The sequence below is a fragment of the Caldicellulosiruptor naganoensis genome (genome assembly GCF_026914285.1).
In the GTDB taxonomy this organism is placed as follows: domain Bacteria; phylum Bacillota; class Thermoanaerobacteria; order Caldicellulosiruptorales; family Caldicellulosiruptoraceae; genus Caldicellulosiruptor; species Caldicellulosiruptor naganoensis.
The window spans coordinates 1,719,387-1,834,729 of the sequence record NZ_CP113864.1 but is presented as its reverse complement, the minus strand read 5'-3'; the positions used below and the strand labels follow the sequence as shown (position 1 = coordinate 1,834,729).

Annotated in this window: 112 protein-coding genes, 1 tRNA gene and 3 pseudogenes (2 of these 116 cut by a window edge); 102 read left to right on the top strand and 14 right to left on the bottom strand. The window is 34.5% G+C overall.

Features of this window, described 5'->3' with window-relative positions; genetic code table 11:
- The 8 genes from OTJ99_RS09170 to OTJ99_RS09135 form a co-directional block, all read left to right on the top strand.
- Nucleotides 1–2,302, top strand: the 3' portion of a protein-coding gene (locus tag OTJ99_RS09170) for a DUF6079 family protein (RefSeq protein ID WP_045165709.1). It extends 1,391 nt beyond the left edge of the window; 2,302 of the gene's 3,693 nt are visible here — the last part of the coding sequence; its start codon lies off the left edge, out of view; it ends in the stop codon at nt 2,300–2,302.
- A 14-nt stretch (nt 2,303–2,316) separates the two neighbouring features.
- Nucleotides 2,317–4,887, top strand: coding sequence for a DNA methyltransferase (locus OTJ99_RS09165; RefSeq protein ID WP_045165890.1), 2,571 nt, complete (start codon nt 2,317–2,319; stop codon nt 4,885–4,887).
- A gap of 60 nt (nt 4,888–4,947) precedes the next feature.
- Entirely contained in the window at nt 4,948–7,554 is a 2,607-nt protein-coding gene (locus OTJ99_RS09160; RefSeq protein ID WP_235374790.1) for a DEAD/DEAH box helicase, read from the top strand.
- A gap of 7 nt (nt 7,555–7,561) precedes the next feature.
- A complete protein-coding gene (gene pglZ / locus OTJ99_RS09155) occupies nt 7,562–9,433 on the top strand; it encodes a BREX-3 system phosphatase PglZ (RefSeq protein ID WP_269015330.1) in 1,872 nt (623 codons plus the stop codon).
- 22 nt (nt 9,434–9,455) lie between these two features.
- Entirely contained in the window at nt 9,456–10,169 is a 714-nt protein-coding gene (locus OTJ99_RS09150) for a hypothetical protein (protein WP_045165713.1), read from the top strand.
- A 224-nt stretch (nt 10,170–10,393) separates the two neighbouring features.
- Nucleotides 10,394–10,870, top strand: a complete 477-nt coding sequence (locus OTJ99_RS09145) for a hypothetical protein (RefSeq protein ID WP_157841362.1) — start codon at nt 10,394–10,396, stop codon at nt 10,868–10,870.
- Complete coding sequence (locus tag OTJ99_RS09140) at nt 10,857–11,144, top strand: hypothetical protein (protein WP_045165715.1); 288 nt, start codon at nt 10,857–10,859, stop codon at nt 11,142–11,144. The genes OTJ99_RS09145 and OTJ99_RS09140 overlap by 14 nt, the downstream gene beginning before the upstream one ends.
- The gene (locus tag OTJ99_RS09135; protein WP_045165716.1) at nt 11,141–12,388 is read left to right on the top strand and encodes an HD domain-containing protein; all 1,248 of its coding nucleotides are present in this window, start codon (nt 11,141–11,143) and stop codon (nt 12,386–12,388) included. Before OTJ99_RS09140 ends, OTJ99_RS09135 begins: the two co-directional genes overlap by 4 nt.
- Before the next feature lie 329 nt (nt 12,389–12,717).
- Here the strand turns inward: OTJ99_RS09135 and OTJ99_RS13095 are convergent, their stop codons facing one another.
- A complete protein-coding gene (locus OTJ99_RS13095; RefSeq protein ID WP_408612537.1) occupies nt 12,718–12,897 on the bottom strand; it encodes a transposase in 180 nt (59 codons plus the stop codon).
- A gap of 581 nt (nt 12,898–13,478) precedes the next feature.
- On the opposite strand from OTJ99_RS13095, the gene OTJ99_RS09130 reads away from it, so the two are divergent.
- Genes OTJ99_RS09130 through OTJ99_RS09095 form a run of 8 tightly spaced genes read left to right on the top strand, consistent with a single transcriptional unit; the run spans nt 13,479 to nt 20,759 of the window.
- Nucleotides 13,479–14,015, top strand: coding sequence for a putative DNA binding domain-containing protein (locus tag OTJ99_RS09130; RefSeq protein WP_052671500.1), 537 nt, complete (start codon nt 13,479–13,481; stop codon nt 14,013–14,015).
- A gap of 12 nt (nt 14,016–14,027) precedes the next feature.
- On the top strand, nt 14,028–14,441 hold the full coding sequence (locus OTJ99_RS09125; RefSeq protein ID WP_235374791.1) for an ATP-binding protein: 414 nt from the start codon (nt 14,028–14,030) through the stop codon (nt 14,439–14,441).
- 9 nt (nt 14,442–14,450) lie between these two features.
- The gene (locus OTJ99_RS09120; RefSeq protein WP_045165717.1) at nt 14,451–15,821 is read left to right on the top strand and encodes a restriction endonuclease subunit S; all 1,371 of its coding nucleotides are present in this window, start codon (nt 14,451–14,453) and stop codon (nt 15,819–15,821) included.
- Nucleotides 15,818–16,108 carry a nucleotidyltransferase family protein gene (locus tag OTJ99_RS09115; RefSeq protein ID WP_011918163.1) on the top strand — a complete coding sequence of 97 codons (291 nt, stop codon included), beginning with the start codon at nt 15,818–15,820 and terminating at the stop codon, nt 16,106–16,108. The genes OTJ99_RS09120 and OTJ99_RS09115 overlap by 4 nt, the downstream gene beginning before the upstream one ends.
- A complete protein-coding gene (locus OTJ99_RS09110; RefSeq protein WP_011918162.1) occupies nt 16,101–16,448 on the top strand; it encodes a HepT-like ribonuclease domain-containing protein in 348 nt (115 codons plus the stop codon). The genes OTJ99_RS09115 and OTJ99_RS09110 overlap by 8 nt, the downstream gene beginning before the upstream one ends.
- A gap of 2 nt (nt 16,449–16,450) precedes the next feature.
- The gene (locus OTJ99_RS09105; RefSeq protein ID WP_045165718.1) at nt 16,451–19,657 is read left to right on the top strand and encodes a type I restriction endonuclease subunit R; all 3,207 of its coding nucleotides are present in this window, start codon (nt 16,451–16,453) and stop codon (nt 19,655–19,657) included.
- Between the two features lie 4 nt (nt 19,658–19,661).
- Nucleotides 19,662–20,336, top strand: coding sequence for a M48 family metallopeptidase (locus tag OTJ99_RS09100; protein WP_045165719.1), 675 nt, complete (start codon nt 19,662–19,664; stop codon nt 20,334–20,336).
- Between the two features lie 39 nt (nt 20,337–20,375).
- On the top strand, nt 20,376–20,759 hold the full coding sequence (locus OTJ99_RS09095; protein ID WP_045165720.1) for a DUF6941 family protein: 384 nt from the start codon (nt 20,376–20,378) through the stop codon (nt 20,757–20,759).
- 129 nt (nt 20,760–20,888) lie between these two features.
- Here OTJ99_RS09095 and OTJ99_RS09090 read toward each other — a convergent pair.
- A tRNA-Arg gene (locus OTJ99_RS09090) sits at nt 20,889–20,965 on the bottom strand.
- Nucleotides 20,966–21,157: 192 nt separating this feature from the next.
- Here OTJ99_RS09090 and serS point away from each other — a divergent pair.
- Nucleotides 21,158–22,420, top strand: a complete 1,263-nt coding sequence (gene serS / locus OTJ99_RS09085; protein ID WP_045165721.1) for a serine--tRNA ligase — start codon at nt 21,158–21,160, stop codon at nt 22,418–22,420.
- A 36-nt stretch (nt 22,421–22,456) separates the two neighbouring features.
- On the opposite strand, the gene OTJ99_RS09080 is transcribed toward serS, so the two are convergent.
- The gene (locus OTJ99_RS09080) at nt 22,457–23,155 is read right to left on the bottom strand and encodes a TVP38/TMEM64 family protein (protein WP_045165722.1); all 699 of its coding nucleotides are present in this window, start codon (nt 23,153–23,155) and stop codon (nt 22,457–22,459) included.
- 226 nt (nt 23,156–23,381) lie between these two features.
- Here OTJ99_RS09080 and OTJ99_RS09075 point away from each other — a divergent pair, with 226 nt between their 5' ends.
- The 19 genes from OTJ99_RS09075 (at nt 23,382) to OTJ99_RS08985 (ending at nt 45,351) form a co-directional block, all read left to right on the top strand.
- The gene (locus tag OTJ99_RS09075; RefSeq protein WP_045165723.1) at nt 23,382–23,957 is read left to right on the top strand and encodes a 2-oxoacid:acceptor oxidoreductase family protein; all 576 of its coding nucleotides are present in this window, start codon (nt 23,382–23,384) and stop codon (nt 23,955–23,957) included.
- A complete protein-coding gene (locus tag OTJ99_RS09070) occupies nt 23,957–24,256 on the top strand; it encodes a 4Fe-4S binding protein (RefSeq protein WP_045165724.1) in 300 nt (99 codons plus the stop codon). The genes OTJ99_RS09075 and OTJ99_RS09070 overlap by 1 nt, the downstream gene beginning before the upstream one ends.
- 31 nt (nt 24,257–24,287) lie before the next feature.
- The gene (gene porA / locus OTJ99_RS09065) at nt 24,288–25,469 is read left to right on the top strand and encodes a pyruvate ferredoxin oxidoreductase (RefSeq protein WP_045165725.1); all 1,182 of its coding nucleotides are present in this window, start codon (nt 24,288–24,290) and stop codon (nt 25,467–25,469) included.
- Between the two features lie 17 nt (nt 25,470–25,486).
- On the top strand, nt 25,487–26,425 hold the full coding sequence (locus OTJ99_RS09060) for a thiamine pyrophosphate-dependent enzyme (RefSeq protein ID WP_045165726.1): 939 nt from the start codon (nt 25,487–25,489) through the stop codon (nt 26,423–26,425).
- A gap of 147 nt (nt 26,426–26,572) precedes the next feature.
- A complete protein-coding gene (gene pheA / locus OTJ99_RS09055; RefSeq protein WP_045165727.1) occupies nt 26,573–27,385 on the top strand; it encodes a prephenate dehydratase in 813 nt (270 codons plus the stop codon).
- 38 nt (nt 27,386–27,423) lie between these two features.
- Entirely contained in the window at nt 27,424–28,320 is an 897-nt protein-coding gene (locus OTJ99_RS09050; RefSeq protein ID WP_269015329.1) for a DUF2232 domain-containing protein, read from the top strand.
- Entirely contained in the window at nt 28,317–30,320 is a 2,004-nt protein-coding gene (locus OTJ99_RS09045; RefSeq protein ID WP_045165728.1) for a DHH family phosphoesterase, read from the top strand. The genes OTJ99_RS09050 and OTJ99_RS09045 overlap by 4 nt, the downstream gene beginning before the upstream one ends.
- 27 nt (nt 30,321–30,347) lie before the next feature.
- Entirely contained in the window at nt 30,348–30,794 is a 447-nt protein-coding gene (rplI, locus tag OTJ99_RS09040; protein ID WP_045165729.1) for a 50S ribosomal protein L9, read from the top strand.
- Between the two features lie 18 nt (nt 30,795–30,812).
- Entirely contained in the window at nt 30,813–32,159 is a 1,347-nt protein-coding gene (gene dnaB / locus OTJ99_RS09035; RefSeq protein WP_045165730.1) for a replicative DNA helicase, read from the top strand.
- Between the two features lie 20 nt (nt 32,160–32,179).
- Nucleotides 32,180–33,430, top strand: coding sequence for an adenosylhomocysteinase (locus OTJ99_RS09030; RefSeq protein WP_045165731.1), 1,251 nt, complete (start codon nt 32,180–32,182; stop codon nt 33,428–33,430).
- Between the two features lie 3 nt (nt 33,431–33,433).
- Nucleotides 33,434–34,720, top strand: a complete 1,287-nt coding sequence (locus OTJ99_RS09025) for an amidohydrolase (RefSeq protein ID WP_045165732.1) — start codon at nt 33,434–33,436, stop codon at nt 34,718–34,720.
- A gap of 48 nt (nt 34,721–34,768) precedes the next feature.
- Complete coding sequence (gene murJ / locus OTJ99_RS09020; protein WP_045165733.1) at nt 34,769–36,325, top strand: murein biosynthesis integral membrane protein MurJ; 1,557 nt, start codon at nt 34,769–34,771, stop codon at nt 36,323–36,325.
- Between the two features lie 27 nt (nt 36,326–36,352).
- Nucleotides 36,353–37,543, top strand: coding sequence for a tyrosine--tRNA ligase (gene tyrS / locus OTJ99_RS09015; RefSeq protein ID WP_045165734.1), 1,191 nt, complete (start codon nt 36,353–36,355; stop codon nt 37,541–37,543).
- A gap of 256 nt (nt 37,544–37,799) precedes the next feature.
- The gene (locus OTJ99_RS09010) at nt 37,800–38,204 is read left to right on the top strand and encodes an amidase domain-containing protein (protein ID WP_083943548.1); all 405 of its coding nucleotides are present in this window, start codon (nt 37,800–37,802) and stop codon (nt 38,202–38,204) included.
- Between the two features lie 37 nt (nt 38,205–38,241).
- The gene (locus tag OTJ99_RS09005; RefSeq protein WP_045165735.1) at nt 38,242–38,997 is read left to right on the top strand and encodes a hypothetical protein; all 756 of its coding nucleotides are present in this window, start codon (nt 38,242–38,244) and stop codon (nt 38,995–38,997) included.
- 180 nt (nt 38,998–39,177) lie between these two features.
- Nucleotides 39,178–42,258 (top strand): MMPL family transporter, encoded by a 3,081-nt coding sequence (locus tag OTJ99_RS09000; protein ID WP_045165736.1) that lies wholly within the window; start codon nt 39,178–39,180, stop codon nt 42,256–42,258.
- Nucleotides 42,259–43,191: 933 nt separating this feature from the next.
- Nucleotides 43,192–44,082 (top strand): ABC transporter ATP-binding protein, encoded by an 891-nt coding sequence (locus OTJ99_RS08995; RefSeq protein WP_045165738.1) that lies wholly within the window; start codon nt 43,192–43,194, stop codon nt 44,080–44,082.
- 9 nt (nt 44,083–44,091) lie between these two features.
- On the top strand, nt 44,092–44,895 hold the full coding sequence (locus tag OTJ99_RS08990; protein WP_235374794.1) for a hypothetical protein: 804 nt from the start codon (nt 44,092–44,094) through the stop codon (nt 44,893–44,895).
- Nucleotides 44,896–44,919: 24 nt separating this feature from the next.
- The gene (locus OTJ99_RS08985; RefSeq protein ID WP_045165739.1) at nt 44,920–45,351 is read left to right on the top strand and encodes a hypothetical protein; all 432 of its coding nucleotides are present in this window, start codon (nt 44,920–44,922) and stop codon (nt 45,349–45,351) included.
- 166 nt (nt 45,352–45,517) lie between these two features.
- Here OTJ99_RS08985 and OTJ99_RS13150 read toward each other — a convergent pair.
- Nucleotides 45,518–46,768, bottom strand: a pseudogene (locus OTJ99_RS13150) (IS110 family RNA-guided transposase).
- 490 nt (nt 46,769–47,258) lie between these two features.
- Between OTJ99_RS13150 and OTJ99_RS13085 the strand changes: the two are divergent.
- The 9 genes and pseudogenes from OTJ99_RS13085 to OTJ99_RS08935 all read left to right on the top strand — a co-directional run bounded on the left by OTJ99_RS13085 (nt 47,259) and on the right by OTJ99_RS08935 (nt 54,578).
- On the top strand, nt 47,259–48,056 hold the full coding sequence (locus OTJ99_RS13085) for an ABC transporter permease (protein ID WP_408612518.1): 798 nt from the start codon (nt 47,259–47,261) through the stop codon (nt 48,054–48,056).
- Nucleotides 48,057–48,105: 49 nt separating this feature from the next.
- Nucleotides 48,106–48,508: pseudogene (locus OTJ99_RS08970) on the top strand (MMPL family transporter); the annotation flags it as partial.
- Nucleotides 48,509–48,918: 410 nt separating this feature from the next.
- Nucleotides 48,919–50,031, top strand: coding sequence for a YncE family protein (locus OTJ99_RS08965; protein ID WP_235374799.1), 1,113 nt, complete (start codon nt 48,919–48,921; stop codon nt 50,029–50,031).
- A 775-nt stretch (nt 50,032–50,806) separates the two neighbouring features.
- Complete coding sequence (locus OTJ99_RS08960; RefSeq protein ID WP_045165742.1) at nt 50,807–52,006, top strand: hypothetical protein; 1,200 nt, start codon at nt 50,807–50,809, stop codon at nt 52,004–52,006.
- 148 nt (nt 52,007–52,154) lie between these two features.
- Entirely contained in the window at nt 52,155–52,298 is a 144-nt protein-coding gene (locus OTJ99_RS08955; protein ID WP_235374800.1) for a hypothetical protein, read from the top strand.
- A gap of 425 nt (nt 52,299–52,723) precedes the next feature.
- Nucleotides 52,724–53,293: a hypothetical protein gene (locus OTJ99_RS08950; protein ID WP_052671502.1), complete on the top strand. Its 570-nt coding sequence runs from the start codon at nt 52,724–52,726 to the stop codon at nt 53,291–53,293.
- On the top strand, nt 53,290–53,514 hold the full coding sequence (locus OTJ99_RS08945; protein ID WP_052671503.1) for a septal ring lytic transglycosylase RlpA family protein: 225 nt from the start codon (nt 53,290–53,292) through the stop codon (nt 53,512–53,514). The genes OTJ99_RS08950 and OTJ99_RS08945 overlap by 4 nt, the downstream gene beginning before the upstream one ends.
- Nucleotides 53,496–53,690, top strand: coding sequence for a hypothetical protein (locus tag OTJ99_RS08940; RefSeq protein WP_235374801.1), 195 nt, complete (start codon nt 53,496–53,498; stop codon nt 53,688–53,690). The genes OTJ99_RS08945 and OTJ99_RS08940 overlap by 19 nt, the downstream gene beginning before the upstream one ends.
- A 24-nt stretch (nt 53,691–53,714) precedes the next feature.
- Nucleotides 53,715–54,578, top strand: coding sequence for a hypothetical protein (locus OTJ99_RS08935; protein WP_235374802.1), 864 nt, complete (start codon nt 53,715–53,717; stop codon nt 54,576–54,578).
- A 127-nt stretch (nt 54,579–54,705) separates the two neighbouring features.
- Here the strand turns inward: OTJ99_RS08935 and OTJ99_RS08930 are convergent, their stop codons facing one another.
- The gene (locus OTJ99_RS08930) at nt 54,706–55,311 is read right to left on the bottom strand and encodes an FMN-dependent NADH-azoreductase (protein WP_045165743.1); all 606 of its coding nucleotides are present in this window, start codon (nt 55,309–55,311) and stop codon (nt 54,706–54,708) included.
- Between the two features lie 84 nt (nt 55,312–55,395).
- Nucleotides 55,396–56,490, bottom strand: coding sequence for an iron-containing alcohol dehydrogenase family protein (locus tag OTJ99_RS08925; protein WP_045165744.1), 1,095 nt, complete (start codon nt 56,488–56,490; stop codon nt 55,396–55,398).
- A gap of 151 nt (nt 56,491–56,641) precedes the next feature.
- On the opposite strand from OTJ99_RS08925, the gene OTJ99_RS08920 reads away from it, so the two are divergent.
- From OTJ99_RS08920 to OTJ99_RS08905, 4 genes are all read left to right on the top strand, one after another.
- Nucleotides 56,642–56,812, top strand: coding sequence for a hypothetical protein (locus tag OTJ99_RS08920; RefSeq protein ID WP_200889480.1), 171 nt, complete (start codon nt 56,642–56,644; stop codon nt 56,810–56,812).
- Between the two features lie 161 nt (nt 56,813–56,973).
- On the top strand, nt 56,974–58,413 hold the full coding sequence (locus OTJ99_RS08915) for an NAD(P)/FAD-dependent oxidoreductase (protein WP_045165745.1): 1,440 nt from the start codon (nt 56,974–56,976) through the stop codon (nt 58,411–58,413).
- A 1-nt stretch (nt 58,414) separates the two neighbouring features.
- Nucleotides 58,415–59,680 carry an NAD(P)/FAD-dependent oxidoreductase gene (locus OTJ99_RS08910; RefSeq protein WP_045165746.1) on the top strand — a complete coding sequence of 422 codons (1,266 nt, stop codon included), beginning with the start codon at nt 58,415–58,417 and terminating at the stop codon, nt 59,678–59,680.
- 26 nt (nt 59,681–59,706) lie between these two features.
- Nucleotides 59,707–60,072: a DUF1667 domain-containing protein gene (locus tag OTJ99_RS08905; protein ID WP_045165747.1), complete on the top strand. Its 366-nt coding sequence runs from the start codon at nt 59,707–59,709 to the stop codon at nt 60,070–60,072.
- On the opposite strand, the gene OTJ99_RS08900 is transcribed toward OTJ99_RS08905, so the two are convergent.
- A complete protein-coding gene (locus tag OTJ99_RS08900) occupies nt 60,069–60,632 on the bottom strand; it encodes a glycerol-3-phosphate responsive antiterminator (protein ID WP_045165748.1) in 564 nt (187 codons plus the stop codon). The genes OTJ99_RS08905 and OTJ99_RS08900 overlap by 4 nt on opposite strands.
- A gap of 83 nt (nt 60,633–60,715) precedes the next feature.
- On the opposite strand from OTJ99_RS08900, the gene lon reads away from it, so the two are divergent.
- The 27 genes and pseudogenes from lon to OTJ99_RS08765 all read left to right on the top strand — a co-directional run bounded on the left by lon (nt 60,716) and on the right by OTJ99_RS08765 (nt 86,048).
- The gene (gene lon, locus OTJ99_RS08895) at nt 60,716–63,037 is read left to right on the top strand and encodes an endopeptidase La (RefSeq protein WP_045165749.1); all 2,322 of its coding nucleotides are present in this window, start codon (nt 60,716–60,718) and stop codon (nt 63,035–63,037) included.
- An 18-nt stretch (nt 63,038–63,055) separates the two neighbouring features.
- On the top strand, nt 63,056–63,670 hold the full coding sequence (gene yihA / locus OTJ99_RS08890) for a ribosome biogenesis GTP-binding protein YihA/YsxC (RefSeq protein WP_045165750.1): 615 nt from the start codon (nt 63,056–63,058) through the stop codon (nt 63,668–63,670).
- Complete coding sequence (locus OTJ99_RS08885) at nt 63,667–64,083, top strand: DUF523 domain-containing protein (protein WP_045165751.1); 417 nt, start codon at nt 63,667–63,669, stop codon at nt 64,081–64,083. Before yihA ends, OTJ99_RS08885 begins: the two co-directional genes overlap by 4 nt.
- A gap of 24 nt (nt 64,084–64,107) precedes the next feature.
- Entirely contained in the window at nt 64,108–64,983 is an 876-nt protein-coding gene (locus tag OTJ99_RS08880; protein ID WP_045165752.1) for a PocR ligand-binding domain-containing protein, read from the top strand.
- A gap of 91 nt (nt 64,984–65,074) precedes the next feature.
- Nucleotides 65,075–66,061, top strand: coding sequence for a galactose-1-phosphate uridylyltransferase (gene galT / locus OTJ99_RS08875; RefSeq protein ID WP_045165753.1), 987 nt, complete (start codon nt 65,075–65,077; stop codon nt 66,059–66,061).
- 2 nt (nt 66,062–66,063) lie between these two features.
- Nucleotides 66,064–67,233 carry a galactokinase gene (locus OTJ99_RS08870; protein WP_045165754.1) on the top strand — a complete coding sequence of 390 codons (1,170 nt, stop codon included), beginning with the start codon at nt 66,064–66,066 and terminating at the stop codon, nt 67,231–67,233.
- Nucleotides 67,234–67,260: 27 nt separating this feature from the next.
- A complete protein-coding gene (gene galE / locus OTJ99_RS08865) occupies nt 67,261–68,247 on the top strand; it encodes a UDP-glucose 4-epimerase GalE (protein WP_045165755.1) in 987 nt (328 codons plus the stop codon).
- A 234-nt stretch (nt 68,248–68,481) separates the two neighbouring features.
- The gene (gene rho, locus OTJ99_RS08860; protein WP_045165756.1) at nt 68,482–70,152 is read left to right on the top strand and encodes a transcription termination factor Rho; all 1,671 of its coding nucleotides are present in this window, start codon (nt 68,482–68,484) and stop codon (nt 70,150–70,152) included.
- A 191-nt stretch (nt 70,153–70,343) separates the two neighbouring features.
- Entirely contained in the window at nt 70,344–72,089 is a 1,746-nt protein-coding gene (locus tag OTJ99_RS08855) for an IS1182 family transposase (RefSeq protein ID WP_045165757.1), read from the top strand.
- A 24-nt stretch (nt 72,090–72,113) separates the two neighbouring features.
- Nucleotides 72,114–72,686, top strand: a complete 573-nt coding sequence (locus OTJ99_RS08850) for an N-acetylmuramoyl-L-alanine amidase family protein (RefSeq protein ID WP_045165758.1) — start codon at nt 72,114–72,116, stop codon at nt 72,684–72,686.
- Nucleotides 72,687–72,779: 93 nt separating this feature from the next.
- On the top strand, nt 72,780–73,637 hold the full coding sequence (locus OTJ99_RS08845; protein WP_045165759.1) for a DNA-3-methyladenine glycosylase family protein: 858 nt from the start codon (nt 72,780–72,782) through the stop codon (nt 73,635–73,637).
- 33 nt (nt 73,638–73,670) lie between these two features.
- Nucleotides 73,671–74,375 carry a PrsW family intramembrane metalloprotease gene (locus tag OTJ99_RS08840; protein WP_045165760.1) on the top strand — a complete coding sequence of 235 codons (705 nt, stop codon included), beginning with the start codon at nt 73,671–73,673 and terminating at the stop codon, nt 74,373–74,375.
- A gap of 26 nt (nt 74,376–74,401) precedes the next feature.
- The gene (locus tag OTJ99_RS08835) at nt 74,402–75,673 is read left to right on the top strand and encodes an MFS transporter (protein WP_045165761.1); all 1,272 of its coding nucleotides are present in this window, start codon (nt 74,402–74,404) and stop codon (nt 75,671–75,673) included.
- A 68-nt stretch (nt 75,674–75,741) separates the two neighbouring features.
- A pseudogene (locus OTJ99_RS13080) lies at nt 75,742–75,919 on the top strand (type II toxin-antitoxin system VapB family antitoxin).
- Entirely contained in the window at nt 75,871–76,218 is a 348-nt protein-coding gene (gene vapC, locus OTJ99_RS08825; RefSeq protein ID WP_045165762.1) for a type II toxin-antitoxin system VapC family toxin, read from the top strand. The pseudogene OTJ99_RS13080 and the gene vapC overlap by 49 nt, the downstream one beginning before the upstream one ends.
- A gap of 167 nt (nt 76,219–76,385) precedes the next feature.
- A complete protein-coding gene (rpmE, locus tag OTJ99_RS08820) occupies nt 76,386–76,595 on the top strand; it encodes a 50S ribosomal protein L31 (RefSeq protein WP_045165763.1) in 210 nt (69 codons plus the stop codon).
- An 84-nt stretch (nt 76,596–76,679) separates the two neighbouring features.
- Nucleotides 76,680–77,621 carry a DUF1385 domain-containing protein gene (locus OTJ99_RS08815; protein WP_045165764.1) on the top strand — a complete coding sequence of 314 codons (942 nt, stop codon included), beginning with the start codon at nt 76,680–76,682 and terminating at the stop codon, nt 77,619–77,621.
- On the top strand, nt 77,611–78,480 hold the full coding sequence (gene prmC, locus OTJ99_RS08810) for a peptide chain release factor N(5)-glutamine methyltransferase (protein WP_045165765.1): 870 nt from the start codon (nt 77,611–77,613) through the stop codon (nt 78,478–78,480). The genes OTJ99_RS08815 and prmC overlap by 11 nt, the downstream gene beginning before the upstream one ends.
- 24 nt (nt 78,481–78,504) lie before the next feature.
- On the top strand, nt 78,505–79,572 hold the full coding sequence (prfA, locus tag OTJ99_RS08805; protein ID WP_045165766.1) for a peptide chain release factor 1: 1,068 nt from the start codon (nt 78,505–78,507) through the stop codon (nt 79,570–79,572).
- Nucleotides 79,573–79,632: 60 nt separating this feature from the next.
- Nucleotides 79,633–80,430: a flagellar motor protein gene (locus OTJ99_RS08800; RefSeq protein WP_045165767.1), complete on the top strand. Its 798-nt coding sequence runs from the start codon at nt 79,633–79,635 to the stop codon at nt 80,428–80,430.
- Nucleotides 80,431–80,435: 5 nt separating this feature from the next.
- On the top strand, nt 80,436–81,209 hold the full coding sequence (locus tag OTJ99_RS08795; protein WP_045165768.1) for an OmpA family protein: 774 nt from the start codon (nt 80,436–80,438) through the stop codon (nt 81,207–81,209).
- 77 nt (nt 81,210–81,286) lie between these two features.
- Nucleotides 81,287–82,018: a ZIP family metal transporter gene (locus OTJ99_RS08790; RefSeq protein ID WP_045165769.1), complete on the top strand. Its 732-nt coding sequence runs from the start codon at nt 81,287–81,289 to the stop codon at nt 82,016–82,018.
- On the top strand, nt 82,015–83,061 hold the full coding sequence (locus tag OTJ99_RS08785; RefSeq protein ID WP_083943550.1) for an L-threonylcarbamoyladenylate synthase: 1,047 nt from the start codon (nt 82,015–82,017) through the stop codon (nt 83,059–83,061). The genes OTJ99_RS08790 and OTJ99_RS08785 overlap by 4 nt, the downstream gene beginning before the upstream one ends.
- On the top strand, nt 83,061–83,528 hold the full coding sequence (locus OTJ99_RS08780; RefSeq protein WP_045165771.1) for a low molecular weight protein arginine phosphatase: 468 nt from the start codon (nt 83,061–83,063) through the stop codon (nt 83,526–83,528). The genes OTJ99_RS08785 and OTJ99_RS08780 overlap by 1 nt, the downstream gene beginning before the upstream one ends.
- Entirely contained in the window at nt 83,525–83,725 is a 201-nt protein-coding gene (locus OTJ99_RS08775) for a 23S rRNA (pseudouridine(1915)-N(3))-methyltransferase RlmH (RefSeq protein ID WP_235374803.1), read from the top strand. The genes OTJ99_RS08780 and OTJ99_RS08775 overlap by 4 nt, the downstream gene beginning before the upstream one ends.
- 180 nt (nt 83,726–83,905) lie before the next feature.
- Nucleotides 83,906–85,609 (top strand): IS1634 family transposase, encoded by a 1,704-nt coding sequence (locus OTJ99_RS08770; RefSeq protein WP_045164485.1) that lies wholly within the window; start codon nt 83,906–83,908, stop codon nt 85,607–85,609.
- 82 nt (nt 85,610–85,691) lie between these two features.
- Nucleotides 85,692–86,048 (top strand): 23S rRNA (pseudouridine(1915)-N(3))-methyltransferase RlmH, encoded by a 357-nt coding sequence (locus tag OTJ99_RS08765; RefSeq protein ID WP_268748506.1) that lies wholly within the window; start codon nt 85,692–85,694, stop codon nt 86,046–86,048.
- Nucleotides 86,049–86,110: 62 nt separating this feature from the next.
- On the opposite strand, the gene argB is transcribed toward OTJ99_RS08765, so the two are convergent.
- Together argB and argC are read right to left on the bottom strand one after the other, a co-directional pair.
- Nucleotides 86,111–86,992: an acetylglutamate kinase gene (argB, locus tag OTJ99_RS08760; protein ID WP_011917058.1), complete on the bottom strand. Its 882-nt coding sequence runs from the start codon at nt 86,990–86,992 to the stop codon at nt 86,111–86,113.
- Nucleotides 86,993–87,019: 27 nt separating this feature from the next.
- On the bottom strand, nt 87,020–88,051 hold the full coding sequence (gene argC, locus OTJ99_RS08755; RefSeq protein WP_045165772.1) for an N-acetyl-gamma-glutamyl-phosphate reductase: 1,032 nt from the start codon (nt 88,049–88,051) through the stop codon (nt 87,020–87,022).
- 161 nt (nt 88,052–88,212) lie between these two features.
- Here argC and OTJ99_RS08750 point away from each other — a divergent pair, with 161 nt between their 5' ends.
- Nucleotides 88,213–90,333, top strand: a complete 2,121-nt coding sequence (locus OTJ99_RS08750) for an N-acetylmuramoyl-L-alanine amidase (RefSeq protein ID WP_045165773.1) — start codon at nt 88,213–88,215, stop codon at nt 90,331–90,333.
- Nucleotides 90,334–90,393: 60 nt separating this feature from the next.
- On the opposite strand, the gene OTJ99_RS08745 is transcribed toward OTJ99_RS08750, so the two are convergent.
- Entirely contained in the window at nt 90,394–91,074 is a 681-nt protein-coding gene (locus OTJ99_RS08745) for an HAD hydrolase family protein (RefSeq protein WP_307188761.1), read from the bottom strand.
- 200 nt (nt 91,075–91,274) lie between these two features.
- On the opposite strand from OTJ99_RS08745, the gene OTJ99_RS08740 reads away from it, so the two are divergent.
- Entirely contained in the window at nt 91,275–92,978 is a 1,704-nt protein-coding gene (locus OTJ99_RS08740) for an IS1634 family transposase (protein WP_045165774.1), read from the top strand.
- Between the two features lie 75 nt (nt 92,979–93,053).
- Here OTJ99_RS08740 and OTJ99_RS08735 read toward each other — a convergent pair whose 3' ends face one another.
- Nucleotides 93,054–93,446: an HAD family hydrolase gene (locus tag OTJ99_RS08735; RefSeq protein WP_235374807.1), complete on the bottom strand. Its 393-nt coding sequence runs from the start codon at nt 93,444–93,446 to the stop codon at nt 93,054–93,056.
- A 174-nt stretch (nt 93,447–93,620) separates the two neighbouring features.
- Between OTJ99_RS08735 and OTJ99_RS08730 the strand changes: the two genes are divergently transcribed.
- The 20 genes from OTJ99_RS08730 (at nt 93,621) to OTJ99_RS08635 (ending at nt 110,394) form a co-directional block, all read left to right on the top strand.
- On the top strand, nt 93,621–95,531 hold the full coding sequence (locus OTJ99_RS08730; RefSeq protein WP_045165775.1) for an NADH-quinone oxidoreductase subunit 5 family protein: 1,911 nt from the start codon (nt 93,621–93,623) through the stop codon (nt 95,529–95,531).
- Nucleotides 95,528–96,388, top strand: a complete 861-nt coding sequence (locus OTJ99_RS08725; RefSeq protein ID WP_045165776.1) for a respiratory chain complex I subunit 1 family protein — start codon at nt 95,528–95,530, stop codon at nt 96,386–96,388. Before OTJ99_RS08730 ends, OTJ99_RS08725 begins: the two co-directional genes overlap by 4 nt.
- Nucleotides 96,389–96,410: 22 nt before the next feature.
- Complete coding sequence (locus OTJ99_RS08720; protein WP_045165777.1) at nt 96,411–96,875, top strand: NADH-quinone oxidoreductase subunit B family protein; 465 nt, start codon at nt 96,411–96,413, stop codon at nt 96,873–96,875.
- Nucleotides 96,859–97,230 carry an NADH-quinone oxidoreductase subunit C gene (locus tag OTJ99_RS08715; RefSeq protein WP_045165778.1) on the top strand — a complete coding sequence of 124 codons (372 nt, stop codon included), beginning with the start codon at nt 96,859–96,861 and terminating at the stop codon, nt 97,228–97,230. Before OTJ99_RS08720 ends, OTJ99_RS08715 begins: the two co-directional genes overlap by 17 nt.
- Before the next feature lie 7 nt (nt 97,231–97,237).
- Complete coding sequence (locus OTJ99_RS08710; protein ID WP_045165779.1) at nt 97,238–98,317, top strand: hydrogenase large subunit; 1,080 nt, start codon at nt 97,238–97,240, stop codon at nt 98,315–98,317.
- Between the two features lie 27 nt (nt 98,318–98,344).
- On the top strand, nt 98,345–98,728 hold the full coding sequence (locus tag OTJ99_RS08705; protein ID WP_045165897.1) for a 4Fe-4S binding protein: 384 nt from the start codon (nt 98,345–98,347) through the stop codon (nt 98,726–98,728).
- 20 nt (nt 98,729–98,748) lie between these two features.
- The gene (hypA, locus tag OTJ99_RS08700; protein WP_045165780.1) at nt 98,749–99,102 is read left to right on the top strand and encodes a hydrogenase maturation nickel metallochaperone HypA; all 354 of its coding nucleotides are present in this window, start codon (nt 98,749–98,751) and stop codon (nt 99,100–99,102) included.
- The gene (hypB, locus tag OTJ99_RS08695; protein WP_045165781.1) at nt 99,092–99,757 is read left to right on the top strand and encodes a hydrogenase nickel incorporation protein HypB; all 666 of its coding nucleotides are present in this window, start codon (nt 99,092–99,094) and stop codon (nt 99,755–99,757) included. The genes hypA and hypB overlap by 11 nt, the downstream gene beginning before the upstream one ends.
- A 12-nt stretch (nt 99,758–99,769) precedes the next feature.
- Nucleotides 99,770–102,037, top strand: a complete 2,268-nt coding sequence (gene hypF / locus OTJ99_RS08690; protein WP_045165782.1) for a carbamoyltransferase HypF — start codon at nt 99,770–99,772, stop codon at nt 102,035–102,037.
- 15 nt (nt 102,038–102,052) lie between these two features.
- On the top strand, nt 102,053–102,277 hold the full coding sequence (locus tag OTJ99_RS08685) for a HypC/HybG/HupF family hydrogenase formation chaperone (RefSeq protein ID WP_045165783.1): 225 nt from the start codon (nt 102,053–102,055) through the stop codon (nt 102,275–102,277).
- Nucleotides 102,264–103,310, top strand: coding sequence for a hydrogenase formation protein HypD (gene hypD, locus OTJ99_RS08680; protein WP_045165784.1), 1,047 nt, complete (start codon nt 102,264–102,266; stop codon nt 103,308–103,310). Before OTJ99_RS08685 ends, hypD begins: the two co-directional genes overlap by 14 nt.
- Nucleotides 103,307–104,305, top strand: coding sequence for a hydrogenase expression/formation protein HypE (hypE, locus tag OTJ99_RS08675; protein WP_045165785.1), 999 nt, complete (start codon nt 103,307–103,309; stop codon nt 104,303–104,305). Before hypD ends, hypE begins: the two co-directional genes overlap by 4 nt.
- A gap of 47 nt (nt 104,306–104,352) precedes the next feature.
- Nucleotides 104,353–105,036, top strand: coding sequence for a hypothetical protein (locus tag OTJ99_RS08670; protein ID WP_235374811.1), 684 nt, complete (start codon nt 104,353–104,355; stop codon nt 105,034–105,036).
- Between the two features lie 25 nt (nt 105,037–105,061).
- Complete coding sequence (locus tag OTJ99_RS08665) at nt 105,062–105,265, top strand: 4Fe-4S dicluster domain-containing protein (RefSeq protein WP_045165787.1); 204 nt, start codon at nt 105,062–105,064, stop codon at nt 105,263–105,265.
- Nucleotides 105,266–105,268: 3 nt separating this feature from the next.
- Nucleotides 105,269–106,321, top strand: a complete 1,053-nt coding sequence (locus tag OTJ99_RS08660; RefSeq protein WP_235374812.1) for a 3-methyl-2-oxobutanoate dehydrogenase subunit VorB — start codon at nt 105,269–105,271, stop codon at nt 106,319–106,321.
- 35 nt (nt 106,322–106,356) lie between these two features.
- A complete protein-coding gene (locus OTJ99_RS08655; protein ID WP_045165788.1) occupies nt 106,357–107,097 on the top strand; it encodes a thiamine pyrophosphate-dependent enzyme in 741 nt (246 codons plus the stop codon).
- A 2-nt stretch (nt 107,098–107,099) separates the two neighbouring features.
- On the top strand, nt 107,100–107,639 hold the full coding sequence (locus tag OTJ99_RS08650; RefSeq protein WP_045165789.1) for a 2-oxoacid:acceptor oxidoreductase family protein: 540 nt from the start codon (nt 107,100–107,102) through the stop codon (nt 107,637–107,639).
- A 7-nt stretch (nt 107,640–107,646) separates the two neighbouring features.
- A complete protein-coding gene (locus OTJ99_RS08645; RefSeq protein ID WP_045165899.1) occupies nt 107,647–109,023 on the top strand; it encodes a VanW family protein in 1,377 nt (458 codons plus the stop codon).
- Between the two features lie 14 nt (nt 109,024–109,037).
- Nucleotides 109,038–109,703 (top strand): DUF2225 domain-containing protein, encoded by a 666-nt coding sequence (locus tag OTJ99_RS08640; protein ID WP_045165790.1) that lies wholly within the window; start codon nt 109,038–109,040, stop codon nt 109,701–109,703.
- Nucleotides 109,704–109,773: 70 nt separating this feature from the next.
- The gene (locus OTJ99_RS08635) at nt 109,774–110,394 is read left to right on the top strand and encodes a hypothetical protein (protein ID WP_045165791.1); all 621 of its coding nucleotides are present in this window, start codon (nt 109,774–109,776) and stop codon (nt 110,392–110,394) included.
- A gap of 306 nt (nt 110,395–110,700) precedes the next feature.
- Here the strand turns inward: OTJ99_RS08635 and OTJ99_RS08630 are convergent, their stop codons facing one another.
- From OTJ99_RS08630 to OTJ99_RS08620, 3 genes are all read right to left on the bottom strand, one after another.
- Nucleotides 110,701–111,492, bottom strand: coding sequence for an ISL3 family transposase (locus OTJ99_RS08630; RefSeq protein ID WP_408612536.1), 792 nt, complete (start codon nt 111,490–111,492; stop codon nt 110,701–110,703).
- A gap of 55 nt (nt 111,493–111,547) precedes the next feature.
- Complete coding sequence (locus OTJ99_RS12840) at nt 111,548–111,889, bottom strand: transposase family protein (RefSeq protein ID WP_235374814.1); 342 nt, start codon at nt 111,887–111,889, stop codon at nt 111,548–111,550.
- 203 nt (nt 111,890–112,092) lie between these two features.
- Nucleotides 112,093–112,575, bottom strand: a complete 483-nt coding sequence (locus tag OTJ99_RS08620; RefSeq protein ID WP_039765448.1) for a GNAT family N-acetyltransferase — start codon at nt 112,573–112,575, stop codon at nt 112,093–112,095.
- A gap of 154 nt (nt 112,576–112,729) precedes the next feature.
- On the opposite strand from OTJ99_RS08620, the gene ruvC reads away from it, so the two are divergent.
- The 4 genes in view from ruvC to OTJ99_RS08600 are tightly spaced (at most 33 nt apart) and all read left to right on the top strand, a layout consistent with a single transcriptional unit that may run on beyond the window.
- On the top strand, nt 112,730–113,230 hold the full coding sequence (gene ruvC / locus OTJ99_RS08615; RefSeq protein WP_045165792.1) for a crossover junction endodeoxyribonuclease RuvC: 501 nt from the start codon (nt 112,730–112,732) through the stop codon (nt 113,228–113,230).
- Complete coding sequence (gene ruvA / locus OTJ99_RS08610; RefSeq protein WP_045165793.1) at nt 113,227–113,817, top strand: Holliday junction branch migration protein RuvA; 591 nt, start codon at nt 113,227–113,229, stop codon at nt 113,815–113,817. Before ruvC ends, ruvA begins: the two co-directional genes overlap by 4 nt.
- Before the next feature lie 33 nt (nt 113,818–113,850).
- The gene (gene ruvB, locus OTJ99_RS08605) at nt 113,851–114,855 is read left to right on the top strand and encodes a Holliday junction branch migration DNA helicase RuvB (RefSeq protein WP_045165794.1); all 1,005 of its coding nucleotides are present in this window, start codon (nt 113,851–113,853) and stop codon (nt 114,853–114,855) included.
- On the top strand, nt 114,852–115,343 hold the 5' portion of the coding sequence (locus tag OTJ99_RS08600; RefSeq protein ID WP_045165795.1) for an epoxyqueuosine reductase QueH. The gene runs 54 nt beyond the window's last position; the window shows 492 of its 546 coding nt (coding positions 1–492); its start codon is at nt 114,852–114,854; its stop codon lies beyond the right edge, outside the window. Before ruvB ends, OTJ99_RS08600 begins: the two co-directional genes overlap by 4 nt.

The window sequence follows — 115,343 nt, the reverse complement described above, 5'->3', positions numbered from 1 at the left end:
ATATTATTTAGATGTTGCCAAAGTAGGCATTGATTATATGGCAAAGATTGAGGAAAAGGCTGAGATAATAGACGACGATGTAGTGAACAGACATTTCTACAATATAATATTGAGGCTGCTTAATTGGGAAGAAAAGGCTGCAACCCCTTACGTTAAAGGACATAGAATCTGGGAGTATGACCTTATTTGGGAAGATAAAAACATAGAGAGGCACGGTTATTTATTTTTAGGAACACCGAATGAAAGACCGACTGCACAGCCACCGAGAGATTTTTATATCTACTTTACAAGACTTTATGAATTTAATGACTGGGAAGATAATAAAAGAGATGATGAGGTTTTCTTCAGTTTTGCCTTGAATGACGATACATTGATAACAAAGCTAAAAATGTATGCTGCAGCCCATGAACTATCTGAAGGTGTTGATACTTCAAGCAGAAATTCGTATCTAAAATGGGCAACCAAGTTTGAAAAAGAGATATTGGAAATTATAAATAACAACAAAAATACCTGTTTTAATGTCACCTATAAAGGTGAAACAAAATCAATGTTTGAAATATTGCAAGGGAGAGTTCACAGCAACAAGACAATTAAAGAGCTTGTTGATAAGGCGGCTTCTATTTGTCTTTCACAGCATTTTAGCAAACTCTACCCACAATATCCGAAGTTCAGTATAACAATTACAAGAAATAATTTAAGTGAACTTACAAAACAAGTCCTCAACTACATTGCTGGCAAAAAAACAGATACTGCTGCGAAAATCTTAGATGCTTTTGGCTTAATTGAAAATGAAAGAATTTCCACAAAGAAATCTATATATGCAAAGTATTTTGCGGATTTAGTTGCAAAGTTGCCACCAGGTAAAGTGATAAATAGAAATGAGATATTTGAAAAGTGGTATAGTGAGGAAGAGGTGGACAAAAACTTTAAATTTGAACCAAACTTTGTTGTTATGATTTTAGCTGCACTTATATACACTGGTGATATTGTTTTAATTGGCGAACAGGGTAAAGAGTACAATGCTGGTAATCTTGACGAGCTTGCATCTACCAATCTTGTGAATTTAATAAACTTTAAGTATATTACAAGACCAAAGGAGATTCCTATTAAAGTACTTGAAAGACTATTTGAGCTTTTAGACCTTCCACCAGGACAGATAAAGAATTCCTCGCAGATGGAGCAGGGTATTGCTAATATGCAAAGTAAATTAGAGAATTTAATTAAAAACACTATTCAGATTTCAGAAAGAGTGACCAATAACATCTTGATATGGGACAGAGAAGTTTTCACAGAGAGTGAAAAGAGAAAGTTCAGGGAAGATTTGAGTAATTTTAAGAATTTTTTAGATAGTCTAAAAAGATATAATACCATTGCGAGACTGAAAACATTTAATTTTTCAAAGGATGAGATAGAAGAGAAGTTTAAAGCATTGAAAGTGGTTGAAAAAGTGAAAAAAGCACTTGATTTTAAAGAGCAAGTTGATGATGTTGTAAACTATCTCAAGAATGCAGAGTTGGTTACTGACTCGAACGAAATTAAAAAAATGATTCAAGATTTGAAGGATGAATTGAACAATATATTACAAGATATTGATAAGTTGGATGATTTTACCATAAAAGACTTTAAAAACAAGTTGGAAACGGTTAAAAAAGCATATATACAAGCTTATTTTGAGAAGCATAAAAAACGTAGATTAGATATAAATGGCGATGAAAAAAAGAAGAAGATACTTTCAAGCAAAGAGTTTAGTAACTTGAGAAGATTAAAAAGTATAAAAGACATTTTCAGCATTCAAAAATTTGAAGAAATTGAGAAGAAATTAAGTTCAATAAAGACATGTTTTAGCTTAATAGAAGAGGATTTAAAAAAGCAACCAGTATGTCCGCATTGTGGGTTTAAACCTAATAACGAGGAAGGAATGTCTGCAAGCATGCTATTAGAAAAGGTTGAAGATGATATATATACTATGGTTAATGAGACAAAGGACAAAATTTTAAAAGCTCTTGAAGACAAGGTTGTTAGTGAGAATATAAAGCTTTTGAAAGAACAAGAAAGAAAGGAAATAGAAAAATTCCTTGAGAAAAGAGAATTTGATGAGGATATTTCGCCTTATTTCATTACTGCAATTAACAATCTGATGGAAGGTTTTGACAAAATAGAATTTGATGTAAATCAGTTAAAAGATTATATTTCTAAAAAAGGTCCAATGACAGTTGACGAATTTAAAGATACCATGGAAAAATTTATAGAAACAATGATAAAGGGTAAGACAAAAGACAAAATACGAATTATCGTAAATTGATGGGGGAACTTGAGATGAAGCTTACAAAAGAGATTCTGAATAGTGTACGAAACATTGAAGGTTTTCCAATTGCAGATGATGAAGATATAATAAGGCTTTCTGACCCGCCGTATTATACAGCTTGTCCAAATCCCTTTATAAAAGACTTTATTGAGAGATACGGTAAAAAATATGACGAAAAAACAGATGATTATAATGTGGAACCATATACTGCAGATATCTCTGAGGGGAAAAACGACCCTGTATACAATGCTCATTCTTACCATACAAAAGTTCCTTATAAAGCAATTATGAGATATATTTTGCATTACACAAAACCTGGTGATATTGTTTTTGATGGATTTTGTGGGTCGGGCATGACGGGTGTAGCAGCGGCAATGTGCGAAAATCCCGACCCAGAGTTTAAATTTGCTTTAGAAAAAGAATTTGAACAAAGAGGTAAAAAAATAGAATGGGGAGCAAGAAGGGCAATTTTATGTGATTTATCACCAGCAGCTACTTTTATAGCTTATAACTACAACAATCCTGTTGATCCCGAGGAATTTGAGAAAGAAGCAAAAATGATTCTGGACGAAGTTGAGAAAGAATGTGGCTGGATGTATGAAACCTTACATGTTGATGAGAACGGAAATCCTGTAAAGGGTATTGATGGTGAATTTGTTAAAGGTAAAATAAATTATACAGTTTGGTCTGATGTCTTCATTTGCCCAAGTTGTGGGCAAGAGATTGTGTTTTGGGATGTGGCGGTTGATAAGGAAAATGGTGAGGTTTTAGATAGTTTCAATTGTCCATTTTGTAACGCTTTGCTGAAAAAGACTATTTTGGAAAGGGCAACAGTGACCGTTTATGATAAAGCGCTAAAAGAGTATATTGTTCAGGCAAAACAGGTTCCTGTTTTAATAAACTATTCAGTAAACGGAAAACGATTTGAAAAAAAACCTGATAAGTTTGACTTTGAGCTTTTGCAAAAAATAGAAGAGATGGATATTCCGTATTGGTATCCTACTGATAAAATGATGTTTAAAGGGGAAAAATGGGGGGATACATGGCGCGAGGGTTCACATTTTGGCATAACTCATGTTCATCATTTTTATACAAAGAGGAATTTGTGGGTTTTGAGTTGTTTGTATGAAAAAATCTTGAGTACTAATGAAGGGTTAAGAAAAAAATTATTATTTTTATTTACCTCAATATTACAAAGAGCGTCATATTTATTCAGATGGAATAAAAATCAAGCTGGCCCGCTTTTAGGGACACTTTATATAGCTTCATTGAAATTTGAAACTTCAATATTTGATTTAATATTAAATAAATTTAGAAATTCAACATTTAACTATTCGGTTACAAAACTATTCAATATAATTGTTTCATGTGGTTCCGCTAGTGATCTATCGTATATTCCTTCAAACTCCATAGATTATATCTTCACCGATCCTCCCTATGGAGATAATCTCATATATTCAGAACTTAACTTTATTTGGGAGGCATGGCTGAGAGTATTTACCAACAATAAGACAGAGGCAATAATAAACAAAGTGCAGGGAAAAGGTCTTTCTGAGTACCAAGAATTAATGGAACAGTGCTTTAAAGAAATGTATAGAATACTTAAACCTGGTAGATGGATAACAGTTGAGTTTCACAATACAAAAAATGCTGTATGGAATGCTATTCAAGAAGCAATGTTAAGAGCAGGATTTGTTATTGCTAATGTAAGAGCACTCGATAAAAAACAAGGCAGTTTTAAACAAGTCACGACAACTACAGCCACAAAACAGGATTTAATAATCTCTGCGTATAAACCAAAAGAAAGCTTTGAAAAGAAGTTCTATTTAGAAGTGGGAACAGAAGAAGGTGTTTGGGAATTTGTAAGACAGCATCTTGAGAAGCTTCCTGTTGTGGTTGAAAATAATGGAGTTTTAGAATATATCCCGGAAAGGCAAGCTTATTTGTTATACGATGCAATGGTTGCTTATCATGTTCAAAGAGGTCTGAGCATTCCAATGGGAGCAGCCGAGTTTTATAAGGGCTTAGAAGAAAGATTTATAGAAAGGGATGGAATGTACTTTCTTCCAAGCCAAATACCGAAATATGAAGAAAAAAGATACAGGCTCGAGTTAAAAGAACAGGTTTCATTTGTTATTGTTGATGAGAAGAGTGCAATTCAATGGATAAGAAATGAGCTTGAAAAGCAGCCACAGACTTATCAAGAGCTACAGCCTAAGTTTTTGAAAGCTAAGCACGAGTTTAAGCATGAAAAGTTACCAGAGCTTTTACAACTACTTGAAGAAAACTTCTTACAAGATGAAAATGGTAAATGGTATGTGCCTGATGTTAATAAGCAATCAGACCTTGAAAAGCTGAGAACTAAAAATCTTTTGAGAGAATTTGAAGGATACTTAAATGTCAAAGGCAAGTTGAAAGTTTTCAGAACAGAAGCAATAAGAGCTGGATTTAAGGATTTATGGCAGAAAAAGGATTATAAAACAATTGTAAAGATGGCTGAAAAACTTCCAGAGTCAGTTTTACAAGAAGATTCAGTTCTTTTGATGTATTATGACAATGCTCTGACAAGATTAGGTGAATAAGAAATGATTGAGAAAGTTCATTTTGTTTATGTAAAAAGCTTAAAAAAGTATGCAAAACTTTTGGATATAAAAGAATTATGGGGTTATAAAATATATGTGGTTTTAGATACATCTTCTAATGTGGTTTACGAAGTAACAGATAAAGACATAGAAGAGAGCGTAAATTTTAATGTGTATGAATTCAAGTATATTTTGAATGCTGCTAAGTTGAAAAATATAATCTCTGGCGGAATACTGTCACCCTTAAGTGGCAGTATTCTGCCATTACCTCACCAAATTTATGCTTTGAAAAGAGCTTTATCCAGCGATAAAGTGAGATTTGTTTTAGCTGATGAGGTAGGTCTTGGTAAAACTATTGAAGCAGGACTAATAATGAAGGAATTGAAACTAAGAGGATTGATAAAAAGAATTCTTATCTTAGCTCCAAAAGGGCTTATATTGCAGTGGCAGGAGGAGATGAAAGAAAAATTTTCTGAGGACTTCAAAATAATCCTACCCCAAGATTTGGATGTTTTAAAGAGAGTATACGATAAAGAAAATATCTGGACCATTTTTGATCAAGTTATATCCTCACATGATTCAGTAAAGCCAATTGAAGGCAGAGTTGGTTGGACAGCTGAGAAAATAGAAGAAGTTAATACTCAGAAATTTTTAAATCTGATTAATGCCAATTGGGATTTGATTATGATTGACGAGGCCCACAGACTTGCTGGAGCAACTTCTAATGTGGCAAGATATAAGCTCGGTAAGGCATTGGCTGTGGCAAGTCCCTATCTCTTGTTGTTAACAGCTACACCTCATCAAGGAAAAAGTGATTCTTTTTTAAGATTAATGAGATTCATAGACCAAGATGCTTTTCCAACAGAAAAAGCTATAACTAAGGAACAAGTCGCACCTTTTATCATAAGAACTGAAAAAAGAGAAGCTATTGACTTTAATGGAAATAAGCTTTTTAAAAATAGATATACAAAACTTGTAAGCATTAAATGGCAAGAGAAACATAGTTTACAAAAATTGTTATATGAAAAAGTAACTGAATATGTTGCAAGGGGTTATAATCAGGCAATCAAAGAGAAAAAAAATTGCATTGGATTTTTGCTTGTTTTGATGCAAAGGCTTGTAACCAGTAGCACAAGAGCAATAAAAGATTATATTGAAAGGCGAATTAAAATTTTAGAAAATCAAGAGTTCCTGAATAAAGATATTGATTTTGAGGAAATTTATGATGCTGCTATGGAATATGCGCAACAGACCTTACTTCAAACTGTAAGTTTTAATGTCAAAAAAGAGATTACGCAACTAAAAGATATACTCTCAGTTGCAAACCAAGCAGAGGCACAATTTATAGATGCAAAAGCGGAAACATTGTTGGATTTAATCTTTAAAATCAGGATGAAGCAAAAGGATTCAAAGTTTTTGATATTTACTGAGTTTATTGAAACTCAAGAATATTTGTATGATATTTTAACAAGTCAGGAGTATAATGTTGTTATATTAAATGGCTCTATGAATATAGAAGAAAGAAAAGAAATATTGTCAAAATTTAGAGAAAATGCAGATATTTTAATTTCAACTGATGCAGGGGGAGAGGGGATAAATCTCCAGTTTTGTAATATAGTCATAAATTATGATATGCCGTGGAATCCTATGAAGATAGAACAAAGAATAGGACGTGTTGATAGAATTGGACAACAAAAAGATGTGTTTGTGTTTAATTTTGTCCTTGAAGACACTGTTGAGAATAGAGTGAGACAAATTTTAGAAGAAAAATTAAAGGTAATATTTGAGGAATTTGGAGTTGACAAAATGGGTGATATACTTGATAGTTTTGAGGCGGGCATAGATTTTACAGAAGTATATATTAAGTCCATATCAAATCCTTCTAATTTGGAAAGATATGTTTATTCCATTGAGAATAAGATAAGAGAAAAAACAGAAATTTTACATAAAATGAAAGATATTCTTAAGGATGAAAAAGTTCTAAGTGTGAATCTGCTTGCAGAGTTGCCTTCAGACAAAGTTGACGAGTATATACGAAAGATGTACCTATATAAAGAAATCTCATTAGGTAATCAAGCAGATATTTTAAATATTTCCGGGGAAACTCTTAGTTTAGAAAATGATAAAATAAAGGAATTATTAAATATTCCGGAATATCCTATTTCAAAAAGAATACCAGTTATTAAACTGGAAAATAACACAATTTATGAAAAAGGTTATTGGTCATTATGGGAAGTTGGCATAAAAAACACTCAACGATATTGCAAAGTATTTCCAGTATTTATTAACTTAGAAGGTGACTATAGACCTGGCACATCTAAAACGGTATGGGATATTTTATTAAAAGAATCTTTTGAGTTTTCTCAAGATATTGATATAGATGAAACTTTATTGAAAAAGACAAAAATTACAGCTATTGAATTAGCATATAACCATTTTAGTGAAATGAGAAAAGAATATATAAAGCAGATAAACAAAGAAATGGAAAAATTTAAGATAGCATTTTCTTTGAAAAAAGAAGCTGCACTGAGTTTAGGCATTGAAAATATAAAAAGGCATAGATTACAACAGATTGAGAAGGAAGAAACCGCTGTATTTGAGAGATTATCCGCACTTCAGGAGATAATACCTTACTTAAAATTACTGTATATGGCGTATGTGGAGTGATATAAGCATGATAGAGGATGTAATATGGGAAAAAATAAATTCAAGTTTGTATGATTTCTTGCTGGTTTATGATTTTGACAAACTTTTATTTAATTTTAATATGATATCTAAAATTTTCGATGAAGGTTATGAAGTATTCATTTACAAGGACATTGAGGAGTATAGGATTTTTTATGAAACAAAAATAAGAGATATGAATAAAAAGGTTGTTTTAATTGTAACTGAGAAAGTTTATCTTCCCTGGGATGTTAAGCAAGATTATCATGAGGTTTGGATAAGATTAAAAGATTTATTTTTTAACCTTGATGTTGATGTTATAAAGCAGATTGATGTTGAATATTTCGACGTTATATACCAGAAGATGAAAAGTTTAAACAGAGTTTTGAACTATGAGGAAACATGTAATTTTATTTTGAGGTATGTTTATAATATTGATATATCGGTTATAAACAATCTTCAAGACTTAATAAAACAGTTGCTGAGGCTTTACTTTAAAGGAACTGAACTTCCTCAAATTTTCTCAGATTTCATAAAGAATAAGTTAGTATTTCTACCCACTGAGATTAGTTGTATTTTAGACTCGAAGAGTAAGTTTTTTAAATTTTTCCAGACAGAGTTTGATAAATTTGTAGTTAAAGATAAATATGATAAAATGGATAAAGAAACTTATATTGACTTTTTGGACCCCGAAATTAGCGTCTATTTAGACGATTTAATTAGGGACAACATTATAAAACTGACTAAGCCAACTGAATTAAATAGTAGCCTACCAATAAAACAATTAGGTTTGGTGTTTAAACTAAAATCTCAAGGAGAGGAATACGAAAATTTAAGAAGTAGACTTAAGAAATTGTTATGTGAAATTAAAAGTTATAAAGACTGGTTTGAAGTAGCAGAAATATTTGGCGGCATAATAAATTTGTGCTGTATTTCGAATAATGATGAATACGAGACATTGAGTCAAGAAATCAATGTAAAGTTTAAAGACTGGCTGTTTGAAAATTATGGTAAACTTTCCTATTTATCATATTCAAATGGACCTATTATGGTGCATCATATCCAGCCATATATAATTACTCTTTTGAAAAAGGAAAATAAAAATAAAATGGCTTTTATTTTAGTTGATGGTATGTCTGAATTTAATTGGACAATAATTAAAGAATATTTAGAAAAAATGGATTTAAGAATTGAAAAGAAATCTTGTTTTGCCTGGATACCCACGATAACTTCTATTTCAAGACAATCTATATTTTCAGCAGAGCCTCCTTTGAGATTTAAAACTACTATGTTTTCAACAAACTATGATGAGAAACATTTTAAAAGATTTTTTGTGAATAGTGGTTACAATGAGAAAGAAATAGCTTTTATTAGGAGTATAAAAACATTTGAAGAGGAGAACTTAAGGCGTGCTTTAGAAGAAGATTACAAAGTGCTTTGCGTTGTAGTAGATGCGATAGATGAGTTTGTCCATGGGCAAATTTTTAATTACAAGGGATTACAAAATCAGATAAACTTTTATATGTCTGAAGGGTATTTACAAAAATTTTTAGAGGAACTTTTCAAAAAAAATTATGAAGTATTTATAGCTTCGGATCACGGCAATGTATTAACAGTTGGACAAGGTAATGTTAGAGAAGGAGTGTATATTGACACTCTTTCTAATAGGGTAAAAATATATCCTAAGGATATTCCAATAGAATATCCGCCAGGAATTAAAATCATCAAATGGGGCGGAATTGGGCTGCCTGATGAGTATAATTATGTTGTATCTGATGATAATCTATCATTTCATGATAAGGGAAAGACAATTTTGACTCATGGGGGAATATCAATAGAAGAAGTGATTGTACCTTTTGTTAGGATAATGCCGTCATTATAAGTAGCAGAAAGGATGAAATTTTGTGAAGGCAATAGGCTTTTTAAAACCGGTTCGAGTTGAATGGTTGAACATAACTGTTGAAGAACTTATCAAAGGAAAAGAGAAGAATGAAATCAGGGATGTATTAAAGAGAATTGTGTCGAACTATTATAAAAGTGAGGATACAATAAGAAAAATATTAGCAATATTAATGAGCACATGGGTAAATGCCCCAGAAAAAAATATGTGTTTAAGAGATAGGGGAGTTGATTTATTTAAAATAGCGAACCCAGACGAAAAAATTGCGTTGCATTTTGGTATGCTGATGGTTACTTATCCAATATTCAATGATGTTGTCTTTATTATTGGAAAAGCTTTTTATCTCGAAAATAGATTTAAGCTGGAATATCTAAAGAAGAGAATATTTGAAAAGTGGGGCGAAAGAGAAACTCTAAGATTTTCAATTGATAAAATAATAAAAACTCTCAAGGATTGGGAACTGATTGTTAGTAAAAATTCTGGTGTATATGAACCAGGTACAAAAGTGACAATTACTAATAAAGATATAAAAGCATTTTTGATTGCTTGTTATTTAAAGGCAAATGGGAGAAGTTATATTGACATCGATGAAATTGAAAATTTATATTCTTTTTTTCCGTTCAACATAAGCGTTAACTTAAATGAACTGATGAATGTAGATAGTTTGAATGTAAATAAAATTGATTCTGTAATAACAGTTGCTGTAAATAAGTTGTAAGAAGATATATTATATAAATGTAGTGGATTATATGCGCAGAAATATCTAGCATACAAGTTTAAGTTAACTAAACCAAAAATGATAAGTATGAACGATGCTGTGTATTATATGAATAAAATTCAAATGTTTGTTATCATAATTACAAAATATAAAATGGAGGTGATATAATGTTTAGCACACCTACTTTATATAAAATAATTGTGTCGTTATTAGGGCCTGAGGTGTTGGAAAAATATGAAATGGATTACAATTCAAGATTGTTAATTCAAAAAGCAATCTATTTGTTACAAGAGCTTATTGGTAAAGAATTATACAACTTTAGCTGGTATCTTGCGGGACCCTATTCACCGTTATTGTCCCGACAAGTTTTTAACGAGATTTTAACGAATTTAGAGGAAGTTAAAAAGGAAGCAGAAAATGTCCGATTTACAGAAAAAGGGGAAAAGTTTATTAAAAAAGTTAAGGAATTTTTTGAAATGGAAGGTGATCAGCTCGAACACTTAAATTTGACTAAGGCTGACTGGTATGAGCTTTTAGCATCGATGTATTATTTATATAAGAGAGGTCAAATAGACAGCAAGGAAGATTTAAAAAGAGCGATAAAAGTAAATAAGAAAAGATTTAATGAAGAGCAAATATGTTTTTCCATAGAAGAATTTTACAAAAGAGTTCAGGGGATCGATGAAAATGGAAAAATTTAAAGAAAACGTAATAAGCATATATGACAACTTGTATGGCTATATAAAATTTGAAAAAGAGATCTATGAAAATATAATAAATAATCCATATTTTTTGCGACTCCACAGTATACGACAGATGGGGTTGACAAGTTATGTTTTTCCTGACGCTCTTCATACAAGGTTTTCTCATTCAATAGGTGTATACAACATAGTAAAGAAAATAATTAATTCCCAAGAAAAAATTATTCTGGTGTATATAACCTTGATGAAAAAGATAAGCTCTATATTGAAATGAGTGCCTTGCTGCATGATATTGGTCATTTTCCGCTTTCTCATACACTGGAAACTGCTTTGAAAAAATTTTATGAAAAATTCGAATTAAAAAAAGATGAAAATATAGAAAAAGAGATAGTTACCACATCTGTAAAAGACAATATTAATCATTTGAAGAATAGGGATAAAATTAAGACGTTCCAGAGTGACACTAAATTACATGAAGAAATGGCAGAGTATGTAATTTTCTTTACTTCCATAGGGGAAGAACTTAAAAAATTAGGCTTGGATATAGCTCGAATTGTTGGGGGAATTAAAGGTGAAACGAGTGGAATAGGTGATGTAGAACCAAAAGATCAAATCTCGACATTGACGAGAAATTTAATACATTCTCAGTTAGATGCAGATAGAATTGATTATTTGTTAAGAGATGCTGTTTTTTCTGGCGTTTGCTCGGGAATATTTGATCTTGATAAATTGTTAGAAGAAATTAGATATAATGAGGAAGGAAAATATGGGGTAAATATACCAGGCATCAGGGTAGTTGAACAATTTTTTCTTTCAAGATATGCAGCTTACTCTCAAGTGGTTTTTAATAGAAAAGTTCATGCATGGGAATTTATGGCGTCAGATTTTTATTATCGTCTTCTTGAAATGAAAATTAATGGTGAGTTACCGAAGACGATAGAAATATATAGTTTTGAAGAGTTAAAAAATTTGTTAAAAACTGAACCTGTCAAATTTTTGAATTTTACTGACCACTTTTTCTTTAAAATTGTCGAAAACGTTCTTGATTGTAATTTGCCTGATTATACAGTAAATATGTATGCAAAACTTATCAATGAAAGAAAACCTTTGAAAATAGTATATGTTGTGGAAGAACTATGCAATAATAAGGAAGAATTTGAAGAAAAATTTAATAATTCTATAGTATCATATTTTAGAAATGAAGAAAACAAAAGAAAGTTAGCAGAAAAAGCAGGGGTAAAACCAGAAGATATATTAATAGATGAAAAACCATTAAAGGTAACGATATTCGAAAGAGGGAAAGATCCTATTGCAGTTTTCAATAAAAACAAGGTTGTTTACAATAATATCTCAGATTGTGAATTTTCGATATTAAAGTTATTCGCGGAGAAAGTGTTATATATTGATAGAATATTTACATTTGATGAAGATAAACAACGAAAGATTCAGGGTTGCCTCAAAAATGTGTTACCTCCACAATTGCAAAAAGAGTTTAAAGATTACTTGATTAGCAGTTAATTAAATCTTCAAAAGCTTTCATCGAATTATGTTTGTTTGCTTTGGCAAAGAAGGTCTAAATGCGAAGATTTTTTGCCTTCCAAATCGATATTGACAACAACGTACCAAATAGTTTGTTGGGCCTTAGAATTATCCTTGATTTCACAATAGGAGCTATCTATTTATCAGTACAAAGGCTTTTGGGGCAAATCACAGTGTGTGAAGAGTTGAGGTTCGTTTTTTTGTTGTTAATTTCACCGTCAGAGTAAGGCAATTTGAAATGTTGAAGAAGATTGGAGTAGCAAACTTTCACAGTGAACATTAGCAACTAAGGACATAAGCAAGTCGGTTTAAGATGAGTCATCTCTTTTATAAGGCTGTATTAGGGCATGATGACAGAATTTGCTAACTTTTGTATGAGGAATTGAAAGTTCAAGACTACGTACTTGGGTAGTAAGCAAACGCTCATAAAATCCATTACATTTATCATTTTGATTTTTATCAATGTAAATTCTTTGTTCTGATAGCATAATGGAATTTATCAAATGTTCTAAATACTTGCTTCAAAGGAACTATCTTAAGAGCAGTACATATTCAAATTTGTTGGATTACCATATTCTTTGGTGTTTAAAAGAATGGTGTATTTTTCTATTGCAGTAAACCACTTCAGCTTTTAATAAATACACTAGAAACAATTTTATTTTAGCAGCCTTTTATGAATGAGTAGGTGAAAGATTTAAATTCAAAGGACAGTGACGAGGCAAGAATAGAAACAAAAAATGGGAAGAGTTGCTTGATAAGATTTCTCAAGAAGAAAAGGAAATTAAAAAGATGGGAAGTAAAATAACTAAAAAGCGAAGAGAACTTGAAAATAAAATAGAAGAAAAGATTGAATCATTGACCGAGTAGGAAACAAAGGAGCTATTACTTGAAAAGTTCTTTGAATTTATTGGCAATTAAATGAATAATTATCTAAATGCAGAAAAGAAAGAACTTGTAAAAATTTTTGAAAAACTATGGGACAAGTATCGTGTTTCATTAAATGAACATTTAAAAGAGTGAGAAGAAACTGTCAATAAGTTAAGCAAATTTTTGGAGGAACTCGGATATTATGAGAGAGTCTAAACAAATTTCGTGGGAGTCATTACCTTCTGAGGCAGGCGTTGACGAAGTAGACATCGAAACAATAGAAAGGTTTAAAAGGATGGCAAAGAAAAGATTGCCCGAAATATCCGAAGAAGATTCCATCGAAAAGATTCTCAAAAACCTTGAACTTGTAAAAGAGGATAAACTTACAAATGCAGGATTGTTGCTTTTTGGTAAAAAACCTCAAAAGTATATCCACGGTGCAGGTGCCCGTGTTGGAAGATTTAAAACTCCAACCATCATACTTGATACCATTGATGTTAGTGGAAATCTTTTCAAACAGCTTGATGGATTAATGGAAGCTATTAAAAAACATTTGAATGTTCGATTTGAAATAAAAGGGATAGAAAGAGAAGATATATGGGATTATCCTCTTGAAGCTATAAGAGAGGCAGTAATAAATGCATTAATTCATAGGGATTATTTAAGCCTTGCGGACATTCAAATAAAGATTTATGATAATAAAATTTGGTTTTTCAATCCGGGTAAGCTTCCAGAATAAATAACAATTGAGATGCTAAAACAAGATCATGGATCAATACCACGCAACAGGCATATTGCTTATGTATTTTTCCTCGCAGGATTGATTGAAAAATGGGGAAGTGGTACAAAAAGAATGGTTGAACTTTGCAGGGAAGCAGGACTGCCAGAACCTGAGTTTAAAGAAGAAGGCGGTTTTGTGGTCGAATTTTATAAAGACATATACACAGAAGAGTATTTAGCCAAGCTTGGGTTAAATGAAAGGCAGATAAAGGCAGTTATGTATGTAAGGGAGAAAGGAAGAATCACGAATAAGGAATATCAAGAGATCAACAAAGTTTCAAAAAAGACTGCAAGTAGAGATTTTGAAGAACTTGTTAAAAAAGATGTACTTAAAAAAGTAGGAATAACAGGAAAGGGAACTTACTATTCATTAAAAGATCTCTAAAGGGGTCAAATGGCTCACGATGGGGTCATAAAGGGGTCAAATGGAGGTAATGTGAAAGTGGCTAATAATGCAGAGTTTCCAAAAGAATGGACAATAGTGTCTCTTGAAAGAGATTGTGTTTTAATATCGGGTCTAAGGCCAAAAGGTGGTGCTTCAGATGAAGGAATACCAAGTTTAGGGGGAGAACATATAACTTTAGATGGTAGGATAAATTTTTCAGATGTAAATGCCAAATATATCCCTGAGAAATTTTTTAAAATTATGACAAAGGGAAAAACAGAGGAAAATGATATACTTATAAATAAGGATGGTGCCAACACTGGAAAAGTTGCAATGTTAAAAAAGAAGTTTTATAAGGATATAGCTATTAATGAACACCTTTTTATTCTCAGGAGCAAAAAATTATTCGTTCAACAATATTTATTTTACTGGCTTTTTTCACGTTTTGGTCAAAAACAAATAACAGATAGAATAACAGGATCTGCTCAACCCGGTTTATCGTCAACTTTTATTAAAAATTTTTTAGTACCAAGGACTCCTCTCCCCGAACAACGCAAAATCGCTGAAATACTTGAGACAATTGACAGTGCAATTGAGAAGACTGACGCCATTATAGAAAAATACAAACGCATAAAGCAAGGTTTGATGCAAGATTTGCTTACTAAAGGAGTGGTAAATGAGGGTGAGGGTGAAAGTGAGAGGTGGAGGTTGAGAGATGAGAATATTGATAAATTCAAGGATTCACCGCTTGGGAGGATTCCAGAGGAGTGGGAAGTGGTAAAGCTTTTAGATGTAAGTAATAAAATAATAGATGGTACACATTATACACCTACGTATACTGAGGACGGGGTCCCGTTTCTTAGAGTTATTGATATCCAACAGCAAAATATAGATTTAGATAGCGTTATGAAAATTAAATATGAAGAGGATAAATTTCTTGCGAAAAGATGTTTGCCTGAGTATGGAGATATTTTGTATTCTAAGAATGGTACAATTGGAATATCTAAATTGGTAGACTGGAAATGGGGATTTAGCATATTTGTAAGTTTGTGTCTTATTAAACCTAAACACGAAAAAGTGTTTAATATATTTCTTAAATATTTTCTTGATTCAGATTGGGTTAAAAAACAAATAATATTAAGGGCTAAACAGTTATCAGTGACTAATTTACATTTAGAAGAAATAAGAGAATTTATAATTTCCCTTCCCCACCTCTCCGAACAGCAACGCATAGCTTCAATTTTATCTCAAATAGATGAAGCCATAGAAAAAGAGCAAGCCTATAAGGAAAAACTTGAAAGAATCAAAAAAGGCTTAATGGAAGATTTGCTAACAGGCAAAGTCAGGGTAAACCACCTTATTGAGGAGGAAGAAAAATGAACAGTGATATACAAGTAATTCTACAAGAACGTAAAAATTATTTAGTGGAAAAGTTCGGAGTAATTGAAATTGCTATCTTTGGCTCCTATGCAAGAGGCGAACAAAGAAAAGATAGTGATGTAGATATCATTGTTGATTTTAAAGAGGGTTACAAAACATTCGATAATTATATGAATTTGAAATTCTACCTTGAAGAACTTTTTGGTAAAAAGGTTGACCTTGTGATTAAATCAGCTATAAATCCACGTCTAAAACCTTTCATAATGGAGGAAGCAGTATATGTCTAAAAAGCGTATACTAAAAGTAATTCTTGAAGACATCATTGAAGAGATTGACCGCATTAAAAAGTTTACACAAGGGATTGAAAAATACAACAATTTTGTTGAAAATGAACTGGTTTTTTATGCAGTTTTAAAAGCTCTTGAAAATATTGGTGAAGCTGTTAAGCAGATTCCGGATGATAAAAGAGAACTTTATCCAATAGAATGGAAGAAAATCGCTGGTTTAAGAGATATTCTTATTCATGAGTATTTCGGAATAGATGCTGAAATAATCTGGGAGGTTATCAAAAAGAAGCTGCCGGAACTAGAAAAGGCAGTAAAATTCCTTCTTGAAAAGGAGAGTTAAAAATGTTTTACAAACTTGACGAAGAACATTATGTTGAAAATCTATTCCTCTTTCAGCTTCAAAGGCTTGGATGGAAGATTTATAAGCAGAACAAAGATAACCCTGAGGATATAAAAGAAATAATATCGTTCACTTCTTCATTAGAAGCTGAATATGGTGAAAGCCAAAAATTTAGAGAAAGCTTTAAAGAAGTAATCCTTGAGGGAGTTTTAAGGGAGTCTTTAAAGAGAATAAACCCATGGATAGAAGATGACCAAATAAGTGAAGTTGTTCGAAGAATTACAACACCACAGTCAAACTCTCTTTTAGAGGCAAATAAAGAAATCCACGACTTGCTTTTAGAGAACACCTCAGTTTCTGAAAATAGAAAAACAGGAGAAAAAAGCCCAACTGTTAAGTTTATTGATTTTAAAAATCCGGACAATAATTCATTCATTGCTATATCACAGTTTAAAGTGAATATAACGGGGACTGAAAAACATATTATTCCCGATATAGTTCTTTTTGTAAATGGTTTGCCTCTTGTGGTGGTTGAATGCAAATCTCCAGCAGTTGCTGACCCAATTTCTGAAGCAATTACTCAGCTTATGCGCTATTGTAACAGACGTGGCACAATTGAGGGAAATGAAAAGCTTTTCTGGTATAACCTCTTTATGGTTGCTACCTCGAATCAGGTTGCAAAGTATGGCACAATAACCTCAGAGTATGAGCACTTTGTTGAGTGGAAAGACCCTTATCCTTTTTCGCTGTCAAGCGTAAATCCACATGGAAATGTAACAAGCCAGCAGGTTTTGATTCATGGCATGCTTTCAAAAGAAAACCTTCTTGATCTGCTTCACACATTCACCATCTTTAAAGAAGATCCAAAGAGCAAAATGATAAAGGTTGTTGCAAGATATCAGCAATTTAGAGCAGTAAAGAAGATGATAAAAAGGCTAAAAGAAGGCAAAACACCAGACGCAAGAGGAGGAATTGTTTGGCATACACAAGGCTCCGGTAAATCTTTGACAATGATGTTTATGGTTCGAGAGCTTTATCACAATCCTGAGTTTGGAAACTACAAAGTTGTTTTTGTCACAGATAGAAGAGATCTTGAAAAGCAGTTAAATGAAACATCAAGAAGTGTTGGATTTACTGTTAAGTTAGCAAGAAGCATTCAGGAACTTAAAGAACTTTTAAAAACTGACACACCCGAACTTGTCATGGCTATGGTTCATAAATTTCAAGAGAGGGAATTAAAAGGAGAATTTCCTGTCCTTAATACATCACCTAATATTCTGATAATGATAGATGAAGCACACAGAACACAATACAAACTGCTGGGTGCAAATTTAAGAAAAGCTCTTCCAAATGCAACAAAAATAGCATTTACAGGTACACCTATAGAAAAGACCGAGATGACATTTGGCGATTACATAGACAAGTACAGCATAAAGCAGGCAGTTGAAGATGGTGTGACTGTTGAGATTGTATATGAAGGAAGAGTCCATAGCGCAGAGCTTACCGATGAAGAGGCAGCAAATGCAAAGTTTGAAGATGTTTTCAAAGACGCTGATAAAGATACAAAAAGAATGATAATGGGAAGATTCACATGGAGAGCATATCTTGAAGCTGAAGAGGTAATCCGCGACAAAGCCAGAGATATGATAGAGCACTATATAACTCATATATTCCCAAATGGATTTAAAGCTCAAGTTGTTACAGTGTCACGTCTTGCTGCAATAAGATATAAAGCACTTGAAGAGGCTCTCAAAGAAAAAATTTCTGAATTAGAAAAAGAAAATAACTCAAAAATAGATTTAGAAACATTGAAAAAGTTAGAGGTTGGTGTGGTTATTTCAGGAGCTCAGAATGACCCACCTGAGTATCGTCCTTATACTGACCCCAATGAGCACGAAAGGATAATCAAAAGTTTTAAACTTCCATTTGACAAAGTGGATGAAAATGGTATCAGTGGCAATGTTGGCATTTTGGTTGTTCAAAATATGCTAATAACTGGTTTTGATGCACCTGTTGAGCAGGTTATGTATCTTGATAATGTGATAAAAGGACATAACTTGCTGCAAGCTATTGCAAGAGTAAACAGAGTTTATAAAAATAAGTCTTGTGGTTTTGTTGTAGATTATGTAGGTGTTTTGAAACATTTAAAAGAGGCCCTGGCTATTTACGCAGATGAAGATATTGAGGAAATTTCAGAGGTTGTAAAGAACAAAGCAAAAAGCATTGATGAGCTAAAGTATGTTCACAATCTTATTGAAGAATTTTTTGAAAAATATGGCATTAGAAACTGGCGCCAGAATGTAGATGAATGTATTGACATTCTTGTTGATGAGCAGGTCAGAGATGAATTTATAGCTCTTGTGAGATGGTTTAACCGTTGTATGGACGAGGTTCTTCCTGACCCTGCAGCACTAAGATACCTTACTGACTTGAAAATTCTTGCCTTCATAAAAGAATCCGCGCGAAATAGATACAGAGATGACAAGCTGAGTATAAAAGATGCAAGCAATAAAATAAGAGAAATTGTGGAAGAATACCTGATTTCTCAGGGAATAGATCCCAAAGTACCACCTACTCCACTTTTTGAAGACAAATTCCTTGAAAAACTTCACAAAAAATCAAGCAAGGCAAAAGCTCAAGAGCTACAGCATGCGATAATTGAGTATATTGATGAGCATTGGGAAGAAGACTCAGAACTTTATGAGAGGTTTTCAGATAGACTAAAGAGGTTACTTCAAGAATACAAAGAAAATTGGGACGCTCAATGTATTGAATTAGAAAAATTAAGAGAAGAGTTGAAAAAAGGAAGAGAAGCAGAACAGACTTATGGGCTTGACCCTAAGAAAGAAATGCCATTTTTTGGGTTATTAAAAGACCAAATATTTGGGAAAAAACCTGTAAGTGAACTTTCTGAGAGCGAAATAGATTTTCTTGTTAGCACAACAAGAGATTTGGTAGAATTAATAAGCAGAGAGGTTCAAGCGGTTGATTTTTGGGAAAGTGCAACAAAACAAAGAAAGTTGAAATTCTTTATAATTTCGCACTTGCTTGAAAAAATATCACCTGCTATGTATGAAAACAACCATGATGGAGTTAAAACAGAAACTGCAGTTTATATCTCTAATTCTTCCGGTCAAAATATATTCAACAAGAGAAATGAAATTGCTCAAAGACTTTTAGAACTTGCTTATCATCATTTTAGGGAGTGATATTATGCTAGACATTAAAATTGAAAAAATCATACGCTCAAATAGAAAAACCATAGCTTTGCAAATGACAGAAAATAGCACACTCATAGTCAAAGCTCCGATCAATGTGGATGAAAAAACAATATGGGATGTTATTCAAAAACATAGAAAGTGGATTGACAAGAGAAAGAAAGAGATAGAAGCAAGAGATCCCAAAACCTTGCCAAAAGAATTTGTCAGCGGAGAGGGATTTTTATACCTTGGCAGGTATTATAAACTGCACATAGTTGAAAACCAAGATGTCCCGCTCAAATTCGAAAATGGGTTTTATCTCTCAAGAAGTGCTTTGCCAGAAGCAAAGAATGTATTCATAGATTGGTATAAAAAAGCTGCCTATGAGAAGATTCTTGAGAGAGTAAACTGGTGGGCTCAAAAAAGAGGTTTTAAATACAACAAAGTAAATATAACAAATGCACAGAGAAGATGGGGTTCTTGTTTTGCAAAGGGTAACTTGAACTTTTCTTGGCGGCTTATTATGGCACCACTGTCTGTAATAGACTATGTGGTTGTTCATGAGCTTGTCCATCTTGAAGAGAAAAATCATGGAAAAAATTTTTGGACAAAGGTAAAACTGCTCATGCCTGATTACAAGAAACATGAAGACTGGCTGAAGAAGAATGGGTATTTGTTAAATCTTTAAAAGTTTTCAAATTGCATATGGATTGGAGGGATTTTGAATATGGCAAAAGTTGGTTGGGGACATTTTTGCGATTATGCTTTCTTCGATCAAGGAGGTAAAGTCTGTCTGATAGGAATTTTTAAATATATTTTAGCTCAACATGTACCTGTTCAACACACAAGGTGTGCCTTTGTATTCCAGGTACTGGGCGAACCTAATGAAAATGTAAAAATTGAATTAAGACTAATGCGACCTGATAGCAGAGAACCGCTCTTAAATTTACAGCATCCTGGTTTTGTTTTAAGCCCTGAGGGTGAGGCAATACATGTTATAGGTCTTGATAATCTGCTATTGCCAGATTATGGGCCTTATGAAATGGAAGTATTTTTGAACAATACATATGAAGCTGGTTTCATTTTTGAAGTTCGTCGAACCTGCCAATAAGTTTTTAATTATCTATTTTTTGTTGGGAAGGAAATTCAAGATTCAAACACTTCTTTTTCAAATTTAATTAAAAAAATTCATAGTTGATTTGGTATGTGTTAGATTTGAAATACAGAAGAGTTAATTTTTTGGTGCGCCCGAGAGGACTCGAACCTCCGGCACATGGTTTAGGAAACCATTGCTCTATCCTACTGAGCTACGGGCGCACAACATTTTTGCAAACAATATAATACAACATTTTAAGGCTATTGTAAAGATCCTTGAGACAAAAATCAAGGTAGCTTGGAAAGAGGCACAAAGATATTTACAATCTCTGAAAATACTGATAAGATAAAATGTATACAGTTTGTCAATTTTCGTTGCTAGAAAATTACAATCATAAAGGAGAGGCGAGCGTAATGCTTGATTTAAAATATATAAGGGCAAACCCAGAAAAGGTACAAGAAGGGCTTAGTAAGAGAAACAAAGACATTTCAATTGCACCCATTTTAGAGCTTGATGAAAGAAGAAGAAAGCTTTTGGCTGAGGTTGAAAGCCTGAAAGCTCTACAGAATCAAAAATCAAAAGAGGTCCCAAAGCTCAAAAAGGAAGGAAAAGATGTTACAGATCTTATGAATGAGCTAAAAGATCTATCTGATAAAATTAAAGAATTAGATAGCAAGGTCAAAGAGGTTGAAGATGAGATAGAAAAGATTTTGCTCACAATCCCAAACATTCCTCATGAGTCTGTACCAGTTGGCAAAGATGATACAGAAAATGTTGAAGTAAGGCGCTGGGGTGATGTAAGAGTTCCTGATTTTGAGGTAAAACCTCACTGGGAGATTGGGATAAGTCTTGGAATTTTGGACTTTGAAAGAGCATCAAAGGTATCGGGTAGCCGTTTTACATTTTACAGAGGACTTGGTGCAAGGTTAGAAAGAGCCTTAATCAACTTCATGCTTGACCTTCACATTGAAAAGCATGGATATACTGAGCTATTTCCACCTTTTTTGGTTGCGCGAAAATCTATGATAGGCACAGGACAGCTTCCAAAATTTGAAGAGGATGCATTTAAGACAACAGATGATTACTTTTTGATACCAACAGCAGAAGTTCCTGTTACAAACTACCACAGAGAAGAGATACTCAAAGAAGAAGACTTGCCAATAAAATATGTTGCCTACTCAGCATGTTTTAGGGCAGAAGCTGGTGCTGCTGGCAAAGACACAAGAGGGCTTATTCGACAGCATCAGTTTAACAAGGTTGAGCTTGTGAAGTTTGCAAAACCAGAAGATTCTTATGATGAGCTTGAAAAGCTTACAGCCGATGCTGAGGATGTGCTAAAGCACTTAGGATTACCATACAGGGTTGTTTTGCTTTGCTCAGGTGATTTGGGATTTTCGTCTGCAAAGACGTACGACATTGAAGTTTGGATGCCAAGTTACGGAAGGTATGTTGAAATTTCATCTTGTTCTAATTTTGAAAGCTATCAAGCAAGAAGAGCAAATATCAGGTTTAGAAGAAAAGATGGAAAGCTCGACTTTGTCCACACATTAAATGGCTCAGGTCTTGCAGTGGGCAGAACTGTTGCAGCAATACTTGAAAACTTCCAGCAAAAGGACGGGAGTGTAGTTGTGCCTGAGGTTTTAAGAAAGTACATGGGCACAGACATTATAAAGTAGAAAAACAAAAAAGGTAGCAGCTTTTTAAAAAGGCTGCTACCTTTTTTTATGAACAAGAGAAGATATCTTTTTTATAATTTTTTCATGGTAAACAAGACCGATTATGAAAAGAACAATTGCCACAACTGCAACTGCAATTGCAACTTCATAATTTTTCTTTTCTAAATTGCTGCCAAAATAAGATGAAAAGAAAATTCCAGGGAATCTTGCAATGGCTGTTATTATGAAGAAATTAATAGGTTTAATTGGAGAAAGTCCAGCAATGTACACCAGTATATCTTTTGGTATTCCGGGAATTAAAAATAGAAGAAATATTACTGACTCAATTTTTGGCGAGTTTATTACAAAGTAAAATTTTTCCAAACTTTTCTCTGATACGACTTTTTTGATTAAGTTATATCCTAAAAGTCGGGAAAGATAAAAAACTATTACTGAACCGATCATTATCCCAGTGAGTGAGTAAAAAGTGCCCGCAAAAGTTCCGTAGATATATCCACCAGAGACCTGAATAGCTTCACCTGGAATAACCGACACTACAACTTGCAGAACCTGGAAAAGTATAAAAACCAGTACGCCCCACTTTCCATAAGAAAGTACCCAATCTCTGAATTTGCTTGGGCTTGATGTGAGTGCTATTATTTGTTTTGAATACTTTGCTGCTACAAAAACAATTATAGTTGTGAAAAGCAATATTGCAATGGCGTTCAGCACAATTTTGATATTTTTGCTCTTCACTTTTTCCCTCCAAAAGCTTTCTTGTTAAGTTTTCAGTCAACAATAACTATAACCTAAATGCAAAAACAAATCAAGCTATATAACAAATAATTACAATTATGGTGTATTCAAAAATATGTTGATTTTTTAACATTCAAAATATATAATAGAAGGGTAGTATCGATTATTGACTCTCTTGATAATTCAAATAAAAGACTGTAACGTTTTAAAAAAGGGAGGTACGAACATGGGCAAGATGATTGAGATAAGATGGCACGGAAGAGGTGGACAGGGTGCCAAGACAGCGTCTTTGCTTTTAGCAGAGGCAGCTTTCAACACAGGAAAGTATGTTCAAGGATTTCCTGAGTATGGTCCTGAGCGAATGGGTGCTCCAATTACAGCTTACAACAGAATAAGCGATGAGAGAATTACAATCCATAGCAACATCTATGAACCAGACTATGTTGTAGTTGTTGACGAGACTCTCATTGGCAGTGTTGATGTAACAAAAGGACTCAAAAAAGACGGAGCAATCATTGTAAACACTTCAAAGTCTCCTGAAGAAGTAAAGAAACTACTTGGGAATTTTGATGGAAAGGTTTACACAATTGACGCAAGAAAGATTTCTATGGAGTGTTTAGGTAAATACTTTCCAAATATCCCAGTACTTGGTGCTGTTATTAAGGTGACAGGTATTATTCCTGAAAATGAGGCTATTAAAGACATGGAAGAGTCACTCAAGCACAAGTTTGCAACAAAGCCAGATGTGATTGAAGGTAACATGAAGGCGTTTGTAAGAGGAATGCAGGAGGTGCAAGGATAATGAGAAAGATGAATATAACAGAAGAGGTTACATGGAAGGAAATAACACCAGGTGGTGTGATTATTGACCCAGGCAACGCAGAAGACTTCAAAACAGGCGACTGGAGAACAATGAGACCTGTTTGGCATGAAGACAAATGCAAACAGTGCCTATTTTGCTTCTATGTTTGTCCCGATTCATCCATAAAGGTTGAAAATGGCAAGATGGTTGGCGTTGATTATGATCACTGCAAAGGATGTGGTGTTTGTACAGAAGTTTGCCCATTTAAAGCTTTTGATTTTGTAGAAGAACAGAAATAAGAATTTTGAATTTGAGGAGGGGAAACTACAGATGGCTATCCGTGATAGACTTTCTGGTAACGAAGCTGTAGCGTATGCTATGAGACAAATAAATCCTGATGTTGTTGCCGCGTTTCCAATTACACCTTCAACTGAGGTACCACAGTATTTTTCTCAGTTTGTTGCAAATGGTGAGGTTGACACAGAGTTTGTTGCTGTTGAATCTGAGCACAGTGCAATGAGTGCTTGCATTGGTGCAGCGGCAGCTGGGGCTCGAACAATGACAGCAACATCATCACAAGGCTTAGCTCTTATGTGGGAGATGCTTTATATTGCAGCTTCAATGAGACTTCCGATAGTAATGGCAGTTATAAATAGAGCACTTTCTGGTCCTATCAATATTCACAATGACCATTCAGACTCAATGGGTGCAAGAGACAGTGGATGGATTCAAATTTATTGCGAAAACAATCAAGAGGCATATGACTCTTTAATTCAAGCAATAAGAATTGCAGAGCACAAAGATGTTAGACTTCCTGTTATGGTATGTTACGATGGGTTTATCACAAGCCATGCAGTTGAGAATATAGAACTTTTAGAAGATGAGGTTGTAAGAAACTTCATTGGTGAGTACAACCCTGAGTATTATCTTTTGAATGAGAAAAATCCAATTTCAATGGGTCCGTTGGACTTGCCCCCATACTACTTTGAACACAAAAGACAGCAAGCAGAAGCTATGAGAAATGCAAAAAAGGTTGTTTTAGAGGTAGCTGAAGAGTTTGCAAAGATAAGTGGAAGAAAGTATGGACTTTTCGAGGCATATAAGCTTGATGATGCAGAGGTTGCAATTGTTGTTATGAACTCAACAGCAGGGACTGCTAAAGCTGTTGTTGACGAGTACAGAAGCAAAGGATACAAAGTAGGCTTGCTTAAGCCAAGACTTTTCAGACCATTCCCAGTGGTTGAAATTGTTGATGCTTTAAAGCACCTCAAGGCAATAGCAGTCATGGACAAAGCAGATGGCTTTAATGCTGCGGGCGGACCACTGTTTACTGAGATCACAAGTGCCCTTTATGGAAGGGCTGACGGTATCAAAGCTATCAACTATATCTATGGTCTTGGCGGAAGAGATGTTAGAACTGACGATATTGCTAAGATATATAATAGACTTCTTGACATTGTCAAGACAGGCAATGTCGGGGAAGTTTACAACTACATTGGTGTAAGAGAATAAGGAGGTGTGCTTTTAAAATGGCATACAATATCAAAGAGCTTGCTGCAAGACCTGAAAGGTTTACAGGCGGGCACAGGATGTGTGCAGGATGTGGTGCACCTGTTGCTGTAAGAGCAATTTTAAGAGCTTTAAAGCCAGAGGATAGAGCAGTTATTAGTGTTGCAACAGGTTGTTTGGAGGTTTCAAGCTGTATTTATCCATACACAGCATGGAAGGATTCATTTATCCACAGTGCATTTGAAAACGCTGCGGCAACAATTGCCGGGGCTGAGGCAGCATACAGGGTTTTGAAGAAAAAAGGGAAAGTTCAAGGGGAATTCAAATTCATTGCTTTTGGAGGAGACGGTGGAACATACGATATTGGCTTGCAGGCACTTTCTGGTGCAATGGAAAGAGGACATAACATGGTATATGTCTGCTATGACAACGGTGCATATATGAACACAGGTATTCAAAGATCATCTGCAACACCACTTTATGCTGATACAACAACATCACCACAAGGCAAGGTTTTACCAGGTAAGATGCAGCCAAGAAAAGACCTTACAGAGGTTATGGTTGCGCATGGTATACCATATGTTGCACAGACAGCTTTCATCACACCAAACCTCAAAGACTTAATTGAAAAGGCTGAAAAGGCACTTTACACAGATGGGCCAGCATTTTTAAATGTTTTGGCTCCGTGTCCAAGAGGTTGGAGATATGAGACATCAAAATTAATTGAGATTTCAAAGTTAGCAGTTGATACATGTTTCTGGCCACTTTATGAGGTTGTAAACGGTCAGTACAGACTCACATACAAGCCAAAAGAAAAGCTTCCTGTTGTTGAGTTCTTAAAGACACAGGGAAGATTCAGACATCTGTTCAAGAAAGGAAATGAGCATCTAATTGAGCAGATTCAGCAGGAAGTTGATAGAAGATGGGAAAGACTTTTAGAGCTTTGTGGTGAGAAGTAAAGTTGATATAGAAAAATATTTTCAAAGAAGGTTCTTTGGCTGGGAATTAACTGGTCAAAGAACCTTTTTTGTTAACTTTATTTTGAGCCTTTAATACTTCACAAATCAATGTTAAAATATATAAAAAGCATGATTTGAGGTGAAAAGGTGAAAGTTGCTTACTTAGGACCAGTTGGCTCATATTCTTATGAAGCTGCAAAAGGATTCATAAAAAATGGAAATATTAATCTTATACCGTGTGATACAATAGATGATGTATTTGAGATTGTCACTGAGGATGAAAAAGTGTACGGAGTTGTCCCTGTTGAAAATTCCATTGAAGGAAGTGTATCAACCACCCTTGACAATCTTTTGAAGGCAGATGTTTATATCATAAAAGAAATAGTTTTAAAAGTTGAACATTACCTTTGTTGCAAAGAAACTCCAAAAAAAATAAACTCGATTGCCTCGCATCCGCAGGCATTTTCACAATGTCATGACTATCTTCGCAAGTACTACAAAGGAGCAGAGCTGATACAAGTAAACAGTACATCCTATGCAGCAAAGATGTGTGCAGAAGGCAAAGTCGATGCTGCTATTTGCTCTACTTTTGCAGCAATGCAAAATAACCTGCAGATTATAGATGGACCAATAAATCACGATAACAACTATACAAGATTTTTTGTGCTAAACAAGCAACCTAATTTTGAGAGAGGAGAAAAGAACAAAACATCAATAATATTCTCAACGTATGATAGACCGGGAAGTTTATACAAGATATTGGCTATATTTAATTTGTATGATTTAAATTTGACCAAAATAGAGTCAAGACCGGCAAAGACAAGTCTTGGCGAGTATGTTTTTTTTGTTGACATTGATGGGTTTATAGATGAAGAGGATGTGAGCGATGCTTTGAAAGTTGTGCAGCGAAAGTCTGCATTTTATAAGCTTCTTGGGTCTTATTCGGTAATTAGAGAGTGAAATAAAAAATGAGGATGGATGAGAGGAGTATAAAAAAATTGGCAAAAGAGTTTTTATTTATTAGTATTTTTGCTCTGCTTCAATTTGTATTATTTTTATCACAGTTTAATCCTCTGCTGCTACTTTTATTTGTTCCTTTATATACTTTATTTTCCAGAGAAAATTTTATCCCAAGGGTTATAATCTCATATATCATTGCAAGTATTGGACTTATGTTGATAAGTAAAGCTCCAATAACGTTTATGTATCTTTTGATTATCTACATTGTACCGGTTACAGTTTATATTGTTTTGAAATACGTTAGGAGCTATATATTGGATATTTTAACTCTTGCAGTTGGGTTCTTGATATATCTGGTTTTTACAATAAAAGCAATCAAAAGTTTGTATAGGATTGACGTTATAAATGAAATGATTTTGTTATTAAAGAAAATGCTTGAGGGATATTTTCAAGCTTTAAATGAAGATGTTTTGCTTGATAAGTTTGCTGAATTTTTAAAACTCATGGTACCAAGTTTTGTCATAGTAGTAGCAATTACACTTGGTTTTATTGCCTACTATATTGTAAAATGGACTGCAAAGAGGTTAAAAATTGAAAAGGATTTCTTAAGCTTTGAAAATCTATTTATGCCAAAAGAAGTTACAATGGGTGTTATTATATTTTATATACTTTCCTTTTTCCTGACACAGGTAAGTCTATTATCAATTGTTGTAAGCAACATGATAATAATTCTTTCATGGCTTCTTTTTTTCCAGTCCCTTTCTTTAATATATGCAATTGTTTTTGAGAAGATTTCTTTACCATTTTTAAGAAGCTGGATTATGATTGTTATTGTTATTTTTAGTCTTCAATTTTTACCGATAATGTTTTTAATCGGATTTTTAGATTTAGTGTTTGATTTTAAGAAAAGAGGACCAAAGAAGGTGAAATTGTGAAAGATAAAAAGGTACATTTTAAATTTGATTTTTCTGTATCTCAAGCAGGATTTGTACTTTCTTTCATTTTCAATTTAGTAATTTTATACTATAACCTTCAAATTGGCATCATTTGCTTTTCACTATTTATCTTACTTGCTGCTTATAATATAAGAATAAACATAAAGAAAAACAGACAGCTTTTGGAGTTTATAGAAACGCTTACTCTAAATATCGACACTGCATCAAAAGACACCCTTTTAAAATTTCCTTTGCCTATACTAATTACAGAGTACAATGGAGATATTATATGGTACAATCAGAAGTTTTTGGAAACATCAAAAAACAAGAGGCTAATTGGCAAGAACCTTAAAGATGAGTTTCCTGAGCTTTATCGAGCAATTTTAGAGAACAAAACAAAGGTTGAGAAGTTTGAATATCAGAGTTCTTTTTTTAATGTCTTTATTACCCTTGTTGAAGTAGAGGGAAGTAAAAATGAAAAAAGATATTTGAACCTCTTCTACTTTATAGACATAACTGAGCATGTTAAACTTCAGAAGACTTTTGAACTTCAAAATGTGGTTTTTGGATATTTGATGATTGACAACTATGATGATGTTCTGAATTCTGCACCTGAAGTTTCAAAGTCAAACATTGCATCTGAGATTGAAAGGCGGGTCATGGACTGGTTTTACAACCAGATAAGGTCTGATGTGTTTTTGATGAAATATGAAAGAGACAAGTACCTTTTCATCTGTAATACAGAAGCGTTTTACAAGATGCAAGAAAGAAGATTTAGTATACTTGATCAGATAAAAGAGGTAAACTTGTATAATAGAATAATTCCTACAATCAGCTGTGGTATTGGTATAAGAGATGACTCTATATTCCAAGCTCAAAAGGATGCGAAAACGGCGCTGGACATGGCACTTTCACGTGGCGGCGACCAGCTTGTGATTTTCCACAATGGAAAGTTTGAATTTTATGGCGGGAAGACAAAAGAGCATGAGAAGCGCTCTAAAGTGCGTTCACGTGTGATGGCACAAACCATAAAGGAGATTATAAAGCACTCTGACAAGGTTTTTATCATGGGCCATCAGTATTTTGACTTGGACTGCTTGGGTGCATCAGTTGGTCTTGCGAAACTTTGCTTAAATTTAAACAAGGAGACATATATTGTTATAAATTCTTTTAACCCAACTATAAAGGATTTCGTTGAAATGCTAAAATCAGATTCTCAATATGAAAACATGATAATTGACGAGCAAAAGGCGCTCAAGCTAAAGACAAAAAATTCACTTTTGTTTGTTGTTGATACGCAGAGGATAAGTTATGTTGATATGCCAAATATGATTTTGAGTTTTGAGAAGATAATTGTAATTGATCATCACAGAAGAGCAGCTGACTGGATTGAACAAGCTCTCATTTGCTATTCAGAGACATATGCATCGTCTGTATCAGAGCTCGTTGCTGAGCTTTTGAGTTATGAAGGAATAAAGCTCAAAAAAGTTGAGGCAGAAATTATGCTTGCTGGTATTATGATTGACACGCGAGGGTTTACCAAAAATGTAGGTGTTAGGACATTTGAGGTTGCGACATACCTGCGAGAAAACGAGGCAATGCCTGAGAATATAAAGGAATATCTAAAAGAGGACTTGGAAGACTACATTTTAAAGCACCAGCTTATATCAAATGCACAGGTACTTTATGGAAATATTGCTGTTGTCATTGATTATTCACAAGCCTGCAAGAATAATGTTATAATAGCAAAGGTAGCAGATGAACTTTTGAATATTAAAGGGATTGATGCATCTTTTGTGGTCTGCAAAATAGAAAACACGCTATTAATTAGCGGCCGGTCGAACGGCAAGATAAATGTGCAGCTAATTTTAGAAAAGATAGGTGGCGGTGGGCATCTGGAGACAGCGGGGTGCAAACTTGAAAATGTCAGTTTGGATGATGCAAAAAATATGCTTTTTAAAGCAATAGATGAATACATTGTGGAAAATCAAAAAACTTAAAAGTAAAAAAGGGGAGTAGGTTTTACTATGAAAGTTGTGCTTCTTCAGGATGTCAAGGGCTTGGGTAAGAAAGACTCAATTGTTGAGGTAAATGATGGGTACGCAAGAAATTACTTAATTCCAAGAAAGCTTGCAGTGCCTTTAACAGAGGGGTTAGAAAAGCACATAAAAGAAAAGAAAGAGGCTGAGCAGAAGAAAAAAGAAAAAGAGCTTATGCTTGCCAAAGAGCTTGCAGACAAGCTTGAGAAAAGTTTCGTAATTATAAAAGCAAAAGCAGGTGAAAACGGAAAACTTTTTGGGTCTATTACAAACAAAGAAATAGCTGATGAGATAAAAAAACAGCTTGGGATTGACATTGACAAGAAAAAGATTGAGCTTGAAGATCCGATAAAACAGATTGGAAGTTATGAGGTTTCAATCAGACTTTATCAAGGTGTTTTGGCAAAGCTGAAAATCCATGTGACCTCAAGCTAAAGAGGAAGTGATTTGACCATGGAACCTGATATTCTCCAAAGCCAAAGTGAAATGCCAGAAAGCCGCGAGGCAGAAGAGGCTGTTGTTGGGGCAATGCTTCTTGACAAAGAGGTAATATCTGAGGTTACAGAGATTTTGACAGAAGAGGATTTTGCAACCCCACAGCTAAAAGAAGTTTTTGCGGCTATCATGGACCTTTTTGAAGAGGGCAAGCCCATAGATGTTATAACAGTTTCAGAGAGGCTAAAAGAAAGGGGAAGTTTTGAGGCGGTTGGTGGGAGTGAATATTTGACAAATCTTGTTATAAACACACCTACAACTGCAAATGCTACATATTATGCAAAGATTGTTGAGGAAAAGTCGCTACTCAGAAAGCTGATAAACTCATCAATGAAGATAATAGAAAAGTGTAAAAGTCAAACAGAAAGAGTTGAAGATATAGTTGATTTTGCTGAAAAGACTATCTTCAATGTGATTTCTCACAAAAGTTCAAGAGATTTTTCTCATTTAAAAGAAATATTAATTGAAACATACAATAAGATAGAAGAACTGTACCTCAAAAAATCACATATCATAGGTGTGCCAACAGGATTTGCTGAATTTGACAGAATGACAGCAGGGCTTCAGCCATCAGACCTGATTTTGATTGCTGCAAGGCCTGCAATGGGAAAAACAAGCTTTGCACTGAACATTGTCCAGCATGCAGCACTGCGTGCTGGTGTGCCTGTTGCTATATTTTCGCTTGAGATGTCAAAAGAACAGCTTGTCACAAGGATGATTTGTTCAGAGGCAATGATAGACAGCCACAAACTTCGCACTGGCAATTTAGAAGATGAAGAGTGGAAGAAGTTTGCAAAGGCTTTAGCACTTTTATCAAACGCTCCGATTTATATTGACGATACACCTGCAATAACCGTTACTGAGATGAGAGCAAAGTGCAGGAGGCTAAAACTTAAAGAAAAAGGTCTTGGGCTTGTTATGGTAGACTACTTGCAGCTGATGACTGCCCGTGGCAGATTTGAGAACAAACAGCAGGAGATTGCTGAGATATCAAGGTCACTCAAAGCTTTGGCAAGAGAGCTAAATGTGCCAGTTTTGGCGCTTTCTCAGCTCTCACGCGCACCTGAGACAAGAGCTGACCACAGGCCGATACTCTCTGACCTTCGTGAAAGTGGTGCAATTGAGCAAGATGCCGACATTGTTGCGTTTTTGTACAGGGACGAATATTACAATCCTGATACAGACAAAAAACACATAGCAGAGCTTATAATTGCAAAACACCGAAATGGTCCAACCGGAACAATTGAACTTTTGTTCTTGGACAAGCATACAAAGTTCATGGACTTAGAGAAAAATAGAGTATAAATAACCTGAGAAGGGATGTGGTGTTTTTGGCAATCATAAAAGACCATTCTTTATGGGAAGAAGGACTAAGGAAAATCTTGTGGGCAAAGAGGTTTATGCCTATACTTGAACAGATAAGAAAAGATTATATTGATAAAAAACCTTTAAACGGTATAAATGTGGCAATCTCAGTTCATCTTGAGGCAAAGACAGCAAATTTGGCACTGCTTTTGAAAGACCTTGGAGCAAATGTATATGTGACAGGTTCAAATCCTTTGTCAACACAAGACGATGTTGCCGCAGCACTTGTGCATGAAGGTATAGAAGTCTTTGCAATAAAAGGGGCAAATGAAGAAGAGTACTTTTACCATCTTGAAAAGACACTTGAAAATGATATTCGGCTGATAATAGACGACGGTGGTGATTTGACATACCTTCTTCACACAAAACTTGAAAACTTAGCTGATAAAATAATGGGTGGATGTGAGGAGACAACAACAGGGATAATAAGACTAAAAGCATTGGAAAAGGATGGAAAACTTAAATTCCCTATGATTGCAGTCAACAATGCGTACTGCAAACACCTTTTTGACAACAGGTACGGTACAGGTCAGTCAACATGGGATGGGATAATGAGGACAACTAACATCACAGTTGCAGGGAAGCATGTTGTTGTTGCAGGCTATGGTTTTTGTGGCAAGGGCGTTGCAAAAAGAGCTCAAGGTCTTGGCGCGAAGGTAATAGTGACAGAGGTTGATCCTATAAAGGCTTTAGAGGCGTATATGGACGGGTTTGAGGTAATGAAGATGGAAGACGCTGCAAAGATAGGTGATATATTTGTCACTGCAACAGGATGCAAGGATGTTATAAGATATGAACACATTTTGAATATGAAAGATGGAGCAATTTTGTGTAATAGCGGACACTTTAACGTTGAGATTGACATTGAGACGCTTGAGAAGAAAGCTACGAAGGTTTATGAGGCAAGGAAGAATATCACGGGTTACATGCTTGAAAATGGCAAAGAGGTATTTGTGTTAGCAGAGGGTAGACTCGTCAACCTTGCAGCAGCAGATGGCCATCCTATAGAGATTATGGATATGTCATTTGCTATTCAGGCACTTTGTGCCATTTATGTTGCGCAAAATTACAAAAATTTGGAGAAAAAAGTTTATCAAGTGCCAAGCGAAATTGATTCCTTTGTTGCGATGACTAAATTAAAGTCACTTGGGATTGAGATAGATAAGCTCACAAGCGAGCAAGTAAAATATCTTAATAGTTGGGAAGTGTAGAAAATGGATTTGTTAATAAAAAGTGCAACTATTATAACTCTTAACAGTGAAAATGAAATTTTAAAAGGAGATATTTTGATTGAAAATGGCAAAATATCAAGAATATCTGAAGGGATAGAACTACCTAAAGAAAAAATACCTTCCACCAAAGTGATAGATGCAGAAAATCTCATTGCTCTGCCGGGGTTTATAAATGCCCACACACACTGTGGACAGACTATTCTGCGCTCTTATGCAGACGACCTACCTTTATATGAGTGGCTTTTTGAAAAGATTTTTCCTGCTGAGGGCAGGCTTACAAAAGAGATAGTTTACTATTCCTCTTTGCTTGGTATTGCTGAGATGCTAAAATGTGGAACAACAATGTTTTTTGACATGTACTTTCATGAAGATATGACAGCAAAAGCAGTTCTTGAAACTGGAATCAAGGCTGTTTTGTCAAGGGGACTTCAAACAGATGAAAGACAGCAGCAGCGACTTGATGAGACAAAAGAATTGATTTATAATTATTCAAGCGACAAGATAAAGGTTTTCTTTGGACCTCATTCTGTGTATACCTGCTCATATGAGCTGCTTGAAAAAGTTGTTGAGCTATCAGAAGAATTTAACACAGGGATAATGATACACCTAAGCGAATCTGAAGATGAGGTAAACCAGTGTTATGAAAAATACGATATGTCGCCTGTAAAACTGTGCCAAAAAGCAGGGCTTTTTACAAGACCATGTGTTGCAGCCCACTGTGTATATGTTGATGACGAGGACATTGAGATTTTAGCTGAAAATGGTGTCACAGCTGTTTACAATCCAACAAGCAATCTAAAGCTTGGCAATGGATTTGCTCCAGTTTTTAATTTGATTAAATCGGGTGTTAATGTTGCAATTGGCACAGATTCTGCAGCAAGCAATAACAACCTCAATATATTAGAAGAGATTCACATTGCAGCACTTTTGGAAAAAGGAATGTACAAGCTTCCTGAAATATTGAAAGCACAAGAGGTTTTGAAAATGGCAACTGTAAATGCTGCAGCCTCAGCAGGTATTCACAACACAGGTAGGCTACAGGAAGGTTATTCAGCCGATATTGTACTCATTAAAGCAGATGATTTAAATATGCTTCCTTGCTACAATCCTATTTCAAACATCGTTTATAGCAGCAATCCTTCAAATGTTTTTGCTACAATTGTTGACGGTAAGATTTTATACATGGATGGAAAGCTTTTAACAATTGATGAAGAGTCATTAGTTAAAGAGATTAAGAGTATTGAGAAGGTTTTAAAAGAAAGCATATGATAAAACCTTTTTTGAAACCTTTTTGAAAATGAAAGGAAGGAACATGAATTGCAGTTCAAGAAGGCAACAAAGATAGCATTGCAACTTTTTGCTGTAACAGTTTTAACAAAACTAATAGGTTTTATTAGAGAGGTAGCGTTTGGTGCAAGGTTTGGCACCAGTATAAAAGCAGATGCTTTCCCTTTGGCCCTGCAGCTTCCAAATATACTTTTTGCTTCTGTGTTTGCTGCATTTTCAACTTCATTTATTCCATTTTATACTGAGATTAGAGAGAAAAAAGGTGAAGATGAGGGAGTAAGATTTACAAATAGTGTTATAAATACATTACTTCTTGCATCGAGCATTATAGCAATTTTAGGTTTTATCTTTTCAAAACAGCTCATTTTACTTCAAGTACATGCAAGTAAAAGCGAACAGATATTTTATGCATCAAGGTTACTTAAAATAACCATATTTATGATACTATTTACAAGTTCTGCAAACATTTTACAAGGATTTCTTCAGGCAAATGGCAATTTTATAAAACCAGTTTTGTCAAGCATTCCGTTTAATCTTGCAATCTTTGTTGCTATATTTTTATCATATTTTGGAAATTTTAAGAAGATAGATATATACATTGTTGCATTTGGTTTTGTCTTTGGGTATTTTTTGAGCCTTGTCTATCAGCTATACAATGCCAAAAAATACGGATTTAAATTCTATCCTGTAGTTGGATTGAAGGATAGAAACATTATAAACATGATAAAATTCTCTTTTCCTGTTTTTATAAGCAGCAGCATGGCACAGGTTTACACGTTTATTGATAGGTATCTTTTGACAGGGACGAGCAGTGGTGCTGTTGCTGCGGTTGCATATGCTGGGAAGCTCAATGACATGGTAGTTGGTGTTTTTTCTTCATCTATCTCGGTTTTAGCATTTTCAACACTTTCAAACCTTCAAGCAAAGGGCGATAAAGAAAATTTCAGAAAATTTTTTGTGTCTTCAGTAAACTCAATTATTCTTCTTATGATGCCATTTGCAGTAGGTGGCATGATACTCTCAAAAGAGATAACAAGGCTAATTTACCAGAGAGGAAATTTTACAGCCTATTCTACAATGCTTACGGCATCACCACTCATGTTTTACTGTTTAGGATTTGTGGGTTTAGGTTTGAGAGACATTTTGAACAGAACGCTTTATGTGCTAAAGGATTCAAAAACAGCTGTGAAAAATGGTGTCATTGCAATAGCTTGTAATATTGTGCTTGATATAATCTTTATTCACAAGTTTAAACACACAGGTGCGGCAATGGCCTTTGCCTCTGCAAACTATATTGCAACGGTGCTTTTGTTTATCTCTCTTCGCAAAAAGCTTGGGGCAATTGGTTGGAAGAGAATTGCGAGTGTGCTTTTAAAATCGCTCATTGCAAGTTTAATAATGGGCATTTTTGTATATCTTTTTAAGCAAAGGTTTATAAACTTAAATATGCACTTTGCTCCTTTTTCTCTTTACACTTTAATAGCTATTGTACTTGGTATGGCAATTTATGCAGGATTGATTTATCTTTTTAAAGTTGAAGAGGCAAACTGGCTTGTAAAGATGGTAAAAGAAAGACTTGGAATATAAAAATATAGAAAGGGGAAGATGTGGCAGATGGACATAGAACACCAGCTCAAAGTTTTCAAAAAAGGCGCAGCTGAGATAATTACTGAAGAAGAGCTCATTGAAAAGCTAAAGCAAGACAGACCATTAAACATAAAACTTGGCCTTGACCCGAATGTTCCAGATGTTCATCTTGGGCACGCTGTTGTTTTGAGAAAACTCAAACAGCTTCAGGATTTGGGGCACAACATAATTTTGATAATTGGCGATTTTACTGCAATGATTGGTGACCCAACTGGTAAAACAGAGACAAGAAAACAGCTTACAAAAGAAGAGGTTCAAAAAAATGCAGAGCCTTTCAAACAGCAGGTTTTAAAGATTCTTGACCCGCAAAAGACCACAATAAGATATAACAGTGAATGGCTTGAACCCATGAACTTCTTGGATGTTATAAACCTTGCATCAAAATACACAGTTGCAAGAATGTTAGAGCGAGAGACTTTTCGCCAGCGAATGGAGAAGAACTTGCCACTTTCTATACATGAGTTCTTCTACCCGCTTATGCAAGGTTATGACTCTGTTGTGATTGAAGCTGACGTTGAGCTTGGCGCAACTGAGCAAAAGTTTAATATACTTATGGGAAGGACACTGCAAAAGGAGTATGGATGCAAAACAATCCAGGTTGCACTTTTGATGCCAATCTTGGTTGGTACAGATGGAGTCAACAAAATGAGCAAAAGCCTTGGCAATTACATTGGTATAAACGAGCCACCAAATGTAATGTATGGAAAAGTGATGTCAATCCCTGATGAGGTTATGATTTCATACTATGAGCTCACAACTGATGTTGAGCCAGAAGAGATTGAGGAGATAAAGAGAAAGCTTGAAGAAGGGACTTTGCATCCAAGAGATGCAAAAATGAGACTTGCAAGAGAAATAGTAAAGCTATACCATGGCGAAGAGGCAGCAAAAAAGGCTGAAGAAGAATTTATAAGAGTGTTCCAGAAAAAAGACATACCAGATAACATTCCAGAGGTTGAACTTGAGAGTCCCAAGGTTTACCTGCCAAGGTTTATGGTAGAAAATAAACTTTGCTCCTCTACAAGCGAGGGAATGAGGCTTATAAAAAGCGGTGCTGTTAAACTCAACGGTGAGAAGGTAAATGAACTTGACATTGAACTTCAAAACGGCGATGTTTTGCAGGTAGGCAAGTTAAAATTTGTGAAGATAAAGCTTTTGTAAAGGTTTTTCCTTTGCAAAAGCTTTTTTATTTTGCATAAAACAATGGTTGTATTTTGTTACAATGTTATAAGCTTCTAAATAAAAATTTAGGCAGTTTGCATATTGTTATTGTTATTGTTGTTGTTATATAGTAAAAGTAAATAAATAGTTAAAAGAGTAACATTGTTATAAAAAGTTTTAATTTGAACTAAAGAAAAAGTGTTGTCTGTGGTAATTAAAATTATTATTTTTGCCCTTTGTAACCTAATCTTCGGGGATAGAAGGTAATGTTAACTACTGGTTTTACCGGACATCAACAAACCGAACTACAACGTGGACGGGTGCGAATTATTTTAGGCAGCACTGGGGCAATTTAAATGGTGCCGGAAGAAACAGAGCGTATCAGATGAGAATATATCCTGTATGGTATGCATTGGAGAGATATAGCAGTGTAGTATTAGGGTTTTTAAAAGAGGGGGATATTGTTCAACATGTACGATATGATAACTGCGAAGCTTATCATTCACAGGTAATAGTTAGTAAGACAGCAACAGATCTTTTGTGCGCACAACATTCCACTACACCAGAGTATTTCTATTCTGGTAGGTGTTTCCGCGAGTACTTAAATAAAGACACATTACCCATGAACTGGGTAATCTTATATAGGATAAGTTCAAATTAGCAAGAGAGGTTAAAAGAAGAAAAGAGGGGAGATATAAATGAGGCGAAAAGTGATTATATTGGTGTTGGTATGCACATTTATATTTGCTGGTTGTGCAGGTATAGGTTGTGCGATATATAGAGGGAAGGCAGGTACAGGCAAAGGTGTTGATGCAGGAGCTCAGAAGGTGGTATTGGCATCAGAACAGGCGGAGAGAGAGGGGAATATAACAGATGTCAATCAAGATAACCAGAATTTAACTGAGAATCAGCAAAAAGAAGATGTTGATACTGCAGTATACAGTGACCCTACAGACAGATTTACTGATAAGCGTATAAAAGAACTGTATGGTATTATATTGGCTTCAAGTTCTGCTTTAGCTGATTTTTATTATTCTGATTCTTGGAAGAGAACCTCTAAAGATATAGCAGAACATCCAGAAAAATATAGTGAGTTGTATATTCTTGAATGGAAGAGTAGAGAAGAGCTTGCAATGGAAGCGATAAAGGTGTATGAGGGCTTGTTGAAGGAACTGAGGGAAAATCCACAAAATTGGAGAGAAGTATGGAAAAGATATAAAGAGTTTACACTCGACATTAGACCGAAGTTATTGAATGTGCAATATGACTGGAAGATAAAAGAGAAATGGTTTTTTAACACTGAAGAGGGGAAGATACATGCGAAAAGGAATGATATAGACAGGGGAGATGTTGAGCAGTGGAAGAAGGATTATGAGATAATGCTGGAGAAGTCGAGGAAAGAGACTGAGGAGTCTTTGAAAAGTTTTGCTGAAGAAGCTGGAATAGAGTATTGATTGGCGATGTAATTTTTTGCAGGTTGGTAAACTCAAGTTTGTAAAGATAAAGCTTTTGTGAAGGCAAAGACCTTCACAAAAGCTTTTTATTTAATTTTTAAATTGACTTTTAGTCATTGACGTTTGGTCAGTGCATATGTTAAAATAGGCTGTGTAATATTTTAAAAAGAGGTGAGGTGTGTGAGAGTAATTTTAAAACGTCCGTGGCTAAGCACTATTATATGGGTAATTTTAACAGTTATATTTGTAGTTACTATGCCAGATATAAATAAAATAGTTCGACTCAAAGGTGAACCTAAAATTGGTCATGAATACCCATCTCAAGTTGCAGCAGTATTAGAAAAAGAGTATCAGGGAGTGCCAAAGGATAAAAAGCTTTCAACAATAGCAATTGTATTTTATGACAAAAATGGTCTTTCGAATAAAGATATTGAAGCAATCAAGAAAATAATTTATGGACTTGGCAATAGCAAAGAAAGATACAACATTGAAAATATTTCATCTCATTTTATGAATCCAGAGTTAAAGAACTACTACGTATCAAGCAACAACAAGGTTGTCCTTGCAAGCATTCAAGTAGACAAGTCAAGAAGAGAAATTATTGAAATAAGAAATGATATTTATAAGTTTATAGATTCTGTTCAAAAACCAAAGAGTTTAGAAGTGTATCTAACAGGTGGAGATTTAATTACCCAAGACTTTGTAAAAGCTTCAGAAGATGGAGTTAAAAAAACAGATATCATCACTATTGTATTTATAATTGTTGTGTTAGTTCTTGTTTTCCGCTCACCTATCACACCAATTGTTTCACTTTTAACAGTTGGTGTTTCGTTTTTAATTTCGCTTAGCATAGTTGGACATTTGGCAGATAAGTTTAATTTTCCAATCAATACTTTTACAAGAACATTTATAGTTGTATCCCTATTTGGAATTGGGACGGATTATAATCTATTGATTATTTCAAGGTTCAGAGAAGAGCTTGCAAATGGGAAAGATGTTGATGATGCAATAATAACAACGTTTAAAACAGCAGGAAAAACAGTGGTATTTAGCTGTCTTGCGGTTTTTACAGGTTTTGCGGCTTTTGCAGCAGCGTCTTTTAACTTTTTCAAGGCAATGTCAGCAATTGCAGTAAGTGTGCTTGTGCTTTTACTTGTGCTTTTGACACTGGTTCCTACTGTACTCAAAATTTTTGGTAAAAATCTTTTCTGGCCATTTAATAAAGAAATACAGCACACCCATAGCAGACTCTGGGAAACTGCTGCAAGACTTTCGACTAAATATCCTTATGTGGTGTTGACAACAATGATATTAATCTTAATACCTTTTCTCTTATCAGTCAGAGGCGATTTGTCATTCAACACATTAAACGAACTTTCTGAAAAATACAAATCTGTAAAAGGATTTAACTTAATTTCAAAAAACTTCAGCAGCGGAAAGACATTTCCTGTTACCATATATTTGAAATCTAATAAAAGTTTAGCAACTTCTGACGCATTATCTGACATTGAAAAAATAACTGAAATATTGAGTAAGCAAAATGGTATAAAAGATGTGTATTCAGTCACAAGACCACAAGGGGAGATTATAAAACAATTTACTTTGTCAAACCAAGCAGATACTGTTATAAAAGGTATTGATAGTTTGAGAGATGGTCTTTTGAAAGTTAACAATGCAATTGAGAATATAAACAAAAATTTAAGTATGTCAACAAAAGAATTTGATGTTCAAAAACTTGTAACTGGTATTTCACAGCTTGAGAATGGTGTATATGAATTGAAAATTTCTTTGGAAAAACTAAATAGTGGATTTGAACAGGGGTTAAATGGTTCTAAGAAGATAAATGATGGTCTTAATAAGCTTTCAATTGGGAGCAGTAAGCTGTCTGAAGGATTTAAAGAGTTTTATTCTGAGTATACAAGATCAATAAATAAGATAAAAATTGAATTACAGGGATTTGATGTAAATCAAATTGAACTTTTATTGACGGGTATTGATACTGCAAATAACAATTTAAAAGCACTTTCAAATAAGTATCCGGAAATCTCAAGGGATATCAATTATATTATGGCATCTGAGATTTTATCAAAAATTGAAACTGAAGCAAATAAGTTTGCTCCAAAGTTAAAAGAGTTTTCTTCTGAATATGAAAAGATTTCAGCCCAGATAAATGAAGCTGACAAAGCTCTGAAGCTTATTTCAAATTCTATGAATAGCATAGCTTCAGCTTCAAAACAGCTTGCAGATGCTCAAGGGAAGGTTCTAAGTGGCTACTATCAAATTGACAAAGGTCAAAAGCAAATAATCTCAGGTGTAAACCTTATGTATTCAAAAATTCAGGAATTTGACAAACAAAAAGAACAGATTCTAAAAAAAGTTGATGAACTTCAGACAGGGTTTACAAGCTTAAAATCAGCGCTTTTGCAGATTTCTGATGCACTTAACAAGATGGCTAATTCTATGCAGAGTATGAAGGGTTATTTTGAAGGATACAAAACAACAAACATCTTTTACGTCCCACCAGAGGCTATAAAAAGCAGTAGCTTCAAAAAGGCTTTAGATTCATATATGAACAAAGATAGAACAATAACAAAGATAATCTTGATTCTTGACACAAATCCGTATACAAACAAGGCAATTGATATTGTTGATAATGTGGAAAAGGTTTTAAATAACTCTTTAGAGTTTATAAACACAAAGTTTGTGTCGGTAGGAGTTGGTGGGATATCATCTTCAAACCATGATTTGAAGAGCATTTATTTTAAAGATTTTAAGACTTTGAGACTAATAATGATAATAAGCATCTTTATTCTCATGTTCCTAATTTCTAGGTCAATCTTTAATGCTGCAATAATGGTAGTGATAGTTTTTGTCGACTACTACCTTGCACTCTCTATAACAGAGATGATTTTCAAAGGAATATTCAAGTACGAAGCACTCAACTGGGCAGTGCCATTTTTCACCTTTGTTGTGTTCTTAGCTTTGGGTATAGACTACAGCGTATTTTTGCTGATAAGGTTTTACGAATATAAGAATTTAGAGCTTTCAGAGGCATTAAAGCTTACCTCAGCAAATATTGGTCATGTTGTAACATCAGCGGTGATAATTTTAGCCGGCACATTTGCGGCAATGCTGCCATCTGGGATTTTAACGCTTATGCAGGTTTCAATCTGCGTTGTGATAGGCCTTGTTCTGCTTGCATTTTTCCTGCTGCCGTTTTTGTTCAATAGTTTGATGAGGGTAAAAAGGGATATAGTTTAAAAATGCTTTTTAAAAACAATTTAAGTATAGCTGCTTCCAAGAAAGGGGGCAGCTTTTTGTTTGCAAAAAAACAAGAAAAAATTTAAGAAATTTAGAGATATTTAAAGAAAGAGAGAACTGATAGCTAAAAATTGCATAAAATTAACTAAAAAAAAAACGAGTTTGACTGGATAAAGATTAATAAAGTAAAATTGAGGTGAAAATTCCAAGGAGAATATTAATAAATATAGCAATTTGCATATTGTCTCTTGTGAATGAGATAATTTATATGCAAATAGGTTGGTATACCAGGGAATACAAAAGATATTGGAACTTGCTTACATTGCATAAAAAATTTTGATTTACAGAGGCATCTACCTTTTCATGAGCGCTCATGAAGGGATGCAAAAATAAAAAGTAGGGAGGGTAAGAAGTAAGATGTTCAAAAAGCAAAAGTTACTAAAATTTATTGCGGTTTTTATATTTGTTTTTATCTTTTTTATATTAACATAATATTACCGCTACGTTGGGTAGAACAACTTTAAAAACAGCGCAAAATTTGGTACAATATTATTCGTGGTGTGGTGTTCCTGTATTTGGACTGGGTGTAAAGGGACATTATTCTTCAAATGGTTCTAAAATTGTGAATTATTCTACTACTTATAGTCTCCCATGGATAAACACTTTATCGCTTTGGCAATATAGTAATGCTAGCTCGTCATGGATTTATCAAACCTCCACTAAAGGTATTTGTCAGGCATATGCTAGATTTACCTTAGGTGTTGGTGTTCAAACACAATATTTATTTTTGGGTTTACCAATACAAACACGAGATGTGTTTGTTCAGGCTACAGCATTGCCTTAAGTATTTAAGAAGTACGGGGCAATTTCGTTAAGAAATTGCCCCATTGATAACACTTTATGGAACATTAAGCGTTTAAAGGAGTGAAAAAATTGACAACAGTATGTGTTAATAATATCTTCAAGTGCTTTGGCAACAAGGAAGTTTTAAAAGGAATAAATATTGTGTTTGAAGAAGGTAAAGTCTATGGTTTGTTTGGCAAAAATGGTGCAGGAAAATCCACATTGTTAAAAATTATATTGGGACTTTTGCTTCCTACACAAGGAAGTGTTTCTGTTTTTGGTAAAAATCCACGAGATGGTGGCTTAAAAGAAGTTAGTTATCTTTCCGAAAATTTAGCAGGATATTTTGACTTAAATGCGTATGATAATATTGACATAATAGCTAAAATGCAGGGAATAAAATTACGAAAGGAAGAAATTTTTAAAATTCTTGAGTCTGTTAACTTGAAAGAAGTAGCATCGAAAAAAGTTAAAGATTTTTCGCTTGGCATGAAGAGGAGACTTCAACTTGCTTTTGCATTTTGCATTGGTGATAAAAAATTGTTTATTTTAGACGAACCAACTAATGGACTTGATATTGAAGGTGTGTTTTGGTTTAAAGAAAAGATTAAAGAAATGAAAGAAAAAAAAGATAAGACTATAATTATTTCAACGCACGCTTTCGAGGAGCTTGAAAATGTAATAGATGAGTTTATCATAATTCACAAAGGAGAAATAAAGAAAAAAAGCAATGTTTGTGATTTAGAAATTAAAAATAAAAAATTTGTAAAAGTTAGCAATAAAGATACAGAAAAATTTACTAAACTTGTAGATTTATTAAAGTTGAATTACACGAGAGTTGCTAATACTGAATTTATAGTTGAAGAAAATGAAAAAATAAATTTTCTCGAACAAGTAGTAAAAAATGGTATTGAGTTACAGAGGTTTGAAACATATAGGGAAACAATAAAAAGTGTATTTAAGGCAGTGACAAAGGAGTAGGTGTTGAAAATGATTTATAATATTCTTGCAGGCGAATTAAAGAAAGTTTTAAAATCCAAATTATTTTTAATCTCAATGATTATTTACATTTTAATTTTTGTGATAGCTTTAGTTAATAGGTTTTTTAATAAAACTTCAGGAGTTTATTTATATAAGATTGAATTAGAAAAGCTAAATTCATTCTCATTGATTTTCTTTTATATTATGCATGTTCTGTTTTTAGGAGCTGTACTTGGAGGGTACGTTGGAGGATATGAGTTTCATAGTAACACTTTTTGTTTTTCTCATATATTTGAAGGTAGAATAAAACAACATGTTCTCAAAATATTTACACTATTTATTTTATTGGTTGGAATTTTGTTAATTACATTTATAATCACAAACGTATTCTGTTTTTTTCGAATTTCTGATATTGAATTTAGATTTAATTTTAAAAGATTAATCAGACAATCGTTAGTTATCCTACTGATTTCATTTGAATTAAGTCTTTTTTCATATATATTAGCAATCGTTATAAGAAAAATATATGTTGCGATTTCTGTTGCAGTATTGTTACCGTTTTTGATAAATATTTTATGTAACATCTCTAATGTATTTAAATATTTAAATAAATATTGGTTTACTACAATTAATTCTATGTTAATATCTCAAGTTTTCTCTAATATAGCTTCTTCGGAAAATTATGTAACAATAAAATTAGTTGATAAGAGCATTTTAAATAGTTTCAATCTATTGTTATTAGTTTCTATTAGTTATCTTATAGTGTTTTTGGTAATTATATTACTAATTGGCTTTTTTGTTTCAGATAATTAGTGTGTACAGGTGGTGGTTGAGCAAATGAGAGCCAAATTTTTACTAAAAGTTATTTTGGTTTGTTTTCTATTTTTAGGTGTGTTGTTGTTTTTTAATTTAGTAAATTTTCGGCAGTTAAGTAATGATAAAATAAGTTATAATACTTCTATTAATAGAATTGGCACAAAAGAATATACAACAGAAATAAAATTTAGCTACAATGTTACATATGGACAAGAAAAATTTTTTTTGATTTATGTAAACAAGGATTCATTGGTGCTTAATTGTCAACACATAAAATGTACTAATAAGGTAACAATTAAAATAAAAGACAGAAGAGGCAGGTTAATTTACAAAAAAGACATTGGGGATGAAAAAGATGAAAAGTTAGAGATCAGTAACTTGAAAAATGGAGAGTATGAGGTTATTCTTGCTTTTCATAAAGGTGTAGGAGAAGGGTATATAAAAATAGAGTAATGTATTGTATTACTAAGACAAACGGTATAATGTCAAGGGGGTTTTTAAAAAATTTTTTTAGATAATTAGAGTGAAAAAGGCAATAAAATACCGAGCCACTCAGCATGGAAAAATTTAACTGGCAGCTTATCTGAGGAAGATTATTAAATTAAAAAATTGGAACTAACTAAGTATTGTAAACATCACCTCTTTCTTGATATATTTGACCAAGGCTAGAGCATTGCAAAGATCAGAGGAATTAAGGGTCTTGCGGTGAGGACGAGGGCACGTTTATGCTGATGACAGGTCCACCTCTGAGAACTTCTTGTTGTGAAAAGCTTTATAACGGACTGTGTGCTACAGTTCACAGTTAGCGGCCTCAACAAGATAATATCTCAGATATTGGTTACCACACTTAGCCAATGAAGTTTCCTGGGCATTGAAGTTGCCTGATTGGTACTGAGTCCAAATCACGCCAGAATACTTTGCCAAAGCAGCTTCATTTTTGAAGCGTTTAATATCACCAATTTCAGCGTAGATAGCAGCTGCAAGAACGTCACCTATGCCAGGGACGGTTGTTAATGGTGGAGAGAAAGCTTTAAGAAGTTTTGAGATTTCTTTATCAAGTTTTTTGAGTTGTTCTTGCAGAAATCTAATGTTTTCAAGTGTCATAGACAAAGCTAAATCATTTGCCTCAGTCAACAGAGGATGTAATCTAAAGGAGCGATTAGCAGCAGTTTTAAGTATTTCAGCGATTTTATTAACATCTGAGAGTCTGTTGTTGCCGTTATCGGATACGAATTTAATTAAGTCTTTCTTGTGGCATAGAAGCGATATCGTCAGGTGTAAAGTTTTCGATGATAGCGCAAGAAGCTTTACCGAAGATATCTGAAAATGGACAGTCTTGAGAATAAGTAGAGAATTTAAGGTATATGAGAGCAAGAAGCTCTGTTTTTTTCGCGAGTTAGATTGTGAACAAGATGATAGCGCATTCTGATAAGGCGCTTAAATAGCAGCATATTTAAAATCAGGCAAAGGTGTTGGATTTAACTTACTGAACCTAACGCTATTGAAGCGATGATAATTGCATCGATGCTATCTGTTTTAGGCAAGAAAGTGTAGATTTTTTTAAAGCCTTTGACTATGCTTGGGTTGAAAACATAAAAAGTTGGTTGATATGGCAGCAGTTCAGATGAAGAAGCAAGGTACAAATGCAGATGCCAAGCGTAGTGTGAAGTTGCTTCCATGCCAAACTTAATACAGGATAGATTATACTGGCTGAGGCAATCAATAACTCTTTTGATTAATTCGTTAGCGCCTTCTTGATCGTTAGGCAAGGAAAAAGGTTTTTAATCAAGTGATTACCGGCATCATCGAGGAAGAAGATAGAATTTGACTGACTACTGATATCAATGCCCACGATTAAAGTATTTGGCAATTTGAAGACCTCCTTTTTGCAAGTAGTGGTAAGAAAAAGTATTAAGCCCTTTATCCCTGGGGATTACATAACAATAGCAGCCTCGCCGATATTAGAGCTACGGAGCAGTTTATGCTGTAGCACACATCTGACATGCTCAAATCAGATGTGGAAAACTGCCAGTGCTTAAGCCTTCGAGTAAACATTACTTATGTAATCCTTTGGGGCTGAAGTCTTTCTCAAGCTGTGGCGTGCAGATATCAAAGCACGTCCAGCAGGAGGTGATCAAAAATATCCAAGTAAACTAAATCAGGCTTAAACTTTTTCTGATTTTAGTTTACCAAAGATAAAGGGCAAATTTAAACTGTAGCAGTCAATTTTAATATTCAATTTTTGAGAAGTGAGTGTTTTAAGAAAGGTGCATTATCAAAATGAATTTCCAGTAATCAATTGGTACTGATAATTAAATATACCAATTGAGATATGAAGTTTTAATTGATTTGATGATTATATGATACGAGTGGTAGGTGATATAGTGATTAGCTTCAAAACATTAGAATCTGAGATAAAAAAACTGTTTAAATCTAAACTTATTCTTTTAATATATTTTTTCTATGTAATACTAATGATTATGATATATAGAAACACAAATAGAAACATAACTTCAAATAGTATTTTTTCTCCTTATGCATCAGGTTTGTTGTTATATTGTAATTTAATTGGCGGTATAGCGATAACAATTATTTCTGCTCTAATATGTGATAGAGAATACCAAGCAAATTTACTCTTTATTTATTCTACAATTCTGAAAAGAAAATACTTTTTTTTACTTAAGCAATTTACAATATTTTGGTATTCTTTACTTTTCAGTTTGATTTCTATACTTTTGGGTGTGGTTTTTGATGCAATTATAATTGCTATTACTTTACCATGGTACAAACTAATTATACAATTAATTAGTGTTGTTTTTTGTTTATATTTGGTGGGAAATTTATCATATACGTTACATCTGTTAACTAAGAATTTTGTTTATTCGTTAAGTATACCCTTATTTCTGATATTTTTTGAACCAGCAATTCATAAATTTTCCATCAATGTCTTTTGTATAAAATTTTTGGTTATATTTAATATATACGGTTTCTTAAATGGATTTTTTAAAAATTTAAAATATGGAAGCATAATAGTAGTTCCTGAGAATCAAGCATATAATTCGCTGTTAGGATCATTTTTTATACTTTTGAGTTATTTAATCTTTATGTTTACTGTTCAATTTTTATTTATCAAAAGTGAAAGGTTTTCATCTAAATGAAGAAAATAATTAAATATTTTCAAAATTAATTTTCGTTATTGAAGTATTTCTGGTAATAGTTTTTGCTAAGTATTATGTTTATCTTTCAATAGCAGAGATGATTTTCAAAGGAATATTCAAGTACAAAGCACTCAACTGGGCAGTACCATTTTTCACATTTGTTGTGTTCTCAGCTTTGGGTATAGACTACAGCGTATTTTTACTGATAAGGTTTTACGAATATAGAAATTTAGAGCTTTCAGAAGCACTAAAGCTTACCTCGGCAAACATTGGTCATGTTGTAACATCAGCGGTTAATTTTAGCAGGCACATTTGCAGCAATGCTACCATCTGGGATTTTAACGCTTATGCAGGTTTCAATCTGCGTTGTGATAGGCCTTGTTCTGCTTGCATTTTTCCTGCTGCCGTTTTTGTTCAATAGTTTGATGAGGGTAAAAAGGGATATAGTTTAAAAATGCTTTTTAAAAACAATTTAAGTATAGCTGCTTCCAAGAAAGGAGGCAGCTTTTTGTTTGCAAAAAAACATGAAAAAATTTAAGAAATTTAGAGATATTTAAAGAAAGAGAGAACTGATAGCTAAAAATTGCATAAAATTAACTAAAAAAAAAAACGAGTTTGACTGGATAAAGATTAATAAAGTAAAATTGAGGTGAAAATTCCAAGGAGAATATTAATAAATATAGCAAATTTGCATATTGCCTTTCGTAGATAAGATAGTTTATATGCAAATAGGATGGTATACCAGGGAATATAAAAAAGAAAATATTTATTTTAATTTCGAGAAATTTCAACTTGGGTTGGCATCAACTTTTTATGGGCGCCCATGAAGAGATATAAAACAAAATTAAGGGGGGAATAGAGTATGAAAAACAACAAAAAGACTGTAGCACTTTTAATAATATGCATTTTAATAGTTGTAAGTACTTTTTCTGTTTTATCTCAAAAAACCACAGCTACTATACCTTCAGTCAGCAAAAGCAATGATTTTCCAAATTTTAAGACTGTATTGAAGATTCCTGTATCTGAAGAAGGTATTGAATATACAGGAATAGTAGGTTATGGTTCTCACGAAGGACCTAATGCTTTTGATGTGAAAGGAGATAAAATCTACATTCTTGATAATGTTCATCATAGAGTACTTGTATACAGTAAGAGCAAAGGTGATTTAATTGAAAAAATTAATATACCAGAAGGGCAATGGATTCATGGTATGGCAGTTGATAAAAACGGCAAGATATATTTATTTAATGCTGGTCTGAATACTTTAATTACAATAAACAATGGCACAATTGAAATTGCCTCTTTAAATAAAGAGATACGGTTAGAACCATTTGCTTACTTTGGAGTAAGCGAAAAGGGGCCTTTTGTAGTACTTGCTGGAGACAAAATGAAAACTTGTTTTTTGGGTAAAAGACAAAATGGTGAGTATAGAGAGAATAACTTATACGTAACAGAAGAAAAAGAAGGAAACATGTCGTCTGATGGATGTATATGGAAAGCAAATGTTTCTAATCGAAAGGCTTACATCAATACACTTGAGGTTAGCGAATTTCCGAGATGGCTTGTCGACGAATACAGTGCCTATTATTATATTGGGAAAAATGGTTTTGTTCAATTTTGGAAGATAACCAATGATTATGGCGAATGGATAGTTAAGTTAGATTCAAAAACACAGAATATAGAAGGGCTCGTGAAAATTCCGGATGTTAAATATTCTTGGCCGCAAAAAGATGTAGTACTTGATAATGGGAACGTCTTTGTATTGTTGCCATGTGAGAAGAGGGTATATGTATTAATGGTTGACTCATGGATGACAAGCGAACAATATATAGAATACACAAAATCTTTAGGAAGTGGAGAAAATGCAATTAGTAGCAAAATTGAAACAGAGCAGTCTGCAGAAAAAACCTTACCCGCTGCGATAGCTTCCAGTATAACCAGAGGCCAAATAATTCTAACTGCTCAACAATTATAATAATTATAAATGGTATTGTTCAAAACAAAATTATGATGGTTCAAAGGTTGCAAATCCCAGTTTATGGAAAAGACCATCTTTCATAACATCATACAATACGTATTACTATCAAGTTCCGTATTGCTGGGGCGGATGGGATTCTTTTTCTGGTTTTGATACCAAAATTAAAGATGGATATGCAGCTGGAAATGTTTGCACAAATGCTCCTGGATATGTAGGGGGAACAGCTGGAGTTGACTGTTCTGGATTTGTAAGCAGGTGCTGGGGTTTGTCTCAAAAATATAACACAACTGGATTAATGAATATATCTACTAAAATTAGTTTTTCCTCTTTACAGCAGGGCGATATATTGTGTAACAGCAGCCATGTAATGATTTTCTATAAAAGAGATCAGAATGGAAATTATATAGTATATGAAAGCACAACAGGAGGTTACGATCGGGTTATTCACCAAGCACGAAGTAAGTCGTATGTAGAAAGCAACTACGGTGCGTATAAATGCCCATTTGTGAATTAAAGTACCAAAGAAGTTGTTGTTAGTTAATATGTGGGTTATGTCAAATCAAAAAAACTCCTTGTGGCTATATTCACAATTAGCCACAAGGAGGGCTTTTATTTATTTTTGAAGAATGAGTATGTGAACAGCAAATTGCTCAAATCAATGAATAAGGAAATATTAGTTCAATAATCAATCAAACAGTTGTAAATAAAAACAGTTATAAAAGTTCATATCATATTGGTTTTTATAAAAAAAAGTGAAAGGGTGTGAAAAAGAATGAAGTCAAAAAACAAAATGCCTACAACAAGGTTACTAGCTGAGATAGTTGCCTTTGTGGGAATGCTTTTAATTGGGTTTTTAATAATTTATAATCAACAAAATGTTACAAAAATTGGATATGTAAGAGTTTTAGAAAAGAAAAATCCCAAGATATTGTTTGGAATGACATTAGAGGGAAGACTTGTTGACAGCCGTGGAAATGACAATTTGCTATTCAAATTCAAAACAACCGATGCTGAGATTAACAAGAATTTTACACTTTTCCCACGTCGATTTTTTGCATGGGGAAAAAATCATGTAGCTTACACCAGTAATCTTAAAGAAATAATTGTGGTTGATTATAAAACCAGAAAAGAGGTATATCGACAACAATTAAAAGAAGGGATAGAATATATCAACGTAAATAAAGAAAAAGAAGAGTTTGTAATAGCAACCAGCAAAGCATTGTATCTTTTGAGATATCAGAAAGAGCATAGAAATGGAGAAAGTAAGCAATTTTTATTAGAACGTATAGCAGAAGGTAAATTTTGCTGGCCGTCTATTTCGCGTGATAGCAGATACATAGTGTGTGGAGAAAATAACAGTAAAGAAAATCCTTCAGCCACATCACTTGTATTATTTGATTTATCAAATAATACAAAGAAAAAATTTCTGTCTGAGAAATTTGGTAATTTTTCAGTAAAAGTTGTTTATAGAATAATATACTCTACTTCTATAAGCAGTGATAACAAATGGATTGTAATAAGCACCAGATCACCAGCAGATCCACCATATGTATGGGTATCAGCAATAAATTTGGAAAGCGGAATTGTAAAGGAATTTAGTACAAATACAGGATTGTGCAACTCACCAGGATGTTTTATTTCAAGTGATAAATACATGTTTGCGCAGGGAGAACCAGAATATCAAGAATTTGGGGATTATTCTTCTATTATTGACCCGTTTAGATCAAAACCGGTTATTCTTGACCTTAATACTGGAAAGTTGGAGATTGTTAACGATGTGCCCAAAGACATTAATGCCTATTGGCCAATATATGGAAATGATAAAGCAATTTATTTTATTGACAGAAACTATCAGTCATTTGTACCTAATAAAATTTTTGATACCAATATTTATAGACTAAAAAACAAAAAGATTAAACTATTATTTAATGTAAAGGGCGGTATTGTAAGTTATGATGTGATTTCAAAGTGAAACTTTTCTGAAAGGCAGAAAAAAGATTTATAAAAATGACCAAGTCATTTTTGAAACGTCTGATAATGAAAGTATCCTAAAAGGTCCTTATATTTCTTAAAATAATGAGATTGCATTCTACACGAAAGATATAAATGCTGAAGATGAAGTGAAGCTTAATATAGGCAAAGTTAAAAATGAAAAGATTGTAATAAAGAAAAGAGTGAAATGGGACAAAGGAACTGGCGATATTAAGTTTTCTGGTAATTCCATTCAGTTTAAAAGTGACAGTGGGATAAGAGAGTATAAATGAGAATAGAAAAGGATAGAGTCTTAAAAATTTTTTAAAGAGGATTAGAAAGCTGCTTCCAAGGGGTGGGGCAGCTTTTTGTTTGCGAAAAAACATGAGAAAATTTGAGAAATTTAGAGATATTTGAAGGTAGAGAAAGCTGATATCCAAAAATTGCTTAAAATAAAATTAACTAAAAAAAAAAACGAGTTTGACAGGATGAAAATTAATAAAGTAAAATTGAGGTGAAAGTGCTAAGGAGAATATTAGTAAATATAGCAATTTGCATATTGCCTGTTTTAATAAAGTTTACATGAAAATAAAATGATATACAAAAGAATATAAAAAATGTTGCAACCTGTACTTAAAAAGATTTCATGTTACAATGGCATTAACCTCTCATGGGCGCCCATGAAGGGATGTAAAATAAAATGGGAGGTGGATGGTAGATGTTTACCAAAAAAATGTTTAGAATGAACTTTAACAAAATCATTGCTTTTTGTTCAGTTTTGCTTTTAGTGTTAAGTAGTTGGAATTCTTTAGCTGCAACGGCTTTGAATGGTAACGAAATAGATAAAAGCCATAATAAAATACCATCTTATATGAAACCAGGCACGATTATTACATTTGATGAAAATGGAAAATTAATTGTTTTGTCTGAAGGCAGTGATAATCTAGTTTCTTTATCAAAAGAAGACAAAAAAATAGCAGAAAATTGTAAACCGCTACCTGAGGAGGATTTACCTGAAGTAGAGCCTGGAATGATAGTTGTATATGACGCATTAGGTGCACCAGTTGTTATTCATCAGGGGCAAGAAGAACCTTTGAAAATTGATTTAAAAGAAGTGAAATTAGATGAAATCAAAATTAATGATAGTAAATCAGAAAAAATAGAAAATAAAGCAAACAATGATGAAAATAGTAATAATATTTTGCAACAGGGTGCTACAAAGTTGAATACAGAAACAGGTTATATTTCATGGTATAATGGTGAAGGAAAAAAGGAGCAGCAGGAGTGATATTGGATAGCGAAAGTGCTGCACATAAGACAATTGAATTTTGGACAAGGGTAAAAGTAACCAGTCTTGAAAATGGCAAAAGCACAATAGTAAAAATATTAGATAGAGGTCCATATGTGCAAGGTAGAATATTGGATATGGTAAAAACAGCATTTTCAAGAATTCATAATTCAAGTAAAGGAATTTTTAGGGGGAAAATAGAATGGCCTATTCAAAGTTAAAAATAGAAGTAATAAGGATAGTAGCAATTTTATTGCTACTATCCTTATCTTTAGGAATTTACAATACAGGGATAGCCAGCAAAGAAGAAGTAGTGGAAAAGTTACTTATCTCAGTATATGATAAAGATGGAAAGACTCGTATGTGGAAGATTATACCTAAAAAGAGAAAGGAATAACTAATTCTTAAAAACAGGGAAGTTATGATCTTTGGAGATATTTCTACAAATGAGGAATGGCTTGCGTATGATGATGCAATTGGAACTGGGCCTTGGGAGTTGTTTGTGAAGAATTTACAAAATCGAAAAGTATTTCAAGTTACTAATAATGATCAAGCTGGAGAAATAGATATTGAAATTCTCAGTGAAAAACCTTTGAAAATATGTGTATCAAGAGTTGGATTGAGTTCTCCAATACCAAGAATATGGATTTTTGATGTTGAAAAGAAAAAAGCTCAAATGGTAAAACCTATAAATTCTGATATGGTATTTGACGAAATTGAGGTGATTGATAGTAATCACATTTTGACTGTTGCTTATTCATATAAGGATGAGAAAAAGATGTATGAGGATAATTCCTCTGTTGATTCAATAAAACATACTTTTTACATCATTGATTTAAAAAATCAAAAATATACGAAAATTACTGAATTCAAAGCAGGATCAATTGGAGCTTTAGGTTTTGTACCAAAGAGTAATATTATTACTTTTAGTGCAACCAATATTTATCTAAACTCTACCAGAAAAAAGGGAGAAACGGGCATATACAAGTTAGATCAAAAGTCAAAAGTAATAGTACCAATACTAACTGAAAGTATGCTAAAAAAAATAAAAGATACACCTGTTGAGGAGTTTTCCTCTCCAATAGCAGGTTATTTAAGTAATGATGGGAAAAAACTCTGGTTTATCGGTATTCCTAAAGATGCAAAGAGAATGATGTTTGGCGAAGGAATCGAAGCTTATCCAAGTGCTGTTTTTGAATATGATTTAAGAGAGAAAAAGTTGCGAAAAATATTTGAAAAAAAGAATACTTTTATAACAAGGATGACAGTTTCATATGGGAAATAAAAATAGTGTTAAATTTAATTACTGTATCAAAGTATTAAATAAACAAACACTTTGTATTGCAAGAAAGGGGCTATCAAAATTATTTTTTTGACAGCCCCTGTTTTAATCTGTCCCCAAAATTTTCTTTTTAAAACCTTTTTGCTATCTCCTCAGCCTCTTTCAACGCAGTGAACATAATCTTTTCTACATCCTCACCTACGATGTCAAGCCGCTGAGCTGTTATCGTCTGAAAATCTTCAACTCCCATAAAACCCAAAATTGTTTTCAGGTACCTGTTTGCCATCTCAAAGTCCGAAAATGGTGGTGTTTTGTACTCTCCGCCTGTTGCCATGATATGAACTGCTTTTTTGCCACGAAGAAGACCCACAGCCCCTTGTTCTGTGTATTTAAAGGTTATTCCAGAGACTGTGATATAGTCTATACATGCCTTGAGGATTGCGGGAATGCCCAAATTCCACATAGGTGCAGCAAACACATACTTGTCAGCCTCAAGAAACTGATAGGCATATTTCAAAATAGGATGATGCTTTGATGCCTCAGTTTTTGGAGCGAAGATATCGTTGATGTCCTCTTGAGAAAGAAAATGAATTCCTTCTTTGTAAAGGTCTAAAGTGATAATCTGGTCATTTGGATGAAATTCTTTGTATACCTTTATAAAATGTTCTGAGATTATAAATGTTCTTAAACTTTGGTCGCTCTTTGGATTAGCCTTTATATACAGTAGCTTTGCTATTCGAACATCTCCTTTACAAGAATAATTACCTTGATTATATTATACCCCTGTAAGTCGATTGTATAACTATGAATTTATTTTTGACTACTCAACCGAAGATTTCAAAACATCTATCATTTCATCAAGCGAGATTGCATGTCTTAAGTTTGCTACATTTTTAGACTCAAGTGCTCTTTTTGCATAATATTCTATCCTGTCACCTGGTAATTTTGGAATAGACTCTTTAACAAAAAATCTTACAAACTCAGAAAATTCGTCTATGCTTTCAAAGCCCATGTTGTTTAAAACAAAGCTTACTTCTTCTTTTAAATATTTGCTCTCAAGCCTCAAAAAGCTTGAAAGTAAGATTGCATTGGCTCTTCCATGTGGGATGTCATGGTAATAAGTGAGGTTGTACCCTAAAGGATGAACAATTAAAGTACCTGTTTGTGCAATAATTATTCCCCCAATCAATGATATCCATGCAAACTTTTCAAGGTCAGTTTCTTTTAGAGTGTTCTCTTTTAGATTACCTTTTGAGCTTGCAAACAGGCTCAAGGCTTTTTTAGCGTAAGCTTCAATTATATGGTCTGAGGATTTTGAAAGGTAGCCTTCTATCACATGGGAAAGAGCATCAAAGAGGGTGTTTACAATAACGTTGTGAGGGAGAGTGGTGAGATATTTATAGTCGACTATAGCGATTTTAGGGAATATTAATTCTGATGCAAAACTCTTTTTATTTTCAATTGTTTTCAAAGTCAAAATAGAATATGGAGTAACCTCGCTTCCTGTACCACATGTTGTTGGAATTGCAACTATAGGTAAGCACTTTTCAAATTTTGAGTCAAAAAGGTCCTGAGCTTTTAGATTTTTTTCAGCACACAGCACTGCCACTGCCTTTGATGAGTCAAGAGGAGAACCTCCACCAATTCCAATTATAAAGTCCGGGGAAAACTCTCTTGCCAATTTTGAAACTTCATCTATCTGTTCCACGCTTGGATTCTGAGCAATTTTGCTGTATATTGAATATTCAATTGAAAGTTCCTTTAATACAGTTGTTACATCTTCTAATGAGCCGTTCATCAGAGAGGACGGAGATGTAACAATGAAAGCTTTCTTGCCAAGCCTGAAAAGGTCTTTGTTTTTCAAAATCCCATCTTTTTCAAATATTACCTTTGTTGGCAAGAAAAATTTGCTCATTCTTTGAAGCCTCCTTGATAAAGTTATTGATTGTACTACTTAGAATAAATTATAGCACATAATTTCTACGGAAGATGTATAAAAACTCATCTTTGCAAGGAAGTTAATTATAGAAGAAACTATTTGTAATGCAACAAGAGGTGATTAAGATATGTCAAGCAAGGAACGACAAAGAGCAGTTGCAAAATTGTGTCCGGAGTTTAACGATGGTGGTTACTCTCACAAAGGTGATGTGAGCTGTGATGTTTGCATTCATTGGGACGGGAAAAAGTGTAGTATAAATTATTTTGATAATGTCCTGACAAGCATGGACCAGACATAGAGTTTGTAATGGATTTTTGAAAATTTCTGTTGATTTTTTAATTGAACTATCTTAAAATAAACCTTGGCAAGAGATGTGGAGAAGCCTGTGAACAGCTTCTTTTGAGAAAGGGGCTGTTTGCAGGCTTTTTATTTACTAAATTTTAAAAAGGGTGGCTGAAAATGGATAAAATCTACGATGTTATTGTCATTGGAGCTGGAGTTGTTGGCATGTCAATTTTAAGAGAGCTTTCTTCTTACGATTTGAAGATTGCAGCAGTTGAAGCAATGGAAGATGTTGCAGAAGGTGCATCAAAAGCAAACTCTGGGATTGTGCATGCCGGATATGACCCTATTGAAGGTACAAACAAGGCAAAGTTTAATGTTGAAGGAAATAGAATGTTTGAAGAGCTCTGCAGGCAGCTTGATGTTGAGTATAAGATGATTGGGGCATTGGTTGTTGCATTTGATGAAAAAGAGATAAATATCTTAGAAGAGCTTTTGCAAAGAGGCAAACGAAATGGTGTGAAAGGACTTGAAATAAAAGGAAAATCATGGGTTTTAGAAAATGAGACAAATTTGAACAGAGAAATTAGAGCTGCCCTTTTTGCGCCATATTCGGGAATTACAAATCCATATAAGCTCACAATTGCACTTTATGAAAACGCCATCCAAAACGGTGCCAAGGTCTATTTTGGCTTTAAGGTGTGCAAAGTAGAAACACAAAATGGATATTTTATTATCTATTCCCAAGACAAGAGGCTGCTAAAGACTCGGATTCTTGTAAACTGTGCAGGTGTACGTGCAGATGAAATAAGCAAGATGGCAGGTGCAAGAAAGTTTACAATTTACCCGCGTCGAGGCCAGTACTTTATATTAGATAAGCCTGAGAAGGAAATTGTCAAAAGAGTTATATTCCAAGTGCCAACAGAAAAGGGCAAAGGTGTATTAGTCACACCAACTGTAGATGGAAATATCCTTCTTGGTCCAAATTCAGAGTATATAGAGTGCAAAGACGACACATCAACAACTCAAGAAGGACTTGATGAGGTTTTTGAAAAGGCAAAAAGAGTTGTCCTGACTTTAACTAAAAAGGATGTAATCACAATCTTTTCAGGTATCAGGGCAACACCTGATACTCATGATTTTATAATCGAGGAGGATGAAAGAGTTAAAAACTTCATAAATGTTGCGGGGATTGAATCTCCTGGCCTGACATCATCAGTTGCAATAGGAAAATATGTTGCCGGCATGATAGCAGAAAAATTAAATGCAAAACAAAAATCCAATTTTAATCCCTATAGAGAGGATATAAAAAGATTTTCAGAACTTACTGATGAAGAAAGAAATGAAATGATTAAAAAATTTCCGAGTTTTGGGAATATTGTTTGCAGGTGTGAGCTTGTATCAGAATATGAGATAGTTGAGGCAATAAAAAGAGGTGCAAGGACCATAGATGGCATCAAAAGAAGAACAAGAGCAGGTATGGGAAGGTGCCAGGGCGGATTTTGCACACCGCGCATAATTGATATTCTATCAAGAGAACTTAACGTTGATAAAACCCAGATAACTAAATTTGGGAAAAATTCATATATTTTGATTGAGAAAAGGTGGGGAAAGTAATATGCATGAGTATAGTGTAATAGTCATAGGTGGTGGGCCTGCAGGGCTTGCAGCAGCCTTAAAGAGTTTTGAAAACTTAGATGATAAAAGGATTTTGATAATAGAAAGAGATAGTTTTTTAGGTGGAATTTTGAATCAGTGTATTCACCCCGGTTTTGGTCTTCATTATTTCAAAGAAGAACTAACAGGACCTGAATATGCTCAAAGGTTTATTGAATTGGTTGAGAAAAATGGCATTGAGTACTTGACAGACACACATGTAATGGATATAACTCCTGAGAAAGAAGTTACAATTGTCAACAAACATGGTCTTAAAAAGCTCAAAGCAAAGGCAATTGTGCTTGCAATGGGAGCAAGAGAAAGAACAAGAGGTGCAGTCCAGATACCAGGTACACGCCCGGCAGGGATCTTTACTGCAGGACAAGCTCAGAGGTTTATAAACATCGAAGGGTATAAAATTGGCAAAAAGGCAGTAATAGTTGGCTCAGGGGACATTGGCCTTATTATGGCAAGAAGGCTCACGTTAGAGGGAATTGAGGTAAAAGCAGTTGTTGAGATAATGCCATACTCAACAGGGCTCAGAAGAAACATTGTCCAGTGTTTAGAGGACTTTGGTATTCCACTTCTTCTTTCTCACAAAGTAGTAAAAATCCACGGCAATGAAAGAGTTGAAGGTGTTACAATATCGGTTGTTGACAGCGATTTTAAAGAAATTCCAGGTACTCAAAGGTTTATTGAATGCGACACAGTACTTTTTTCTGTCGGACTGATTCCTGAAAACGAGCTTAGCAAAAAAGCAGGGGTAGTGATAGATGAAAGAACAGGTGGACCATTTGTAGATAACACATTTTCTACTACTGCCAATGGCATATTTGCATGCGGGAATGTCCTTCATATCCATGACCTTGTTGATAATGTAACTTTAGAGGCTGAGACTGCTGGTAAGTACGCGGCACTTTATTGCCAAAATCCAGAACTTTTTCAAAAAGGAAAACTAACAAATATTATAGCATCAGATGGTATCAGATATGTTGTACCACAGCACTTGAACAGGAACTTTTTGGAACCTACAATTTTAAGATTTAGAGTTAACAATGTTTACCACGACAAAGTAATTCTACTTATAAATTCAGGCAAAAAGCTTTTGAAAATAAAAAAGCAGTACCTTTCACCTGGTGAGATGGAAAGCATCGCCTTGTCCGAAAAAATATTATCTCAGATGGATTTTTCTGAGGATATAATCTTGAAGCTTGAAGATGATAAATAGTTAAAAAAAGGGAGATGTGAGGGTAGATGGAGAAAATTACGTGTATTTTGTGCCCAAAAGGCTGCAGTATTGAGAAAAAAGAAGAAGGGAATGAAATAAAATATATCGGTTATGGATGTACCCGTGGGCTTGAGTATGCAAAAGATGAGTTTACCCAGCCCAAAAGAATTCTCACAACAACCATCCATGTGAAAGATGGAGAGTTAGAGTTTTTGCCTGTTAGAACAAATAAGCCAATACCAAAGAAACTTCTTTTTGACGCTATGGCAATTCTAAGAAAAGTAGAAGTTACAGCACCAGTTGAGGTTGGTAGTGTTGTTGTAAAGAATATTTTAGATACTGGCGCTGATGTAATAGCAACAAGAAAAGTGAGAAAAAAAAGTTTTTTTTAAAGAAGAGAAAAAAGATTACTGTTGCTTGTTGATATTGCAACAGCTCCGGCACCCAATGCCTCTATTACTTCTTCTTTTGATTCAATCATTCCACCCGCAATAATTGGAATTTGAGTATTTTGGGAAAGTTTATAAATGGCTTTTGGTATAACACCTGGTAGCACTTCAACAAACGTTGGTTTTGAGTTTTCTATCATTTTAAGTCCTGAAGATATTGATTGTGAGTCTATAAGAAATATTCTCTGTACACAAGGCAGAGAAAGTGAAAAGGCATGGTTGATTAGGTTTTGCCTTGTTGATATAATACCATCAGCACCAATGCTTTTGAGAAATTCAATCCCTTTTTCGTCTTTTCCCACCCCTTCTATAAGATCAATATGGACAAACACAAGTTTATTTTTTTGTTTTATCATACTAATTTCATCCCTAATGGTTAAAATAGTAGAGTGAAGAAGAAAAATAACCCTACACTCAGAATTTAAGGCAGATTCAAGTATTGCTTTATCTCTTACAGCTGGTATAATAGGATTTTGAATGAGTTCATCTAATAGATTTTCCATTGTAATTTAACTCCTGATTAGAGTTTTTAATATAATTATACACTTCATAATCAAAAATTAAAAACGGAGGCAGAGAGACTTCGATGGAAACAATAAGCAAAAAAACTATACCGGTTATACCATTGCGGGGACTTGTGGTATTTCCATACATGATGCTTCACTTTGATGTAGGAAGGCAGATCTCACTAAAAGCATTAGAAGAAGCTATGAACAGCGACCAGCAAGTTTTGCTTTTGGCCCAAAAAGATCCAAAACAGGAAGAACCAACACCTGATGATTTATATCAGTTTGGAACGGTTGCAAAGATCAGACAGATGCTGAGGCTTCCGAGCGAAACTTCAAGAATTTTGGTAGAAGGGCTTAGCAGGGCAAAGGTAATAGATTACGTTTCTGTTGATCCATACTTTTTGGTAGAGGTTGAAGAATACAAAGAAAACGATGGTAATTTAGACGACCCTGAATTAGAAGCACTTATAAGAAACGTAGTTTCTGCATTTGAAGAGTATGCAAGGCTAACAAGTAGAATTCCACCTGATGCTATTTTATCTGTTACCACAATTCAAAATCCTGGACAGCTTGCTGATGTTATTGCAGCAAATGTTATTGTCAAGCTTGAAGACAAGCAGCTACTTTTAGAACAAGTAGACCTAAAAGAAAGGCTCACAAAGCTATATGAGCTCATGTTAAAAGAAAAAGAAATAATTGAAATAGAGAGAAAAATTACCCTCAAGGTTAAAAAACAGATTGACAAGATGCAAAAAGAATATTACTTGAGAGAGCAGCTCAAAGCAATCCAGAGCGAACTTGGTGAAAAGGACAGCCTTTTTTCAGAAGCTCAAGAGTACAGAGAGCAGGTAAAAAAATTGGGTCTTACTAATGAAGGTTTGCAAAAAGTTTTAAAGGAAATAGATAGACTTGAAAAACTTCCTCCAAATTCACCTGAGGTTGGTGTGATTCGAACATATTTAGAATGGATTATTGACCTTCCGTGGAATGTAAAAAGTGAAGAAAAGATTGATATAAACGTGGTAAAAAAGGTTTTAGATGAGGATCACTATGGTTTAATAAAGGTAAAAGAAAGGATTCTTGAATATATCGCGGTGAGGAAATTAAAAAACAACTTAAAAGGTCCTATTTTGTGCTTAGTTGGGCCACCCGGTGTAGGTAAGACATCTATTGCAAAATCAATTGCAAGAGCCTTAAATAGAAATTATGTGCGAATCTCTCTTGGTGGTCTTAGGGATGAGGCAGAAATTCGTGGACACAGAAAGACATATGTTGGGGCTATGCCAGGGAGAATTATCTATGCTCTTCGGCAGGCAAAGACAAAAAATCCGCTTATACTTTTAGATGAAATTGACAAGATGTCACACGATTTTAGAGGTGACCCTGCATCTGCCCTTTTGGAGGTGCTTGACAGTGAGCAAAACTATGCATTCCGTGACCATTATATTGAAATTCCGTTTGATTTGTCAGAAGTGATGTTTATTGCAACAGCAAACACACTTGAGACAATCCCAAGGCCTCTTCTTGACAGGCTTGAAGTCATTGAAATTACAGGTTATACTGAAGAGGAGAAGGTGGAGATTGCAAAAAGATATTTGTTCCCTAAGCAGATAGAGCAAAATGGACTTAAGAAGTCTCAAATTAGATATGATGAAGCTGTAATTCGTGATATAATATCATTCTATACAAGAGAGTCAGGTGTTAGAAACTTAGAAAGAGAGATTGCAAGGCTTTGCAGGCGTGTTGCAAAAGAGATTTTGGAAGAGAACAAAAAAATGGTTAGGGTTACCCCAAAGAACTTGGAGAAATATCTGGGTGTGAGGAAATATAGAAGAGATGAACTAATTGAAGAAGACAGAATAGGAATTGTAACAGGCCTTGCATGGACACCTTTTGGCGGGGAGACACTCTCTGTTGAGGCACTCGTTATGCCAGGAAACGGTAAACTTGAGCTTACCGGTCAGCTTGGTGATGTCATGAAAGAGTCGGCAAAGGCAGCAGTTAGTATCATCCGTGCACGAGCTAAAGATCTTGAAATAGATGAGAATTTCTATAAAGAGTGTGATATTCATATTCATGTACCAGAAGGTGCTATACCGAAAGATGGACCATCTGCTGGAGTTACTATGGCAACCGCAATGGTCTCAGCTCTTTCTAAAAAACCTGTAAGGCATGACATCGCGATGACAGGAGAGATTACTTTAAGTGGGAGGATTTTGCCAATTGGCGGTGTGAAAGAGAAAGTACTGGCTGCAAAAAGAGTCGGAATAAAAAATGTGGTTTTACCTTATGAGAACAAAAAGGATGTAGATGAACTGGAGGATTATGTTAAAAAAGATATGAACTTTATTTTTGTCAAGACAATTGATGAGGTGTTTAAAATTGCAATAAAGAAGTAAAGGGGGTTAAAAGAGGATTTGAAAATAAACCTATCAAATGCACGGCTTGAGAAAATTGCTGTCAAAAAGGATGACTATCCACCTATAAAGATGCCCGAAATGTGTATATGTGGAAGATCAAATGTTGGAAAGTCTTCATTTATTAACACAATCTTCAAGGACAAATTAGCAAGGGTTGGCTCAACACCGGGCAAGACTTGTACAATAAACTTTTTCAACATTGATAACAAGTTCAGAGTTGTTGACCTTCCCGGATATGGTTATGCTCAAGTTTCAAAAGAAGAAAAGAAAAGATGGAAGGATATGATAGAAGAGTATCTTTTAGAAAGAGAAGAGCTAAAACTTGCGGTTTTGCTGCTTGATTCAAGACATCTTCCAACAGAAGATGACAAAATTATGCTTAGCTTTTTTGACAAGAAAGAGATTCCTATTATGATTGTCTTGACAAAATGCGATAAACTTTCTAATAATGAACTTACAAAGAATACAGAACTTATTTCGAAAGAACTTGGAATCGAAAAGGATCTATTCTATCAATTTTCTGCAAAAACAGGCATGGGTGCAAAGCAGATTCAATACAGTATTGTAAAATTTATGGAAGAGGCAATTTTAAAAGAGAAGGGGAAAAAATGAAATTTGCACTTATAAGTAGCTGTCTTATAGGGCTTAATACGAAATATGATGGAACAAATAACTTGAGAAGTGAGATAGTAGAGAGACTCAAAAAAGAGTATATTTTGATACCTGTCTGCCCGGAGCAGCTTGGTGGTCTTCCAACCCCCAGAAACCCTTGTGAAATTAAAGATGGTAGAGTATTTGATATACAAGGCCGAGACCTTACCGATAATTTTTATAGAGGTGCTATAGAAACATTAAAAGTAGCAAGGTTTTTTGGTGCAGACATTGCATTTTTAAAGTCCAAAAGTCCTTCCTGTGGCTTTGGCAAGGTTTATGATGGTAGTTTTTCAAAAAAGCTTGTAGATGGTATAGGAATTACTGCAAAAATTTTAGGAGAGAATGGTATTGAGATTGTTTGTATTGACTAAAATAATAAAGGGTGTTAAATTGATATGGATTTTAAAGAGATTATCAAATACGACAATTTGATTTCGGTTTTGGACAACTTTTCTTACATTACTGGAATTTCAGCAAATTTCTTAACAGCTGACAATCAATGGGTTGAGAACAAAAAAAAGGGCACATGTGAGTTTTGTATGTTAATGAAGAAGTATTACCAGAATGGTGAAGCATGCCGAAATTCTGATCTGGCCGGTGCACAAACTGCTCAAAAGAAAAAAGGTGTACATGTTTACAGATGCCACATGGGACTTGTTGAAGCTGTAATACCTCTTTTTTTCAACAATAGCTACATTGGAGCACTTTTTATAGGACAGATTTTGTTAGAGCCCCCAACTGAAAAAATGTGGCAGGAAGTTTTTGAAAAGATAAAAGACCAGCCACTTGACATTGAAGCAGCAAGGAGGGGCTTTTTTAACCTTACTCATATAGACCATGAAAAACTCCAGAGTGTGCTTGACATGATGCACATTGTTGCAAAGTACATCATAGATTCAGAGATGATTAGGATATCTTCTCTTTCATCAATTGAAAAGATAATAGAGTACATTAAAAATCATTATATGGAAGATATAACCTTAGAAGATTTGGCAAAGATGGTTTATCTGTCGCCAACATACTTGAGCTATCTTTTCAAAAAACAACTTGGAATAACCTTTAAAGAATATCTTATAAATATAAGACTGAAAAAGTCAAAAGAGCTTATTGAAACCACAGACCTGTCAATCGGAGAGATTTCAAAAATGGTGGGGATAGAAGACCAGAATTACTTTAGCAGACTTTTTAAAAGAAAATTTGGAGTGTCGCCGTTGAATTACAAAAAGGATAAATATATTTACGATATATCTAAAAAAAATGCTAATACATAAAAAAGAAGTGCATTTAAATTGCACTTCTTTTTTATCAGAATGAAAATTAGGAAAAAGCTAAAAAATAATTTAAAAACATGGGGGAGAAAAAATGGCAGAACTAAGGTGGAACCCACTTTTACGCGACTGGGTAATGATTGCATCACACAGGCAAGAAAGACCTCAAATGCCGAAAGACTGGTGTCCTTTTTGCCCTGGTTCTGGCAGAGTACCAGAAACTTACGACGTTTTAGAGTATGACAATGATTTTCCGGCACTTATGCAAAATCCACCAGAACCTGATCCTGTGGCAACCAGTTTTTATAAAGTGGCTCCTGCTTATGGAAAGTGTGAGGTCATTTTGTACTCACCAAATCATACAATAACATTACCTGAGCTGAACGTTCAGCATATTCGAAAGCTTGTAGACCTGTGGGTAGAAAGGTTTGAAGCCTTGAGAAAAGATCCAAATATAAAGTTTATATTCATCTTTGAAAACAGAGGCGAGATTGTGGGTGTTACAATGCCACATCCACATGGACAAATATATGGTTATTCATGGATTCCACTAAAGATTTTACGTGAACTTGAAAGTGCTGAGATGCACTATAATTCTTACAACGAGTGTCTAATTTGTAGAATTGACAAAGAAGAGATGAAATTTAAAAAAAGAATAATAATCGAAAATGAACACTTTGTGACATATCTTCCTTTCTTTACAGAGTATCCATATGGTGTGTTTATCTCACCAAAACGCCATGTTGGAACAATATCAGAATTTACAGATGATGAAAAGAACAGTTTTGCAAAGATTTTGAAAGAAACTACAGGCACACTTGACAGCTTGTTTGACTATCAATTTCCGTATATGATGTGTTTTCATCAGCTACCTGTAAATGTCGACAAGGACTATTCAAGCTTCTATCATTTTCACGTTGAATTTTATCCGCCGATGCGTTCAAAAGACAAACAAAAGTTCAATGCATCAAGCGAGACAGGTGCATGGGCGCCGTGCAATACAACATCTCCCGAAGAAAAGGCAGAAGAGTTAAGACAGGCGTATAAGAGATTTTTGGACAAGTTGCAAGGAGGCAAATAAAAATGGAAATCAAAGATCTTTTGAAGGTGTTCGAAGAGGTTTATGGTAAAACAGATGAAAAGATAAGGTGCTTTTTTTCAAGCGGAAGAGTAAACCTGATCGGCGAGCACACAGACTACAATGGCGGGTATGTTTTCCCTGCAGCGCTCAATGTGGGCACAACCGTTTTGATTAGAAAAAGACAAGACAGCAAAATAAGACTTTATGCAACAGATTTAAAAGAGCTTGTTGAAGCTGATATTGAGAATATAGATAGCTACAAGTCTATCAAGTGGGGGAATTATCAACTTGGTGTTATAAAAGAGCTTATGAACTCAGGCTATAATGTTGGTGGTGCTGATATGCTCTTTCATGACACAGTTCCCCACGGTGCTGGGCTTTCTTCTTCTGCAGCAATTGAGTGTGCAACTGGTATTGCAATCTATTCGATTTTTAATGAAAAACCCATTGATAAGGTAGCTTTAAGTTTTATTTGCCAACGAGCTGAAAATAGATTTGTTGGTGTAAACTGTGGAATTATGGACCAGTTTGCATCAAGCCTTGGTAAAAAAGACTATGCAATTTTCTTAAACACAAGGACTATGGAGTACAAGTATGTACCTTTAAAGCTTGGTGATTACAAGATTGTTGTTAGTAATACAAATAAAAAAAGAAGTCTTGCCAGCTCAAAATACAATGAAAGAAGAGAAGAGTGTGAAAAAGGGCTTAAAATGTTGCAAAAAAAGCTTACAATTTCCTGCCTTGGCGAGCTGGATAGAGACACATTTGAAAAGTATAAAGACTTAATTGAAGATGAAACCATCTTGAAAAGGGTAAGACATGTTATTTATGAAAATGACAGGGTATTAAAGTCGATTGAGGTGTTAGAAAAAGGCGACCTTGTCAGTTTTGGAAAGCTCATGATAGACTCTCATATATCTTTGCGTGATGACTATGAAGTGACCGGATTTGAGCTTGACACACTTTTTGAAGAAGCTCTCAAGATAAACGGGGTAATTGGCAGTCGCATGACAGGTGCTGGCTTTGGCGGCTGTACAGTTTCAATTGTTCACAAGGATGCTATTGATGAGTTTATAAAAAAGGTTGGAGAAAATTATTATCAAAAAACTTCTTTAAAGCCTGACTTTTATATCTTTGACATTGACGATGGAGCAAGAGAGATAGAAATTTAAAATAATAAAGGAAAGGTTGGGACTAAGATGATTCTTGTTACAGGTGGAGCAGGATATATAGGAAGCCATATGGTTTGGCTTTTGCTTGAAAGAGGGTATGACGTTGTTGTAATTGACAATCTCGAAAAGGGTCATTCGAAAGCGGTACTTGGTGGAAAGTTCTGCAAGGGTGATTTGAAAGACAAGGAGTTTTTAGATAAAGTCTTTTCAGAAAATGAGATCTCAGCAGTCATTCATTTTGCAGCATCCTCCTTGGTTGGTGAAAGTGTACAAAATCCAATAAAGTATTACTATAACAATGTCTATGGCACACTCAATCTGGTAGATACAATGATAAAGCACAACGTTAAAAAACTTGTATTCTCATCAACAGCAGCAGTATATGGAGAGCCAGAAAACATTCCTATACTTGAGACAGACAAAACTGAGCCGACAAACCCTTACGGTGAGACAAAACTTGCAATTGAGAAAATGTTAAAATGGATGGATACAGCATATGGTTTAAAATTTGTATCGCTCAGATACTTCAATGTAGCTGGTGCTCATCCGGATGGAATTATTGGTGAGGACCACAACCCTGAAACTCATTTGATACCAATAGTCCTTCAAGCAGCACTTGGTATACGCGAAAAGGTCACTGTCTACGGCAATGACTATAACACAAAAGATGGCACATGTATAAGAGATTATATACATGTTCTTGATTTGTGTGATGCGCACCTAAAAGCATTAGAATATTTGGAAAAATATAATAAAAGCGATATATTTAATCTTGGAAACGGATTGGGCTTTTCTGTAATGGAGGTAATTGAAAAAGCAAGTGAGGTTGTTGGGAAAAAGATTCCATATGAAATTGGTCAGAGAAGACCAGGAGACCCTTCAATTTTAGTTGCATCATCTCAAAAGGCACAGGAAGTGCTTGGCTGGAAGCAAAAGTACAATAGCTTAGAGGTTATAATTTCAACTGCATGGAAATGGTACTCGACACATCCAAATGGCTATGATGAAAAATAAGCTTATAAAATTCAATTGCTTGCCCGAATGCAACTTATAGAGCGTTCGGGGTTTTTTGTTTTTGTATTAATTTTAATTCAAATTTAAAAATCTGCTATTGACAATATAATGTTATACTTTTAAAATAAAATATGTCAGATTGGCCTTCATCTCTTGCGATTAACTTCCCCAGACAGAAGTTAATAGTATATAAATGCAAGAAAAATTCTAATATTGTTAAAAGGAGGGAAAAGAGTGCCTAACTCGGTTGATGGGTTTTTAAAAGGAAAGTCGATTATAGAACTTCGTGAGATTGCTAAAAGTCTTGGTATTCAAAAATATTCTTTGCTTAAAAAGAATCAGCTTATAGAAGCAATTAAAGAGTTTATTGGTACAACACCACAAGATGCACAAATATTAGAAGGTATAGAGAAAAAAGAGAAAAGCAAAAGAGGAAGAAAGAAAAAAAGTGAAATGCTTCAGCAGCAAGAATCTGTAGCAGCAGATGTTCAAAATGAACAGGTAGTAGAAGAAATAGAAAATAAAGAAGAATCTAACAAAGCTGAAGCAGTGCCGTCTGGAATAGAAACACAGGTTAAAGAACAAGGAAAAGAAGGAGAAGAAAAGGCACCAAAAGAGGGAAAAGAATCTAAAGATGCTGCTAAGACAGTAGAAAAAAGAGAAGAAGAAAAGAAGGTTATAGAACTGAAAGAAAAAAAAGAAGAAAAAAAAGAGGATAAAATGCTTATTGAAATTCCACCAGAATTAAAAGAACTTGAAGGTAAAGTTGAGATAGGTGGTATAGGCGAAGGAGTTTTAGAGATTATATATGAACCAGGTGGCGGCGGTGGTTACGGTTTTCTGAGAGACGACTCATTTATGCCAGGACCAAATGATATCTATGTCTCACCATCTCAAATCAGAAAATTCAATCTCAAAACAGGTGACAAGATAAGAGGTCCAATTAGACTACCCAAAGAAAATGAAAAATTTGCAGGGCTTTTGTACGTCCAAAGCGTCAATGACATGAAACCTGAAGAGGTTGCAAAACGTACACCTTTTGAGGACTTGACTCCAATTTTTCCCAATAGAAGAATTGTTTTGGAAAACAAAAAAGAACCGAACGATTTGGCAGTAAGACTAATTGACTTGATTGCTCCAATTGGAAGAGGCCAGAGAGGTCTTATCGTAGCGCCACCAAAAGCTGGTAAAACAACGCTTTTAAAGAAAATAGCAAATAGTATTTTGACAAACTATGATGATTTGCACTTGATTGTTCTTTTGATTGACGAAAGGCCTGAAGAGGTCACAGACATGCAAGATTCCATAAAAGCAGAAATCCATTATTCTACATTTGATGAGACGCCTGAACACCATATCAAGGTTGCTGAGATGGTACTGGAGAGGGCTATGCGACTTGTTGAATGCAAGAGGGACGTTGTTATTCTTCTTGATAGCCTCACAAGGCTTGCACGCGCATATAACTTAGTTGAGCCACCTTCTGGAAGAACACTCTCTGGTGGTCTTGACCCTAACGCTCTTCACAAACCAAAGAAGTTCTTTGGTGCTGCACGAAACCTCAAAGAAGGTGGGAGCCTTACAATTCTTGCAACAGCCCTAATTGAGACAGGCTCAAGAATGGACGATGTAATTTATGAAGAGTTCAAAGGGACAGGCAATATGGAGCTTCACCTTGATAGAAAACTTTCTGAGAAGAGAATATTCCCAGCAATTGATATTAACAAGTCTGGAACACGAAGGGAAGAGCTTTTACTGTCTGAAGAAGAAAAGGCTGCAGTTGATGCTATTCGAAGAGCACTTTCTAACCTTGGTACTACTGAGACAACAGAGAGGATTATCAATAGTTTAGCAAGAACGAAGTCAAATGAGGAGTTTATAAAGACAATATTAAAAAATTTACCATAAAATTTGAGTTAACAAGTAATGAATAATAGAAAATTTTAAAAATTTTTGAGATTTGAAACAAACTAATTGAGATTTGAAGCAAAGAGGCTGTCTAAAAAGATGAGGTGACAGCCTCTTTATTTTTACTGTATTTACATTGTGAGATATTTATGATATAATATCTCAGAAATGATTACATAAGGAGGATTAATATGCCACGCAAACATGATAAAATAGTCTTCAAAGAATATAACCCCAACCAATTAATAATGCCAATCGACCCTGAAGCCTTTATCCCTCAAACTCATCTAGTAAGAGCAATCGATAAAGTCATTGATAAAATAGATATCTCAACCATAGTAGAGAAATACAAAGGTGGTGGGACTTCCAGCTACCATCCTTTGATGCTTTTGAAAGTACTTATCTATGCTTACATACAGGGGATATACTCTTCAAGAAAGATAGCAAAAGCACTTCAAGAGAATATAACCTTTATGTGGCTTTCAAAACTTCAAACCCCTGATTTCAGAACTATCAATAGATTCAGAAAAGAGATAATAGGTGATTGCATTGAAGAGATTTTCGCACAAGTTATTGAACTTCTTGTAAAACTGGGGTATGTAAACTTTGAGTATTACTACCTTGACGGGACAAAGATTGAAGCAAATGCGAACAAGTATACATTTGTATGGGCAAGAAGTACAAGAACATACAAAAAGAAATTAAGAGAAAAAGTAAGAGAAATTCTTAATGAAATAGAGAGGATAAATGAGGAAGAAGACAGAATTCTTGGCGAGTTGGATGTCAATTTAGAAGCTGATTATGATAGCCAAGAGCTTGAACAAAAAGTTGAAGAACTCTCCCAAAAGATAGCAGAAGCTAACTTTGGGAGCAAAAGGAAAGAAAGGAGAGTGAAAAAGCTTGTAAAAACTCTCCAAAACAACTGCGTATTAAGACTCAAGAAATATGAGTCTTATGAGCAGATCTTAAATGGCAGGAATAGTTTTTCAAAAACAGACAATGATGCCACATTTATGAGGATGAAGGATGACCATATGAAAAATGGGATGCTAAAACCCGGGTATAATGTACAAATCGGCACACAGAACCGATTTGTCATAGGTTTTAGCATCCACCAAAGTCCCACAGACACTGTCTGTCTAAAGGAACACCTTGAGCTTGTGACGAAGATAACAGGCCACAAGCCAAAGAACATTGTAGCAGACAGTGGCTATGGGTCTGAAGAAAACTACCTTCATCTGAAAGAATGTGGCATAAATAGCTACATTAAGTATAACACATTTGACTTGGAACAGACAAGAAGATTTAAGAAGGATATTTTCAATGTAAGGAACTGGGAGTACATAGCTGAAGAAGATGCATATATTTGTCCTGCTGGTAAGAAGGTGAAATACTTATATCCGAAGATAAGTGCAAATGAGAGAGGATTTGTAAGTTATGAGAAGGTATATCAATGTGAAGATATTTGTAATGGTTGTGAACACAGAGAAAAATGTTATAAAGGTAAGAGATGGAAGAAGAGATTTAGTATAAGACCGAGGTTAGAGAAATTGAAGGAAGAGGTGAGGCAAAGGCTGTTAAGTAGAGAAGGCGAAGAGATTTACGAAAAAAGGAAGATAGAAGTTGAGACAGTATTTGGGATAATAAAGAACAATAAAGGGTTTAGGAGATTCCTGCTCAGGGGTATGAAGGGTGTGAAGCTTGAGTGGGGTTTGGTTTGTATTGCCTATAACATAGAAAGATTGGCGAAGATAATAATAGGGGGTTGGAGCAAAATTGCCAGCCAACCCTCTTGCTTTTTACTGCATAGTTCAATATTAACATTAAATACCATCAAATGCTTGATTTTGGTTATTAAAAATTATTGTTTTTGGACAGCCTCTTTTTTTATTCTGATAGTTTTTCTGAATTTAACAAAAAAAGACCTTTTGAAATAAACTGATTTTTAGGAGGTGAAAAAAATGAAAGTATGCATTGACCCTGGCCATGGTGGTAGAGACCCTGGTGCAATCGGGAAAAATGGAACAAAGGAAAAGGATGTTACTCTTGCTATTGCAAAGAAGCTAAAATACATCTTGGAGGATGGTGTAAAAGCACAAGTTATACTCACAAGAGACTCTGATAAACTTCCATGGGGGCAAAGAAGTGTTCAAGAAGACCTCAGAGCACGATGCAAGATTGCAAACGAAAACATGGTAGATATCTTCATCAGTATTCATTGTAACAGCAGTACGAAAGATACTGCAGAAGGAGCTGAAACATATTATTACAAATATAGCAAAAAAGGATTTTTGTTGGCTTTTGAGGTACAAAAAAGCATTACTCAAATGTTAAAACTTGTAAATCGAGGGATAAAATTTGCAAACTTTTATGTGCTAAGAGAAACAAAAATGCCTGCAATTTTAGTTGAATGTGGTTTTCTCAGCAATCCGAAAGAAGAAGCAATGCTAAGACATGATAACTTTCAGATCAAGATGGCAATGGCAATTGCAAATGGAGTAGCAAGCTATCAAAAAAATATTGATAAACCTTAAAAAATACTGTATTCTAATAATTAAAAAATAGAGCCAAAAAGCGTACTTGGCTCTTTTTGTTTTTAAATTTTATTGCTGAAAGGGATGAAGCTGTTGAACATAAAATGGTACACTGACTTTATTCGGATAAGCGGTGTGCATATTGATTTTGATGCAACATTCTTCAGTGGTCAGTGTTTTAGATGGAAGAAAATGGATGATTTTTACATAGGTGTTGTTAATGAGAAAATTATATTCATAAAGCCTCAAGATTTGTATACATTTGATATTTACAATTGTTCACCTGATGAATTTAAAAAATTTCTTTACTGGTATTTTGATTTAGACAAGGACTATGATGAGATTTTAGAAAAGTTATCTGGTCACGATAGCATTTTGAAAGAAGCAGTTGAAAAGTACAAGGGTATGAGGCTTTTGAACCAAGAACCATTTGAATGTATGATTTCATTCATTATTTCTCAGAATAACAACATAAAAAGAATTCAGCTTTTGATAGAAAGGCTTTGTCAAACATTTGGTAAAAAAATAGCATATAAAGGTTTCGTTTCTTGGTCATTTCCCACACTCGAGAGTCTCTGGAATAGTTCAATAGATGATTTAAAACTTCTTGGTCTTGGCTACAGAGCAGAGTATATAAAAGATGCTGTTGAAAAAGTAAAGAATGGACTTATTAATTTTGATGAGCTGACTGATTTGGAGGTGCAAAAAGCAAGGCAGGTTTTAAAGACTATAAAAGGAATTGGTGATAAAGTTGCCGACTGTATTTTGCTGTATTCTCTGCAAAAATACAACGTGTTTCCAATTGATGTATGGGTAAAAAGGGTACTCAAAGAGTATTATGGATTTGAAACAAAAGACCAAATAAGAAATTTTATAGACTCTTTTGGAGATTTAGCAGGCTATGCTCAGCTTTTTCTGTTTCACTATATAAGAAATAACCACAAAAAATAGAAGAAAAATACAAAATAGTGGAGGATGCTTAGTATGATTCCTTATAAGCTGATAATCCTCAGCATTGCACCATCTTTGTTTATTGCACTTTATATATATGTAAGAGACAAATTTGAAAAGGAGCCGCTGCACCTTCTTTTAAAGACTTTTGTATGGGGAGTGCTTATAAGCGCTGTTGTAGTTCCAGTTGAATACTTTTTGATGGCATATGGAAGTATTTCTGCTTCAAGCAGAATTTCTTTTATTGTATTTGAAGCCTTTATTGTAGCAGGTCTAACAGAAGAGTATTTTAAAAGACTGGTTGTTTTAAGAATTGCATACGACACACCATATTTTAATCAGCCTTTTGATGGAATTGTTTATTGTGTTTTTTCTGCTGTGGGATTTGCAGCAATTGAAAATGTAGGCTATGTTCTTCAGGCATTTCAAGTATCACCTCAAGAGACTATCAATGTAATTGTACTAAGAGGTATTATGGCAGTGCCTGCTCATGCAATGTTCGGGGTTGTAATGGGGTATTATTTGGGTTTTGCAAAGTTTGCGCCGCCTGATAGAAGTTATTGGTATTTCAAAGTATCGTTAATCTTACCAATGCTTCTGCATGGTTTTTATGATTTTGTACTTATGCTGAATATCTATGGTGCTTTGGCAATTGTTGGAATATATGAGGTTTTGTTGTTTACTTATTGTTTGAGGTTAATCAAAAGAAGTCACGAGATTTCGAGACTGTATTTTTAAGCTTTTTGTAAGGAGATGAACTTAAAGTGACAGCTGAGGATCAAGAACGCGAACTAAAAAAACTTGAAGTCTTTGCTTATAAGAATTTAAAGAAAAACTCAATTGTTTCAATCACAGATGGTGCAATTTTTGCGGTTGCTAGCGGGATGCTCCCTGTTTCAACTGTTATAGTTTATTTTATTTCGCATTACGTAAAGTCCAACACACTAATTGGGCTTTTGACAACACTGAATGTGTTTTTATCCAACTCACCCCAGATACTTGTTGCTAAAAAACTTGAGATGCTGGAAACTTACAAAGAGTATTTTATAAAAGTAGCTTTAATAATGAGACTTATGTGGCTTCTTTTGGCCATTGACGTGTTTTTATTTGCTGAAAGGAATGAAATTCTATTTATTATCCTATTCTATTTAATTTTCAGCCTACAAGGTTTTTTTACATCGTTTGCTAATATTACATGGTTTAATCTGATTTTAAAGCTAATACCTGAGAGACAGCGAAGTAAATTTTTTGGTATCAGGTCGTCAATTGGAGGACTTTGTGAAACCCTTGGTGCTTTTTTAATGGGGAAAATTTTGAGGCTTCTTTGGTATCCTTATAACTATGCACTTTTGTTTTTGATAGCCTTCTTAATAATGATGCTTTCGCTTTATGTCTTTTCACTTATGAAAGAAATTCCTATGAAAAAACCAAAAAAAGAGATTGACAACAAACACTATTTTAAAAACATGTTTTTAATCTTAAGAGAAGATAAGAACTTTACATATTATCTATTTTCAGTTTTATTTATTGGTGCGCTTGGCAAAATGCCCTTTGGCTTTCAAACTATATTTGCTAAAAATACCCTTAGTATCACTACTGAGCATGTAGCAGTGGCAACCACGATTTTGCTTTTTTCTCAAACAGTAGGGTATATGATATGGGGGATTATAGGCTCTAAATATGGGTTTAAAGCTACTTTAGCTATCTCTGCAGTTATATTTTTGCCTGCAATCTATTTAACATATCTTATGAACAGTATTTATGTTTACTATCTATCTGTAGGACTTTTTGGCCTTGCACAGAGTGCAAGAAATGTAAATGAAAGTAATTTAGCAGCAAAACTTTGCAAAGACCCGTTAAAACAGCCTTCTTACATAGGGCTTAGAAACTTTTTGATGGGACCCTTTTTTGCATTCAACTCTATTATAGCCGGTGGAATAATTGATACGCTTGGCAAGAATGTTCTCTTTTTGATATCTTTTTGCTGCATGGTATTAGGATTTTTTATACTGTGCTTTAAGGTTAGAGAGGAATAGGTAGGGATTTAATTGAATTGGCAAAAGAATTAATGTGTATTAGAATACACATTAGGAGGTGTATAAAGGTGAGGACAAATATAATTTTGAATGATGAACTTTTAAAAAAAGCGATGAAGAATAGCAGGTGTTAAAACAAAGAAGGAAGCCGTTGAGATGGCTTTAAAAGAATTTGTTGAGAATCACAGTCGAAAGAAATTGTCAGATCTAAGAGGCAAAATTTCATTTGCCGAAGATTACAATTAAATAATATACCATTTGGTATTTGCAATGTAGTGTATCAGGAAGTTTTGCAAGTTGGGAAGGATGAGAGAGAATTCAAACTGCTCAAGGAGTATTTAAGTACCCAGAGATTCTATGATTTAAAGAACGGTAAAGAATCATATGAAAAAGCTGCAGAGTTATATTTTAAATGCAAGAAAAAAGGAATCAATATAAGAAGTACAATTGATGTTATAATTGCACAAATAGCGATTGAAAACAATTTATTCCTTCTTCACAATGATAAAGACTTTTCTCAGATAGCTTTGGTTGAGCCAAAATGAAAGAGTTTTAAAGAAGTTGTTGAAAGTTGTTTTTTATTCTTTTAAAAAGCTCTTGTAAAAGATACATAACTGTTGTAAAATATTTTTGCGTCTTTATGGATATTGAAAAAGCCAAGAGCTTTAAAAATAACATAATTTAACATAAATTTTAGCAGGAGGTGAAAAGAATGAAGGAAGGAATCCATCCACCATATTATCATGACGCAGTCGTAAGATGTGCATGTGGTGAGACATTTATTACTGGTTCAACAAAGAAAGAAATCCATGTAGAAATTTGTTCTAAATGCCATCCATACTTCACAGGTAAGCAAAAATTTGTTGATACAACAGGAAGAGTTGAGAGATTTATGAAGAAGTATGGTATTGAACAGAAATAAAACATCAGGTGTACACACAGAAAGGGGATTAGCCTGTGCTAATCCTTTTTATTTTATAAATTTTTGTGGAATAGGAAGATGAGGATGAAAAAAACTACAATTGGTGGTATGGCCCTGATTGAAGGTATCATGATGAAAGGGCCAAAAAAGGTTTCAATTGTGATAAGAAAACCAAACGGAGAAATTTACAAAGAAGTAAAGGATTTGCATATAGATGATACAAATAGACTTAAGAAAATTCCCTTTATAAGAGGGATTTTTATTCTATTTGAGCAAATGGTGTTAGGAACGAAGGCTTTAATTAAATCGGCTGACATTGCTATGGAAGATTTGCCACAAGAAGAGAAGAAAAAGCAAAAGGACTTCTTTGACAGACTTTTTGAGAAGAGATTTTTTCAGAAAATTGGTATTAGTGACATCGCAATTTACTTTTCAGTTGCGCTGTCACTTATATTGGGAATACTTTTGTTTTTTTATATACCAACATGGTCTGTTGAAATTTTTGAAAAATTTGATATAAACAACTTTGGTAAAAATATGATAGAGGGAATAGTGAGAGTAATAGTTTTTATTTTGTATCTGGTTTTTGCATCACAGATGAAAGAGATAAAAAGGGTATTTGAATACCATGGTGCAGAGCACAAGACAATATTTGCATATGAAAATGGTTATGAACTAAATGTTGAAAATATAAAAAAGTTTTCTACCCGCCATCCTCGCTGTGGCACAAGTTTTCTGTTTATTGTAATAATCATAAGCATCATTATATTTACATTGTCAGGTTGGCAATCAATTTGGCTAAGAACGGTCTTGAGGCTTTTACTTTTGCCTGTAATTGTTGGTATTTCATATGAGGTAATAAGATGGGTGGGAAAGAGCGAAAGCCTCCTTGCCAAGATAGTCTCATACCCTGGACTTTGGCTTCAGAACATAACAACAAGAGAGCCTGATGAAAAGCAGATAGAGGTTGCAATTGAAGCATTAAAAGAGGTCATTCCGGAGGATAAAAGTTTAGATGAATGGTAGTACAGGGAAAAAGCTTGGTGATGTTTTAGAACAAGTAAGAGAGATTTTGAAACCCTACTGTGTGGAAAATGGCGAAGATTATAAAAAGGTTGCCATTTTGCTTGTTTCTCAGATACTCAATATCGATAAAACAAAGGTTGTATTAGAAAAGGAGTTGACTGTTGAAGAAGAGGATTATCAAAGAATAATTTCTGCGGCAAAAAAATACACAATGGACTATCCTCTGCAGTACTGTACAAACAAAGCCTATTTTATGGGTCTTGAATTTTATGTAGATGAGAATGTTCTAATTCCACGTTTTGACACAGAAACTTTGATAGAGATTGCAATCGAGCTTTTTGAGGGGAAAGAAAATCTTCGGTTTCTTGATATAGGGACAGGTAGCGGCTGTATTGCAATTGCACTTTGTAAATTTTTACCTTGCAAGGTTGTAGCAGTTGATATCTCAGAGAACGTTCTAAAAATTGCTAAGAAAAATGCGGAGTTAAATGAGGTAAAAGATAGGATTGAATTTGTTAAAAGTAATTTGTTCAAAAACATACCATCTTTGCATAAGTTTGATGCAATTTTTAGCAATCCACCTTATATTTCTGAGGAAGAGTTTTCAAGGCTTGATAAAAGGGTTTTAAAAGAACCTAAGCAAGCTCTATTTGCAAAAGAAAATGGATTGTATTATTTTTGTGAGATAGCTAAAAATGCCAAGCAGTATTTGAAAAAAGGTGGGTATCTTATTTTTGAAGTAGGATACAGTCAAGCACATCAGGTAAAAAGGATTTTACAGGATTTTGGCTATGTTGATATAAAGTCAAAGAAAGACTTAAACAATATAGAAAGATGCGTATATGCAACTTTGGGGTAAAAATATAACAGTAGGGGTGATTAGATGATAGAAAAACTTCAGGTGATTGAGGAAAAATATTTAGAACTTGAAAAGAAAATAGCAGATCCTGAGATAATAAGCAACAATCAAGAGTGGCAAAGACTTATGAAGGAACACAGCAGTTTGCAACCAATTGTTGAAAAGTTCAGAGAGTACAAAAGGATAATAAAAACAATTGAAGAAGCTGAGGAACTTTTAGATACAAACCTTGACGAAGATTTTGAAGAGCTTGTAAAAGAGGAGCTAAATCAAGCGAAAGAACAAAAAGAAATTGTTGAAAGAGAACTAAAAATTTTGCTTTTGCCCAAGGACCCAAACGACGAAAAAAATGTTATAATGGAGATAAGAGCAGGTGCGGGTGGTGAAGAAGCAGCACTTTTTGCTGCAGAGCTTTTTAGAATGTATTCAAGGTACGCTGAGAGAAAGAATTGGAAGGTTGAAGTGATGTCAACAAGTGAAAGTGACCTTGATGGTTTTAAAGAGGTCATATTTATGATAAGCGGCAAAGGAGCATATAGCAGATTAAAATACGAAAGTGGCGTTCACAGAGTCCAAAGAGTGCCAGTTACAGAATCAGGTGGCAGAATCCATACCTCCACAGCAACTGTGGCAGTGCTTCCTGAGGTTGAGGAAGTGGAGGTTGAGATAAGAGAAGAGGACCTTGAGATTGAGACATTCAGAGCAAGTGGTGCAGGAGGCCAGCATGTAAACAAAACAGAATCTGCTGTAAGAATTACTCACAAACCTACAGGAATTGTGGTATCCTGCCAAGATGAGAGGTCACAGCATGCAAACAAAGACAGAGCAATGAAAATACTCAGAGCAAGACTATACGATTATTACCAGTCTTTACAACAAAAAGAGATAGAGTCACAAAGGCGAAGCCAGGTTGGAACAGGTGACAGAAGTGAAAGAATCCGAACTTATAACTTTCCTCAAGGAAGAGTTACAGACCACAGAATTGGTTTGACACTTTACAAGCTTGAACAGATTTTGGACGGAGACCTTGACGAGATAATTGATGCGCTCATTACTCACTTTCAAACAGAAAAATTAAAAGAAGTTAGCTAATTTGCCGATAATCGATTAGACAGAGTGTGCAAAATTTCAAAAGAGGGATGATGAAGGAAGATGGATATACTGTCAATTGGTGGGCTAATTTTGGGGTTTTGTTCACTTTTGACTGCATTTATAATTGAGAAGGGTAATCCGGCAAAGCTTTTACAGATTTCTGCTGCACTGATTGTGTTTGGAGGAACAACTGCAGCTGTGTTGGTTTCGTTTCCAATGTCTGAGATAAAGCTTGCAATAAAGCATCTGAAAATGGTGTTCATGGACAAAAAGATTGACTTTGCGGGGATTGTTGAACAGCTTGTGCAGCTTTCTGATAGAGCACGAAAAGAAGGACTTTTGGCTTTAGAGCAGGAGATTCCCAATATTCAAAATCCGCTTTTGAAAAAGGGTTTAGGTCTGGTTGTTGATGGAATTGAAGGTGAGGTCATAAGGGACATTTTAGACAGAGAGGTATATCTTGCAGAAAATGAATTAAAAAGTGCAGCAGAGGTTTTTGAAGCAGCAGGTGGTTATGCACCTACAATGGGTATTATTGGTACTGTTATGGGGTTAATTTCGGTTTTGGGTAACATATCAAATCCTGATGAATTGGGTCCTGCTATTGCAGTTGCGTTTGTTGCAACTCTTTATGGTGTGTCTTCTGCAAACCTTATTTGGCTTAACTTTGGTAAAAAAATTAAGACAAAGGCAAAACAAGAACGAATGTTAAATGAAATTATTGTTGAAGGACTTTTATCAATTCAAGCTGGTGAAAACCCAAGAATACTCAGAGAGAAAATTGGAGGAATGATCCACGAAGGTGGTCAAAAAGAAAAGCAGGCAACAGAGGCTGCGAGCGCTACTGTTGGGGGTTGATATAGATGGCGGTTAAAAGAGTTGAGGAGCCGGAAAAGGAAAACCATGAGAGATGGCTTATTACTTATGCTGACTTAATAACTCTTTTACTTATCTATTTTATTGTTATGTATTCGATGAGCAAACTTGATATTGACAAGTTTAAAAATTTCACTGAATCACTAACCTCTGTTTTAAAAGGTACTGCATATATCTTCGAAAATTCTGGTCCGTCTATTTTAGAAGGACTTTCAGGTAAAAATGTAAAAGGAACAAATACTGATATTGGTGGAACAACCAAAAACAAACAGATGACTGAGGAAGAGATGATAAATGATATCCAGAAGCAAGTTTTAAGTCTTATTAAAGAACACGGCATCGAGGGCAAAGTGCTTGTGATACAGGAAGAAAGAGGACTATCAATCTTACTTAAAGATGTTCTCTTTAACAGTGGCTCTGCGCAGCTGACGCGTCAGGCAAAAGAAGTTGTGCATGAAATTGCAAAGATTTTGGAAAAAGTTCCGAATAATAATATCAGGATTGAAGGCCACACAGACAATGTCCCAATCCATAACAAGTACTTTTATTCAAACTGGGAGCTTTCAACTGCAAGAGCGACTACTGTTTTACAAGAAATTTTAAGAGTTTCAAAAGTAAAACCAGAAAGATTTTCTGTTGTGGGATATGGGGAATATAGGCCAATTGCATCAAATAAAACACCTGAAGGAAGGGCTCTTAACAGAAGAGTTACTATTGTTATTTTGAGAACAGTTTACAGCAAGGCAGAGCCAGCAAGATAAATATTTGTATTTTTGTTTATAAAGATTTGCACTTTGTCATAATATTTAAATGAACATTCATCCCTCTAAAAGATGTAATGGATTTTGTAACTTTCAACCTGTTTGCATTTTTTTGTGGAATAGTAGGTGCATGTATTGGTGCAGCTTTTACTTTATTTTTCTCCTTTAAAAATGAAAAGGCAATTGACACTTTGATAGGTTTTACATCAGGGCTAATGTTGGGTATTATTAGTTTTGGACTTATTCCTGAGGCGTTAAGTCTTTCAATTTTGCTGGCTTGTATAGCAATTTTAATTACTTCGTATATAACAATTGGAATAATTGAAAGATATTTGAACACAAATTCAATCCTTGCAAAAAATAAATATGTAAAAAGCGGAGTTTTAATTTCGATTGAAATTGCTTTTCATAACTTTCCAGAAGGTTTAGCAATTGGCAGCAGTTTTATCTACAATCATAGATTTGGAATTTTGGTTGGAATTATGATAATTATTCATGATATACCTGAGGGTTTTGCACTTGCCATTCCATTTAAGATTGCAAAAAGAAGGAATATTGACATACTTAAAATTGCCTTTTTGTCTGGAATTCCTACGGGGATTGGTTGTCTGATAGGAAGCTTATTAAGCTCTATTACTAAGCTTTTGATGGCGGGCTGTCTCATGGCAGCTGCAGGGGCAATGCTTTATTTTGTTATGAGCGAGATGATCCCTGAGTATAGCCGAAAAGAAAATTTTAAACTTTCTGCGATCTCAAACATGATTGGGATAGTTTTTTCACTAATATTATTGGAGTGGTTGGAGCTGTGACTATGATAATTGATGCTAAAGAGAAAATAGATTACAATGAGCTTTCAAAAGCGGCGCAAATTTTAAGAGATGGAGGTTTAGTGGCATTCCCAACAGAGACTGTCTATGGACTTGGTGCAAATGCGCTTTTAAGAGAGGCAGTTGATAAGATTTTTGTTGCAAAAGGAAGACCTCAAGACAATCCCTTGATCGTGCATATATCTTCGATAGAAATGCTTGAGATGTGTGCTGAAATTCCTGATAAGAGAGTATATAAACTCATAGAAAGACTGTGGCCAGGACCTCTTACTATTGTCTTACCCAAAAAAGAGTGTATTCCTGACAATGTTACAGCAGGACTTGACACAGTTGGCATTAGAATGCCGAGTAATAAAATTGCACTTGAGTTAATTAAGTTAGCAGGTGTACCTGTTGCAGCACCGTCTGCAAATGTATCAGGAAAGCCAAGTCCAACAGAAGCTCAGCATGTGATAGAAGATCTTTTTGGCAAGGTTGATGTGATTATTGACGGTGGCAAGTGCTCTTTTGGGCTTGAGTCAACTGTGATTGATTTGAGCACATCAAAGCCATATATATTGCGTCTAGGTGCAGTTCCTTTTTCGATTTTGAAAGAAATTTTGGAGGATATTGAATATGACCCTTCAATTTTAGCGGGTAATATTCTATCTGTGCCTAAGGCACCAGGTATGAAGTACAAGCACTATGCACCAGACGCAAAGATGATAGTTGTCAAAGGGAAAATTCACAAGAGAATAGAGAAGATGAAAGAGATAAAGAAGGATTTAGAAACAAATGGACACAAAGTTGGTATACTTTGCTTTTATGAGACGGCTCAAAATTTTGAGTCTCAATACAAAATCATATTAGGTAGTATGTTTGACTATAAAGAATGTGGAAAAAACTTATTTTCTGCCTTAAGAAGGTTTAACCACCTTGGTGTTGATTATATCATCTGTGAATGGGGAGAGTTTGGAATAGAATATCTTGCGCTTGAAAACAGGCTTTTAAAAGCATCAGCATACAATGTGATTGAGGTGTTGTGATGAGCAAGAAAAAGATACTTTTTGTGTGCACAGGCAATACGTGTAGGAGTCCCATGGCTGAATATCTTTTGAAAGATAAACTGAAAAAAATGAACATAGATAATATTGAGGTTGAATCGGCGGGCTTGTCTGCTTTTTTCCCACAAAAAGCATCAAAAAACGCTGTATTGGTAATGAATGAGCTGGGGATTGACATTTCTTCTCATGTATCAAGGCTGATTAATGAAGATATGATAAAGGAAAGCAGTTTAATTTTGACAATGGAAAAATATCATAAAGAAGCAATAATCAATATGTATCCTGGTGTAATGGACAAAGTTTTTACTCTAAAGGAGTATGTATTAGATAGCAAAGAAAATCTTGATGTAATTGACCCTTACGGTGGAGACGTTGATAAGTACAGAAAGTGCAGAGATGAGCTAAATGACCTGATTGACAAACTCTTGTCGAAAGTGGATGACATATGATAAGGGTAATCTGCGTTGGGACAATAAAAGAAAGGTATTTTAAAGAGGCTGCAGAGGAGTATAAAAAACGACTTTTAAGATGGACAAAAATTGAGGAGATTGAAATAAAAGAAGAAGATGAGAACAGATACCGAAACGTTGAGATGCTTTTAGAAAGAGAGGCTGAAAAGATACTAAAACTTGACTTTGTCAGTTAAGAGGTGTTTTTGAGCTAACAAAAAATAACAAAGTCTTAATTTATGCGGGTTTCAAGAAGAGAAAAATAAAAAATTTTAAAAAATGTAGGGACAAATTTTAGCTTAATATATACTGAATTTGCTTGACTTTTTAAATATTTTGTGGTACAATATAACAAACTATCTTCAAGGAGTTGCCATATGTTTGTCAAAATTACTAATGCTGGCGGTTATCAGTATGTTAGGTTAGTCGAAAATTACCGTGAAAATGGTAAAGTAAAGCAAAGAGTACTATTTAACTTTGGTAGACTTGATATTCTCAAAGATGACCCCGCTTTTAAAAACATTGTAAAAAAACTATCTGATATTGTCGCTGAAACAACTACTGAGAATGCAAAAGCTGTTACTATTGAATCTGAAGAAGATATTTCGGATGCAGTTGTAAAAAACTGGGGATACATTGTATACAGAAAGTTATGGCAGGAGCTTGAAATTGATAAGTTTTTAAAAGGGAAAGCAGCAAAAGAGAGAAAGATAAAATTTGATGTAGACAAAGTAAGTTTTTTAATGACCATACAGAGATTGATAGAGCCAATGAGCAAACTAAGAACTTATCATCAGAGAAGCAAATATTTTGGATTTGAAGAGGATATAGATTTGAATCAATTGTACAGGTGTTTAGATTTTCTTGACAGTGTAAAAGAAGATTTAGAGACATACCTGTATCAGAGAAATAAAGACTTATTTAAGATGGTAGTTGATGTAGTGTTTTATGATGTGACGACAATATACTTTGAGAGTTGTAGAGCGGATGAACTTAAAAATTTTGGGTTTAGCAAAGACAACAAGGTAAATGAAGTGCAAGTTGTATTAGGGCTTTTGGTGGACAAAGAAGGCAGACCGATAGGGTATGAACTTTTTCCTGGTAATACGATAGATAGCAAGACGATGGTAAAGATACTGAGGAAGCTGAAGGAAAAATTTAGTATAGATAAGATAATAATAGTAGCAGACAAAGGGCTTAACAGCAGAATAAATTTAAAGATGATAAAAGAAGCTGGGTACGACTATATAGTAGCAAGCAGATTAAAGAATGCAAGTAAAGAAATTTTAGATGAAGTTTTTAATGAAGAAGGATATAAAAGACTTGATGGCAAAAGATGTTTGAATGCTGAAGAAATTTATGGTGATGAATTCAAATATAAGGTATTGGAAAGAACAAATATTGTCAAGGATGAAGAGGGTAAAGAGTTCAAAATAGAAGAGAATTTGATAATAACGTATTCAAGCAAGAGAGCCAAGAAAGACAAAGAAGACAGAGAGAGATTGGTAAGAAAAGCCAAAGAGCTTTTAGAGAACAAAGGAAGCATAACAGCCTTAGAAAAGAAAGGTGCAAGGAAATATTTGAAGAAGAAATCAAAATCAGAAGAATATGTATTGGATGAGGAAGCGATAAAACGAGATGAGAAATTTGACGGTTATTATGCAATTCAAACGAGCAAAAAGGATATGGATGTAGAAGAGGTTTTAGGAGCATATCACGATTTATGGAAGATAGAACAGTCATTCAGAGTAATGAAAAGCTGTTTAGAAGTGCGACCGATATATCACTTTACAGAAAGCAGAATAAAAGGACATTTTGTGATATGTTTTTTGGCATTTTTACTGCAAAGGACATTGGAATATATTTTGAGGAGAAAAGGTAAAGGAATAAGTAGTGAAAGGATAATGGAAGCAATATATTCAATGAACTTTTTTGAAATAGAGATAAAAGGGAAGAAATATTTGATAAAGCAAAAAATTGAGGGAGAAGCTGGAGATATACTGAATGTAATGAAGATAAAGGGTCCAAAAAACTTCATGACATATGAGGAAGGCTTAGAATTTATTGGTATTAGCAAATGATGTAGTGACAAAATTGAGGTCCATATTTTGTCAATCCCAGTCCTCCCAAGCTTTTTGAGCTTCAAACTGACAAAGTCAAGAAATAAAAGAAGAAGATGAGAACAGATACCGAAACGTTGAGATGCTTTTAGAAAGAGAGGCTGAAAAGATACTAAAACACATAAAAGACGGCCAGTATGTAGTAGTATTTGATATAAAGGGGACTCAGCTGAGCTCTGAAGAATTTGCAGAATTGTTAAATAGAAAAGTCTCAAAAGGAGAGGAAATAGTATTTGTAATAGGAGGCTCAAATGGGATTTCAGATGCTATAAAAAAGAGAGCAAATTTACTAATTTCATTTTCCAAGCTTACTTTCCCTCATCAGCTTTTTAGGGTTCTTGTGTATGAACAGATTTATAGAGGATTTACAATTATTAAAGGAATAAAATACCATAAGTAAAGTAGGCTGCTCATTTTAGAGCAGCCTAAACTATTTTGTCAGCAAGTTAAAGTAGTTTATTATTACAAATGTATCATTGTTCCAATTCCCTTGTCGGTAAATATCTCAAGCAAGATGCAATGTGGAATTCTTCCATCTAAAATATGAGTGCGGTTAACTCCATGCTTTAGAGCATCAATACAGCCCAAAACCTTTGGAATCATTCCACCGTCAATCTTTCCCTCATCAATCATTTTTAAAACCTCATCAGCACTAATTGCTGAGATTATCTCTGAACTGTTTTTGTCATATTTTAGTCCTTCAACATCTGTCATGAACATGAGCTTTTCGGCCTTTATAGCCTTTGCAATCTCAGCAGCAACAGTATCTGCGTTTATATTATAACTTGTACCATCTTCACCAACGCCAATTGGCGCAACCACTGGTATGTACTCATCTTTTGCAAGCATTTCCAAAACCTTTGCATTGATTGACACAACCTCACCAACATACCCTAAGTCCACTTTCTCTCCGTTTACAATCTCATAGTGCTTTCTTGCCTGAATCAGATTTCCATCAATACCACAGATACCTATTGCTTTTCCGCCTTTTTGATTTAGCATTGAGACAAGCTCTTTGTTTGTCTTTCCAACCAAAACCATCTGAGCAACTTCCATTGTCTGCATATCTGTGACTCTAAGACCATTTACAAACTGGCTTTCAACATTTAGCTTTTTTAACACAGAGTTTATCTCAGGTCCGCCACCGTGGACAACAATTGGGTTAACACCGATGTATTTTAAAAGTGTGATATCTTCCATAACCCAGTTTTTGAGCTTATCATTTATCATTGCATTTCCGCCATACTTTATTACAACTGTCTTGCCATAGAGCTTTTGAATATATGGAAGAGCCTCTATCAAAATACTTGCCTTTTCAATTAATTTGTCCATCTCTTCATACATTGGCATTCCTCCACTAACACACTTTTATTAAAAATACTCTCCAACCATCACAAGACCTGTTTTTTCGCTCAAGGAAAACTTAATATTCATATTCTGTATTGCCTGCCCTGCAGCACCTTTAATTAAATTGTCAATACAAGAAATAACAATTACTCTGTTTGTCTTTTTATCAACCTCAAGACCGATGTCAACAAAATTTGTCCCTGTGACATACTTTAACTCTGGCAAGCTATCTTCATATATCCTTATGAAAAATTCATCCCTGTAAAACTCCTTGTAAATCTCAATCAGTTCATTTTTATTCAAACTCTTTGTGAGGATTGCATATATAGTTGACAAAATTCCTCTTTTTACAGGCAAAAGATGGGGAGTAAATGAAAGATTTAGTTCTTCACCAAAAAGAAAACTGCATTTTTCTTCTATCTCACTTGTATGTCTGTGTTTTGCAACCCCATATGCTTTAAAATTCTCATCAACTTCACAAAAGCTGTAAGAAAAATCAGACTTTTTCCCCGCTCCAGAAACACCTGATTTCGAGTCAATTATGATACTGTCTTTTTGGATAAGCTTATTTTTCAAAAGTGGCGCTAAGCCCAAAATAGCACTTGTTGGATAGCATCCAGGGTTTCCCACTATCTTTGAAGATTTAATCTCTTCTCTGTACAACTCACAAAGACCATAGCTACTTTCCCTTAAAAGCTCTGGGTACTTATGGTCGCCATAGTCTTTTGAGTATCGAGTAAGGTCTTTGTATCTAAAGTCGCTGCTCAGGTCAATTACAACCTTGCCAAGGTCATATGCCATCTTTACATAATCTTGAGACACACCATGTGGCAAGGCACAAAAAACAACATCTACTTCTTTAATCAAATCAATGTCAAACTCTTTAAATGTCAGATTTAAAATCTTTTTGAACTGCGGATTTGTGTTTTCGATAGGAATATCTTTATTACTTGACGAAATAATCGATGAAATTTTAACCTCTGGATGCTTTAGTAAAAGCCTTATCAGCTCAATTCCAACATACCCTGATGCTCCAATGATTGATGCCTTTATCAACTTTATTCATCTCCTCAAAATGTGACTTCAGCTATACAAATAATTATACATCAATGTGTATAAAAATACAATAGTATTCTACCAAATATTTAAATTGATTTATTCGACAAGGTAAGATATTATATAACTATAAATGACATTTTTTTGCGGGGTAGGTTGTAGTGAAAAAAATAAGAAAGGGAATAGTAGCCGTTTTAGTTTTCTCGTTGCTTCTTATCTCGGCTTTTGCATCCACATCTTATAAGCTCTTTGTAGATGGAAAGCAGGTAGGTTCTGTCAAGATTTTAGAATACAACAAAACTGTCTACCTTGCCTTGGCAGACTTTTTCAGGTATAAAGGTTTTGCTGTTTCTTATGATTCAAAAGCTAAAAAGGTTGTGGCTAAAAAATCTAAGGACATATACGAGTTTTACATTGGTAAGACATACTACTATTACAATAAAACAAAGAAGACTCTTTTAGGAAAGACTTTTATTGAAAGTGGAAAGTCATACATATTAGGAAAAGACATAGCTTCAATTTTTAAATATTCCTATCAGGAAGATAAAACAAAAAAAGTTGTTAAACTAACATCAAAGAAGACATTGACCAGTAATACCCAGAAAAACATTTCTTTGTCAAAAACTTTGGCTTCACGCGGGGACGTTCGAAAAACCGAAGTAAAAACTATTTATCTTTCTGATTTGAAGTATTTGATTGAGGGGAGCAAATTTATTTTATTAATAAGTACTTCAGAGCCTACTACTTACAAAGATTACAAACTATCAAATCCAGACAGAATAGTAATTGATATTTTAAATACAGTTGATAATTTGAAAAACAATGTAATTCAAGTTGGCAAAGGTGGAATTTTAAGAATAAGACACGCTCTTAACAAAACATCAACTGGTGAGCCATTTTCAAGGGTTGTGATTGACTATGATGCAGGTTTGATCAAGAGCTATAGGATTAATAAAGTTGATAGCCAAATAAAAGTTGAAGTTGATTTGCCCAAAATTGTCGAAAATAAGACGAATATAGACAGTAGTAGTATAAGTGGCCCATCTAACAATAGCCAAGAAATTAACACAGCTCCATTGCAAGAGTCTTACAGTCCATATAAAATTCAGAAGGTCAATATTACAAGCTCTGAGAAATTTACTGTGGCAGAGATGGATATCCTCCCAACAGTTGTGAGTGAGATTTACAGGGCAGATGAGTCTTTTGTAGTCCTTAGCCTAAAAGGTGCTCAGTTTAATCTTGACAATGGAAGCCTTTTTCAGGTAAATGATGGAATATTAGATTACTATGTTCTGACAAATGTTGACCAGAACAATGCACAAGTTATATTTTCTACAAAAGCAAAAATATTTATCCTAAATAAACTTGGTAACAAGTTGGAAGTGGTCTTTGCAAATCAATATGGTAATATGAAACTTTATCAGAGAAATGGACTTGTTATAAGCTCTCCTTTTGTATCTGATATAAACTATACATATGACAGTACCACCAATGTAATAAAGATAGTAAGCAAAAGTCCAATTACAATCTCAAATGATGTCTATAGCCTAAAAGGTACAATTGTAACAAGCGTATATTCGGTTTATCAAGATGATGGGTGTGTAATTACTATTGTAGTTGATCCTGACTACACAGCCTCAATTACCAAGGGCGATAGAAATATCATAGTTGGTTTTTCACAAAAACCAAAACCTAAGAGTAAACTTAAAATCTTTATCGACCCTGGGCATGGCGGGTTTGACCCAGGAGCTATTTATACAAAGATTGTAAATGGCAAAAAAGTAACATACAACGAAAAGGATTTTAATTTGGATATATCATTGAGACTCAAAAACAAACTTAAGAACCTTGGTTATGAGGTTTACATGTCGCGAGAGACAGACAAATTTGTTGACCTTTATGACAGAACAAGGATGGCAAACAACTTAAATGTTGACCTGTTTATATCTATTCACAACAACGCAATAGACAATCCTCAAATCCGTGGGACAATGGTGCTTTATAAAGAAAAGAATTTAAATAGCTTTATATCAGATAAGCAGCTTGCACAGATTGTGCTGGATTATATAATTAGAGAAGTAGGGACACAAAACAAAGGAATTATAGAGAGACCTAATTTGGTTGTTTTAAAAACCTCAAATATGCCGGCAATTTTGGTTGAGGTTGCGTTTGGTACAAATCAAGATGATTTAAATCTTCTTTTGAGTGATTCTTTCAAAGATGCAGTTGCAAAGGCTATTGCAGATGCTGTTGAGTTTATAAATACAACCTATAGAAAATAAAAGCAAAAGGCTGGCATTAAAAAAAAATGTATGCAAAAATGCCAGCCTTTTGTTTTAAGTCTATTTTTGGCCCAATATAAATCTTTCAAATGCTTCTGCGACTGCACCTTGATTGTTTGTAGCATGTGTTACAAATTTTGCAAATCTTTTTACCTCATCAGGTGCGTTTGCAACTGCAACGCTTATTTGTGCGAGCTTAAACATTCCAATGTCGTTAAAATTGTCGCCAATTGCAAGAAGATTTTCTGGGCTTATCATTTTTATTCTTAAAAGCTTTGAAAGTGCTTTTTCTTTAGAAGACTCAATATCAAGGATTTCCAAAAAACCGTAATCTTTGTTATCAGCTGCATAGTACAAAATCACGTTTACATTATGTTTTAGATTTTTAAAAATATCTGCCAAGTATTTTAGCTTATCATACCTTCCAACAATTCCAATATGACTAATTGGAGATTTTACAAAATCAAGAAGGTTCTTCTGTGGGTATGTTGGTTTGAAAAGCTCTCTTCCTTTTACGAAGTTTAAAAAGTATGTATCATAAGACTCTCTCAGTTTGTATATCATATGGAAATCCTCTTCAAAACCTAAAACAATATAGTAATCAACATCAAGATGATTTTGCTCTAAAAAGCTCAAAATCTCTATTTTTGTATTTTCTTTTAGATAGTTTTTTACAATAGGCTCAGAAAAAATATCATCAAAGACATACACTCCATTTGCTGATATCAAATGACAAGGAATTTCTTGACTTTGTCAGTTAAGAGGTGTTTTTGAGCTAACAAAAAATAACAAAGTCTTAATTTATGCGGGTTTCAAGAAGAGAAAAATAAAAAATTTTAAAAAATGTAGGGACAAATTTTAGCTTAATATATACTGAATTTGCTTGACTTTTTAAATATTTTGTGGTACAATATAACAAACTATCTTCAAGGAGTTGCCATATGTTTGTCAAAATTACTAATGCTGGCGGTTATCAGTATGTTAGGTTAGTCGAAAATTACCGTGAAAATGGTAAAGTAAAGCAAAGAGTACTATTTAACTTTGGTAGACTTGATATTCTCAAAGATGACCCCGCTTTTAAAAACATTGTAAAAAAACTATCTGATATTGTCGCTGAAACAACTACTGAGAATGCAAAAGCTGTTACTATTGAATCTGAAGAAGATATTTCGGATGCAGTTGTAAAAAACTGGGGATACATTGTATACAGAAAGTTATGGCAGGAGCTTGAAATTGATAAGTTTTTAAAAGGGAAAGCAGCAAAAGAGAGAAAGATAAAATTTGATGTAGACAAAGTAAGTTTTTTAATGACCATACAGAGATTGATAGAGCCAATGAGCAAACTAAGAACTTATCATCAGAGAAGCAAATATTTTGGATTTGAAGAGGATATAGATTTGAATCAATTGTACAGGTGTTTAGATTTTCTTGACAGTGTAAAAGAAGATTTAGAGACATACCTGTATCAGAGAAATAAAGACTTATTTAAGATGGTAGTTGATGTAGTGTTTTATGATGTGACGACAATATACTTTGAGAGTTGTAGAGCGGATGAACTTAAAAATTTTGGGTTTAGCAAAGACAACAAGGTAAATGAAGTGCAAGTTGTATTAGGGCTTTTGGTGGACAAAGAAGGCAGACCGATAGGGTATGAACTTTTTCCTGGTAATACGATAGATAGCAAGACGATGGTAAAGATACTGAGGAAGCTGAAGGAAAAATTTAGTATAGATAAGATAATAATAGTAGCAGACAAAGGGCTTAACAGCAGAATAAATTTAAAGATGATAAAAGAAGCTGGGTACGACTATATAGTAGCAAGCAGATTAAAGAATGCAAGTAAAGAAATTTTAGATGAAGTTTTTAATGAAGAAGGATATAAAAGACTTGATGGCAAAAGATGTTTGAATGCTGAAGAAATTTATGGTGATGAATTCAAATATAAGGTATTGGAAAGAACAAATATTGTCAAGGATGAAGAGGGTAAAGAGTTCAAAATAGAAGAGAATTTGATAATAACGTATTCAAGCAAGAGAGCCAAGAAAGACAAAGAAGACAGAGAGAGATTGGTAAGAAAAGCCAAAGAGCTTTTAGAGAACAAAGGAAGCATAACAGCCTTAGAAAAGAAAGGTGCAAGGAAATATTTGAAGAAGAAATCAAAATCAGAAGAATATGTATTGGATGAGGAAACGATAAAACGAGATGAGAAATTTGACGGTTATTATGCAATTCAAACGAGCAAAAAGGATATGGATGTAGAAGAGGTTTTAGGAGCATATCACGATTTATGGAAGATAGAACAGTCATTCAGAGTAATGAAAAGCTGTTTAGAAGTGCGACCGATATATCACTTTACAGAAAGCAGAATAAAAGGACATTTTGTGATATGTTTTTTGGCATTTTTACTGCAAAGGACATTGGAATATATTTTGAGGAGAAAAGGTAAAGGAATAAGTAGTGAAAGGATAATGGAAGCAATATATTCAATGAACTTTTTTGAAATAGAGATAAAAGGGAAGAAATATTTGATAAAGCAAAAAATTGAGGGAGGAGCTGGAGATATACTGAATGTAATGAAGATAAAGGGTCCAAAAAACTTCATGACATATGAGGAAGGCTTAGAATTTATTGGTATTAGCAAATGATGTAGTGACAAAATTGAGGTCCATATTTTGTCAATCCCAGTCCTCCCAAGCTTTTTGAGCTTCAAACTGACAAAGTCAAGAAAAGTATGTATCATAAGACTCTCTCAGTTTGTATATCATATGGAAATCCTCTTCAAAACCTAAAACAATATAGTAATCAACATCAAGATGATTTTGCTCTAAAAAGCTCAAAATCTCTATTTTTGTATTTTCTTTTAGATAGTTTTTTACAATAGGCTCAGAAAAAATATCATCAAAGACATACACTCCATTTGCTGATATCAAATGACAAGGAATTTGAAGTTTTTTAGCAATATCAAAGGCAGAGGCACCTCTTCCTGTACACAAAACTATCTGAACATTGTATTCCATTGAGGCTTTTTTCAAGGCTTTGATATTATTTTCAGGGATATTGCCACTATCGTCCAAAAGAGTTCCGTCTATGTCGATTGCAGCCAATTTTATCAAGCTTATCACCTTCTTATCAGAAATATTGAACAAAAAAGAGATAGAAGCTTTCTTCTATTCTGAACTTTGTTAACAAATTAACTTTTGCATACTGTATACAAGACCACAAGAATGTGTTATAATCTTAATAATAATAGTTTATCATCACAAAGAGAAAGGGGCAATATTGGACATATGGAGTACAGCTATTTATCGCTAATATTTGTACCAATCATAGTTGCAGGTTTGATTTACTTATTTAACAATAGCACGTTTAGAAAGGCTATTGTTTTTTTAATGTCTGCTGTGCTGGTTGTGCTGATGGTATTTGCCATTTTACAGGGTGACAAAGAAATAAAACTTTCTCATGCATTAAATTTTGCTTTGGAGTATCTAATAACGTTTGCTGATTATTTCTTACTTGCTGTAATATTCTTGATAGGTCTAAAGCTAAAAAATAACCTAATAAGCCTTCTTGCAGCTCTGCAATTTGTTTTGATGTTTGTATTTGAATTTAGGACAGGAAAATTAGAGGTTGAAAATGTCTTTTATGTTGACCACCTGACATTTATAATGCTTATGCTGATAAATGTAATAGGTCCATTGATTAGTATATTTGCCCTTTCATATATGGAGGAGCACGAAAAACATCTGCACCTTGAGAAAAGTAAACAAAACATATTTTTTGCAGTAATAATGCTCTTTTTAGGTGCTATGAACGGGCTTGTTTTGTCAAACAACATCTTGTGGGTGTACTTTTTCTGGGAGATTACAACACTTTGCTCGTTCTTGCTAATCTCACATGATGGAAATGAAGAAAGTATCAAGAATGCAACAAGGGCGCTTTTGTTAAACTCCATTGGCGGGCTTTCTTTTGTAGTAGGTATAATATTTATGTACTATAAATCTGGGGCTATTGCTTTGAGTGAAATTATAAGGTCTCAAGATAGCAGTATATTGATGATACCAATTGCGTTTTTAGCACTGGCAGGATTTACAAAGTCAGCACAGTTTCCGTTCCAGAGCTGGCTTTTGGGTGCGATGGTAGCACCAACACCAGTGTCTGCGCTTTTACATTCAAGCACAATGGTAAAAGCAGGGGTTTATCTGATTTTGAGGCTATCGCCTGTTTACATTGATACGTGGCTATCAAATATAATTGCTATTTTAGGCGCATTTACATTTGTCGCGGCAGCGCTTTTGGCGATATTTCAAACAAATGCAAAGAGGATTTTGGCATACTCAACAATTTCAAATTTAGGGCTTATAATTGCACTGTCATCTGTTGCAAATGTATATTCAATCTATGCAGCAGCACTTTTGATTATACTGCATGGGGTGTCAAAAGCGCTCCTGTTCTTGTGTGTAGGTTCTATTGAGCAAGGAATTGGCTCGCGTGATGTAGAAGATATGGATGGTATTAAATATAGAATGCCAATAGTAGCTTTTCTTACCCTTTTGGGAAGTGTGTCTATGCTACTTCCGCCCTTTGGTGTTTTGATTACAAAGTGGATTGCAATAGAAGTTTCAACCCAGAACATTGTTGCCATGCTTGAGATAATAGTTGGAAGTGCATTTACAGTTGTGTTCTGGACAAAGTTTATTGGAAAGATTCTCTCAGATGGGAAAGATACAAAAAGGATTGAAGTTTTTGAAGGTTTGAGACACCTTCCGTTGATTGCTATATCAATACTTGTAGTGCTTGTGAGTGTGTTTATGATACAATTTACGAACGCATTTGTTGTGCCATTTTTCAAGTCGTCTTTTGCAAGGTATTCTGGAGTTAGTAGCAGGGAACTTAAAGATTTGTACATCAAAGACTTTTTCGGCTTTAACCCATTTGTCTTCTTTGGAATACTTGCTCTGGGAATAATAATAGGTGTGCTTCTGTATAAGCTCTTGAGTCCAAAAAGGTATGTCAGAGTATATATGTCTTGTGAAAACGATGATAACTTCAGTTTTAGAGCAGAAAAAGACAAACCTGTTGAGTTTGAGTTTAAAAATTACTGTTTTAACACCTTCGCAAAAGAAAACAACATCACATTAATTTCAAATATTATCTCAGTCGCATTAATTGCTATAATGTTTGGGGTGATATTAAAGTGAAAGAAATTGCTCTGGTTTTACTCACAATAATAATAGCACCAATCATTGGTGGAATTTTAACAGGTATTGATAGAAAAATCACTGCGCGTATGCAAAACAGGTTTGGGCCACCAATTTTGCAGCCATTTTATGATTTGTTCAAGCTGTTTTCAAAAGAGACTATAGTTGTTTCAAGTACACAGATTCTCTATGCATTTTTGTTCTTAGTTTTTAACATGGTTGCGCTTGTTATGTTTGTTTTAAAGATGGATTTGCTTTTGATTTTGTTTATACTTGCATTTGCTGTCACAGCACTAATTTTGGGAGCAATGTCAACAAACTCTCCTTACTCACGAATTGGTGCTCATAGAGAATTAATTTGTGTACTTGCATATGAGCCAGTTTTAATTGCTGTGATAATTGGAATTTATTTTGTTACAGGCAGCTTTAAAATAAATGATGTGATAAAGCATAACAACTTTTTGATATTTGAGCTTCCATTTATATTCATTGCATTTACCTATGTACTGACAATAAAGCTTAGAAAATCTCCATTTGATTTGTCAACATCGCACCATGCGCATCAGGAGATTGTAAAAGGTATCACAACAGAGTTTGCAGGACCTATTTTGGGCCTGATTGAGCTTGGGCACTGGTATGAGCTTGTACTTTTATTGCTTTTCATAGGCTTGTTCTTTGCAAAAAACATAATAGTTGCAATCATTGCAATGCTTTTGGGCTACTTTTTAGAGATTTTGATTGACAATATATCAGCAAGACTTACATGGAAGATAATGCTAAGGCTTACATGGTCAATTGCTTTGGGGCTTGCTTTGGTCAACCTAATTTGGGTATACATAAGATACAGGGTATTATAAAAAAATAAAGGTGGGGTAAAGAGTGATTTTCAGAAAAGCGCTGAAAAAATCGCCGTGGATTGTCCATTATGACTGTAACAGCTGTAACGGCTGTGATATAGAGATTTTATCAACACTTACTCCAGTATACGATGTTGAGAGGTTTGGAATTATAAATGTAGGAAATCCAAAACATGCAGATATACTTGTTGTATCAGGTTCTGTAAATCACAGAAATGCAAGGGTTTTGAAGAATATATATGATCAGATGCCACACCCGAAAGCAGTTGTGGCAATCGGGGCTTGTGCATGTTCAGGTGGAATATTCAAGGAGTGTTACAACACCTTAGGTGGGGTAGACACAGTCATTCCAGTTGATGTGTATGTTCCAGGTTGTGCACCCCGGCCCGAAGCTATTATGGAAGGGATTTTAAAGGCTGCTGAGATATTAGAGGAAAAGAAAAAGAATATGAAAAAGGGTGAGATTTTGAATGCTGCAAAATCTTAAAGAGATACAAAAAGAGGATTTGAGAAAAGAGGTATTTGAACTAAAATCAACTGGGCACAGGTTTGTCACAGCAACTTGTGTTGATTTGGGAGATGGCAGGTTTGATATCATATATCACTTTGACAAGGACTATGAACTTAAAAACTTGAGAGTCACAATAGAAAATGGCGAGAAGATGCTGTCTATTTCAGATATCTATTTTGCTGCAGTATTTGTTGAGAATGAAATCAAGGATTTGTTTGGCATAGACTTTGAAAATCTTCTCATTGACTATGAAGGAAAGTTTATGATAACAGATGAGCTTGACAGTCCTATGCGTAAAAAGCCAGTTGTGAAGGTCAAGAAAGGGGAGTAAGAAAGCTTTGGGTAAAAGGACGATAGTGCCGTTTGGCCCACAGCATCCTGTGTTGCCAGAACCGATTCAGCTGAGGCTTGTGTTAGAAGATGAAAAGGTTGTAGAGGCAATCCCTGCAATTGGGTATGTTCATAGAGGACTTGAAAAGCTTGCTGAAGAAAAGGATATTAATCAGAACATATACGTGGTTGAAAGGGTTTGTGGAATTTGTTCTTTCCAGCAGGCACTTGCGTACTGCCAAGGGATTGAAGAGTTGATGGGAGTTGAAGTTCCAGAAAGAGCTAAATATTTACGTGTAATTTGGGCGGAGCTTCACAGGCTTCACAGCCATCATTTGTGGCTTGGACTTTTGGCAGATGCGTTCGGATTTGAGAGCCTGTTTATGCAGTGCTGGCGAAATAGAGAGCTTGTAATGGACCTGATGGAGGCAACTGCAGGGTCAAGGGTTATAATCTCAACAAACATCATTGGCGGTGTAAGGCGTGATATAGACGAAGAAAAGCAAAAATTCATCTTAGACAACCTTGCAAAATTAGAAGAAGAGCTCAAGAGAATTGAAGGTGCGTTTTTGAATGATTACACAGTCAAGAAAAGACTTGTGGGAGTGGGTGTGCTTTCAAAAGAAGAAGCGTATGAACTTGGCTGTGTTGGACCAATGGCAAGGGCAAGCGGAATCAATATGGATCTGAGAACAACAGGATATGCTGCATATGGCGAGCTTGATTTTCAACCTGTTGTTGAGTATGATGGAGATTGCTACGCACGTCTAAAAGTAAGGCTCAGAGAGTGTTATCAGTCAATAGACCTTATAAGGCAGGCAATCTCAAAGATGCCAGAAGGTGAGATATCAACGCCTGTGAAAGGTTTCCCGAACGGTGAGATAATATCAAGGGTTGAGCAGCCAAGAGGCGAAGATGTTTACTATATCAAAGCAAACGGAACAAAAAATTTAGAGAGGCTCAGAATAAGAACACCAACTTTTGCTAATATTCCAGCACTTGTTAAAATGCTTCAGGGTGTTGATTTTGCAGAGGTACCAATGCTTGTTTTGACAATTGATCCGTGTATTTCATGTACAGAAAGGTAAAAAGCCAAAAGAGGGATGGATGGAAAGATGTTTGGGATGCTTCAAAATGTGTTAAACAATCTTTTTTCAAAACCTGCAACACGACTTTACCCAAAAGAAAAAAGACCGTTTTTCAAAGGGACAAGAGGAAGTCTTGAGATTGAAATAGACAAGTGCATTTTTTGTGGTATTTGCCAGAGGAAGTGTCCTGCAAATGCCATTACAGTTGACAGAAACGCAAAGATGTGGCAACTAAACCAGTACAAATGTGTACTTTGCAATGTATGTGTCGAGTCTTGTCCCAAAAAATGCTTAATTTCAAAAGAGCAGTTCAATCTACCTACAACTTATAAAGAGTTTTATATTCAAAAACAGCAGGTACAACAGCTTGAACCAACAAAAGAGGCAAAGGTTGCAGATACTGGTAACTAATTAGGAAAGGATATTTTAAAATGCACGAGTATTATGTCACACAGCAATTGATTAAGATTGCAGAAGATGAACTAAAAGAGATAAAGCCAAAAAAGGTTTTATCCATAAAAGTTGTTGTTGGAGAACTTAGCGGTATTATTGATGAGTCATTAAAGTTTTACTTTGATATTTTGACAAAGGGAACCATTTTGGAGGGAAGCAAGCTGGAAATTGTTCAAAAGAAGGCTTTGCTGTTTTGCAACTCTTGCCAAAGCCTTTTTGAGAGGACAAAAGATTTTCTGTGTCCAAAATGCAAGAGTTTAGGCAAACTGACTGAATATGGCAGAGAATTTTATATCGAATCTATAGAGGTAGATGATGGAGATGGAAATTAGGGTTATAAAAGACATTTTGCAGAGAAATGAGTTTTCGGCTGACAATATCAGAAAGCTTGCAAAAGAAAATAAATGGTTTTTGATAAACGTGATGGGTTCACCAGGCGCTGGCAAAACCTCATTTATTAAAACTATGATAAATACATTCAAAAGTAAATTCAATATAGCTGTGATTGAAGGGGATGTTGCCTCAACAATTGATGCTGAGGAGATTTCAAAACTTGGAGTTGAAGTGCTACAGATAAACACAGGCGGAGCTTGTCACTTGGTTGCAGATAGTATAAATGAAGCTCTTTTAAATTTGAATCTAAAAAAATCTACTGTTGTTTTTATAGAAAACATTGGCAACCTGATTTGCCCATCTTCATTTGACCTGGGCGAGAACATGAGAGTTGTTGTATCATCTGCTGCTGAAGGCGATGATAAGCCTTATAAATATCCTATTATGTTTGAAAGTAGCGATGTTGTGGTGCTGTCAAAAATAGATGTTGCAGAGATAATTGGTTTTGACATGGAAAGGTATATAAAAGGGCTTAAAGCTATCAAAGGAGATAATTTGAGACTTTTTGGAGTTTCATTTAAAACATTAGAAGGTTTGGCTGAACTTGAGCATTATTTTTCAGAACTTTTCAGTTCATATTTTAACCAAAAATAGGGGTTATAGAGCATGAAAAGATATAGATACATCTTCAGAGGGCTTGTACAAGGGGTCGGTTTCCGACCCTTTATTTATAATCTGGCAAAAGATTTGGGGCTTGTTGGCTTTGTCAAAAACATAGGCGAGGGCGTTTTGGCAGAGTTTCAAGGTGAGCTTAAAAGTACTGCTGCGATTGATGAGTACATTGAAAAGAAATTGCCCAGGAATGCTAAAATTGAGTCAATTGAGAAGTATGAAATAGAACCAAATTTTGATGAAAGTGATTTTTATATCTTAGACAGTAGCAAAGGCAAAATTTCAACAATAGTGCCTTATGATTTGGGTCTTTGTGAAGAGTGCAAAAGAGAATTTTATAACAAAGGCCACAGACATTTTATGAACCCGTTTATAAGCTGTATCAATTGTGGACCAAGATATACCATGATAGAATCTTTGCCATATGACAGAGACAGGACGTCAATGAAGGAGTTTGAATTTTGTGATGATTGTAAAAAAGAGTATTATACTCCAAATAACAGAAGATTTAATGCACAGTCAACAACATGCCTTGTATGTGGTCCACACCTTTTTCTATACTCTTTTGTAGAAAAAAAGCATATAGAGGGTAGCAATTTAGAGCTTTTGGGCAGAGTATGTTATGAGATTGAGAAGGGGAAGATTATTGCAATAAAAGGAATTGGAGGATTTCATTTAGTTGTTGACCCTTATAATAAAGAAGTAGTCGAAAGGCTTTTTAGAAGCAAAAAGCGAGAGGGAAAACCTTTGGCACTTGTGTGCAAGAGCATTGAAACTGTTAAAAAGTATTGTAATGTTAGTGAAGCTGAAGAGGAGATTTTTAACTCACCAAGATGTCCTATAATACTTTTTGAAAAAAAGACAGATGATTTTCTGCATGTAAACGGTGGTCTTCATACACTTGGTATCATGAGAGCATATACTCCAATTTTGGATTACATTTTGACAAAGACAAACAGAGATTTATTAATTGCAACCTCAGCAAATCTTTCAGGAATTCCAATGATTATTGATGAGGATGAGGCACTTGAAAAGCTTTGCGACATTGCCGACTTTGTTTTGTATCACAACAGAAAAATAGTAAGACGCTGCGATGATTCTGTAGGTTTTGTTTTAAAAGACAAGTTTGTACTGATAAGGTCAGGCCGTGGTTTTGCTCCCATTACATTTAAATTGAAAGAAAAGACTGTAGACAAAAATATCCTTGCCCTTGGTGGTCATGAGAAGACAACAATTGCGCTCAAAAAAGAAGATGAAGTGATTTTAAGTCAGTATCTTGGTGACCTTGACACAAAAGAGTACATTGATTTTTACGAAGGTAGTCTTAAGGATTTAATTTCACTTTACGATTTTAACTTTGACTATATAGCATGCGATTATCATGAGGATTATTTTACCACCTCTCTTGCAAAAAAGATAGCAAAAGAACAAAACAAAGAGGTTGTCTTTGTCCAGCATCATTTGGCTCATATTTACTCCTGTATGCTTGAAAAAAATCTTCAAAGCTGTATTGGATTTGCATTTGATGGTACAGGCTTAGGGCTTGACGGCAAAATTTGGGGCTCTGAAGGGTTTGTGATTGACGGGCTTGAGGCAAAAAGAGTATTCCATTTACAATACTATCCTCTTGTTGGTGGCCAAAAGGCAATAAAAGAGCCGGTCCGTCTTGCATACTATTTTTCCAAAATAATTAGCCCTGAGTTTGCAGAAAGCTTTTTCGGTGAGAATGAATTTTTGCACCAAATTTTCAAGACTGCACAGACTTTCAATTACCCTCTTACCTCAAGCATGGGAAGGCTGTTTGATATTGTTGGAGTACTCTTGGGTTGTGGAGAGAAAAATAGCTTTGAAGTTCAAATTCCTATGCTTTTAGAAAGCATAGCTGACCGCAATGAAAGTGGGTTTTATATTTTTCTTATGAATTTTAAACATGAAATAGAGATAAATATTGTGGATATACTACAACAAATCATACATGATATAAAAAGAAATATAAACCGGAGAATAATTTCTGCTAAATTTCACAACACAGTTGCAAAAATAGTTGTTGAAGTGGCAAAGGTGTTGAGAGAAAATTATAATAAAGACATTGTAGTACTTTCTGGAGGAGTGTTCCAGAACAAGTTTTTACTTTCTAAAACGGTCTCATTGTTAGAAGGAGAAGGATTTAAAGTTTTCTTTAACACTGTCTTTCCAATTAACGATGGTGGAATTTCGGCTGGACAAGTATATTATACTCTTCAATTGTTAAAAAACTGTTAAAGGAGTTTTAAAATTATGTGTTTAGGATATCCAGCAAAGGTAATTGAGATATTTGAAGACAAAAAAGCTTTGGTTGAGTATTTAGGTGTTAAAAAGATGGTAAACATTGCTCTTTTGAAAAATGTGAGTATAGGTGATTATATCTTGATACACTCTGGGATTGCAATAGAGAAGATAGACCAAAAAGAAGCAGAAGAAATAGAAAAACTCTTTGGTGAGGTACAAGATGCAAACAGCTGAACTTATTTGGGAGATAAAAAACAATATCGAAAAAATTGGACGGAGTCTAAAAGTCATTGAAGTTTGTGGAACACATACAGTTTCAATCTACAAAAATGGATTTCACACCTTATTTGAAGGATATATTGACTTTATTTCAGGACCAGGCTGTCCTGTTTGTGTTACGCATGAGGGTTATATTGATAGACTTGTAGAACTTTCCTCAGAGTGGACAATCTATACCTTTGGTGATTTGCTGAAAGTGCCAGGAAGTTCAAAATCGCTTTCACAAGCACGGGCAAATGGGGGCAGAATAAAGGTTATGTACTCACCTGTGGATGCAGTGGAACATCTTGAAAATAACGAAAAAGTTATTTTTGCTGCAGTCGGGTTTGAGACAACAGCACCTGCATTTGCACTGAGCCTTGAGAAGGTGATTGAAAAGGGGCTTAAAAATGTGAAGTTTGCATGTGAGCTTAAGACAATTGATGAACCTCTCAAAAGCTTATTTCAAAACCATATACGGGTTGATGGCATAATTTTACCTGGACATGTTGCGACAGTTATTGGAGTAGATGGTTTTAAGTTTGTTGAAGGGTTTAAGGTTGCCTCTGTAATTTCGGGGTTTGAAGGTTATGATATACTTCTTTCACTTTTAAGTATTACCCAGGACATATTGAATGAAGATTTTACAGTAAAGAATGAATATAAAAGGGTGGTCAAAAAAGAAGGTAATGTGATTGCAAAAGGTTATATTGAAAAGTATTTTGAGAGAACTTCAGCATTTTTTAGGGGTTTGGGATTGATACCTGGCGGAGGTTTGAAGATAAAAGATGAGTTTGGCGAATATTCAATTGATATATCATATGACCACACAAAACAAAAAGATAGCCTCTGCAGGTGTGCAGATGTCTTAACAGGGAAAATAAAGCCATTTGAGTGTCCTCTTTTTGAGAAGGTATGTACGCCAATTTCTCCTAAAGGTGCGTGTATGGTATCTCAGGAAGGGTCGTGTAATGCATATTTTAGGTATGGGAAGTGGAAAGGAAGATGAAGTTTATCCAGAAGGAGCATGGCAATGGTGGAAAACAAACGTATGAGCTTATAAATGAACTTTTCAAGCCAATATTTGACTCTGAGATTTTAAAAAGAGGTGATGATTCGTCTATATTTAATTTAGCTTCAAAAAAGGTTGGAGTGACAACAGATTCATTTGTGGTAAAACCTTACTTTTTCAAAGGTGGAGATATAGGAAAACTTTCAGTTTGCGGAACTGTGAACGATTTGGCAGTTTCAGGCCTTGTTCCAAAATACATCACTGCATCTTTCATAATAGAAGAAGGATTTCCAATTGAGGATTTGCAAAAGATTGTGAGGTCAATGAAAGAGTATGCTGACATTGCTGGTGTTGAGATTGTAGCAGGGGATACAAAGGTGGTTGAAAAGGGTTCTTGTGATGGGATTTTTATAAATACAACAGGATTTGGAGTATGCGAAAAAGAAGAAAAGCTTCCTTCAATAGAGAAGATAAAAGGTGGCCAGATTGTAATTGTAAGTGGTGATATAGGCAGGCATGGTGCCTGCATATATTCGCACAGCAGCGAGCTTGGATTTGAAGAGAAGATAGAGTCAGATTGTGCACCCTTAAATAGGGTGATAAATGAGCTTTTAGAAAATGTTGAAATTTGTTATATGAAGGATTTGACACGTGGTGGGCTTGCTACAGCATTGAACGAGATAGCGCAAAAAGCAAGTGTGGATATATACATTGAAGAAGACAAGGTTCCAGTATCAAATGAAGTAAAAGCGCTTTGTGATATATTAGGGCTTGATTGGTATTATCTTGCATGTGAAGGAAGGTTTGTTGCGATTGTAAACAGGAAAGACGGACAAAGAGCGTTGGAAATTTTGAAAAGGTACAACAAAGAGGCGTGTGAGATTGGGTGGATTGAGGATACAAAAGAAAAGAGAGTGTATCTAAAGACAAGTTTTGGCGGGACAAGGATTTTGGATATGCTTTACTATGAGATGCTACCGAGGATTTGCTAATTTAAAAGCGAAAATCTGTGACGGGGATGAGGGTGGAAATTATGTGTATGACAGTGCCTTTGAGCTTTGTCAACAGAAAGACAAATATTTTTGTTGGGACAGCAGGAAGTGGCAAGAGTGAGATTGCATTAAACGTTTCTTTAGAGCTTGGCGAGTTTTTCAATGTGAACTTAATTGATGCTGATGTCATAAACATGTACTATAACTTGCGAAGTGTAAAAGAACTCATAGAAAGAAAGAATATAAATTTTGTATCAATTCATTTTGAAGGGAAGGGCATTGACTTACCAATTTTGTCTGGCAAAGTATATGAAGCTTTAAATCAGCAAAATGCAGTTAATATAGTGGATGTTGGTGGAGATGAAATGGGCAGTGCTGTTATAGGACAGTTTAGAGAGCTGTTTTCAAAAAAGGGATACAATCTATTTTATGTTGTTAACATTTATAGACCATTTAACTCAACAAAAGAAGAAATTTTGGAGAATATGAAGGAAATTGAAAACATTTTGGGAATGAAAATTACTGCAATTATAAATAATTCACATCTACTTTCTGAAACAAAGCCTGAGGATATTTTAAAGAGCCTTGAGGTTGTACAAGATGTAGCAAATGCAAGAGATATCCCGTATGTTCTGACTGTTGTAGAAGAAAAGCTATTTGAGCAAGACCTTTTGGAGGAGATAAAAAAATATTCTCTTGTATATGCCATAGAAAGGTATATAATAAGATAAGGAATGCTTTTTGGAGGTCTGAGCAGTGAAGCTAAGGATAGAGTATGATAAGTGCAAAAGCTGTGGGCTTTGTGTTGAAGTCTGTCCCAAGAAGATACTATATATTGACAGAAGTAGAATAAACAAGAAAGGATATAACCCTGTTGAGATAAAGGATGTAAATGCCTGTATTGGATGTGGGAGCTGTTACAAGATTTGTCCAGATATAGTGTTTGAGGTAGGTGAATAGATTTTGAAGGTTTTGATGAAAGGGAATGAAGCTATTGCCGAGGCGGCACTAAGAGCTGGCTGTGAGTGCTTTTTTGGATATCCTATCACTCCTCAGACAGAGCTTTTGCAGTATATGGCCAAAAAACTTCTAAAGAGCGGTGGAGTTTTTATTCAGGCAGAGAGCGAAGTTGGAGCAATTAACATGGCATATGGAGCAGCAAGCTGTGGCAAAAGGGTTATGACATCATCCTCAGGGCCAGGTATTAGTCTTAAGCAAGAGGGTATATCATATTTGGCAGGGGCTGAGCTTCCTTGTGTTATTGTAAATATTATGAGAGGTGGACCTGGACTTGGTAATATCAATGCTGCCCAGTCGGATTATCTTCAGGCAACAAAAGGTGGTGGACATGGAGATTACAAGGTGATCGTTCTTGCCCCATCTTCTGTCCAAGAAGCTGTTGACCTTACTATAAAGGCATTTGACCTTGCAGACAAGTACAGAAACCCTGTGATGATTTTAGGCGATGGAATGTTGGGGCAAATGATGGAGGTTGTTGAGTTTGATGAAAACTATAAAAGACCAAGAACAGAAAAGCCATGGGCAGTGACAGGTGAAAGAAATAGACCAAAAAGGGTTACAAACTCTCTTTATATAGTTCCAGAAGAGCTTGAAAAGCACAATTTTAAACTGAGAGAGAAGTATAAAAAGATTGAAGAAAATGAGGTTATGGTAGAAGAGTACATGACAGACGATGCCCAGGTCATCTTTGTTTCGTTTGGCATGTGTGCAAGAATAGTGAAAAGTGCTGTAAATAAACTAAGACAGTCTGGTGAAAAGGTAGGACTTATAAGACCAATTACGTTGTATCCTTTTCCAACAAAGTGTATAGAAAAGTATGCAAACTTTGACAGGATCAAATTCTTCATAGATGTAGAGATGAACTTAGGACAGATGCTTGAGGATGTAAAACTATCAGTTGCGGGCAAAAAAGATGTCCATTTTTATGGCAGAACAGGTGGTATGGTTCCGACAATAGCTGAGATTGAAAACTATTACTTCTCCTTGAAAGAGTAAAAAGTGCACATATTGGATTGAGAGGAAGATGAAGTATGAAACTTAGAAAACCAGAGTGTTTGACAGCGGAAAGTATGCATTATTGTCCCGGGTGTGGACATGGCATTATTCATAGACTAATTGCCGAGGTCATTGACGAAGATTATAAAGACCATAAAATAGTCGGTGTAGCACCGGTTGGGTGTGCTGTTTTTATTTATGACTATTTTAACTTTGACTTTGTTGCGGCAGCTCACGGAAGAGCAACTGCGGCCGCAACAGGCGTAAAAAGATGTATTCCTGATGCACTTGTTTTTTCATATCAAGGAGATGGTGATATAGCGGCAATTGGTACATCTGAGGTTGTGCATGCAGCAGCTCGAGGTGAAAATTTTACAGCCATATTTGTCAACAATGGCGTGTATGCAATGACAGGCGGACAGATGGCGCCAACTACAATTCCTGGTCAGGTAACTGTATCATCTCCATATGGCCGTGATCCAAAAGTGCAAGGTTATCATATTAAGCTGTGCGAGATGCTCATACCCTTAGACGGTGTTGCATTTGTTGCAAGAACTTCTATTCACAACCTTAAGAATATTGAGCTTACTAAGAAGGCAATAAAAAGGGCGTTTGAAGTTCAGATGAACAAAGAAGGGTTTTCGATTATTGAGGTATTGTCGAACTGTCCGACTAACTGGGGTATGACACCTGCTGAGAGCATGAAGAGAATAGAAAATGAGGTTTTGAAGTATTATAATTTGGGAATCTTTAAAGACAAAGGTAGGGGAATTTAAAAATGACAGAAGAGATTTTGATTGCTGGTTTTGGTGGGCAAGGAGTGTTATTTTTGGGGCAAATTTTTGCTCATCTTGGAATGGAAAAAGGATACAATGTTTCATGGCTTCCATCTTATGGACCTGAGATGAGAGGTGGCACTGCAAACTGCAGTGTGATAATCTCAAGTGATACGATAGGCTCCCCTGTTGTGTTCAATCCTGATACATTATTTGTCTTAAACAAACCATCGCTTGAAAAGTTTGAAGCTTCAGTTAAAAAAGATGGAATGATGCTTGTAAATAGCTCTCTTGTTGACATTGAGGCAAAAAGAAAAGATGTAAACATTTACTGCATACCTGCAACTGATGTTGCTTCAAAGATTGGAAGTGTGAAGGTTGCAAATATTGTAATGCTTGGGGCATACCTGAAGTTGAAAGATACATTTTCTCTTTCTGAAGTAAAAGAGATATTAAAAGAATTTTCAAAAACTGAAGAGATTTACAATTTAAATTGCAGAGCTTTGGAAGAAGGATTTGGATGTATCTCAAGACGGGGGTAAGCATGAGGTGAAAAGATATATTTTAGTTGGAATTATAGTGGTGCTTTTGGTTTTGTCAGTGGTTTTGGGGTATATGCTATATAGCAATGTAAAACAGGTACTGGAAACAGATAGAATTTATAAAGGTGTTTATATTGAAAATACCCATGTGGGTGGTTTAACAAAAACAGAGGCTTATGAACTTTTGGAAAGTACCTATCTTGACCCCCTTAAAAACAAGAAGGTTGAAGTTGAAGTAAATGGAGAAAGTTACCTGCTTAATTATTCTTCTCTCAACATTCGAATGAATATAGGTGAGGCGGTTGAACAAGCTTATTCCATAGGAAGAAAAGGGAATATCTCCACCAGATTTAGAGAAATCAAGAGAGTTTATGACCATCCAGTTGTGATAAGACTCAAATTTGAATATGATGAAGGAAAGCTAAAAGAGTTTGTTGATGGTCTATTTGACAAGTATTACAAGTCTCCTGTGAATGCAACTATTAAAAAGGTAGGAAATGAGTTTGTTATTACACCTGAGAAAATGGGAAGAAAACTTGATTATGATGACCTTATAAATAAACTAAAAGATATGATAAAAAAACAGAAAGAAGGGAAAGTTAGGGCAAAGTTTGTCCAAATTACACCAAGAATAACAAAAAGCACACTTTCAAAGATTAAAGAGGTAATTGGTTCATTTACTACAAAGTTTGATGCTTCAAATGTACCAAGAAGTAAAAACATTAGGATTGCCGCAAAGAAGATAAATGGAAGTTTAATAATGCCAGGCGAGGTGTTTTCTTTATCTAAGGCAATTGGACCTGTTACAGTTGAAAATGGTTTTAAGATTGCAAAAGTGATTGTAAACAATGAATTTGTCGATGGTGTTGGTGGTGGACTTTGCCAGATAGCAACAACAATGTACAATGCAGTATTAATGGCCCAGCTCAAGGTAGTTGAAAGGGCTCCACACTCAGCTTTGATTTCTTATGTACCACCAGGCCGTGATGCTACAATTGCTTCAGGTTCAATTGATTTTAAATTTAAAAATACAACCAACGCACCAATCTACCTTGAAAGCTATACCTCTCAAAATACTGTCACTGTTAATCTATACGGAGAAAATACTCATAAAGATGAAGTGGTTAAGTTTGAGTCAGAAATTTTAGAAAAGGTGCCTTATAAAAAAGTATACAAGAACGACCCTAATTTACCAAAAGGTGTACAAAGACTCTCTAATAAGCCCCAAAACGGTTTAAAGGTGAAAACTTATATGCTGATTTATAAAGATGGGAAGTTAAAAGAGAAAAAACTACTATCCATTGATTATTACAAACCAGTAAATGCTATAATATTGGTAGGCACAAAAGAGAATTCCACCGTAACTTCTTCTATTTACAACTAAAAGGGGGCTTTTTCATGGATATCTACGAAAAACAACTGACATGTCCTGTCTGCGGGGCTACAATTAAAGCACCATTTGTTAAAAGTTCAGCAATTTATGTAGATGGCAGAGACACAGACCTGTGCGTATACTACAAAGGTGTAAATCCACTATTATACGATGTAATTGTCTGCGGGGAATGTGGTTATGCAGCGCTTAGCAAAAATTTTAGGAAACTTACAAAGTGGGATATAGAGTTATTGAAAGAAAAGGTTGCTTCAAAATGGGTAAAAAGAGAGATTCCATTTGAAAGAACAGTAGATGATGCTATTACGTTATATAAGCTTGCTTTGATTACAGCAACATCTAAGAGAAAAATCAACAAATATGAGGTGGCAGGAATTTTACTGAGAATTTCGTGGCTCTACAGACTAAACCAAGATAAAGAAAAAGAGCTTGAGTTTCAAAAACTTGCTCTTCAAACATACAAGGATGCATTTGAACATGAAGAAGGCTCAGGAGACGAAATAGATCTGGCAACAGTCATGTATTTAATTGGTGAACTTTCGAGACGAGTAGGTGAAATTGAAGAGGCGAAAAAATGGTTTTCAAGGCTTATATCAAGCAAAGAAGCTCGAAACAATCCTCACATTCTTGAACTTGCAAGGGATCAAATCCAGATTATTAAAGGTATGGAATAAAGTACTAAGGAAATTGGCCAAAAAATGTGATATAATCTTTCTACAAATTTGAAAACTCTGGAGGTAAAAAATGCCAGAAAATGATATCCTGCAAGCTATACTTGGAAACCTCGAAAAGATTAATATGCGACTTGATTCTATTGATAAGAGATTAGATAGAATTGAACAGAGGCTTAACAAAGTTGAGCAGAGGCTTGACATGGTTGAGCAGAGACTTGATAAAGTTGAGGAAAGGCTTGACAGAGTTGAGGAAAGGCTTGACAGAGTTGAGGAAAGGCTTGACAGAGTTGAGGAAAGGCTTGACAGAGTTGAGGAAAGGCTTGACAGAGTTGAGGAAAGACTTGACAAAGTAGAAAAAAGACTTGATATTGTGGAGATGAGACTGGACAGACTTGAAGAGAGGGTTGCAAGATTAGAAGAAGATGTTCAGGTTATCAAACAAGACATTGTAATATTAAAGGAAAATGACAAGGAACTGACAAGAAGAATGAATGCTGTATATGACCAGGTTGCGTTCTTGACAGAATTTAGAACAGAGATGATTATGTTCAGAGATGAAGTGTACAAGAGATTTGACAATTTAGAGCAGCAGACAGGAAGATTAAAAGAAGGGTTTGAGTATTTGCGTGACATGACAGTTGAGCATGAGATTGATATTCGGTTTTTGAAAAAAGTTGTAAGAGCTTCATAGTTTACATAGAAAATGATTAAAAGCTTGAAAGCTCAAAGAGGGGAACATTCCCTCGTTTGTTTTATCTTAAATCAGGCAAGAAGACTCCATCTTCTACAAAATGGAGATGAATTGTTACAAAAAATGCGATATAATATTGGCTCTTTGTCAAGAGTTGGGGTGGGTATTCTGAATGCCCACCTTTTTCAGTTTTATCAACCAAGCATTAATTGTAATATATGCCTATTACAGGTAAGCAATTTTAAAAACTCAATCCTACCTTTACCCGCTACTTTTGTGAGTTTTAATTATTCTCTTTACTTTATCCTAACTACCACAACTATATAATGTCCTCTTTCTAAATCTCTCAAAATTTCTATACCCATATGCATCTCTCTTTAAAACTTTTATCTTATTGTTAAAACCTTCTGTTACACTATTTGTATATGGAACATCAAAAGAATTTACTATCTCTGAAAACCAGTTCCTAAAAACCTTTATGCATCTGCAAAATTCACAAAGACCACTTCTCTCTGCCGCCTCTATCCACTTTTTTAATTCAACTTTTGCTTCTGCTGAATTACTGCTTTCTAAAACTTTCCTGAATTCTTCCTTCAGTCTATGCGCTTTCCTTAAATCTCTACTGTACCAAAACATCACTTCTAACTCTTCTCTTTGCTCTGCTGTAAGTTCTTCATAAGACTTTAACAATAATTTCTTGCTCCTCTTAAAATACTTCCTTAAATTATCTTCTAATTCCTTTTGTACTCTTTTCCTTACATTTTCTAATGCCCAATAAACATATCTTGTAAAATGAAATTTGTCTATTACTATTTTCGCGTTTTTAAAATATATTTTTGCTGTCTCCACAAATTGTCTCCACATATCACATACAAAATACTTTACTCTATCCCTATCCTTCAATCTCTTAAAATATTCAATCAAAACATCTTGTCTTCTGTCTCTTAAAATTTCTACTATCTGTTTTTTCACAGGGTCTACAATTATACACTGATATTTAGCTCCACCTGCATTTCCTTTGAATTCATCTATGCATATCGCCTCAGAAGAAAAATCCTCTATCTTCCTGGTAGGATTTACATTGTCAAATAACCTCATAACTGTTGTTACTGATACATTTGTCTTTCTTGCTATTTCTTTCATACTGCTCAAGCTACTTAAGCTGACTTATAATGTATGCTGCTAATCTATTTGTCATTCTTTGACGCTTGCCCAAAAAATTTATGTGTTCAAAAAATTTCTTTCCACATTCTTTGCAAACATATCTTCGCTTCCTTAAAACTAAATATGTTCTCTTACCCATTATTGGTATGTCCTTTACTCTTTGGACACGATAATCATGTATCTTGCTTGTGATACTGCCACATTTAGGACGCTTGTGAGGTTTTTGCGCCTGACTTATATGGAGTTCTACTTCATTTTCGCTTTCTACTACTTGGTGGAGAATGATATTTTTTGATTTCAAAAGTTCTGTGATATAATTATGATTGAGCACTTATTCTGGATGCTTCCTTTCTTTTGTGTTTTTTTTATACCTAAAAACAATTTTAATTATAGCAGGCATTCAGAATAAGTGCTATATTTTTTCTTTTCTTACCACCCCAATATTTATTATAGAGCCAGAAATTAAAAGTCCAAAAGGGCTTTGCATATAAGAAGTTAAAAATTTCCATGTTATAATGAACTGTCCAAAGCCCTTTAATTTTCTTCATCATACTCTTTACACAAAAGTGCTCTGATGTACCCATTTTCATTTGATGTTGACACAATATAAAATCCTCTTGCGTAGTAAAATCGAACCAAATCTCTCACCTTAGATGCAGTGTGAAGGTAAACCTTTTTGACACCAAGCTCTTTGAGTCTCTCATCAACAACCTTCATAAGTGCCTTGCCAACACCGTTGTTTTGATAATTGAGCCTTACACCGAAACGGCTAATATATGCTGTTTTGTCAGGAAAGATTTCAACTCTGATTGTGCCAACAATTATTCCATCCATAAAAGCAACATAGACCTCTTTTGTGTCTATATCCCTTTTTATATCCTCTTCAGTTTCGTTCACAGCTGCGTTTTTAGCAGGGTCAATTCCTGCAAGCTCGCAATACTTTGTGAATGCTTCTTTTGTTATTTCCTTTATTGCTTTTATATCATCATAAGTTGCCCTTCGTACTACAAACTCCATTATATACTGCCCCCTCTCTGCATAATTATAAATTAAAAAGAATAAAAATGCAAGTATATATCTGTAGATAAAATTAAAAAAATGTGCTAAAATGAATAAAGAATCAATGTTCTTAAGAAAAAATCTTAAGGAATAGAAAGGGCTTGATAGGAAGTTGAGAATTTTAGGAATAGACCCAGGAATTGCACTAACTGGATATGGATTAGTTGAATTTAAGGGAAATTCATTATTCAGAGTAATTGATTTTGGCAAGATTGAAACATCAAGTGAGATGAGAAAGTCACTGCGGCTTTTTCACCTGCACAATGAGCTTACTTCAATTATTACACTTTACCAGCCAGATGTGGTTGCAATTGAAGAGCTTTTTTTTAATAAAAATTCTAAAACTGCAATTTCGGTAGGAGAGGCAAGAGGTGTAATTATTCTAACATGTGTTCAAAATAGTCTGAATGTTTATGAATACACACCTCTTCAAGTAAAGCAAGCAATAACAGGATATGGCAAAGCAGACAAGACCCAGATTCAAAAAATGGTAAAGATGTTACTTAATTTACCTGATATTCCAAAACCTGACGATGTTGCAGATGCGTTAGCTGTTGCTATTTGTCATGCTCTTTGGAGCTGTTCTTATGTAACTCAGGAGGAAAGGATATGATAGATTCGATTGTTGGAGTTATTGAAGAGATTCAGAACAATTTTATACTATTGAATTACAAAAACGTTATTTTAAAGATTTTTTGCAATACATCACAATTTTTTGGCTTAATTGGCCAAGAAAAGAGAATTTACGTACATATAAAATTCAACGAAAGTTTATCTGAGCTTGAGTGCTATGGATTTTTAACAAAAGAGGAAAGAGAGCTTTTTTTAAAGCTCCAAAGAGTCAGCGGCATTGGTGCAAAGCTTGCATTGCAGATAATCTCAACAATACCATATGAAGAACTTATCATAGAGATTGCAAAGGGCAATAGCTCAAGACTTGAAAAGGTAAAAGGTATTGGCAAGAAGACTGCAAGTAGGATAATTTTAGAGCTCAAAGAGACACTGAAAAAGGAGTTTAAAATAGAAAGCAGCCAAGCAATCAAAAAAGAAGATTCAAAACTTGAAGAGATTTCGCTTGCTCTTTTGTCGTTAGGATATGAAATGGATGAGATAAATGAGGTTTTATCGTCAGAGGATTTTTCAAGCCTTTCTATTGAAGATGGAATAAAAGAGGCGTTAAGACGTCTCTCAAGACTTTAAATATAAATTTTTCGTTTAAAGGAATGAAATAACATGGAAAGATTATTGGATGCAAAACTTAGCATAGAGGATTTAAATGAAGAATCACTAAGACCAAGGACATTGGATGAGTATATTGGGCAGCAAAAGGTAAAAGAGAAGATAAGAATTTTCATTGAAGCTGCAAAAAAAAGGAAAGAGCCGCTTGACCATGTACTTTTGTATGGACCACCAGGGCTTGGCAAGACAACCTTAGCAAATGTTATAGCACATGAGATGGGAGTTGATATTAAAGTAACCTCCGGACCTGCAATTGAAAAAGCAGGTGATTTGGTTGCCATACTTACCAATATCGGAGAAAACAATATTTTATTCATAGACGAGATTCACAGACTAAATAGAACCATTGAAGAGGTCTTATATCCTGCAATGGAAGACCTGAAAGTGGATATAGTAATTGGCAAAGGTCCATCTGCCAAAACAATTAGACTTTCAATACCGCCGTTTACCTTGATTGGTGCAACAACAAGAGCAGGGCTTTTATCATCACCTTTGAGAAACAGGTTTGGTATAATTGAAAGGCTTGATTATTATACAATAGAGGAGCTAAGTCAAATAATAAAACGATCTGCTTCTATTTTGAAATGTGATATAGACGATAGAGCTTGTATTGAGATAGCAAAGCGTTCAAGAGGAACACCAAGAGTTGCAAACAGGCTACTCAAAAGGATTAGAGATTTTGCAATGGTAAAGTACGATGGAATTATCACGTATGAAGTTGCAGTTGAAGGGCTTGAGATGTTTGAAGTTGATGAACTTGGGCTTGACATTGTTGACAGGAACATCTTAGAAGCTATAATATACAAATTTGGCGGTGGACCTGTAGGACTTTCAACAATTGCGGCCGCAATTGGTGAAGATGAAGGTACAATTGAAGATATTTACGAGCCATATCTAATTCAAGAGGGATTTTTGGTAAAAACTGCACGTGGGAGAGTTGCAACCCAAAAAGCAATAACTCATATCGCAAAGTCGAAGTTTGGCGGTGACAAGAGATGAAGATTTTAATGCATACATGCTGTGGGCCTTGCAGTATCTATCCTCTTGACAAGCTTACAGAGGAAGGACATGAAGTCTATGGGCTTTTTTACAATCCTAATATTCACCCATACACAGAGTTTAAGAATAGATTAGATGCTGCAAAGAAGTTTTATGAAATAAGAGGGAATAAGCTGATTGTATTGGAAGAGTATCCGCTTGAGGAATTTTTGCGAAACTGCGCATTTAGAGAAAATTCAAGATGTGTTTATTGCTACAGTACAAGACTTGAAAAGACTGCTTCAGTTGCAAAAAGAAGCGGATTTGACGCTTTTACAACCTCACTTTTAGTAAGTCCATACCAAAAACACGATTTAATAAAAAAACTTGGTGAGGATATTGCAGAGCGTTATGGAATAGAGTTTTATTACAGAGACTTCAGAGAAGGCTTTAGAGAAGGAAGACAAAAAGCAAGAGAACTTGGACTATATCTTCAGAAATATTGCGGT

Coding starts and splice junctions, on each gene's coding strand:
- OTJ99_RS08685 (WP_045165783.1), top strand. CDS start 102,053: ATGTGTTTAGGATATCCAGCAAAGGTAATTGAGATATTTGAAGACAAA.
- dnaB (WP_045165730.1), top strand. CDS start 30,813: ATGGAACCTGATATTCTCCAAAGCCAAAGTGAAATGCCAGAAAGCCGC.
- OTJ99_RS09110 (WP_011918162.1), top strand. CDS start 16,101: ATGTCTAAAAAGCGTATACTAAAAGTAATTCTTGAAGACATCATTGAA.
- OTJ99_RS09120 (WP_045165717.1), top strand. CDS start 14,451: ATGGCTCACGATGGGGTCATAAAGGGGTCAAATGGAGGTAATGTGAAA.
- OTJ99_RS08715 (WP_045165778.1), top strand. CDS start 96,859: ATGCTGCAAAATCTTAAAGAGATACAAAAAGAGGATTTGAGAAAAGAG.
- OTJ99_RS08640 (WP_045165790.1), top strand. CDS start 109,038: ATGGATATCTACGAAAAACAACTGACATGTCCTGTCTGCGGGGCTACA.
- galE (WP_045165755.1), top strand. CDS start 67,261: ATGATTCTTGTTACAGGTGGAGCAGGATATATAGGAAGCCATATGGTT.
- OTJ99_RS08920 (WP_200889480.1), top strand. CDS start 56,642: ATGTCAAGCAAGGAACGACAAAGAGCAGTTGCAAAATTGTGTCCGGAG.
- OTJ99_RS08985 (WP_045165739.1), top strand. CDS start 44,920: ATGAGAGCCAAATTTTTACTAAAAGTTATTTTGGTTTGTTTTCTATTT.
- rpmE (WP_045165763.1), top strand. CDS start 76,386: ATGAAGGAAGGAATCCATCCACCATATTATCATGACGCAGTCGTAAGA.
- serS (WP_045165721.1), top strand. CDS start 21,158: ATGCTTGATTTAAAATATATAAGGGCAAACCCAGAAAAGGTACAAGAA.
- OTJ99_RS09005 (WP_045165735.1), top strand. CDS start 38,242: ATGAGGCGAAAAGTGATTATATTGGTGTTGGTATGCACATTTATATTT.
- OTJ99_RS08800 (WP_045165767.1), top strand. CDS start 79,633: ATGGATATACTGTCAATTGGTGGGCTAATTTTGGGGTTTTGTTCACTT.
- OTJ99_RS09140 (WP_045165715.1), top strand. CDS start 10,857: ATGGAAAAATTTAAAGAAAACGTAATAAGCATATATGACAACTTGTAT.
- OTJ99_RS08775 (WP_235374803.1), top strand. CDS start 83,525: ATGATAAGGGTAATCTGCGTTGGGACAATAAAAGAAAGGTATTTTAAA.
- argB (WP_011917058.1), bottom strand. CDS start 86,992: ATGTATGAAGAGATGGACAAATTAATTGAAAAGGCAAGTATTTTGATA.
- OTJ99_RS08855 (WP_045165757.1), top strand. CDS start 70,344: ATGCCACGCAAACATGATAAAATAGTCTTCAAAGAATATAACCCCAAC.
- OTJ99_RS08925 (WP_045165744.1), bottom strand. CDS start 56,490: ATGAGCAAATTTTTCTTGCCAACAAAGGTAATATTTGAAAAAGATGGG.
- OTJ99_RS09165 (WP_045165890.1), top strand. CDS start 2,317: ATGAAGCTTACAAAAGAGATTCTGAATAGTGTACGAAACATTGAAGGT.
- OTJ99_RS08965 (WP_235374799.1), top strand. CDS start 48,919: ATGAAAAACAACAAAAAGACTGTAGCACTTTTAATAATATGCATTTTA.
- OTJ99_RS08840 (WP_045165760.1), top strand. CDS start 73,671: ATGATTCCTTATAAGCTGATAATCCTCAGCATTGCACCATCTTTGTTT.
- OTJ99_RS09060 (WP_045165726.1), top strand. CDS start 25,487: ATGGCATACAATATCAAAGAGCTTGCTGCAAGACCTGAAAGGTTTACA.
- OTJ99_RS09125 (WP_235374791.1), top strand. CDS start 14,028: ATGCTAAAACAAGATCATGGATCAATACCACGCAACAGGCATATTGCT.
- prfA (WP_045165766.1), top strand. CDS start 78,505: ATGATAGAAAAACTTCAGGTGATTGAGGAAAAATATTTAGAACTTGAA.
- OTJ99_RS09130 (WP_052671500.1), top strand. CDS start 13,479: ATGAGAGAGTCTAAACAAATTTCGTGGGAGTCATTACCTTCTGAGGCA.
- OTJ99_RS08670 (WP_235374811.1), top strand. CDS start 104,353: ATGACAGTGCCTTTGAGCTTTGTCAACAGAAAGACAAATATTTTTGTT.
- OTJ99_RS08655 (WP_045165788.1), top strand. CDS start 106,357: ATGAAACTTAGAAAACCAGAGTGTTTGACAGCGGAAAGTATGCATTAT.
- OTJ99_RS08730 (WP_045165775.1), top strand. CDS start 93,621: ATGGAGTACAGCTATTTATCGCTAATATTTGTACCAATCATAGTTGCA.
- OTJ99_RS08705 (WP_045165897.1), top strand. CDS start 98,345: ATGTTTGGGATGCTTCAAAATGTGTTAAACAATCTTTTTTCAAAACCT.
- OTJ99_RS08635 (WP_045165791.1), top strand. CDS start 109,774: ATGCCAGAAAATGATATCCTGCAAGCTATACTTGGAAACCTCGAAAAG.
- porA (WP_045165725.1), top strand. CDS start 24,288: ATGGCTATCCGTGATAGACTTTCTGGTAACGAAGCTGTAGCGTATGCT.
- hypD (WP_045165784.1), top strand. CDS start 102,264: ATGCAAACAGCTGAACTTATTTGGGAGATAAAAAACAATATCGAAAAA.
- OTJ99_RS09070 (WP_045165724.1), top strand. CDS start 23,957: ATGAGAAAGATGAATATAACAGAAGAGGTTACATGGAAGGAAATAACA.
- OTJ99_RS09075 (WP_045165723.1), top strand. CDS start 23,382: ATGGGCAAGATGATTGAGATAAGATGGCACGGAAGAGGTGGACAGGGT.
- OTJ99_RS08990 (WP_235374794.1), top strand. CDS start 44,092: ATGATTTATAATATTCTTGCAGGCGAATTAAAGAAAGTTTTAAAATCC.
- OTJ99_RS08960 (WP_045165742.1), top strand. CDS start 50,807: ATGAAGTCAAAAAACAAAATGCCTACAACAAGGTTACTAGCTGAGATA.
- OTJ99_RS08885 (WP_045165751.1), top strand. CDS start 63,667: ATGAAATTTGCACTTATAAGTAGCTGTCTTATAGGGCTTAATACGAAA.
- OTJ99_RS08870 (WP_045165754.1), top strand. CDS start 66,064: ATGGAAATCAAAGATCTTTTGAAGGTGTTCGAAGAGGTTTATGGTAAA.
- OTJ99_RS08915 (WP_045165745.1), top strand. CDS start 56,974: ATGGATAAAATCTACGATGTTATTGTCATTGGAGCTGGAGTTGTTGGC.
- OTJ99_RS08780 (WP_045165771.1), top strand. CDS start 83,061: ATGAGCAAGAAAAAGATACTTTTTGTGTGCACAGGCAATACGTGTAGG.
- OTJ99_RS08940 (WP_235374801.1), top strand. CDS start 53,496: ATGGCCTATTCAAAGTTAAAAATAGAAGTAATAAGGATAGTAGCAATT.
- lon (WP_045165749.1), top strand. CDS start 60,716: ATGGAAACAATAAGCAAAAAAACTATACCGGTTATACCATTGCGGGGA.
- OTJ99_RS08905 (WP_045165747.1), top strand. CDS start 59,707: ATGGAGAAAATTACGTGTATTTTGTGCCCAAAAGGCTGCAGTATTGAG.
- ruvA (WP_045165793.1), top strand. CDS start 113,227: ATGATAGATTCGATTGTTGGAGTTATTGAAGAGATTCAGAACAATTTT.
- OTJ99_RS08935 (WP_235374802.1), top strand. CDS start 53,715: ATGATCTTTGGAGATATTTCTACAAATGAGGAATGGCTTGCGTATGAT.
- ruvB (WP_045165794.1), top strand. CDS start 113,851: ATGGAAAGATTATTGGATGCAAAACTTAGCATAGAGGATTTAAATGAA.
- OTJ99_RS08770 (WP_045164485.1), top strand. CDS start 83,906: ATGTTTGTCAAAATTACTAATGCTGGCGGTTATCAGTATGTTAGGTTA.
- OTJ99_RS08910 (WP_045165746.1), top strand. CDS start 58,415: ATGCATGAGTATAGTGTAATAGTCATAGGTGGTGGGCCTGCAGGGCTT.
- OTJ99_RS08950 (WP_052671502.1), top strand. CDS start 52,724: ATGTTTACCAAAAAAATGTTTAGAATGAACTTTAACAAAATCATTGCT.
- hypB (WP_045165781.1), top strand. CDS start 99,092: ATGGAAATTAGGGTTATAAAAGACATTTTGCAGAGAAATGAGTTTTCG.
- hypE (WP_045165785.1), top strand. CDS start 103,307: ATGAAGTTTATCCAGAAGGAGCATGGCAATGGTGGAAAACAAACGTAT.
- OTJ99_RS08815 (WP_045165764.1), top strand. CDS start 76,680: ATGAAAAAAACTACAATTGGTGGTATGGCCCTGATTGAAGGTATCATG.
- OTJ99_RS08790 (WP_045165769.1), top strand. CDS start 81,287: ATGGATTTTGTAACTTTCAACCTGTTTGCATTTTTTTGTGGAATAGTA.
- OTJ99_RS09135 (WP_045165716.1), top strand. CDS start 11,141: ATGAGTGCCTTGCTGCATGATATTGGTCATTTTCCGCTTTCTCATACA.
- OTJ99_RS09095 (WP_045165720.1), top strand. CDS start 20,376: ATGGCAAAAGTTGGTTGGGGACATTTTTGCGATTATGCTTTCTTCGAT.
- hypF (WP_045165782.1), top strand. CDS start 99,770: ATGAAAAGATATAGATACATCTTCAGAGGGCTTGTACAAGGGGTCGGT.
- OTJ99_RS09115 (WP_011918163.1), top strand. CDS start 15,818: ATGAACAGTGATATACAAGTAATTCTACAAGAACGTAAAAATTATTTA.
- OTJ99_RS08880 (WP_045165752.1), top strand. CDS start 64,108: ATGGATTTTAAAGAGATTATCAAATACGACAATTTGATTTCGGTTTTG.
- OTJ99_RS13095 (WP_408612537.1), bottom strand. CDS start 12,897: ATGCTATCAGAACAAAGAATTTACATTGATAAAAATCAAAATGATAAA.
- OTJ99_RS09105 (WP_045165718.1), top strand. CDS start 16,451: ATGTTTTACAAACTTGACGAAGAACATTATGTTGAAAATCTATTCCTC.
- tyrS (WP_045165734.1), top strand. CDS start 36,353: ATGGACATAGAACACCAGCTCAAAGTTTTCAAAAAAGGCGCAGCTGAG.
- pglZ (WP_269015330.1), top strand. CDS start 7,562: ATGATAGAGGATGTAATATGGGAAAAAATAAATTCAAGTTTGTATGAT.
- galT (WP_045165753.1), top strand. CDS start 65,075: ATGGCAGAACTAAGGTGGAACCCACTTTTACGCGACTGGGTAATGATT.
- OTJ99_RS08740 (WP_045165774.1), top strand. CDS start 91,275: ATGTTTGTCAAAATTACTAATGCTGGCGGTTATCAGTATGTTAGGTTA.
- OTJ99_RS08650 (WP_045165789.1), top strand. CDS start 107,100: ATGACAGAAGAGATTTTGATTGCTGGTTTTGGTGGGCAAGGAGTGTTA.
- OTJ99_RS08630 (WP_408612536.1), bottom strand. CDS start 111,492: ATGAGGTTATTTGACAATGTAAATCCTACCAGGAAGATAGAGGATTTT.
- OTJ99_RS09100 (WP_045165719.1), top strand. CDS start 19,662: ATGCTAGACATTAAAATTGAAAAAATCATACGCTCAAATAGAAAAACC.
- OTJ99_RS08620 (WP_039765448.1), bottom strand. CDS start 112,575: ATGGAGTTTGTAGTACGAAGGGCAACTTATGATGATATAAAAGCAATA.
- rplI (WP_045165729.1), top strand. CDS start 30,348: ATGAAAGTTGTGCTTCTTCAGGATGTCAAGGGCTTGGGTAAGAAAGAC.
- OTJ99_RS09025 (WP_045165732.1), top strand. CDS start 33,434: ATGGATTTGTTAATAAAAAGTGCAACTATTATAACTCTTAACAGTGAA.
- OTJ99_RS08900 (WP_045165748.1), bottom strand. CDS start 60,632: ATGGAAAATCTATTAGATGAACTCATTCAAAATCCTATTATACCAGCT.
- prmC (WP_045165765.1), top strand. CDS start 77,611: ATGAATGGTAGTACAGGGAAAAAGCTTGGTGATGTTTTAGAACAAGTA.
- hypA (WP_045165780.1), top strand. CDS start 98,749: ATGCACGAGTATTATGTCACACAGCAATTGATTAAGATTGCAGAAGAT.
- OTJ99_RS08850 (WP_045165758.1), top strand. CDS start 72,114: ATGAAAGTATGCATTGACCCTGGCCATGGTGGTAGAGACCCTGGTGCA.
- OTJ99_RS13085 (WP_408612518.1), top strand. CDS start 47,259: ATGATACGAGTGGTAGGTGATATAGTGATTAGCTTCAAAACATTAGAA.
- OTJ99_RS08795 (WP_045165768.1), top strand. CDS start 80,436: ATGGCGGTTAAAAGAGTTGAGGAGCCGGAAAAGGAAAACCATGAGAGA.